Annotated in this window: 114 protein-coding genes and 2 tRNA genes (1 of these 116 cut by a window edge); 57 read left to right on the forward strand and 59 right to left on the reverse strand. The window is 63.4% G+C overall.

Going from position 1 to position 111,317, the window contains the following annotated elements; translation table 11 throughout:
- Positions 1-19: 19 nt before the first annotated feature.
- Positions 20-262: a S1 domain-containing protein gene (locus HQR01_RS11570; protein ID WP_173215010.1), complete on the reverse strand. Its 243-nt coding sequence runs from the start codon at positions 260-262 to the stop codon at positions 20-22.
- A 411-nt stretch (positions 263-673) separates the two neighbouring features.
- Between HQR01_RS11570 and HQR01_RS11575 the strand changes: the two genes are divergently transcribed.
- Both HQR01_RS11575 and HQR01_RS11580 read left to right on the forward strand, forming a co-directional pair.
- On the forward strand, positions 674-1,606 hold the full coding sequence (locus HQR01_RS11575; protein ID WP_173215011.1) for a patatin-like phospholipase family protein: 933 nt from the start codon (positions 674-676) through the stop codon (positions 1,604-1,606).
- Positions 1,607-1,608: 2 nt separating this feature from the next.
- Positions 1,609-2,499: a nucleotidyltransferase domain-containing protein gene (locus HQR01_RS11580; RefSeq protein WP_173215012.1), complete on the forward strand. Its 891-nt coding sequence runs from the start codon at positions 1,609-1,611 to the stop codon at positions 2,497-2,499.
- A gap of 316 nt (positions 2,500-2,815) precedes the next feature.
- On the opposite strand, the gene HQR01_RS11585 is transcribed toward HQR01_RS11580, so the two are convergent.
- The gene (locus tag HQR01_RS11585) at positions 2,816-3,460 is read right to left on the reverse strand and encodes an outer membrane protein (RefSeq protein ID WP_173215013.1); all 645 of its coding nucleotides are present in this window, start codon (positions 3,458-3,460) and stop codon (positions 2,816-2,818) included.
- A gap of 435 nt (positions 3,461-3,895) precedes the next feature.
- On the opposite strand from HQR01_RS11585, the gene HQR01_RS11590 reads away from it, so the two are divergent.
- A complete protein-coding gene (locus tag HQR01_RS11590) occupies positions 3,896-4,456 on the forward strand; it encodes a hypothetical protein (RefSeq protein ID WP_173215014.1) in 561 nt (186 codons plus the stop codon).
- Here the strand turns inward: HQR01_RS11590 and HQR01_RS11595 are convergent.
- The gene (locus HQR01_RS11595) at positions 4,453-5,238 is read right to left on the reverse strand and encodes a LysR family transcriptional regulator (RefSeq protein ID WP_173215015.1); all 786 of its coding nucleotides are present in this window, start codon (positions 5,236-5,238) and stop codon (positions 4,453-4,455) included. The two genes, HQR01_RS11590 and HQR01_RS11595, sit on opposite strands and share 4 nt — an antisense overlap.
- 95 nt (positions 5,239-5,333) lie before the next feature.
- Here HQR01_RS11595 and HQR01_RS11600 point away from each other — a divergent pair, with 95 nt between their 5' ends.
- The 3 genes from HQR01_RS11600 to HQR01_RS11610 all read left to right on the forward strand — a co-directional run bounded on the left by HQR01_RS11600 (position 5,334) and on the right by HQR01_RS11610 (position 10,405).
- Entirely contained in the window at positions 5,334-7,514 is a 2,181-nt protein-coding gene (locus tag HQR01_RS11600; protein ID WP_173215016.1) for an RNA degradosome polyphosphate kinase, read from the forward strand.
- Positions 7,511-8,995, forward strand: coding sequence for a Ppx/GppA family phosphatase (locus tag HQR01_RS11605; RefSeq protein ID WP_173215017.1), 1,485 nt, complete (start codon positions 7,511-7,513; stop codon positions 8,993-8,995). The genes HQR01_RS11600 and HQR01_RS11605 overlap by 4 nt, the downstream gene beginning before the upstream one ends.
- Positions 8,996-9,100: 105 nt before the next feature.
- A complete protein-coding gene (locus HQR01_RS11610) occupies positions 9,101-10,405 on the forward strand; it encodes a SulP family inorganic anion transporter (protein WP_173215018.1) in 1,305 nt (434 codons plus the stop codon).
- A 19-nt stretch (positions 10,406-10,424) separates the two neighbouring features.
- Here HQR01_RS11610 and apaG read toward each other — a convergent pair whose 3' ends face one another.
- Positions 10,425-10,823, reverse strand: coding sequence for a Co2+/Mg2+ efflux protein ApaG (gene apaG, locus HQR01_RS11615; RefSeq protein WP_173215019.1), 399 nt, complete (start codon positions 10,821-10,823; stop codon positions 10,425-10,427).
- Between the two features lie 240 nt (positions 10,824-11,063).
- On the opposite strand from apaG, the gene HQR01_RS11620 reads away from it, so the two are divergent.
- Genes HQR01_RS11620 through HQR01_RS11630 form a run of 3 tightly spaced genes read left to right on the forward strand, consistent with a single transcriptional unit; the run spans position 11,064 to position 13,230 of the window.
- Entirely contained in the window at positions 11,064-12,323 is a 1,260-nt protein-coding gene (locus tag HQR01_RS11620) for a pilus assembly protein TadG-related protein (RefSeq protein ID WP_173215020.1), read from the forward strand.
- A 5-nt stretch (positions 12,324-12,328) separates the two neighbouring features.
- Positions 12,329-12,808, forward strand: coding sequence for a TadE/TadG family type IV pilus assembly protein (locus tag HQR01_RS11625; protein ID WP_173215021.1), 480 nt, complete (start codon positions 12,329-12,331; stop codon positions 12,806-12,808).
- Positions 12,805-13,230 carry a TadE/TadG family type IV pilus assembly protein gene (locus HQR01_RS11630; protein WP_173215022.1) on the forward strand — a complete coding sequence of 142 codons (426 nt, stop codon included), beginning with the start codon at positions 12,805-12,807 and terminating at the stop codon, positions 13,228-13,230. The genes HQR01_RS11625 and HQR01_RS11630 overlap by 4 nt, the downstream gene beginning before the upstream one ends.
- Positions 13,231-13,232: 2 nt before the next feature.
- Here HQR01_RS11630 and HQR01_RS11635 read toward each other — a convergent pair whose 3' ends face one another.
- The 4 genes from HQR01_RS11635 to HQR01_RS11650 form a co-directional block, all read right to left on the reverse strand.
- A complete protein-coding gene (locus tag HQR01_RS11635; RefSeq protein WP_173215023.1) occupies positions 13,233-13,841 on the reverse strand; it encodes a 2-hydroxychromene-2-carboxylate isomerase in 609 nt (202 codons plus the stop codon).
- A gap of 73 nt (positions 13,842-13,914) precedes the next feature.
- Positions 13,915-15,606, reverse strand: a complete 1,692-nt coding sequence (locus HQR01_RS11640; RefSeq protein ID WP_173215024.1) for a methyl-accepting chemotaxis protein — start codon at positions 15,604-15,606, stop codon at positions 13,915-13,917.
- Positions 15,607-15,696: 90 nt separating this feature from the next.
- Positions 15,697-16,902, reverse strand: a complete 1,206-nt coding sequence (locus HQR01_RS11645; RefSeq protein WP_173215025.1) for a trans-sulfuration enzyme family protein — start codon at positions 16,900-16,902, stop codon at positions 15,697-15,699.
- A gap of 42 nt (positions 16,903-16,944) precedes the next feature.
- Positions 16,945-17,469 carry a TetR/AcrR family transcriptional regulator gene (locus HQR01_RS11650; protein WP_173215026.1) on the reverse strand — a complete coding sequence of 175 codons (525 nt, stop codon included), beginning with the start codon at positions 17,467-17,469 and terminating at the stop codon, positions 16,945-16,947.
- Between the two features lie 83 nt (positions 17,470-17,552).
- On the opposite strand from HQR01_RS11650, the gene HQR01_RS11655 reads away from it, so the two are divergent.
- Positions 17,553-17,942, forward strand: coding sequence for a hypothetical protein (locus HQR01_RS11655; RefSeq protein WP_234030149.1), 390 nt, complete (start codon positions 17,553-17,555; stop codon positions 17,940-17,942).
- Between the two features lie 43 nt (positions 17,943-17,985).
- Complete coding sequence (locus tag HQR01_RS11660; RefSeq protein ID WP_173215027.1) at positions 17,986-19,257, forward strand: phospholipid carrier-dependent glycosyltransferase; 1,272 nt, start codon at positions 17,986-17,988, stop codon at positions 19,255-19,257.
- A 3-nt stretch (positions 19,258-19,260) separates the two neighbouring features.
- Here HQR01_RS11660 and HQR01_RS11665 read toward each other — a convergent pair whose 3' ends face one another.
- The 7 genes from HQR01_RS11665 to HQR01_RS11695 form a co-directional block, all read right to left on the reverse strand.
- Positions 19,261-20,391 (reverse strand): glycosyltransferase, encoded by a 1,131-nt coding sequence (locus tag HQR01_RS11665; RefSeq protein ID WP_173215028.1) that lies wholly within the window; start codon positions 20,389-20,391, stop codon positions 19,261-19,263.
- A 32-nt stretch (positions 20,392-20,423) separates the two neighbouring features.
- Positions 20,424-21,491, reverse strand: coding sequence for a 3-isopropylmalate dehydrogenase (leuB, locus tag HQR01_RS11670; RefSeq protein WP_173215029.1), 1,068 nt, complete (start codon positions 21,489-21,491; stop codon positions 20,424-20,426).
- Positions 21,488-22,087, reverse strand: a complete 600-nt coding sequence (recO, locus tag HQR01_RS11675; RefSeq protein WP_173215030.1) for a DNA repair protein RecO — start codon at positions 22,085-22,087, stop codon at positions 21,488-21,490. The genes leuB and recO overlap by 4 nt, the downstream gene beginning before the upstream one ends.
- Before the next feature lie 32 nt (positions 22,088-22,119).
- Positions 22,120-22,365 (reverse strand): accessory factor UbiK family protein, encoded by a 246-nt coding sequence (locus tag HQR01_RS11680; RefSeq protein ID WP_173215031.1) that lies wholly within the window; start codon positions 22,363-22,365, stop codon positions 22,120-22,122.
- A gap of 31 nt (positions 22,366-22,396) precedes the next feature.
- Entirely contained in the window at positions 22,397-22,951 is a 555-nt protein-coding gene (locus tag HQR01_RS11685) for a TspO/MBR family protein (RefSeq protein WP_173215032.1), read from the reverse strand.
- A 96-nt stretch (positions 22,952-23,047) separates the two neighbouring features.
- Positions 23,048-23,770, reverse strand: a complete 723-nt coding sequence (locus HQR01_RS11690) for an SDR family oxidoreductase (protein WP_173215033.1) — start codon at positions 23,768-23,770, stop codon at positions 23,048-23,050.
- On the reverse strand, positions 23,770-24,795 hold the full coding sequence (locus tag HQR01_RS11695) for an SDR family oxidoreductase (RefSeq protein WP_173215034.1): 1,026 nt from the start codon (positions 24,793-24,795) through the stop codon (positions 23,770-23,772). The genes HQR01_RS11690 and HQR01_RS11695 overlap by 1 nt, the downstream gene beginning before the upstream one ends.
- A gap of 59 nt (positions 24,796-24,854) precedes the next feature.
- On the opposite strand from HQR01_RS11695, the gene HQR01_RS11700 reads away from it, so the two are divergent.
- The gene (locus HQR01_RS11700) at positions 24,855-25,964 is read left to right on the forward strand and encodes an NAD(P)/FAD-dependent oxidoreductase (RefSeq protein ID WP_173215035.1); all 1,110 of its coding nucleotides are present in this window, start codon (positions 24,855-24,857) and stop codon (positions 25,962-25,964) included.
- Positions 25,965-25,966: 2 nt separating this feature from the next.
- Here HQR01_RS11700 and gorA read toward each other — a convergent pair whose 3' ends face one another.
- Positions 25,967-27,313, reverse strand: a complete 1,347-nt coding sequence (gene gorA / locus HQR01_RS11705) for a glutathione-disulfide reductase (RefSeq protein WP_173215036.1) — start codon at positions 27,311-27,313, stop codon at positions 25,967-25,969.
- Between the two features lie 188 nt (positions 27,314-27,501).
- Here gorA and HQR01_RS11710 point away from each other — a divergent pair, with 188 nt between their 5' ends.
- Entirely contained in the window at positions 27,502-28,098 is a 597-nt protein-coding gene (locus tag HQR01_RS11710; protein WP_173215037.1) for a cytochrome P460 family protein, read from the forward strand.
- A gap of 33 nt (positions 28,099-28,131) precedes the next feature.
- Here HQR01_RS11710 and HQR01_RS11715 read toward each other — a convergent pair whose 3' ends face one another.
- A complete protein-coding gene (locus HQR01_RS11715) occupies positions 28,132-29,535 on the reverse strand; it encodes a DEAD/DEAH box helicase (protein ID WP_173215038.1) in 1,404 nt (467 codons plus the stop codon).
- 319 nt (positions 29,536-29,854) lie between these two features.
- On the opposite strand from HQR01_RS11715, the gene HQR01_RS11720 reads away from it, so the two are divergent.
- Complete coding sequence (locus HQR01_RS11720) at positions 29,855-30,403, forward strand: VOC family protein (RefSeq protein WP_173215039.1); 549 nt, start codon at positions 29,855-29,857, stop codon at positions 30,401-30,403.
- A 9-nt stretch (positions 30,404-30,412) separates the two neighbouring features.
- Here the strand turns inward: HQR01_RS11720 and HQR01_RS11725 are convergent, their stop codons facing one another.
- Positions 30,413-31,237 carry a retropepsin-like aspartic protease gene (locus HQR01_RS11725; protein WP_173215040.1) on the reverse strand — a complete coding sequence of 275 codons (825 nt, stop codon included), beginning with the start codon at positions 31,235-31,237 and terminating at the stop codon, positions 30,413-30,415.
- A gap of 159 nt (positions 31,238-31,396) precedes the next feature.
- A complete protein-coding gene (locus HQR01_RS11730) occupies positions 31,397-31,621 on the reverse strand; it encodes a tautomerase family protein (RefSeq protein WP_173215041.1) in 225 nt (74 codons plus the stop codon).
- 130 nt (positions 31,622-31,751) lie between these two features.
- Between HQR01_RS11730 and HQR01_RS11735 the strand changes: the two genes are divergently transcribed.
- Positions 31,752-33,317 (forward strand): winged helix-turn-helix domain-containing tetratricopeptide repeat protein, encoded by a 1,566-nt coding sequence (locus HQR01_RS11735; protein WP_173215042.1) that lies wholly within the window; start codon positions 31,752-31,754, stop codon positions 33,315-33,317.
- Here HQR01_RS11735 and pgi read toward each other — a convergent pair.
- Positions 33,314-34,849, reverse strand: a complete 1,536-nt coding sequence (gene pgi, locus HQR01_RS11740) for a glucose-6-phosphate isomerase (RefSeq protein ID WP_173215043.1) — start codon at positions 34,847-34,849, stop codon at positions 33,314-33,316. The two genes, HQR01_RS11735 and pgi, sit on opposite strands and share 4 nt — an antisense overlap.
- A gap of 82 nt (positions 34,850-34,931) precedes the next feature.
- On the opposite strand from pgi, the gene lepB reads away from it, so the two are divergent.
- From lepB to HQR01_RS11760, 4 genes are read left to right on the forward strand one after another with little or no spacing between them, the layout of a single operon-like run.
- Complete coding sequence (gene lepB / locus HQR01_RS11745; protein WP_173215044.1) at positions 34,932-35,756, forward strand: signal peptidase I; 825 nt, start codon at positions 34,932-34,934, stop codon at positions 35,754-35,756.
- Complete coding sequence (gene rnc, locus HQR01_RS11750) at positions 35,753-36,427, forward strand: ribonuclease III (RefSeq protein WP_173215045.1); 675 nt, start codon at positions 35,753-35,755, stop codon at positions 36,425-36,427. The genes lepB and rnc overlap by 4 nt, the downstream gene beginning before the upstream one ends.
- Positions 36,424-37,329 (forward strand): GTPase Era, encoded by a 906-nt coding sequence (gene era, locus HQR01_RS11755; protein WP_173215046.1) that lies wholly within the window; start codon positions 36,424-36,426, stop codon positions 37,327-37,329. The genes rnc and era overlap by 4 nt, the downstream gene beginning before the upstream one ends.
- A 13-nt stretch (positions 37,330-37,342) precedes the next feature.
- The gene (locus tag HQR01_RS11760) at positions 37,343-38,599 is read left to right on the forward strand and encodes an MgtC/SapB family protein (RefSeq protein ID WP_173215047.1); all 1,257 of its coding nucleotides are present in this window, start codon (positions 37,343-37,345) and stop codon (positions 38,597-38,599) included.
- Positions 38,600-38,608: 9 nt separating this feature from the next.
- Here the strand turns inward: HQR01_RS11760 and HQR01_RS11765 are convergent, their stop codons facing one another.
- The 5 genes from HQR01_RS11765 to plsY all read right to left on the reverse strand — a co-directional run bounded on the left by HQR01_RS11765 (position 38,609) and on the right by plsY (position 43,757).
- The gene (locus HQR01_RS11765) at positions 38,609-38,791 is read right to left on the reverse strand and encodes a hypothetical protein (RefSeq protein WP_173215048.1); all 183 of its coding nucleotides are present in this window, start codon (positions 38,789-38,791) and stop codon (positions 38,609-38,611) included.
- Positions 38,791-41,340 carry a type I DNA topoisomerase gene (gene topA / locus HQR01_RS11770; RefSeq protein ID WP_173215049.1) on the reverse strand — a complete coding sequence of 850 codons (2,550 nt, stop codon included), beginning with the start codon at positions 41,338-41,340 and terminating at the stop codon, positions 38,791-38,793. The genes HQR01_RS11765 and topA overlap by 1 nt, the downstream gene beginning before the upstream one ends.
- Positions 41,341-41,412: 72 nt before the next feature.
- Positions 41,413-41,775: a hypothetical protein gene (locus HQR01_RS11775; protein WP_173215050.1), complete on the reverse strand. Its 363-nt coding sequence runs from the start codon at positions 41,773-41,775 to the stop codon at positions 41,413-41,415.
- 273 nt (positions 41,776-42,048) lie between these two features.
- Positions 42,049-43,155, reverse strand: a complete 1,107-nt coding sequence (gene dprA, locus HQR01_RS11780; RefSeq protein ID WP_173215051.1) for a DNA-processing protein DprA — start codon at positions 43,153-43,155, stop codon at positions 42,049-42,051.
- On the reverse strand, positions 43,152-43,757 hold the full coding sequence (gene plsY / locus HQR01_RS11785; RefSeq protein WP_173215052.1) for a glycerol-3-phosphate 1-O-acyltransferase PlsY: 606 nt from the start codon (positions 43,755-43,757) through the stop codon (positions 43,152-43,154). Before plsY ends, dprA begins: the two co-directional genes overlap by 4 nt.
- A 113-nt stretch (positions 43,758-43,870) precedes the next feature.
- Here plsY and murI point away from each other — a divergent pair, with 113 nt between their 5' ends.
- The 7 genes from murI to HQR01_RS11820 all read left to right on the forward strand — a co-directional run bounded on the left by murI (position 43,871) and on the right by HQR01_RS11820 (position 50,541).
- Entirely contained in the window at positions 43,871-44,671 is an 801-nt protein-coding gene (gene murI / locus HQR01_RS11790; protein ID WP_234030150.1) for a glutamate racemase, read from the forward strand.
- A gap of 4 nt (positions 44,672-44,675) precedes the next feature.
- The gene (locus HQR01_RS11795) at positions 44,676-45,155 is read left to right on the forward strand and encodes a hypothetical protein (RefSeq protein ID WP_173215054.1); all 480 of its coding nucleotides are present in this window, start codon (positions 44,676-44,678) and stop codon (positions 45,153-45,155) included.
- 101 nt (positions 45,156-45,256) lie between these two features.
- Positions 45,257-46,477: a 5-aminolevulinate synthase gene (gene hemA, locus HQR01_RS11800; RefSeq protein ID WP_173215055.1), complete on the forward strand. Its 1,221-nt coding sequence runs from the start codon at positions 45,257-45,259 to the stop codon at positions 46,475-46,477.
- Positions 46,478-46,524: 47 nt separating this feature from the next.
- Positions 46,525-47,712, forward strand: coding sequence for a cell wall hydrolase (locus tag HQR01_RS11805; protein ID WP_173215056.1), 1,188 nt, complete (start codon positions 46,525-46,527; stop codon positions 47,710-47,712).
- Positions 47,713-47,765: 53 nt separating this feature from the next.
- Positions 47,766-48,623 carry a TauD/TfdA dioxygenase family protein gene (locus HQR01_RS11810; protein ID WP_173215057.1) on the forward strand — a complete coding sequence of 286 codons (858 nt, stop codon included), beginning with the start codon at positions 47,766-47,768 and terminating at the stop codon, positions 48,621-48,623.
- Between the two features lie 153 nt (positions 48,624-48,776).
- Complete coding sequence (locus HQR01_RS11815; RefSeq protein ID WP_173215058.1) at positions 48,777-49,760, forward strand: hypothetical protein; 984 nt, start codon at positions 48,777-48,779, stop codon at positions 49,758-49,760.
- 85 nt (positions 49,761-49,845) lie between these two features.
- Positions 49,846-50,541 carry a nitroreductase gene (locus HQR01_RS11820; RefSeq protein ID WP_199800332.1) on the forward strand — a complete coding sequence of 232 codons (696 nt, stop codon included), beginning with the start codon at positions 49,846-49,848 and terminating at the stop codon, positions 50,539-50,541.
- 3 nt (positions 50,542-50,544) lie between these two features.
- On the opposite strand, the gene HQR01_RS11825 is transcribed toward HQR01_RS11820, so the two are convergent.
- The gene (locus HQR01_RS11825; RefSeq protein WP_173215059.1) at positions 50,545-51,165 is read right to left on the reverse strand and encodes a 2-hydroxychromene-2-carboxylate isomerase; all 621 of its coding nucleotides are present in this window, start codon (positions 51,163-51,165) and stop codon (positions 50,545-50,547) included.
- On the reverse strand, positions 51,162-51,860 hold the full coding sequence (locus tag HQR01_RS11830; protein WP_173215060.1) for a glutathione S-transferase N-terminal domain-containing protein: 699 nt from the start codon (positions 51,858-51,860) through the stop codon (positions 51,162-51,164). The genes HQR01_RS11825 and HQR01_RS11830 overlap by 4 nt, the downstream gene beginning before the upstream one ends.
- 229 nt (positions 51,861-52,089) lie before the next feature.
- Here HQR01_RS11830 and HQR01_RS11835 point away from each other — a divergent pair, with 229 nt between their 5' ends.
- Together HQR01_RS11835 and HQR01_RS11840 are read left to right on the forward strand one after the other, a co-directional pair.
- Positions 52,090-52,539, forward strand: a complete 450-nt coding sequence (locus HQR01_RS11835; RefSeq protein WP_173215061.1) for a hypothetical protein — start codon at positions 52,090-52,092, stop codon at positions 52,537-52,539.
- Between the two features lie 75 nt (positions 52,540-52,614).
- Positions 52,615-53,379: a hypothetical protein gene (locus HQR01_RS11840; RefSeq protein ID WP_173215062.1), complete on the forward strand. Its 765-nt coding sequence runs from the start codon at positions 52,615-52,617 to the stop codon at positions 53,377-53,379.
- A gap of 60 nt (positions 53,380-53,439) precedes the next feature.
- On the opposite strand, the gene HQR01_RS11845 is transcribed toward HQR01_RS11840, so the two are convergent.
- Complete coding sequence (locus tag HQR01_RS11845) at positions 53,440-54,642, reverse strand: type III PLP-dependent enzyme (protein WP_173215063.1); 1,203 nt, start codon at positions 54,640-54,642, stop codon at positions 53,440-53,442.
- A 188-nt stretch (positions 54,643-54,830) separates the two neighbouring features.
- The gene (locus tag HQR01_RS11850; RefSeq protein WP_173215064.1) at positions 54,831-55,721 is read right to left on the reverse strand and encodes a helix-turn-helix domain-containing protein; all 891 of its coding nucleotides are present in this window, start codon (positions 55,719-55,721) and stop codon (positions 54,831-54,833) included.
- A gap of 140 nt (positions 55,722-55,861) precedes the next feature.
- Between HQR01_RS11850 and HQR01_RS11855 the strand changes: the two genes are divergently transcribed.
- Together HQR01_RS11855 and HQR01_RS11860 are read left to right on the forward strand one after the other, a co-directional pair.
- Positions 55,862-56,449 (forward strand): hypothetical protein, encoded by a 588-nt coding sequence (locus HQR01_RS11855; RefSeq protein WP_173215065.1) that lies wholly within the window; start codon positions 55,862-55,864, stop codon positions 56,447-56,449.
- Positions 56,450-56,474: 25 nt separating this feature from the next.
- Positions 56,475-57,272, forward strand: a complete 798-nt coding sequence (locus tag HQR01_RS11860) for an aspartyl/asparaginyl beta-hydroxylase domain-containing protein (RefSeq protein WP_173215066.1) — start codon at positions 56,475-56,477, stop codon at positions 57,270-57,272.
- Here the strand turns inward: HQR01_RS11860 and HQR01_RS11865 are convergent.
- The 8 genes from HQR01_RS11865 to HQR01_RS11900 form a co-directional block, all read right to left on the reverse strand.
- Positions 57,269-58,447, reverse strand: coding sequence for a carboxynorspermidine decarboxylase (locus HQR01_RS11865; protein WP_173215067.1), 1,179 nt, complete (start codon positions 58,445-58,447; stop codon positions 57,269-57,271). The two genes, HQR01_RS11860 and HQR01_RS11865, sit on opposite strands and share 4 nt — an antisense overlap.
- Before the next feature lie 7 nt (positions 58,448-58,454).
- Positions 58,455-59,144, reverse strand: a complete 690-nt coding sequence (locus HQR01_RS11870) for a CerR family C-terminal domain-containing protein (protein WP_173215068.1) — start codon at positions 59,142-59,144, stop codon at positions 58,455-58,457.
- 53 nt (positions 59,145-59,197) lie between these two features.
- Positions 59,198-60,556, reverse strand: coding sequence for an oxygenase MpaB family protein (locus tag HQR01_RS11875; protein WP_173215069.1), 1,359 nt, complete (start codon positions 60,554-60,556; stop codon positions 59,198-59,200).
- 63 nt (positions 60,557-60,619) lie between these two features.
- Positions 60,620-61,570: a cupin domain-containing protein gene (locus tag HQR01_RS11880; protein WP_173215070.1), complete on the reverse strand. Its 951-nt coding sequence runs from the start codon at positions 61,568-61,570 to the stop codon at positions 60,620-60,622.
- Between the two features lie 62 nt (positions 61,571-61,632).
- Entirely contained in the window at positions 61,633-62,265 is a 633-nt protein-coding gene (locus tag HQR01_RS11885; RefSeq protein ID WP_173215071.1) for a TetR/AcrR family transcriptional regulator, read from the reverse strand.
- A gap of 41 nt (positions 62,266-62,306) precedes the next feature.
- On the reverse strand, positions 62,307-63,266 hold the full coding sequence (locus HQR01_RS11890) for a peptidyl-alpha-hydroxyglycine alpha-amidating lyase family protein (RefSeq protein WP_234030151.1): 960 nt from the start codon (positions 63,264-63,266) through the stop codon (positions 62,307-62,309).
- The gene (locus tag HQR01_RS11895) at positions 63,257-64,021 is read right to left on the reverse strand and encodes an alpha/beta fold hydrolase (protein ID WP_173215072.1); all 765 of its coding nucleotides are present in this window, start codon (positions 64,019-64,021) and stop codon (positions 63,257-63,259) included. The genes HQR01_RS11890 and HQR01_RS11895 overlap by 10 nt, the downstream gene beginning before the upstream one ends.
- A 4-nt stretch (positions 64,022-64,025) precedes the next feature.
- Positions 64,026-65,237 (reverse strand): saccharopine dehydrogenase family protein, encoded by a 1,212-nt coding sequence (locus tag HQR01_RS11900; RefSeq protein WP_173215073.1) that lies wholly within the window; start codon positions 65,235-65,237, stop codon positions 64,026-64,028.
- A 256-nt stretch (positions 65,238-65,493) separates the two neighbouring features.
- Between HQR01_RS11900 and HQR01_RS11905 the strand changes: the two genes are divergently transcribed.
- The 3 genes from HQR01_RS11905 (at position 65,494) to HQR01_RS11915 (ending at position 67,379) form a co-directional block, all read left to right on the forward strand.
- Positions 65,494-66,432 carry a threonine ammonia-lyase gene (locus HQR01_RS11905; protein ID WP_407644592.1) on the forward strand — a complete coding sequence of 313 codons (939 nt, stop codon included), beginning with the start codon at positions 65,494-65,496 and terminating at the stop codon, positions 66,430-66,432.
- Positions 66,433-66,498: 66 nt separating this feature from the next.
- Complete coding sequence (locus tag HQR01_RS11910; protein WP_173215075.1) at positions 66,499-66,945, forward strand: MAPEG family protein; 447 nt, start codon at positions 66,499-66,501, stop codon at positions 66,943-66,945.
- The gene (locus HQR01_RS11915) at positions 66,942-67,379 is read left to right on the forward strand and encodes an MAPEG family protein (protein ID WP_173215076.1); all 438 of its coding nucleotides are present in this window, start codon (positions 66,942-66,944) and stop codon (positions 67,377-67,379) included. Before HQR01_RS11910 ends, HQR01_RS11915 begins: the two co-directional genes overlap by 4 nt.
- 37 nt (positions 67,380-67,416) lie before the next feature.
- Here HQR01_RS11915 and trxB read toward each other — a convergent pair whose 3' ends face one another.
- From trxB to HQR01_RS11930, 3 genes are all read right to left on the reverse strand, one after another.
- Entirely contained in the window at positions 67,417-68,382 is a 966-nt protein-coding gene (gene trxB, locus HQR01_RS11920; RefSeq protein ID WP_173215077.1) for a thioredoxin-disulfide reductase, read from the reverse strand.
- Positions 68,383-68,560: 178 nt separating this feature from the next.
- Positions 68,561-70,090: a trigger factor gene (gene tig, locus HQR01_RS11925; RefSeq protein ID WP_173215078.1), complete on the reverse strand. Its 1,530-nt coding sequence runs from the start codon at positions 70,088-70,090 to the stop codon at positions 68,561-68,563.
- Positions 70,091-70,153: 63 nt separating this feature from the next.
- Positions 70,154-70,238, reverse strand: a tRNA-Leu gene (locus tag HQR01_RS11930).
- Between the two features lie 150 nt (positions 70,239-70,388).
- Here HQR01_RS11930 and HQR01_RS11935 point away from each other — a divergent pair.
- A complete protein-coding gene (locus HQR01_RS11935) occupies positions 70,389-70,673 on the forward strand; it encodes a DUF3297 family protein (RefSeq protein WP_173215079.1) in 285 nt (94 codons plus the stop codon).
- On the opposite strand, the gene HQR01_RS11940 is transcribed toward HQR01_RS11935, so the two are convergent.
- Positions 70,674-71,294, reverse strand: coding sequence for a CHAP domain-containing protein (locus HQR01_RS11940; RefSeq protein ID WP_407644593.1), 621 nt, complete (start codon positions 71,292-71,294; stop codon positions 70,674-70,676).
- 119 nt (positions 71,295-71,413) lie between these two features.
- Between HQR01_RS11940 and der the strand changes: the two genes are divergently transcribed.
- Both der and HQR01_RS11950 read left to right on the forward strand, forming a co-directional pair.
- Positions 71,414-72,814, forward strand: coding sequence for a ribosome biogenesis GTPase Der (der, locus tag HQR01_RS11945; protein WP_173215080.1), 1,401 nt, complete (start codon positions 71,414-71,416; stop codon positions 72,812-72,814).
- A gap of 5 nt (positions 72,815-72,819) precedes the next feature.
- Entirely contained in the window at positions 72,820-73,308 is a 489-nt protein-coding gene (locus HQR01_RS11950; RefSeq protein ID WP_234030152.1) for a DUF2721 domain-containing protein, read from the forward strand.
- A gap of 102 nt (positions 73,309-73,410) precedes the next feature.
- Here HQR01_RS11950 and HQR01_RS11955 read toward each other — a convergent pair whose 3' ends face one another.
- Complete coding sequence (locus HQR01_RS11955; RefSeq protein ID WP_173215081.1) at positions 73,411-73,878, reverse strand: hypothetical protein; 468 nt, start codon at positions 73,876-73,878, stop codon at positions 73,411-73,413.
- A gap of 355 nt (positions 73,879-74,233) precedes the next feature.
- Between HQR01_RS11955 and HQR01_RS11960 the strand changes: the two genes are divergently transcribed.
- A complete protein-coding gene (locus HQR01_RS11960; protein ID WP_173215082.1) occupies positions 74,234-74,443 on the forward strand; it encodes a hypothetical protein in 210 nt (69 codons plus the stop codon).
- Here HQR01_RS11960 and bfr read toward each other — a convergent pair.
- The 4 genes from bfr to HQR01_RS11980 all read right to left on the reverse strand — a co-directional run bounded on the left by bfr (position 74,440) and on the right by HQR01_RS11980 (position 77,752).
- A complete protein-coding gene (bfr, locus tag HQR01_RS11965) occupies positions 74,440-74,925 on the reverse strand; it encodes a bacterioferritin (RefSeq protein ID WP_173215083.1) in 486 nt (161 codons plus the stop codon). The genes HQR01_RS11960 and bfr overlap by 4 nt on opposite strands.
- Positions 74,926-75,049: 124 nt before the next feature.
- Entirely contained in the window at positions 75,050-75,241 is a 192-nt protein-coding gene (locus HQR01_RS11970; RefSeq protein ID WP_173215084.1) for a (2Fe-2S)-binding protein, read from the reverse strand.
- 77 nt (positions 75,242-75,318) lie between these two features.
- Positions 75,319-76,617 carry a DUF418 domain-containing protein gene (locus HQR01_RS11975; protein WP_173215085.1) on the reverse strand — a complete coding sequence of 433 codons (1,299 nt, stop codon included), beginning with the start codon at positions 76,615-76,617 and terminating at the stop codon, positions 75,319-75,321.
- A 97-nt stretch (positions 76,618-76,714) separates the two neighbouring features.
- Positions 76,715-77,752, reverse strand: a complete 1,038-nt coding sequence (locus HQR01_RS11980; RefSeq protein WP_234030153.1) for an SPOR domain-containing protein — start codon at positions 77,750-77,752, stop codon at positions 76,715-76,717.
- A gap of 277 nt (positions 77,753-78,029) precedes the next feature.
- On the opposite strand from HQR01_RS11980, the gene HQR01_RS11985 reads away from it, so the two are divergent.
- Genes HQR01_RS11985 through HQR01_RS11995 form a run of 3 tightly spaced genes read left to right on the forward strand, consistent with a single transcriptional unit; the run spans position 78,030 to position 80,624 of the window.
- Positions 78,030-78,746: a ParA family protein gene (locus HQR01_RS11985; RefSeq protein ID WP_173215087.1), complete on the forward strand. Its 717-nt coding sequence runs from the start codon at positions 78,030-78,032 to the stop codon at positions 78,744-78,746.
- A gap of 24 nt (positions 78,747-78,770) precedes the next feature.
- On the forward strand, positions 78,771-79,298 hold the full coding sequence (locus HQR01_RS11990) for a hypothetical protein (protein ID WP_173215088.1): 528 nt from the start codon (positions 78,771-78,773) through the stop codon (positions 79,296-79,298).
- Between the two features lie 39 nt (positions 79,299-79,337).
- Entirely contained in the window at positions 79,338-80,624 is a 1,287-nt protein-coding gene (locus HQR01_RS11995) for an SPOR domain-containing protein (protein WP_173215089.1), read from the forward strand.
- Positions 80,625-80,692: 68 nt separating this feature from the next.
- On the opposite strand, the gene HQR01_RS12000 is transcribed toward HQR01_RS11995, so the two are convergent.
- On the reverse strand, positions 80,693-81,925 hold the full coding sequence (locus tag HQR01_RS12000) for a dihydroorotase (RefSeq protein WP_173215090.1): 1,233 nt from the start codon (positions 81,923-81,925) through the stop codon (positions 80,693-80,695).
- Positions 81,922-82,947, reverse strand: a complete 1,026-nt coding sequence (locus HQR01_RS12005) for an aspartate carbamoyltransferase catalytic subunit (protein ID WP_173215091.1) — start codon at positions 82,945-82,947, stop codon at positions 81,922-81,924. Before HQR01_RS12005 ends, HQR01_RS12000 begins: the two co-directional genes overlap by 4 nt.
- 102 nt (positions 82,948-83,049) lie before the next feature.
- Between HQR01_RS12005 and sppA the strand changes: the two genes are divergently transcribed.
- Together sppA and HQR01_RS12015 are read left to right on the forward strand one after the other, a co-directional pair.
- Entirely contained in the window at positions 83,050-84,927 is a 1,878-nt protein-coding gene (gene sppA, locus HQR01_RS12010) for a signal peptide peptidase SppA (protein ID WP_173215092.1), read from the forward strand.
- An 80-nt stretch (positions 84,928-85,007) separates the two neighbouring features.
- A tRNA-Val gene (locus tag HQR01_RS12015) sits at positions 85,008-85,082 on the forward strand.
- A gap of 41 nt (positions 85,083-85,123) precedes the next feature.
- Here the strand turns inward: HQR01_RS12015 and HQR01_RS12020 are convergent.
- The 3 genes from HQR01_RS12020 to HQR01_RS12030 form a co-directional block, all read right to left on the reverse strand.
- Positions 85,124-85,876 (reverse strand): NRDE family protein, encoded by a 753-nt coding sequence (locus HQR01_RS12020; protein ID WP_173215093.1) that lies wholly within the window; start codon positions 85,874-85,876, stop codon positions 85,124-85,126.
- A 150-nt stretch (positions 85,877-86,026) separates the two neighbouring features.
- A complete protein-coding gene (locus HQR01_RS12025; RefSeq protein WP_188115102.1) occupies positions 86,027-86,278 on the reverse strand; it encodes a hypothetical protein in 252 nt (83 codons plus the stop codon).
- Positions 86,279-86,331: 53 nt separating this feature from the next.
- The gene (locus HQR01_RS12030) at positions 86,332-86,970 is read right to left on the reverse strand and encodes a TetR/AcrR family transcriptional regulator (protein WP_234030154.1); all 639 of its coding nucleotides are present in this window, start codon (positions 86,968-86,970) and stop codon (positions 86,332-86,334) included.
- Positions 86,971-87,079: 109 nt separating this feature from the next.
- On the opposite strand from HQR01_RS12030, the gene HQR01_RS12035 reads away from it, so the two are divergent.
- The 5 genes from HQR01_RS12035 to HQR01_RS12055 all read left to right on the forward strand — a co-directional run bounded on the left by HQR01_RS12035 (position 87,080) and on the right by HQR01_RS12055 (position 93,532).
- Entirely contained in the window at positions 87,080-89,407 is a 2,328-nt protein-coding gene (locus tag HQR01_RS12035) for a TonB-dependent receptor (RefSeq protein WP_173215094.1), read from the forward strand.
- A gap of 113 nt (positions 89,408-89,520) precedes the next feature.
- Entirely contained in the window at positions 89,521-90,801 is a 1,281-nt protein-coding gene (gene serS, locus HQR01_RS12040; protein ID WP_173215095.1) for a serine--tRNA ligase, read from the forward strand.
- A gap of 20 nt (positions 90,802-90,821) precedes the next feature.
- Entirely contained in the window at positions 90,822-91,655 is an 834-nt protein-coding gene (locus HQR01_RS12045; RefSeq protein ID WP_173215096.1) for a TIGR00266 family protein, read from the forward strand.
- 7 nt (positions 91,656-91,662) lie between these two features.
- The gene (surE, locus tag HQR01_RS12050) at positions 91,663-92,424 is read left to right on the forward strand and encodes a 5'/3'-nucleotidase SurE (RefSeq protein ID WP_173215097.1); all 762 of its coding nucleotides are present in this window, start codon (positions 91,663-91,665) and stop codon (positions 92,422-92,424) included.
- 40 nt (positions 92,425-92,464) lie between these two features.
- Positions 92,465-93,532, forward strand: a complete 1,068-nt coding sequence (locus HQR01_RS12055) for a potassium channel family protein (protein WP_173215098.1) — start codon at positions 92,465-92,467, stop codon at positions 93,530-93,532.
- Between the two features lie 12 nt (positions 93,533-93,544).
- On the opposite strand, the gene HQR01_RS12060 is transcribed toward HQR01_RS12055, so the two are convergent.
- Positions 93,545-93,940, reverse strand: coding sequence for a DUF1761 domain-containing protein (locus tag HQR01_RS12060; RefSeq protein WP_173215099.1), 396 nt, complete (start codon positions 93,938-93,940; stop codon positions 93,545-93,547).
- A 15-nt stretch (positions 93,941-93,955) separates the two neighbouring features.
- Complete coding sequence (locus tag HQR01_RS12065) at positions 93,956-94,138, reverse strand: hypothetical protein (RefSeq protein WP_173215100.1); 183 nt, start codon at positions 94,136-94,138, stop codon at positions 93,956-93,958.
- A gap of 66 nt (positions 94,139-94,204) precedes the next feature.
- Between HQR01_RS12065 and rimO the strand changes: the two genes are divergently transcribed.
- The 8 genes from rimO to HQR01_RS15270 all read left to right on the forward strand — a co-directional run bounded on the left by rimO (position 94,205) and on the right by HQR01_RS15270 (position 104,741).
- On the forward strand, positions 94,205-95,578 hold the full coding sequence (gene rimO, locus HQR01_RS12070) for a 30S ribosomal protein S12 methylthiotransferase RimO (protein ID WP_173215101.1): 1,374 nt from the start codon (positions 94,205-94,207) through the stop codon (positions 95,576-95,578).
- Between the two features lie 333 nt (positions 95,579-95,911).
- Positions 95,912-98,191, forward strand: coding sequence for an EAL domain-containing protein (locus HQR01_RS12075; RefSeq protein WP_173215102.1), 2,280 nt, complete (start codon positions 95,912-95,914; stop codon positions 98,189-98,191).
- Between the two features lie 236 nt (positions 98,192-98,427).
- On the forward strand, positions 98,428-99,225 hold the full coding sequence (locus HQR01_RS12080; RefSeq protein WP_173215103.1) for a transglutaminase-like domain-containing protein: 798 nt from the start codon (positions 98,428-98,430) through the stop codon (positions 99,223-99,225).
- Positions 99,226-99,309: 84 nt separating this feature from the next.
- Entirely contained in the window at positions 99,310-100,752 is a 1,443-nt protein-coding gene (gene zwf, locus HQR01_RS12085; protein WP_173215104.1) for a glucose-6-phosphate dehydrogenase, read from the forward strand.
- Complete coding sequence (gene edd / locus HQR01_RS12090) at positions 100,745-102,556, forward strand: phosphogluconate dehydratase (protein WP_173215105.1); 1,812 nt, start codon at positions 100,745-100,747, stop codon at positions 102,554-102,556. The genes zwf and edd overlap by 8 nt, the downstream gene beginning before the upstream one ends.
- A gap of 2 nt (positions 102,557-102,558) precedes the next feature.
- Positions 102,559-103,533, forward strand: coding sequence for a glucokinase (gene glk / locus HQR01_RS12095; protein WP_173215106.1), 975 nt, complete (start codon positions 102,559-102,561; stop codon positions 103,531-103,533).
- A gap of 2 nt (positions 103,534-103,535) precedes the next feature.
- On the forward strand, positions 103,536-104,147 hold the full coding sequence (gene eda / locus HQR01_RS12100; protein WP_173215107.1) for a bifunctional 4-hydroxy-2-oxoglutarate aldolase/2-dehydro-3-deoxy-phosphogluconate aldolase: 612 nt from the start codon (positions 103,536-103,538) through the stop codon (positions 104,145-104,147).
- Between the two features lie 303 nt (positions 104,148-104,450).
- A complete protein-coding gene (locus HQR01_RS15270) occupies positions 104,451-104,741 on the forward strand; it encodes a L,D-transpeptidase family protein (RefSeq protein ID WP_234030155.1) in 291 nt (96 codons plus the stop codon).
- Here the strand turns inward: HQR01_RS15270 and tilS are convergent.
- From tilS to HQR01_RS12130, 5 genes are all read right to left on the reverse strand, one after another.
- Positions 104,734-105,729: a tRNA lysidine(34) synthetase TilS gene (tilS, locus tag HQR01_RS12110; RefSeq protein ID WP_234030156.1), complete on the reverse strand. Its 996-nt coding sequence runs from the start codon at positions 105,727-105,729 to the stop codon at positions 104,734-104,736. The two genes, HQR01_RS15270 and tilS, sit on opposite strands and share 8 nt — an antisense overlap.
- A 1-nt stretch (position 105,730) precedes the next feature.
- Positions 105,731-106,660 carry a tetratricopeptide repeat protein gene (locus tag HQR01_RS12115; RefSeq protein ID WP_173215108.1) on the reverse strand — a complete coding sequence of 310 codons (930 nt, stop codon included), beginning with the start codon at positions 106,658-106,660 and terminating at the stop codon, positions 105,731-105,733.
- A gap of 120 nt (positions 106,661-106,780) precedes the next feature.
- On the reverse strand, positions 106,781-107,632 hold the full coding sequence (locus HQR01_RS12120) for a helix-turn-helix domain-containing protein (RefSeq protein WP_173215109.1): 852 nt from the start codon (positions 107,630-107,632) through the stop codon (positions 106,781-106,783).
- 141 nt (positions 107,633-107,773) lie between these two features.
- Positions 107,774-110,044: a phosphoenolpyruvate--protein phosphotransferase gene (ptsP, locus tag HQR01_RS12125; RefSeq protein ID WP_173215110.1), complete on the reverse strand. Its 2,271-nt coding sequence runs from the start codon at positions 110,042-110,044 to the stop codon at positions 107,774-107,776.
- 71 nt (positions 110,045-110,115) lie between these two features.
- Positions 110,116-110,271 carry a YdcH family protein gene (locus HQR01_RS12130; RefSeq protein ID WP_173215111.1) on the reverse strand — a complete coding sequence of 52 codons (156 nt, stop codon included), beginning with the start codon at positions 110,269-110,271 and terminating at the stop codon, positions 110,116-110,118.
- A gap of 155 nt (positions 110,272-110,426) precedes the next feature.
- Here HQR01_RS12130 and HQR01_RS12135 point away from each other — a divergent pair, with 155 nt between their 5' ends.
- Complete coding sequence (locus HQR01_RS12135; protein WP_173215112.1) at positions 110,427-110,636, forward strand: YdcH family protein; 210 nt, start codon at positions 110,427-110,429, stop codon at positions 110,634-110,636.
- 78 nt (positions 110,637-110,714) lie between these two features.
- On the forward strand, positions 110,715-111,173 hold the full coding sequence (locus tag HQR01_RS12140) for a DUF1465 family protein (RefSeq protein WP_173215113.1): 459 nt from the start codon (positions 110,715-110,717) through the stop codon (positions 111,171-111,173).
- Positions 111,174-111,177: 4 nt separating this feature from the next.
- Here HQR01_RS12140 and HQR01_RS12145 read toward each other — a convergent pair whose 3' ends face one another.
- Positions 111,178-111,317: the end of a glycerol kinase gene (locus HQR01_RS12145; RefSeq protein WP_173215114.1), read on the reverse strand. It continues 1,324 nt past the right edge of the window; only the last 140 of its 1,464 coding nucleotides appear in the window; the start codon falls outside the window, past its right edge; its stop codon occupies positions 111,178-111,180.

A 111,317-nucleotide genomic window follows, 5' to 3' on the forward strand; every position in this document is an offset into this window, starting at 1 on the left:
CGCCCGGGCCACCTGGTGTTTAGCCCTGCTGCTGGCTGGCCTGCTCGCGCTGGCCCTGCTGCGGCTGCAGGTTGAAGGCCTCCGGCTTGGCGCCGTCGACCTGCCTGGTTTCATAACCGAAACGCTGGCCCTGCTTGGGTTCGGCCGCTTCCTGCTGGAGGTCGGCCTTGACGAACGCAATCGGTTCGCCGCCCTTTTCGGGTGAGATCATGCCGCGACCCTTGTTGGCGTCGTAGCTCTTGATATTGCCATAATGTGACATGGTGGAATTCCTTCCGTTTCGCGCGGGCAATCATAAGCGACCGCTTGTGCGCGGGGCTAAGAGGCGAAAAGGAAAGAAGGAGGGGCAATGCGCCCCAAGGACCGTCGATCGCGACTGGTAGCTAAGTGTTAGATGGGGTGGAAACCCCGCGATACAAGGGCGACGGGGGGGGGTGGATGGGCGGAATGTTGGGGTTGCGGTGGGCCGAACGAGACCGATCTCGCTGCAATAGAAAAGAGCCTCGGTGCATCAGCATCAGGCCCCCGGGACATAACCGGCAATGTTCAGCTCTATCTGACCGGTGTTGGACGAATCCTACGCCGGATGGGTGCGCGCGGATTGGGATGGGGTGCGGGGATCAAGGGTGATGGTTGGCTTGCAACACGCTCAAACTTTCGTCACCGAGGTGACATGACTGATACGAGCATATTCAAAGTATTGAGCTTGGATGGCGGAGGGGCCAAAGGCTTTTATACGCTAGGAATACTCACGGAACTGGAGGCAGCAGCCGGAAAGCCGCTCAGTCAGCTTTTTGATCTTATCTACGGAACCAGTACTGGATCGATCATCGCAGCATTGATTGCTGAAGGCCGGAGCGTTGATCAGATTCATGAGCTATATAAAGCGTATGTCACGCCTGTGATGAAGGCCCGCTTACCTTCTGGAAAAAGCGCAGAATTGGAGAGCCTTGCTAGGGTCGTGTTCGGGAACTCCTCGTTCGAAAATTTGCAGACCCGCCTCGGAATTGTGGCAACGAATTGGGAGCTTGAAAAACCGCTCATCTTCAAATCAGATGCTAGTTTGGCATTTGGCCGGGGAGCGACATTCACACCCGGATTTGGAGTTTCAATTGGTGATGCAGTGATTGCTTCCTGCTCTGCCTACCCCTTCTTCAAGCGCAAAATGTTGGTGACAAAGGACCAAAAGCAAGTCGAAGCGATCGATGGCGGGTTCTGCGCAAACAATCCAGTGATCTATGCAATCGCGGATGCTTTGTATGCTTTGAATGTGTCTAGAGCCAATCTACGAGTTCTAAGTCTTGGTTGCGGAAATTATCCTGAACCGAAGAAGGGCCTTTTCGATCTCTCCAAAATGGTCAGCAAACTTATTTCTGTCCAACTGCTCCAGAAAACTCTCGAAGCAAATATAAACTCGATGGAGCAGCTACGCCAGCTTACCTACTCCGATGTCGCCACGGTAAGGATTGACGAATCCTATTCCAAACCGGAAATGGCCACAGATATGTTTGAAAGCAATCTTGCTAAACTAAATCTAATTTTCCAGCGTGGTTCAGAGTCTTTCGGATCAAACGAAAAGGCTATAGCTGCACTTTTGGGAATTTAGTTGTGGGTCCATCAGAAATTACGCTGCAAGGCTGGGCCAGACAGGGCTCTGTCGCACAATCTCAACAGACATACGAGGCGGTGAAAAACTGCCTCAATCAACCTGAATCTGGATACTTCGGAAAATCTACCGAGAATTTTCTGCAAGGCTCATATGCGAACCACACGAACATAATCAGCGACAGCGATGTGGATATTGTCCAAGCTCTGACTGGGACTTATTATTCAGACACGGACGAACTGAGCCCCGAAGACCTTAGGGCTTACAATGAGGGCTTTATCGCTGCAACATACGGCTATGAGGATTTCAAAAGGGATGTCACGCTTCAATTGAAGCGTTGCTTTGGCGACGGCGTGAGCGCTGGTAACAAGGCCATATTCGTCCCAGGCAATACGTATCGCCGAGACGCCGACGTGTTAGCTTGTGCGCAATTTCGCCGATACTATCGGTATCACACACCGTCAGACCAAGGATACCACACGGGCATCGTCTTTTGGACGAATGACGGCACGCGTATCATCAATTTTCCAAAACAGCATCGTTCAAACTGTTCTGCAAAAAATCAAAACACGATGCAGAACTTCAAGCCAAATGTTCGAGTATTAAAAAACTACAGAAATGCGATGATCGACGAGGGATATATAGCCGATAATCTGGCTCCATCCTATTTTCTGGAGGGCGCCATGTTTAATGTTCCGAATCATATCTTTTCAAATAGTCACCGGGATACCATCGCCGGATCGTTAGACTGGTTCGCCACGTGCGATCGCGACGAACTGGTTTGCGCAAATGAACTCTACAAGCTTCTTCATCCAAGCTCTCCGGTCACTTGGCGACGAGAGAAGTTTGACGAATTCGTCACTCAGGCCATCCGCTACTGGCGCGAGCACTAGCAAATTTGCGTTCGCAATGCGGTATGAGACGTTGCACAAGAATAGGTCTTTTGTACCTCTCTCCCGAAGCCTAAATCCATTGGCCACAAAGCATCTTGGCGCCGCGGTTTCCTGTTTTCGTCCCTCAGACGCCGGGCGCCGCACGTCCGTGCGGCTTGGCTTCGCGGCATAAGCCGCGGCGGGCGGTCGCCCTCGCCTCGCCTCCGGCTCGGTTATTGCGCCAGTTTGAGAGGTTCCGTCTGTGTCCGAGCACCCTACCCAAAGCAAAAGGGCCGGAGCTTTCGCCCCGGCCCTTCGCAAGTAACACCACAGTCGCTCAGTAGCGGAGCGAAATCCCCGCACGGAAGCTGCCGTTGTCGAGGCTGACGCCATCGCCCAGCCCGGCACCGCTATAATCGCTGATCACATATTCGGCGCGCAGGGCGATATTGGCCCCCACCATCGTTTCCATGCCCGCACCGTACTGGAACCCGTCCTCGGTCTCGCTTTCGGAAAGGGTATCGACCCCATCGCTCAGCGTGACCTTGAACTTGGTGTTGATCCAGCCGCCGCGCACATAGACGGCGGTGCTGCGCGAAACCTTGGCGCCCAGCCGGGCCGCGATGCCATAGGATTCCTTCGCCTTGGCCGTCAGCGAGAAAGTATCGACACCGTCGCTGATCGAAGCACCCATGCTGGCATCGCTCAGCCCCGCAAAGCCTTCCACGGCAAGGAAACCGCCGGTGAAGCCCATGTGATAGCCGGCGAATACGCCACCGGCGACGCCATCGCCGCTGATACCATCGAACGAGGCATCGAAGCCGGTATCGGCAATGTCGGTGTCGGCACTCAGCTCGTAATTGTCTACGCCAGCCTCTGCGCCGAAATAGAATCCCGACCATGCACCTTCGGAACCGTCCTGGGCATGGGCGACACTTGGGCAAGCCACAGCAAGGGCTGCGCCTAAAAGCATCTTCTTCATGGTTCGCTCCTGATCAATTGAAGGGTTTTTTATTTTCTTGGCGAACCCGGTGCCAATTTAGCCGCGAACGGAATCGCTGTGAATCGGGTTTCTACTTGGGCGAATGCTTCGCACGCACTCTGTGCCTTTCGAGTCACAGGGAGCAGGCGGGAGAACCATTGCCCGATTCGCAGGTTTTTGTTTTCGTTCTGGAATTGTGGGTGCCGTGAGTCTGTGAGTTCTTTTGTTTCACCCTCAAATGCCGGGCGCCGCACATCCGTGCGGCTTGGCTTCGCGGCATAAGCCGCGGCGGGCGGTCGCCCTCGCCTCGCCTGCGGCTCGGTGACCTCGCCAGCTAGAACCGTTTTCCTACTTCGCAGTTTTTTGTTTTGGTCCCTCAAACGCCGGGCGGAGCGCGGTCGCGCTTGCCTCGGCTGGGCCTCGGAGATCAGAGCCATGACCGAACCCACCCGCGCCACTCCCCGCCAGGCGACCTCCGCCGCTGCCCATGTCGGCCCGCTACCCGACGAGGACGATCCGCTCCTCGCCTTCACCCCCTATCGCCACGCCGCACCCCGCCGCAATTCGATCACGCCCGAGCTGCAGCGCCGCTTCGTCGCCACGCTGGCGGCGACCGGCATCGTCAAGGCGGCGGCGCGGTCGATCGGGCGCTCGCTTGAAGCGCTCTACAAGCTGCGCCACCGGCCCGGGGCGGAAGGCTTTGCCGCCGCCTGGGACGAGGCGCTTGCCTGGGGCGTGCTGCGGCTGGAGGATTGCGCGATCGAGCGCGCGCTGGCCGACAACGGCTACAATTCGCGCGCCAATTCGCTGCTGGCCTTCGTCCTCTCCTATCGCTCGCGCTTCAAGGTGGACGTACGCGACCTCGAACCGGGCCACGTGGTCTATGAAAGGATTCGGGCGGAGGTCCTGGCGGAAGAGGCACGCAAGCGGCGCGCGGGCGCAGCGTGCTGCGCGTCTAGCGAGGACGCACCCGCGGAGGCGAGTGCGAAAGACTAAGCCGTGAGGAAGCCCACCAGCGCCTTGACCTTCTTGGTCCGCCATTGCGGCGTGGGGGCGACCAGCCAATAGGCGCGCGTGCCCGGATCGGGCCCTTCGAGGATCTCGAGCTTGCCCGCCTCGACCGCGTCCTTGGCCAGCAGTTCGGGCAGGATCGCCTTGCCCAGCCCGGCCATCGCGCTCGACAGCGCCTGGCCCGCGTTGGAGACGCAGATATGCGCGCTGATCCCGTCCTGCAGCGGCAGGCCCCAGTCGATCCAGCGGTCGGGCGCGCCCGGTGCGGCCACGGTCACGCGGCGCGCGGCGTCGAGCTCGACCCCCTGCAGATCGCCCGGGCCGTCGACCAGCCGGATCGCGCAATCGAGGTTAGCCTCGGTAAAGTCGGCGTGTTCGTCCGCCACGAAGGTGAACTTGATCTCGGGATTGGCCTTGCCGAATTCGGCGAGGCGCGGGGCGAGCCATTGCGCGTAGAATTCGCGCGGGCAGGCGATGGTATAGCTGTCGCTGGCCTGCCCCGCCTGCATCGCGGACACGCTTTCCTCGAACTTGAGGAAGCCTTCGCGCAGCGCGTCGAGCCCGGCGGCGCCTTCCTGCGTCAGCTCCAGCCCCTTGCTGGTGCGGCGGAACAGCACCGTGCCGAGGTGATCCTCGAGCGCGCGGATCTGCTGGCCCACGGCGGCGGGGGTCACGGCAAGCTCGTCCGCCGCGCGGGTGAACGAAAGGTGCCGCGCGGCGGCATCGTAAACGCGCAGGGCGTTGAGAGGCAGGTGCGTGCGCTTCATCGGAAGCGCGCGTTAGGCGATGCGGGGGCGCGAGACAAGATCGACTTGCGCCGAGAGCCTTGTCACGCACCCGCAACATGCGCCAGACAGGGCCCATGGCACGGATACCGCTGGCAATGAACGACGATACCACCCCCGCTGCCCCGGCACGCTTCGACTCGCCCGAGTCGCGCTACGTCAATCGCGAGCTGAGCTGGCTGTCGTTCAACCGCCGCGTCACCGCCGAGGCCGAGAACGAGGCCTATCCGCTGCTCGAACGGCTGCGCTTCCTGTCGATCTCCGCCAGCAACCTCGACGAATTCACGATGATCCGCGTCGCCGGGCTCGAAGGCCAGGCCAGCCGCGGGCTCGAAACGCTGAGCATCGACGGGCGCGACCCGCGCCAGCAGCTCGAGGCGATCCGCGAGGAACTGGGTGCGCTGGTCATTCGCCAGCAGGTGGTGCTCGACGATTTGCGACGCCTGCTTGCGCTCGAAGGCATGCTGATCGCCACGGTCGAGGACCTCGCCCCCGACCAGCAGGCCTGGCTGGAACGCTATTTCGAGAACGAGGTGCTGCCGATCATCACCCCGCAGGCGATCGATCCCAGCCATCCCTTCCCCTTCATCGCCAACATGGGGATGGGGGTGATCTTCCGCCTCAAGCGCGGCAAGCGCCAGGCCGACCTGATGGAGATGGTGCTGATCCCCAGCGGCGCGCCGCGCTTCGTGCGCGTGCCGGGTGCGCAGGCGATTTACGTGCCGATCGAGCAGCTGGTGGTCCGCTTCGCCCCGCTGCTGTTCCCCGGCTTCAAGATCCTCGGCGACGGGCTGTTCCGCGTGCTGCGCGACAGCGACATCGAGGTCGAGGACGAGGCCGAGGACCTGGTCCGCTACTTCCGCAGCGCGATCCAGCGCCGCCGCCGCGGCCACGTCGTGCTGCTCGAACTCGATGATGAGTGCGACGAGGTTGCCGAAGCGCTGCTGCGCGAACAGTTCGACGTCGATACCGCAATGACGGTCAAGACCAATGGCATGCTCGGCCTGTCGGACCTCGCGGCGATCTGCAGCGAACCGCGCCCCGATCTCAAGTTCGAACCCTTCAGCCCGCGCTACCCCGAACGCGTGCTGGCGCATGACGGCGACATCTTCTCCGCCGTCCGCGAAAAGGACATCGTCATCCATCACCCCTACGAAAGCTTCGAGGTGGTGGTCGATTACCTGCGCCAGGCGGCGCGCGATCCGGCGGTGGTCTCGATCAAGCAGACGCTCTATCGCGCAGGCGACCAGTCACCGGTAATCGCCGCGCTGATCGAGGCGGCCGAAGCGGGCAAGGCGGTGACCGCGGTGGTCGAATTGAAGGCCCGCTTCGACGAAGAGCGCAACATCCACTGGGCCAACGAGCTCGAGCGCGCCGGGGTGCAGGTCATCTACGGCTTCACCGAGTGGAAGACCCACGCCAAGGTCAGCCTGGTCGTGCGCCGCGAAGAGGACGGCTATCGCACTTACTGCCATTTCGGCACGGGCAACTATCATCCGGTCAATGCGCGCATCTACACCGATTTCAGCTTCTTCACCGCCGATCCGGCGCTGGGGCGCGACGCGGCCAAGCTGTTCAATTTCGTCACCGGCTATGTCGAACCGACCGAGCTCGAGAAGCTCTCGATCTCGCCGCTGGGGATGCAGGACAAGCTCTACGCCTTGATCGACCGCGAGATCGAACATGCGCGCGCGGGCCGCCCGTCGGGCATCTGGGCCAAGCTCAATTCGATCACCAACAAGGGCGTGATCGACAAGCTCTACGAAGCAAGCGCCGCCGGCGTAGGGGTCACGCTGGTGGTGCGCGGCATCTGCTCGCTGCGCGCCGGCATTCCGGGCCTGTCGGACAATATCCAGGTCAAGTCGATCATCGGCCGCTTCCTCGAACACAGCCGCATGTGGGTGTTCGCCAACGGCTACAAGCTGCCCAGCAAGCGCGCCGCGGTCTATATCACCAGCGCCGATGCGATGAGCCGCAACCTCGAACACCGGGTCGAGGTAATGGTCCCCGTGACCAACAAGACGGTGCACGACCAGCTGCTCGATCAGGTGATGCTGGCCAATATCCTCGATACCGAGCGAAGCTGGCGGCTCGACCCCGATGGCCAGTATCGCCGAATGCGGATCGGTGAAGGCGGCTTCAACTGCCACCATTACTTCATGGCCAACCCCTCGCTATCGGGCCGCGGTTCGGCTGGCGGGGCGCAGGATGTGCCGCGCCTGACGCTTGAAGGTCCGATCATGGGCCCCAAGGCGTGAACCGTCGCCGCGGCGCGCGCCGCTCGCTCCCAGCCCCGCGCGCAGTCATCGATATCGGGTCCAACACCGTCCGCCTGGTGATCTACGAAGGCACTGCGCGTGCGCCCGAAACCGTGTGGAACGAGAAAGTCGCCGCCCGGCTCGGTCGCGATCTCTCGGATACCGGACGCATCCCGCAAGAGGCCTGGGACGAGGCGATGGCGGCACTGGCGCGCTATGCCCTGATCATTGCCGACCACGCGATCGAAGATGTCCAGACGGTCGCCACCGCCGCGACCCGCGATGCGGAAAACGGCCCCGATTTCCTCGCCGCGGTTGCCGAACTCGGTCTCGCCCCGCGCCAGTTGAGCGGAGAGGAAGAGGCCCGCGCATCGGCCAAGGGCGCGCTCGGCGCCTTTCCCGGCGCGCATGGCGTGGTCGCCGACCTCGGCGGCGGCAGCCTCGAACTGGTCTCGATCCGCGACAACCGGTGCCACCACGCTTCCTCGCTTCCCTTCGGCACGCTGCGCCTGCCCAGGATGCGCGCGGCGGGAGAATTCGACGCGCATATCCATGATGCCCTGGGGAGTGTCGGCTGGGCGGCAGCGCATCCCGGCCCGCTCTACATGATCGGCGGCACCTGGCGCGCGCTGGCGGCCTATGCGATGCGTGCGCAGGATTATCCGCTGACCGATCCGCACGGCTTCGTGCTCTCACTGGCCGATGCCGACCGCATGGCGACGGAACTCATCGATGCGAACCCCGAAGCGCTGATGCAGATTGGCGGGATCGATGCGATGCGCGCAGGCTATCTGCCCGATGCCGCCGCGCTGCTGCGCCCGCTATTGGCCGAACTCGAGCCCGAAGCGCTGGTCTTCTCGAGCTGGGGCATTCGCGAAGGCCTGCTCTACGGTCGGCTCGAACCGGTGCAGCAGCAGCGCGACCCGTTGCTCGCAGGCGTTGCGGCCTTCGCCGCGCCGCAGGATGCCAGCGTGACCGACGCCACGCTGGTTTCGGCCTGGACCGCCGATCTGGTAGCCAACGCCAGGCCGGGCGACGAACGCAAACGGATCGCCGCCGCGCAATTGGCCGCTGCCCTGCGTAAGGTGGAGCCGAACCTGCGGCTCAACCAGGCGATCGAATGGTCGCTCGACAAGCGCTGGATCGACCTGTCGCCGCGCGGCAGGGCGATGATCTGCGCTGCGCTGGTCGGATCGCTCGGCCGCACCGACCTGCCCGACCGCCTGCGCACCCTCGCCAGCGACGATGACCTGCGCGAAGGGATGACCTGGGGCCTCGGCCTGCGGCTGGCGCAACGACTGGGTGCGGGGACGCGGCAATCGCTCTCGCACAGCACGCTCAAGCGCGGGAAGAAGAAGTTGACGCTGCGTCTCGACGAGAGCCGCGCCGCGCTGGCCGCTGGCCCGGTCGCACGCGAACTGGCGATACTGGCCGACTGGCTGGGGCTGGAACCGCGGATCAAGGTTGGCGATGTGGGATAGTGTGATCTGATCGACTTGCAGAAGTCGGCCGCAGGGAGTCATAGGTCTTGCACGCTCTGGTCAGGGTGCTGCGGGCCCAATCGGCCAAGTGTTTAGGAACAGGGTGTGAAACCAAAAATCCTGACGACCCTGCAAAGCTACAGCTGGCAGCAGTTTGGCGCGGACGGCCTCGCCGGTGCGACGGTGGCGCTGGTCGCCCTTCCGCTGAGCATTGCCATTGCGATCGCATCGGGTGCCCCGCCCGCAGCCGGGCTGGTGACTGCCGTGGTCGCGGGCTTTCTGATCTCCGCGCTCGGCGGAAGCCGGGTGCAGATCGGTGGGCCGACCGGCGCTTTCATCGTGGTCGTCTATGGCGTCATCCACGAACATGGCTACGGCGGCCTGCTCACCGCCACGCTGATGGCTGGCCTAATCCTGCTCGTCGCCGGTTTCGTTGGCGCCGGGCGCCTGATCCGCCATGTTCCGGAGCCGGTGATCGAGGGTTTCACCATCGGCATCGCGGTGGTGATCGCCGTGAGCCAGCTCAAGGACCTCGCCGGAATGACGGGGCCGAGCCTGCCCGCCGATTTCATTCCCAAGCTGCAGGGCCTGTGGGATATGCGGGGATCGACCGACACCAATGCCTTGGTGCTGGGCATCGCCAGCGTCGCGGCCATTCTTGGCCTGCGCCGCCTGGCCCCGCGGATCCCGTGGCTGGTGATCGTGGTGACCGGGGCGAGCCTGATCGCGGCACTTGCCATGCCTTCGGTCGATACCGTTGCCGCCCGCTATGGGGCGCTGCCGGACGGCCTCCCCTTCCCGTCGCTTCCCTCGATTAGCTTGGACCAGATCATCGCGCTGCTGCCGTCGGCGCTCACGATCGCCTTCCTCGCGGGCATCGAATCGCTGCTCTCGGCCATCGTTGCCGATCGCATGTTCGGCGGCGCGCATCGCTCGAATGCCGAGCTGATCGCGCAGGGCGCGGCCAATATCGCTTCGCCACTGTTTGGCGGCTTGCCCGCTACCGGTGCCATCGCGCGGACCGCGACCAATGTGAATGCGGGCGGGCGCACGCCGGTGGCGGGGATGGTCCACGCGCTGGCGATATTGCTTGCCATGGTCGTTGCCTCGGGGCTCGCGGGAAAACTGGCCCTGCCCGCGCTGGCCGGGCTCCTCGTCGTCACGGCCTGGACGATGAGCGAACCCCACCGCTGGGGCCAACGGTTGCACCTGCCCAAAGCGGACTTGATGTTGCTGATCGGGACCGCCCTGCTGACCGTGCTGGCCGACCTGACCATTGCCATTGGCGTGGGAACGATCGTGGGACTGCTGCTGCGCCTTTCGCGCGGCGAGCTCTCCGCCCCGCGATGGCATACGCCGCTTGGGAACGGCAATGCCAGTAGCGCCGATGATGCAGGCAATCCCGACTAGTTCCGCGCGAACGCGATCCTCAGTCGGCGGTTGCCGGTGCCGCGAGTGGGAAGAAGGGAATGCGCACCTCGAGCGGCGAGCCATCTTCGGCGTGGAAGGTATAGAACCCCTCCATCGAACCATGCTGCGTTTCGAGCGGGCATCCGCTAACGTAGTCGTGGCTCTGCCCGGGCATCAGCACCGGCTGTTCGCCCACAACGCCTTCGCCATCGACATGCGCGACCATGCCGCGTCCATCGGTGATGCGCCAGTGGCGGCTGATCAGCTGCACCCGTTCGTGCGAGTGGTTTTCCAGGCGGATGTGATAGACCCAGAACCACTTGCCCGCCTCGGGCTGTGATTGCTCGGGAAGGAAGTTGACCGCGACCCGCACGGTAATCCCGTGGGTCGTGGCGGCGTGCTGGAAGAGCTCCTTCATCACCTGATAAACTAAGAAACATGCCGGGGAGCGCAAGTCCTGCCCCACTGCATTTCCCGGTTTATCCTCCGTCGCGCGTTGGTCGGCAGGGCCAGATCGGGCGAAGAAAGCACTGCGCGGAGCGGCACGAAGCCGCTTGAAGGTTAATTCCGGTTTACCGCACCAGATTACGAACCGCTAACCGACAGGGTTCTACCGCTCGGTCACCATGGGAAGAAACGGGCTTGCGGAAGGCAGATCATGATCGGCAGGATAGCAAAATTGCTCAAGCGCTTGAGGGGCGACCAGCGCGGCAACGTGTTAATCTTGGCCGGTGCTTCACTCACCGCCGTCGTCGCGGCGGCGGGCATCGGGGTCGATACCGTCCAGTGGTACCTGTGGAAACGCCAGATGCAGCAAGCGGTCGATACCGGCGCCACGGCAGGCGCCATCGCCATGACCTTCGATCGCGACAAGGAACTGGCTGTGAACCAGGAAGTGACGCGCACCGCCAACACAGCGTTCACGATCGAAGCTATCAACACCCCACCTGCCACCGGCGCCTTTGCCGGTGACGCCGGTGCGATCGAAGTTATTGCAAAGACCAGCCAGAAACTGCCATTCTCGAGCGTTTTCCTTGAGACCGCTCCAGATATCCGGGTGCGCGCAGTTGCCACGGCCATTGCGGTCGGCGCACCTTGCGTGATCGCCACGGCAACCAGCGGCACGGGGATTGAGGTCTTTGGTGGCGCAAATGTTTCGCTCGATTGTCCAGTCGCCTCAAACTCGCCGGGTGGCGTGTCAGTCGACGTTGGCGGATCGAGCTATCTTGACAGCAACCTCGTGCTCAGCGTCGGCGGAATCGACTACGGTAGCGACAACCTTCCCAGCGACACCGCAGTGGTACCCTACGGCCTTCCGGTGGAGGATCCGCTTGCCGATCGCGATCTGGATTTCGACGCCAGTACTTGTAACTTCAACAATTTCCAGGTTTTGCCGAACCAGGACATTGAGCTCTTTGGCGGCACCTATTGCAATGGCTTGAAAATTCAGGGCAAAGCGCGCCTGCATAAGGGAACGTACATTATCCGGGGTGGTTCGTTCACGGTGAACTCAGGCGCCAATGTCCAGTTGTATGGCGATGGCGGGGTCACCTTCATTCTTACAGGATTAACGCCTACCACGGTTGCAACGATTTCGATTAACGCTGCCGCGACCTTCAAGGTTGCTGCGCCGACTTCAAGCGAGAACGCCCAGTGGGCAGGTATCCTGTTCTACCAGGATCCCATCGGGCCAGCCACGCACACGATCAACGGTGGCGCCGACATCGACATCGAAGGCATTATCTACATGCCCACCGGTGACCTGACCTACAACGGTTCAGCAACCCAGAATGCCCAATGCCTGCTGATCGTAACCGAGCGGATCCGTTTCGGCGGTACCAATAATATCGAAAACAACTGCAACGCTGATGTCGACGCATGGGTCGGAACCGCGCGCGTCATCAGGGTGGTGGAGTAGGACCGATGATCTTCGCTTTCATTCAGCGCCTGATCCGCGACAAGAGCGGGGTTGGCTTTGTCGAGCTCGCGCTCGTCGCGCCGCTGCTTGCACTCATGTTCCTCGGCATGGTCGACTTGAGCAGGATCGTGGCGACGCGCATCGACCTGGAACAGGCGGCGCAGCGAACCACCGACTTCGCCCTGGCCAAACGCCCCCCGAACGGCAACACCAGCGATCTGGTCAACGAAGCCGTAGCAGCTTCTGGTCAACCTTCGAGCGATGTGACGGTCAGGCTGATCCTCGAATGCGATGGCACGGCCCAGACCAGCTTCACTGCTAACTGCACCGTCGATCAGGAAACTCGGCGCTTTGCGACCGTGGCGATCCGCAAGACCGTAGATACCGGGTTCAACTGGCGTGGCATGGCTTCGATCTTTACCGGCCAAAGTGCCACCTATGTCCCCGTTACCGTAACCGGTGACAGTGTTGTGAGGCTGCAATGATCACTCGTCTGGTCCGCAATGAGCGGGGTTCCTTGGGGATCGAATTCGCGTTCGCAATTCCGGTCCTGGTCGCACTGATCATTGGGATAGTGCAGTACGGCCTGATACTTGGCGCCAATGGGTCGATGCGCAATGCCATGGGCGAGGGACTGCGTCTGGCCAAGGTCAATCCGGATGCCACTGAAACTGCGGTACTCGACCGCACGCTCGATTCCCTCACTGGCGTCGATCCCAATGGCGTCGAAACGCTGACCTTCAGCCGCGGGATCGTCGACAACGCCGAAACGGGAACGATGACGATGACGATCAAGCTGACGCCGATCATCCCCTTCGCACCGATTTCGCCCATCGAACTGACACAGACGAAGACGGTTTACCTGCCCATAGGTGGGGCGGCCCCCCCCGCTGCTGCGGGGTCGTAGTTTCAGGGCTTCCCTCCAGCGAGGTACTCCTCGATCTGGCCAAGGCGCTCCTTGCCAAACCACATTTCGTCACCGACGAAGAAGGTCGGAATCCCGAAGGCTCCGCGTTCCACCGCGCTGTCGGTATTCGCTACCAGGCGCTGCTTGATCGCGTCGTCCTGCGTCGCCGCCAGGATCGCGGCCGCATCCAGCCCCGCGGCCGTTGCAACGGTGGCCAGTGCATCGGGATCGCCGGCGGAAACGCCATCTTCCCACAGCGCCTTGAGCAGGCCTTCGGCCAGTGCCACCCGTTCCTCACCTTCGACAGCCAGCAGCATGCGTTGTGGCAGGATAGTATTGAACGGGAACTGGGCCGGCATGCGGAACCCGGTCAGCCCGTGCCGATCAATGAAACGTCGCATCTCGAGGCTGGCGTAGGCGTTCTTGCCACGGATTTCGGCGTCGCGTGCGAACGGCGGAGCATTACCAGTGAGCTTGTGCATGCCGCCCAGGAATACGGGCGTGATCTCCAGCTCTGCCCCCTGTCGCGACAGCATCTCCCGCAATGGCCACCACGAGAGGTAGGCGTTCGGGCTTACGAGATCGAAAATGAATTCAACGGCTTGAGGCATTGGCGTCTTCCTAGTGAAGAAGCCACGCTAGAGACCCCATGCGGATTTGGCCAGTTACCCCCCGGCAGTTCGATCAGGCCGCCTTGGCCTGCGCGATGAACGCCGCCATTTCACGGCTGAGTTCGCTAGCCTGCGCATCGAGCATACGGGTCGCTTCGCGCACTGCCTCGGCGTTGCTCGCCGTCTCGCTCACCTGGCCTTCGACGCGCTGCAGGTTGCCGCGCATCGCTTCGGTGCCGGTCGAAGACATCTCGATAGTGCGGCCGATCTCGGACGTGGCGAGTGATTGTTGCTCTGCCGCCGAGGCGATCGACGTGGTCGCTCCGCCCAGTTCATTGATCGCCTTGGCCATGGCCGCAAGCGAGCTGGTGGCGTTCCTGGTGATCGTCGCCATGCCGCGGATCTGCTCTTCGATCTCCTCGACCGCCTTCGACGTCTGGTTGGACAGCTGCTTGACCTCGCCAGCAACCACCGCGAAGCCGCTGCCGGCGTCGCCGGCATGAGCCGCCTCGATGGTAGCGTTGAGCGCCAGCAGGTTCGAACGCTGGGCGATTTCCCCGATTAGGTAGGTGAAGGAGGTAATCCGCTTCGTCATTTCATTGAGTTCGGCGATGGTGGACTCGGTCGAAGTCGCCAGCTGGCGCGCCTCCTCGCCCGACTGGGCCACGACATGGATGCGGCCCGAAACCTCCTCGATCGAAACCAGCAGTTCGTCGGTAGCTTGTGCAATGGCAAGCACCCCGCCCAGCGTCTGCTCTGCAGCAGCGGCGGCAGAGGTGGTCTCGACATGCGACTGTCCGGCAGAATCGGCGAGTGCATCGGCGACCAGCTTGAGTTCGGCGGTAGTGGCGATGACCTGCTCGACGATGCCGAGCGTGCGCTGTTCCAGCGCTTCGGCGGTATTGGCCAGCGCCTTGAGCCGCTCGGCCTCCTCACGGGCACGGTGCTCTGCCTCGATACGCGCCTCGTCGCTCATGCGTACGCGTTCGCTCGCCTCGCGGAACGCGCCGACGCTGCGCGCCAGTTCGCCAATCTCGTCGACCCGGGCCTGGTCTTCGGAAAGGTCGGTGGGGAGGTCGGACTGAAGATCATAGCTGATCCGGGCCAATGGCTCGACAATGCGGCGGCGCAGTTGCCACACGAGTACGGCGGTCAGCGTCAGCACCGCGACAACGCCCAGCGCAAGCTGCAACAGCAGGTTGGAGAGGGTGTCGGAAACGCGGATCGCGCTGGCATGCACCTCGGCTTCGAGGAGATCGGTTACCTTCGCATTCTCGCGCTCCATGGTCATGAAGACCTCCTGGAACTTCGGCATGCGCTGGTTAACGGCCTCCACCTTGCCGCCTGAAAGAGCGACGATTTCCCGGACGATCTCGATGTAAGGCACATAGCTCTGCTGCACCGAGCGCATCTCGGCCGCGATCTCTGGCTTCAATTTTAGTTCGGTGGTTGCTTCCTGTACCTTGCGCAGCTGGGCCAGATAGGCGTCCAGATCCTCGCGCGCGGCAATTGCTTCCTGCGGATCGCTGGTCAATGACGCTTGCAGGGCGCGGAAGGTCGTGGTTCGCAGGGCATCGTGAATCTTGTCCGATTCCAGATGGTTGCGCATCGCCATCGTCACCTGGCTCGACTCGTCGACAGCCTTTTGCAGGTTGCTGGTGGTCGACCAGGCGAGGCCCAGGATGGAGACCATACCCAGGCCGACAATTAGTCCGGCAATCGAGAGAACGCCGGATATCGACTTGGACGCGAATGAAAAACGCATGCTCAAACTTTCAAGAAGAGATGCGTTATGGTCTAGAAATGCCCAGCTAAAGTTTGGTTAAGAAAGGCTCCGGAACATGGCGGGTGGCCGCTAGAGACCGGCCGCTGCCAGGGCCCGGTCGAGATCTTCCTTGAGGTCCTCGACATCCTCCAGCCCGACATTGATCCGCAGGAGCCCCTCGGTCACGCCCATTTCGGCACGTGCCTCGGGCGACATGCTGGCATGGGTCGTACTGGCCGGGTGGCACATCAGGCTGCGCGCATCACCGATATTGTTCGAGATATCGACCAGTTGCAGCGCATCGAGCACGGCAAAGGCGGTGGAGCGCTTGCTGACGTCGAAGGCGAAGATCGGGCCAGTCGCGACCATCTGGCGAGTGGCGAGTGGGTGGCGCGGGTGGCTGGGCAGGCCGGGATGCAGCATCTTCGGCACCCGGCCCTCGATGAACTTGCCCAGCTCGACCGCGTTCTCGCTCTGGCGGCGCGCGCGCAGGTCGAGCGTTTCGAGCCCCTTGAGCACCACCCAGGCGTTGAATGGGGAGAGGTTCGGGCCCGTGTTGCGCTGGAACGGTAGCAATACCTCGTCGATCCATTGCTGCGAGCCGCAAACTGCACCGGCGAGCACTCGGCCTTGCCCATCCATCAGCTTGGTCGCGCTGTAGGCGACCACATCGGCACCATAGTCCATCGGACGTTGCAGCGCGCTGGTGGCAAAGGCGTTGTCGACCACCGAAGTGATGCCGTGCGCCTTGGCGACCCCGCAGACATGCGCGAGGTCGACCACGTCGAGCGTGGGATTGGCGGGCGTTTCGAAGAAGAAGACCTTGGTGTTGGGCCGGATCGCGGCCTCCCACGCATCGTCATCGGCACTGTCGACAACGGTGGTCTCGATACCGAATCGCGGCAGCAGGCTGTCGAGCAGCCAGCGGCACGATCCAAAGGCCGCGCGCGCGCCGACTACGTGGTCGCCAGCGGAAAGCTGGCACAGCAACGCGGCAGTCATCGCCGCCATCCCGCTTGCCTGCGCTCGACAGGCTTCCGCCCCTTCCATCAGTGCGATGCGCTCTTCGAGCATGGCCACGGTGGGGTTCTGCAGGCGCGAATAGGTCATGCCCTGCGCTTCGCCCGCGAAACGGTCGGCGACGGTCTGCGCGTCGTCGTAGGTGAAGCCCGATGAGAGAAACAGCGCTTCGCTGGTCTCACCATGCTCGCTGCGCCAGGTGCCGCCGCGCACAGCCTGCGTCGCGGGGCGCCATTGGGATGTGATCGAGCGGTCGGTTCCGGTGGTCTTCTTCATGATGGCGGGGGGATAGCACGGGGGCTCCGCGCGGCAAGCAGCTTAGGATTCCAGCGCGGCAAGCCCCGCTTCGCCGATGTCTCCGCGCCCGATCGCGCGCAGCATCATCGCCCCTTCGATCACCGCCAGCACCGCATGTGCACCCGCGACCGGATCGGGATCGTGAGCGGGCAGATGCGCTTCCACCCAGCCGAGCAGCACGTCGACCATGGCACCCGCGCTGGCAAGATAGTCTGCATGCCCATCGGCACAGCCAGCGACGATGTCCCACCACAGCCGCAGGAAGGGCGCAAAGGCGGGCTGGCCGGTCACCGCGAGAACCGTTTCGGCCAGGGCCCTGCGCGAAGTGGCGCGGCCATCGGGAAAGGCCGCGTCGAGCGCACCGGCATAAATACCCGCGAGATATTCGAGCAGCGCTGCGACCAGGGCGTCCTTGTTACCGAAATGGTAGATCAGCATGCGGTCGCTGGTGCCCGCCGCCTTGGCCAGCGGACGCAGCGAGATGTCGGCCAGCCCGTGTTCGAGCACATGTGCGGCAAGCGCAGGCAGCAGTGTTTCGCGTGACATTCGGGCGGGTGCCATTGGGCACTTGTAGCGAGTGCTACGAATCGCTACAAGTGTAGCGGTCGCTACATTTGAGTCGGAGATCCATGATGTCGTCATTCGAATTCCTCGCCGCAGGCGGCGTCGTTGCTGTCCTGTTGGTCCTCGCCCATATCCTCACGACGCGCGAAGCGACCGGGAATGCCCTGCTCGCCGCGACGCTTTCGGGCGCCTTTGCCGGCTTCACCGCGATCACCATTGCCAAGGAAGGCGTGCTGCTGGTGTGGGCCAACCACACCACCAATTTGTGGGGCGTGCAGGTATGGTGGGACCTACTGTTCGCGACCGGGACCGCGCTGTTCTTCGTAGTCCCCCGCGCCCGCGCTGCCGGCATGAATGTGCTGCCCTGGGTTGTCTTCGTCGGCCTCAGCGCCAGCATCGGCCTACTCGCCATGGTTGCCCGCCTGTTCTGGCTGGAGAAGCGCGCCACCGCCTGATCGCGCTTGCAGGGCGCGCGGCCTTTTCCTAGGCCCGCAGATGATGAGCCGCGCGCCCCAGCAACCCCGCGACCCCCTAGGCTGGTGTGTCGCACTTGCGCTGGGCTTCTGGCTGCTTTGCCTCCCTTACCTGACCGTTGTCACCAAACCCTATTTCGACGAAGTCCACTACCTGCCGGCGGCACGAGAGCTGCTGGTGCTGGGCGAATTCGTCAATCGCGAACACCCGTTGCTGGGCAAGGAGCTCATCGCCCTTGGCATGGCCTTGTTCGGCGACAACCCGTGGGGATGGCGCATCATGCCCACCCTGTTCGGCGCGCTGGCGCTGTTCGCGGCCATGCGCGCGATGTGGTTCGCCACGCTGAGCCGCTTTGCCACGCTGGCCTATGGCGCGCTGCTGGCGACGGGCTTCCACCTCTTCGTCCATGCGCGCATCGCGATGCTGGACATCTTCTACCTATCCTTCCTCTGTATCGCGGCCTGGCAGTTCGCGGCCGCCATCCGCCAACCCGAGCAGGGGCGCTGGCGACTGGCGCTCACCGGCATAGCGCTAGGCTGCGCCATGGCTTCTAAGTGGAACGCACTGCCGATCGCCCCGCTGTTCGGATTGGCCTTCCTCGTCGCGCGCATATTCGCAGGTCGCCGACGCCTGCTGCTGAGCCGTCGCGGCGCGCCGGTTCCGGGGACCACGCTTGTCGAGGCAGCCCTGTGGCTTGGCCTCGTGCCATTGGCGATCTATGCCGCAACCTTCGGTCCCGCTTGGTTTTTCGCCGTCCACCCGATCACCGAAGGGCTGGTCTTCCACCACCAGTTCATGCTCAGCCTGCAGGAACAGGTCCTGCAGCCCCACCCTTACCAGTCGACCTGGCACGATTGGGTGCTCAATCACCGGTCGATCTGGTACCTCTACGAACCGGTCGACGGAGTGCAGCGCGGGATCATGCTGATCGGCAATCCCCTCACGATGCTGCTGGGCCTGCCAGCGCTAGCATGGTGCCTTTGGCATGGACTCGCCCGTCGCAACTGGGCGGCCCTGGCCGTGGTGGTGATCTACGCGGTCAGTCTCGGCCTCTGGGTGATCGCGATGAAGCCGGTGCAGTTCTACTACCACTACGCCCTGCCCAGCATGGCCCTTCTGGCTGCGTTAGCACTGACCTGCGATGCACTGTGGCAGGGCGGCTCGCGCAGGATCGCGCTGGTGCCGATCATCGGCAGCGTGGCGCTGTTCGCCTGGTTCTACCCGATTCTTAGCGCGGCACCGCTCGAAGGACCGAACAGTTTCGCCGTGTGGACCTGGCTCGAAAGCTGGCGCTAGCGATCAGTAGCGGCCCCAGACGAAGCGACTCGAGAGCGCATAGTTCCATACCGAGCCGATGCCGATGCCTACCAGCGCCGCGGCCATGGTATGCAGGCCCCGATCGTGCAGCGTGGTCGCCACCGCGACATTGGCGAAAGCGCCGATCGAACAGGCGGCAACAAAGCTCACCCAACCCCAGAACAGCTTGCCCGGCTCCTTGAGACGACGGTCGCGATAGGTGAGGAAATTGTTCAGCCAGAAGTTGAAGGTCATCGCACCAAAGGTCGCGACGGTCTGACTCCATCCGAAATTCGTCCCCAGAACCAATATGCAGGCATAAAGGATCGCCAGGTGCACGCCGACACCCATCATTCCGACGGTACCGAACAGCGCGAAACGTGTCGGAATCACCCGGCCGAAGCTCTTGTCATAAAGGCCGGCGAGGAAATCGAGCGCAATGGCGCGATCGAGCTTGGATTCGCCGGAAAGGCGGGCGGCAAACTTCATCGGAAACTCCTGCACCCTGAGCGGCGTTGGCGAGGTGGCAAGCAGGTCGAGCAGGATCTTGAAACCGATCCCGGACAGCTTCGGGACCATGGCCCGTGCCAAGGCGCTTGGCAGCAGAAAGTATCCGCTCATCGGGTCAGTCAGATCGACGCCGGTAAGCTTGCGAGCAAGCGTGTTGGCCATGCTGGAAAGCTTCTCCCGATCGGGGCGCCCCCATTCAGCCATGCTCGCACCCTCAGCGAAACGGCTCCCAACGGCGACATCCGCTTCCCCGGACTTCACGCAGGCCAGCATGTCGACGAGCAGCTTGGGATCGTGCTGATGATCGGCATCCATCACCGCGACGAAGGGCGCGGCCGTGGCGCAGAAACCCTCGATCGCGGCGCTCGACAGTCCGCGACGACCGATACGCTGGATCACGCGTATTCGCGGATCAGACATGGCGAGGCGACGTGCTTCGTCGGCGGTCCCATCGGCGGAATTGTCGTCGACGATCAGTATTTCCCAGCCGGTGCCGCCAAGCGTGGCTGCGATCCGCTCCACCAACGGGGCAAGATTGTCGCGCTCGTCGAGGGTTGGCAGGATGATCGCCAACTCCAGGGTTTGCGCGGAATCTGCCGGGATTGGCGATAGCGGCGAAGTCATATGACCTGCCTGACCCGCATAAGGGGTCAATTTCAAGACATGGTTTGCAGCTTGCTCAAGATGGCATCGCCAATGTCACCCGTCGAAGCACTGCCGCCCAGGTCGCCGCCGAAAACACCATCGTCGAGAATTCCCTCGACCGCGCGCTCGATCCACCCCGCCTGCTGCTCAAGCCCGAGCGAGTGACGCAGCAGCATGGCGAGACTGAGCACCGCAGCGACGGGGTTGGCCTTGCCCTGCCCGGCGATGTCCGGCGCACTGCCATGGATCGGTTCATAGAGGCCGAAGGTTCCATGCTCCGTCTGTCGTTCGCCCAGCGACGCGCTGGCCAGCAGGCCGATCGAGCCGACGCAGGCGGAGGCCTGATCGGACAGGATATCGCCGAACAGGTTTCCGGTTACGATGGTGTCGAAGCGACCCGGTTCCTTGACCATCTGCATGGCGGCATTGTCGACATACATGTGCTCGAGCTCGACCTCGGGATAATCCTTGGCCACCTCGATAATCGTCTCGCGCCAGATGCGGCTGGTTTCCAGGACATTGGCCTTGTCCACGCTGCACAGCCGCTTGCCCCGCCCCATGGCAGCGCGGAAGGCAACTTCGGCGATGCGGCGCACTTCGGCCTCGTTGTAGGACATCGAGTCCCAGCCTTCGCGCCCGCCCGCACTCTCGCGTTCGCCCTTGTCGCCGAAATAGACGTCGCCGTTGAGTTCGCGAACGACCAGCAGGTCGATGCTGCGCGCCACTTCGGGCTTCAGCGACGAGAGGTGCTCCAACCCCGGGAATCCCGCGGCAGGGCGCAAGTTCGCAAACAGGCCGAGTTCGGCACGCAGGCCAAGGATCGCCTGTTCGGGCCGCAAGTGGCGCGGCAGGTCATCGCAACTGAAGTCGCCGACCGCACCAAACAGGATGGCGTCGGCAGCGCGCGCCATGGCGAGCGTTTCGGGCGGTAGGGGGTGGCCGTGGCGGCGGTACGCGGCGGCACCGACGTCGCCTTCGAACAGCACGAGGTCGGGCAGAGCCAGCGCTTCGAGCACGCGCAGCGCCTGCGCGGTTACCTCTGGCCCAATCCCATCACCCGCCAATACCGCAATCTTCATTCGATCATCCGTCCCAACCGCTGCCTCAGTAGCTGCCTTGCGGCTAGTACGTCGGCGCGCGTGTCGGCAAGGAGGTAGCGGGCAATAAGCGGTTCCTGGCGGTCGAGAATTTCCAGAGCCTGCCCAAGGCCCGCTATCTCGGGCCGCTCGCCGCCATAGCCGAGTTCGCGCAGCAGCAGCGTTTCGTAGACGGCCAGGGCCTCGACCCACTGCCGCGCGGCATCGGCCGAACAGATCGCGTCGAGCAGGCCGCCAAGCGCAGCATAGAGCGTCGGGTAGGGGTTTCGTTCTGGCAGCGCAGTGGCGGTCAACGCCGTCGCCCATGCGATCGCCGCAGCTGGAAGCGGTTCACCCAGCCATGGTCCGCGGCTCTTCACCAGCTCCAGCCGGGCAAAGGGCAATTGGCTGTCGGATTTGGCGCGAATCTCCGCCTGGACCAGATTGCCGGGGATCACCACCGGGCGCAGCACCCGGCCCCGCCCGCCAGCGACATAGGCGGCGACCAGCCCGTTCTCCTCTGTCAGCATCCGCGCGATCACCGCCGTCTCCCCATGCGGGCGCGCGGCGATGAGAATTGCGGGGGAAGTCAGGTGCATTGCGGTCCCCTACCCCAAGGCAGGGGTGCCGGTCACTTGATCTTGGCTTCGAGCGCCGCGATGCGCTCGGCCAGCTTTTCGGCTTCCTCGCGCGCCTTGCTGGCCATCATCTTGACCGCATCGAATTCCTCGCGGCTCACAAAATCCATGCCGCCGAAGGTTTCCTTGGCGCGTTCACGCGCGGCTTCGCGCGCCTCGCGCCCCATGCCGGCCAAAGTACCGGCCGCCGAATTGGCGAGTTTGACGAAATCGGCGATCAACGGGTTCTGGCTTTGCATGGCCGCTATCTAGGCGCGCAGGCGCGCTACATCAATTCCCGATCCGCACCCGTTCGACCTGGCCATCGTTGCGTGCCCCGTCGGCATCGGGATTGAGCCGCAGGAACTCGTAGTTGAGCACGGTCGCGAACAGGACCCAGGCGAGATAGGGCAGCAACAGCACTGCCGCCCCGCGGCGAACCTTCCAGAACAGCACGATGACCACCAACAGTGTCACATCGATCAGCGCCAGTATGGCCAGCGCGACAGTGATCTGGTGTGCGGCGAAAAAGGTCGGAGACCACGCAAGATTGAGCAGGAAGTGCACCACGAAAACCCACAGCGCAGCCGTGCGACCGCGTGCCCCCCATGCCGATGCGATCAAGGCCAATGAGAGACCGATCATGATGTAGAGGATCGTCCACACGATGCCGAACCACTTGGGTTCGGGATAGATATCGGGCTTGGTCAGTCCCAGGAACCACGCCGAATTGGCACCGCCGAAGGTGCCCGACAGGAAGCCCAGCAGCACGAGCAGGGGCACGCAGAACAGCGCCCAGCGAATGAAACTCGCGCGCAGCTGCCCGCGCGAAGCCAGCATGTTCATGCAATCCCCCGATAGCTCGCGAATCGTTAACCGTGTTCTGGCGGGCCGCGCGCGGGCTGGCAATGGACCAGCCGCCGATCGTCCCACCCCGGGGCGTCAGAAACGCAGCATGACCTTGCGTGCCAGCGCGGGAGAGGCGGAATGAACCGCCTGCAGGACCTTGACCAGTCCGACGTTGACCTCGGCCCGGCCCTTTTCGATCCCTTCAACGATCTGGCGTGCGCACTCGTCGGCCGCCATCTTCTTCCCCCCGCGCCCCGCGGTCAGCGCCGTTTCCACCACCGGCGGCAATGCCTCGATCACCGATACGCTAGTGCCGGCAAGCTGGGCCCGGATCGCCTGGGTGTAGCTGCGCAGGCCGGCCTTGGTCGCACAATAGACCGGCCCACCCGCGCGCGGCGCTATGGCCAGCCCGCTGGTTACGTTCACGATCGCCGCCTGAGGGCGTTGCTTGAGCCGCGGGACCAGCGCCGCAATCAGCCTGATCGGAGTATTCAGATTGGCGTAGATGCAGTGATCCGCCGCATCCCCATCGGGCTGCGCCTCGCGGAAATCATGGTCGACCCCCTGCCCGGCATTGTTGATGAGGATGTCGATACTGCGATCCCCCAGCGTGCGCAGGATATCTTCCGCTCCCGTCGGCATCGACAGATCGGCCTGGATCGCCTCGAACCCGCGCTCGCGCATCGCCTTCAGCCGCTCGGCATTGCGCCCTGTAACAATGACAGTCGCCCCCTTGGCCTTCAGCTGCAGCGCCGTCTGTTCGCCGATCCCCGCGGTTCCCCCGGTGAGCAGGACGGTCCTTCCCGAGATTTCCATCAGACTTTCACCACGCCATGTTCGATCAGGCTGCGCGCGCAATCGAGGATGCTCTCCTCCTCGTCGCGAGTCTGCCAGCCGAGCCGCTGCTTGGCGTGGCTGGCATCGACATGGCGGCTCTTGCCGAGTTCGCTCTTGATCGAGCGGACCCCGGCGTTGAACAGGCTGAGGATCGCGACCATCCAGTCGGGCATGATCTTCGTCGGCACCTTGCGCGTGTGGGCCGCGGGCAATCCGCGCCGCAGCACCTCACCGACCTCGATGATCTTGTAGAACCGCCCTGCGGCGAGGAACCGTTCATTCGCCAGACCGGGTTCCTCGAGGCAGCGAAGGTGAAGATCGGCGACGTCGCGCGTATCGACGATGGCAAATCCCAGGTCGGGCGCCATCGGCATCGAGCCATTGAGCAGCTGCCTCACAACCTCAACCGAGGGACTGAAATCGGCATCGTCGACCGGGCCCAGCACCATTGCCGGATTGACCGAGACGAACTCCATCCCCTCCCCATGCTGTGCCACCCATTCGCGCGCGGCGCGTTCGGAGATCGTCTTCGATTTGACATAGGGATAGACGTCGGGATGGGTAATGTCGGTCCAGTCGTTTTCGTCGACTGTATAGTCCTTCTCGCTGCGGCCATAGGCGACCGCCGCCATCGAGCTGGTCTGGACGAAACGCTTGACCCCCGCTTCCTTGGCGAAACGCAGCGCCCGCAACGTCCCTTCCCGCGCGGGCACGATCATGTCGTTCTCGTCCTTGGGGGTGGAAGCGGCAATCGGCGAGGCGACATGGGCGACATGGGTGCACCCGGCAGTGGCTTCGGCCCAGCCCGCATCGCTCATCAGTTCGGCTTCGAAGATCTTCAGCCGGTCTTCCCCCGGATTGCCCAGCCTTTCGCGCAGCCGGGCTTCGCTCTTCGCCTTGCTGCGCACGGTCGCATGGACCGTCCACCCCCTGCCCAGCAACTGGCGGATGAGCTCACCCGCGATATAGCCTGTGCCGCCCGTGACGAGTACCGTGCTTGCCATTGATCGTCCCCTTTGCTGCCACTCTAGGTCGGCGGAGGGCACGCCACAACGGAGTATCGATGGAAGAGATTGAATTCCTTGTCGTGGGTGCCGGCATCGCCGGCCTTTCGGCCGCGGCGCGCCTGGCCCGGCACGGCCGCACCGTCGTCTGCGAAGCGGAGGAAGCACCCGGGGTGCACGCGTCCGGGCGCAGCGCCGCCTTTGCCCATTTCGACATGGATGCGCCTCTGGTACGCGCGCTGACCGCGGCCAGCATGCCGCTGCTCGAAGAACCTGCCGCGCGGCGCCACCCGGCGCTGTTCATCGCGCTGGCCGGGCAGGACGAGGCGCTCGATCGGGTCGAGGCCGCCTATCGCCAATGGGCACCGTGGGTCGAGCGGCTCGATGCCGATGCAGCGCGGACGCTGGTGCCGGTGCTGAAGACGGGTGCGGAAGGCATCATCGGCGCGTTGCTCGATCGCGACGGCCGCAAGCTCGATGCGCACGCGCTGCTCGAACAGCACCGCCATGCGCTGGGCGCAGCAGGCGGGAGCATCGCGACCCGCTCGCCGGTCACCACGATGCGGCACGACGGCACGCATTGGATCGTCGACACGCCAGGACAGAGCTACGCGGCGCGGGTTGTGGTCAACGCCGCCGGGGCCTGGGTCGACGAAATCGCACAGCTGGCGGGAGTCGCACCGATCGGCATCCGCCCCTTGCGCCGCACGGTCATAACCTTCGACGTGCCCGAGGGGATCGACGTTTCCGTCTGGCCCTTCACCAAGACGGTCGGCCCAGGCTTCTATATCGAGCCCGAGGGGCGCGGCCGGCTGCTTGCCTGCCCTATGGACGAGCACCCGTCCAAACCCTGTGATGCGCAACCCGAAGAAGAGGATGTCGCGCTCGCCGCATGGCGGGTGGAAGAAGCGACCACGCTCGAGATCCGGCACCTTGCGAGCAAATGGGCGGGCCTGAGAAGCTTCGCCCCCGATCGCCTGCCGGTCGCCGGCTTTGATCCGGCGGCACCGGGCTTCTTCTGGCTCGCCGGGCAAGGTGGTTTCGGCCTGCAAACCTCCCCCGCCATGGCACTGGCGGCAGAGGCACTCGCCACAGGCGGCGCCTGGCCCGATGAACTACGCGCGGTCGAGGTCAAGGCCACGCAGCTGGCCCTCAGTCGGTTTGGCTGACGCTATTTCAGCAGCACCAGCTCTTCCGCCATGGTCGGGTGGATCGCCACCGTCGCGTCAAAATCGGCCTTCTTGAGCTTCGCCTTCACCGCCACGGCAGCCGCCTGGATGATCTCCGCCGAATCCGGCCCGATCATATGGATGCCGAGCACCCGATCGGTCTGGCCGTCGACCACCATCTTGTAGAAACCGCGTTCGACCCGGGGCGAGAAGATGTTGCCCATCGGGCGGAAGTTCGAGGTGTAGATCTTCACGTCTTCGAATTCGCGCCGGGCCTGCTCCTCGGTCAGCCCGACAGCGGCAATCGAGGGCTGCGAGAACACCGCCGAAGCGACGCAGCTGTGATCGACGTGGTGGCGGTTGTTGCCAAACAGCGTGTCGGCCACCGCGTGCCCTTCACGGATCGCGACCGGGGTCAGCTGGATGCGGTCGGTCACATCGCCCACCGCATAGATGCTGTCACAGCTGGTCTTGCTGTAGGAATCGACCGGGATCTCACCCTTGTGACCCAGCTTAACACCGGCGTTTTCCAGGCCCAGCCCGGCGGTATTGGGGGAACGGCCGGTGGCGACCAGCACCTGGTCGGCGGCGATCTTGGTGCCATTGCTGAGCGTGACCTCGAGCGATCCGTCGGCCAGCTTGGCCACCTCGGTGATATGCGCGTTCAACTGCAGGTCCATGCCGCGCGCCTCCATGATCGGAGGCAGGCGCTCGACCACTTCCTGCTCATACGTACGAAGGATCGTCTCGCTGCGGTTGACCAGCGTCACCTTGCTGCCCAGCGCGTTGAAGATCCCCGCGAATTCGACCGCGATATAGCCGCCGCCCATCACCACCAGCCGCTTCGGCTGTTCGTCGAGGTGGAAGACCTCGTTCGAGCTGATGCAGTGTTCCGAACCGGGGAATTCGGGGATCACCGGCCAGCCGCCGGTGGCCACCAGGATGTAGCGCGCGCTGATTTCGCGGCCCGAAGCGAGCTTGACGGTGTTGGGTCCGGTGATGGTTGCGCGCTCGCTGAAGCGTTCGACCCCGGCATTGCCCAGCGTTTCGCCATAAAGCCCTTCGAGCCGGTCTACGTCACGATTGACGAAATCGCGCAACGCAGCCCAGTCGAACTTTGCATCGCCGATGGTCCAGCCCTTGGACTGGGTGTGGCCCAGCTGTTCGGCAAACATCGAAGCGTAGACGAGCATCTTCTTCGGCACGCAACCGCGGATGACGCAGGTGCCGCCATAGCGATACTCTTCGGCGATCGCGACGCGGGCGCCATGCGTGCCCGCAATGCGGCTTGCCCGCACCCCGCCGGAGCCCGCGCCAATGGTGAACAGGTCGTAGTCGTAGTCGGCCATGCGGGAACTCCTTGCTGCGCGCGGGGCCATATCGCCCCGCTATACGCATTTGCCAAGGGTCGGGTTACAAGCCGCCTTTTCTCCGGCCGCGCGAGCACGGCGGCGCAGAAAATGTGTAACCTCTACATCGGCCAGACCGAACGCACGCGCACCCGCGCAATCAACACGCGCGGCGCCGGAGAATTTACATGTACATCGTTAAAGGCGCGATGCTGGCAAGCATCTGCGCAGTCACGCTTGCCGGGTGCACCCAGCAGGCTGGCGAAGCCATGCCGCAACCGATCGAAGTGAGCGACGCCACTGGCGCGATCTCGCTTCCTGAAGGATTTGACCGTTGGCCGACCCTTGGCGCCTGGGCCACGGCCTCGGCCGGTCCGGACACGCCAGTCAACGAACTGCACACCGTTTATGTGTCGCCGGGCGGCATCGAAAGCTACCGCAAGGACGGCGTCTTCGCCGATGGCACCGTGCTGGTGAAGGCGGTTTCCGACGTCAAGGCGGCTCCGCTCACCACCGGCAATGCGCACTGGGCCGCCAAGGACAAGGTCTGGTTCGTGATGGTCAAGGATTCGAAGAACAGCCACAAGGACAACCCCTTGTGGCGCGAAGGCTGGGGCTGGGCCCTGTTCGACGCCGGCGATCCGAGCAAGCAGGTGGCAACCTCGTTCGAGGAAACCTGCCAGACCTGCCACGAGCCGGCCAAGGACAGCGACTGGATCTACAGCGCCGCATATCCGGTGCTGCATGATGGTGAGCCGAAGAAGGCATCCTGGGACCCGAACTAGGTCCCGGACACCGCCGATCGGGACTGCGCCGCGTTATGCGTGGCGCAGTCCACCCGGCGAACCGCGGCGATTCCGGCTCCGGTTGCGGCCGCCGCCGGGGCGCTTGCCCTGAGGCCGCGCGGCGGGCGAGGTTTCGCTGCCTTCGCGCCTGGGCTTCCCAGCCCGATCCGGATGCCGGTTCTTCGCTTTCGGCTTCCTGCCGGCGGCATCCCCGGTGGGGCGCACCTTCGGACGGGCCAGCTTCGGCTTCTGTTCGCGCTTGGTCGGGCCAACGCCCTCCACCACCGCCCGGAAATTGTCGGGCAACGGCAGGCGCTCGAACTCGGCGTCGGTCTTCTTGCGAATATCCTTGAGATACTCGCGCTCATCCTCGGCACAGAAGGCGATGGCGATGCCGTCGCGGCCCGCACGGGCGGTACGCCCGATACGGTGAACGTATTGCTCGGGCACGTTGGGCAGCTCGTAGTTGATCACGTGGCTGACGCCGGGGATGTCGATCCCGCGGGCCGCAACGTCGGTCGCAATCAGGATCGGGGTCTTGGCGCGCTTGAACTCGTCGAGCGCACGTTCGCGCTGCGGCTGGCTCTTGTTGCCATGGATCGCATTAGCCGGAATGCCGACCTGGCCGAGCCGCTTCACCACCCGATCACAGCCATGCTTTGTGCGGGCGAAGATCAGCACGCGCTCGAACTTGCCCGGCACCGGATGGCGTTCGGACAGGATCATCTCAAGCAGCGTCTGCTTTTCATCCTGCTGGACCATGAACAGGTACTGGTCGATGCGTTCAGCCGTGGTGCTTTCGGGAGTCACCGAGACCTTGACCGGGTTGCGGCAATACTTGCCGACCAGTTCCTGGATCTGCTTCGGCATGGTGGCGCTGAAGAACAGCGTCTGGCGATCTTCGGGCACCAGCTGGCTGATCCGGCGCAGGGCGTGGATGAAGCCAAGGTCGAGCATCTGGTCGGCCTCGTCGAGGACGAGGATCTCGACGCCGTTCAACACGAAGGCCTTCTGGTCGATCAGGTCGAGCAGGCGGCCAGGAGTGGCGACGAGGATGTCGGTCCCGCGGTGCAGCTTGTTGCGGTCCTTGTTGACCGAGGTACCGCCGACGATCGACTGCACCTTGAGGCCCGCAAGCGCGCCGTAGTCCTTGGCTGACTGGGCGATCTGCCCGGCCAGCTCGCGCGTTGGTGCAAGCACCAGCATGCGGCAGGACTTGAACGGCGTCTGCTTTTCGGCATCGCGCAGGCGGTCGATGCTGGGCAGCATGAAGGCGGCGGTCTTGCCGGTGCCCGTCTGGGCGATGCCCATCAGGTCGCGCCCTTCGAGAACCGGCGGGATCGCCTGCACCTGGATTGGGGTAGGCGTGCTGTAACCCTTGAGGTCAAGCGCCTGAAGAACGGGCTGCGACAGCCCGAGGTCTGAAAACTGTGTCATGTAGTACTCGCATTCGAAATGCGGCGCGCAGACCCAATGGTCGCGCGGCGCGGGTGTCAAACGACCCGCGTGAAAAGGGTAGTCTTAGGGAAAAACCGATGCGCGGCCGGGGCGATGGATGTCTTGGTCATCGCCGCTTCACGCTGGCTAGCGCGCTTCGTTGAGCGGGCATGTGGAGACGAAAGGCCCGAAAGTCAAAGCATTTCGGGCCCGGGCATGAGTGAGCAAGGCATCCGTGGGCCACCGTGGGCGTTAGGTCGAATGAAACTTGTCGGGCTCCCGCAACGAAATAGGGCGTGGACATCCAGGGAGACACGCCATGCCTCGTACCGCCTATCGCTTGCCGCTTTCCCTTGCGGGAATTGCCTTTGCCTTCGCAGCCCCATTGGCCGCCCAGGATGCCTCCGCGACCGAGCAGGAAGCCGAGACGCTGGCGCTCAATCACATCGGGCTGGCGGTCAGCGATCTCGATGCCAGCGCCAGCTTCTTCATCGATACGCTGGGCTGGAAGCCGGCGGGTGGCGATCCCAGTTACCCGGCCAAGTTCGTTACCAATGGCGAAATGTTCGTCACCCTGTGGCGCGTCACCGATCCGGCGAGCGCGGTGCCCTTCGATCGCAAGACCAACGTCGGGCTGCACCACATGGCCATCACCGTGCGCGACCTGGCCACGCTCGACGCGCTTTACCAACGTTTCCAGGAGCATCCGCGGGTCGAGATCGAATTCGGCCCCGAGTTCCTGGGCAATGGCCCGACGACCCACATGATGATCCGCGAGCCCTCGGGCATCCGGCTCGAATTCATCGTCCCGCGTGGCCGGATGAGCGAGGAAGAACGCGCCCGCCCCAACCCGCGCACCCGCGACTAGCGGGAAGCCTCAGTTCTCCCGGCGCGCGAACCACACGGCCCGGCCGGGAAAGTCTGTCACGATCGCGAAGCTGCGCAGTTGCGCGACGCCGACATTGGCATCGACCTGCGCAACTTCGTCAACATGCGCACGGACATCCTGGAAGACCTGACCGGCGATGGTCAGTTCGGGCACGATAATCACGGGGCGGCCCTTGGCCCCACCAAGGCCTCCACCCGGTTCGACCCCCACAGGCGTAAGGCCAAGCCGGTCGACCAGGGCCTGCGAGACCAGCAGCCCGGTACCATTGCCCAGGTCGAAATCGGCCTGGACCTCGGTTGTGCCGAAGCTGACCGGGATGGTCTCGATGCCATGCGCGGCGCTAAGCGGCAGGCGCGTGCCATCCGGCATAGCCTCGTCCGCCAGCCAATCGATGGTGCCACCCTCGATGTCGATCTCGAGGCGTCCGGCGTCAAACACTTCGCGCCCGAGCACTGCCGGCAGCGGCCCGCCTATGAGGCGCGCACCGACGTCGCTCAAGTCCACAATGGCGGCAATCGAAGCGACGAGTTCGCGGCCAAGGGCGCGCACCGGGAGGTTCTCGATGAGGGTCGCCTCGACAGAGGCGGCGCCCGTACCACGGGCTGTTACCGTTTCCCCTGCGCCAAGATCGATCCGGGCGGCGAAGGCGCGGTCGAGCACGGTGACCTCCGCGCCGGAATCGAGCAGGGCCTCAACCCTCTCGCCTCCGATCTCGACCGGCACGAACAGGCGATCTCCGCGCACATGCAGTTCTTCGGCGTGTGCAGGCGTCGCCAGCGCCGCGAAGGCGGCGATTGGAAGGAGGGCTTTCATGACACCTTCCTGACAGGTGTCTTGCTTGTATGATACAGCATGTCGACGAGCCGTCGAATTTGTGCGGCGAAGGCCTGCCCCACGCGATGAGGCCGCCCCGGGGGGGAGGGGCGGCCTGCGGGACGGAACGGGATGTTCCGGGGGGTCTTGCGTGTCGCGTCAGGCGGCTTTCTTTCCTGCCAGCGCATGGACGTCCGCCGCGCCGAGGCGCTGGCCGCCGATGGCCCAATCGCCCTGCTCGACTTCCATGATGCGCACCCAGGTAACCGGGCGCATGGCTTCGCCTTCGACATCGACCATGGCTTCGGTGACCTTTTCGATCAGCTCGCGCTTCTGGTCGGGGGTGAAAACGTCCTTGATCACGTCGATGGTAACTAGCGGCATTTCGATTCTCCTTGAGGATGGTCGGAGTGGTTCCGATGAACAGGAGTTAGCCGCGCCCGACCGGCGATGCTTGACGATCGCGTGAAGATGTCTGACCTTTTCATGGAGATTTCTCGGGGAAGGGGCCGATTTGGCGGATTTCACGCCGCAGACCTATCGTTTCGACGGCTTCGAACTCGACGCCGCCCGCTTCGAACTGCGTCACAACGGGGTACGCGTCCCGGTAGAACCGCAGGTTCTCTCCCTGTTGCTCCTGCTGGTCGAGCACCGCGAGCGGATGCTTTCGAAGGACGAGATCATCGACGCGGTGTGGGATGGGAGGATCGTATCCGAATCCGCCGTGTCCGCGCGGATCAAGGCGGCGCGCAAGGCGATCGACGATGACGGAAGCGCCCAGCGGCTGATCCGCACGATCCACGGCAAGGGCTTTCGCTTCATCGGCGAAGTCCAGGCGGCCACGCCTGCTGCGGCAGCGCCTGCCCCCGCCCCGCCCGCTGCGGATCTGCGCATGGGACGCCCCTCGATCGCGGTGCTGCCCTTCGACCTGGTGGGCGAGCACGGCCCGCACGCCATCGTCGCCGATGCGCTGCCGGCCGACATCATCATGGACCTGGCACGGTTGCACTGGCTGTTCGTCATCGCCCGCGGATCGAGCTTTCGCTTCCGCGGCAACGAGGCCGATCCGGTCGCGGTCGGTCGCGCACTCAACGTCCGCTATTGCCTGACCGGCACGGTTGAGCGGCGCGGCAGCGAGGTCGCGATTGCCGTCGCGCTGGTCGAGACCGGTGGCGGCGAAACGCTATGGGCCGAACGCTATGACTGTGCGCTCGCCGAATTGCAGGGGTTGCGGCCGCAGATCGAAGCACGCGTGGTCGAAAGCCTGGCCACCCAAATCCCGCAGAATGAGGTCCGCTTGGCTCGTGGCCGCCCGGCGCGCGAGCTCGATGCCTGGGCCAGTTTCCATCTCGGGCTCGATCACATGTACCGCTTCACCCATGCCGACAACGACCGCGCGGCAGCACTGTTTGCGCAGTCGCTCGAGCGTGATCCCTATTTCGCGCGCGCGCTGGCAGGTCTCTCCTTCACCCATTTCCAGAACGCCTTCATGGCCTATGGCGGCGATGCGGAAGCCGAAAAGGAACACGCGCGCAGCCTTGCCCAGCGCGCGATCGAGGCCGACCGGCTCGATCCCTTCGCGCATTTCAGCGTCGGGCGCTGCTTCTGGCTGGAGGGACGGCTGGAAGAGAGCATCGGCTGGTTCGACCGCGCGACCAGCCTCAGCCCCAGTTTCGCGCAGGGCATTTACAATCGCGGACTGGTGTCGACCATCGCGGGCAAGGCCGAGCAGGCCGATCGCGACCTGGCGTTGGCGCTCGAGCTCAGCCCGATCGATCCGATGGCCTATGCGATGATCTCGAGCCGCGCGCTGACCCATGTGCAGTTCGGCGATTTCGAGAGAGCCGCCGAATATGGCGAACGTGCGGCCTGCACGCCTGGCGCGCACAAGCACATCATGCTGATCGCCGCCTTCACCAAGCAACTGATCGGCCGGCACGAAGAAGCACAGGCCTGGCTGGCCCGCGCCCGCGAGCTTGACGCGGGCATCGACGCGGCAAGCTTCTTCCGCTCCTTCCCCTACGCGCACAACGCCGCCCGCGAAACGATCGAGCGGAGCTTGCGGGAACTGGGGGTCTAGGAAAGCCCCGCCGCCTTGAGCAGCGCTTCGGTGCTCGCGTCGAACGCCGCCCCGCCCGCTTCGATATCCTTGGCCATCTTCTTGCCCAGCTCGACCCCGAACTGGTCGAAGGGGTTGATGCCCATCAGCACTGCGCTGGCAAAGGTGCGGTGTTCGTGGAAGGCGATCAGCGCGCCGAGGGTCGCGGCGTCGAGATCGTCGCACAGGATCGTCGCGCTGGGGCGGTCGCCGGGGAAGGCGCGTGCCGGGTCCTTGCCGTCCGCGCTCATGTTGCCGCCTGCCATCAGCGCAGCGCCCTGCGCGAAGCAATTGGTCAGCAGGATGCGGTGGTGGGCCGGGTCGAGCTCGTCTCCCGGAGCAACGCTGGCGATGAAATCGACCGGGATCAGATGCGTGCCCTGGTGGAGCAGCTGGAACACCGCGTGCTGGGCATCGGTGCCCACCCCGCCCCAGGTGATCGGCGCGGTCGGGCTATCAACCGGGGCGCCGGTGGCGGTGACGCGCTTGCCGTTCGATTCCATCTCGAGTTGCTGGAGATAGTCGGGGAACAAGCCGAGCCGTTCGTCATAGGCGAAGACAGCGCGCGTCTGGCAGCCGCGGACATGGGTGTAGTAGAGGTCGGCAAAGGCTGCGCGCAGCACGAGGTTCGCCACGCCATCGGTATCACGGAAATGCGCGTCGACCGCCTGGGCCCCGGCCAGCATCGCGCGAAAATCCTCCATCCCGACTGCCATGGCGATGGGAAAGCCGATGCTCGACCATATGGAGTATCGCCCACCGACGCTTTCCTGGAAGGGTAGGATGCGGGTCTCGTCGACCCCCCATTCGACCGCCCTTTCGGGCGCGGCGGTAAGCGCGATCACCCGTCCGCCCGGGTCGGACACGCCATTGTCGCGCAGCCATTTGAGCGCGCTTTCGGCATTGGTCATGGTTTCGATGGTGGTGAAGGTCTTGCTCGCCACCGCGACCAGCGTCTTGGCCGGATCGCAGGCGGCGAAGGCCTGCTCCAGCGCCACGCCGTCGATGTTCGAAACGACATGAACGTCGCAATAGCTGAGGTCGCGGCTGAGCGCGTCGACGCCCAGCGCCGGACCCAGTGCGCTGCCGCCGATGCCGATGTGGATGAGGTGCTCGACCTCGCCAAACACGCCCTGGTGGATCGCCTCGACCAGCATTCCCATGCGATCGATCAGCGCCATCGCTTCCTCGACCTTGACCGGGTCGCCGGTGCCGCGCAGCGTCGCATGGTCGGCGGCGCGTCCCTCGGTCGGGTTGACCACTTCGCCGCCGAACAGCTTGGCCCGCATGCCGGTGAAATCCATCGCCTCGGCGAGCTTTTCGAATGCCACGATCACCGCGTCGTCGAGATGCGTCTTCGACCAGTCGAACAGAATGCCGCCGCCGGCGCCGCCCAGCTCAAGCCGACCGGACAGCGCCCCTACCCGGGCGGCGCCGTGATCGGCGAATAGCTCGCCCAGCGTCGGTCGTGGCAGCCCAGAAAGCGTGCTCCAGAGGTCGGCAGGGGTACTCATCGCGCAAAAATCCTTTCGTGGGTCGATTGCCGCGACTAGGGAACTCGGCGATGATTGAGAAGCCCGCATGACAGAACAGGCCATGGATACGAATCCGGTCGCGGCCCAGGACACACCGGACAGCGTGGAAAAGGAAAGCTGGGGCAGCTTCCTGTGGTTCTGCACCAAGCTGGTATTGGCGGTGCTGCTGTTCCGCACGCTGCTGTTCAGCTTCTTCACCATTCCCAGCGAAAGCATGCTGCCCGGCCTGCAGACGGGCGATTACCTGATCGCGGCGAAGTGGCCCTATGGCTATAACGAGAATTCACTGCCGTTGGGCCTGCCCGGCCCGGCCGATCGCGTTTTCGGCAAGATACCCGAACGCGGCGATGTGGTGGTGTTCAAGCACCCGGAAGACGGCACCGATTACGTGAAGCGGGTGATCGGCCTCCCGGGCGACACGGTTGCGATGGCCGACGGCCAGCTGATCCTGAACGGCGAGCTGGTCGAAAAGAAGCGAGCGGGCCAGTTCGCTATCGCAGTCAGTCCCAATACGCGTTGCAACAGCCGGGCCGCGGAAATCCCCGTGGCGAATGGCACGACCCAATGCCGCTACCGCCTGTTCGAAGAGAGGTTGCCGGGCGGCAGAAGCTACCTGTCGCTCGATCTCGGTCCGTCAGTACAGGACGACTTCAGCCCCGTTGTGGTGCCCGAAGGCAAGCTGTTCGTGATGGGCGACAACCGCGATAATTCGATGGACAGCCGCTTCCCTTCGCTGCCCGGCGGCGGCGTGGGGCTGGTCGACGAGCGCCTGCTCGTGGCGCGCGCCAGCGTCGTGCTGTGGTCGACCGACGGCAGCGCTGAATGGATCAAGCCTTGGACTTGGTTCACCTCGGCACGGTGGGATAGAATCGGGCATTCGATATGAACAAGACACTCGATCCGGAGACTCGCGACTGGCTCATCGAAACGGGTTTTACCGTGCGTGACAATGCGATGTGGCTGGCCGCGCTGACGCATGGCAGCATGGACGAGATCCGCAATTACCAGCGCCTCGAATTCCTTGGCGACCGCGTGCTGGGCCTGAGCATTGCCGACTGGCTGTTCAGCCAGGGGGATGCGCCCGAAGGCAAGCTTGCGCAGCGGCTCAACGCTATCGTCAGCCGTGGCACCTGCGCCGACGTGGCCCGGTCGATCGGACTGGCAGAGCATATCCGCATTTCGAAGCAGGCGCGGGCCGACGGCGGGCGCGACAGCGACAATATCCTGGGCGATGTCGTCGAGAGCTTGCTTGGCGCCGAATTCCTCGACAATGGCTTCGACGCTGCGCGCGCGATGGTCCACAGGCTGTTCCGCCCCGTCCTGGAAAGCGGTGCAGGCCATGCCAAACATCCCAAGAGCGCATTGCAGGAATGGGCCGCGGGCAACCGGCGCAAGCCGCCCGAATACGAGATAATCGACCGGTCGGGCCCCGATCACGCGACGACATTCACCGTTCGGGTCAAGGTCTACAAGGTCGGCGAAGCGGAGGGCACCGCGAGCAGCAAGAGCGAGGCCGAGAAGGCCGCTGCCAAGGCATTTATGGAGCGATACGGGTGAGTACTGGCGAAAATAAGCGCTGCGGCGTCGTTGCGGTTATCGGGGCGCCCAATGCGGGCAAGTCGACGCTGGTAAACCAGCTGGTCGGCCAGAAGGTCGCGATCACCAGCGCCAAGGCGCAGACCACCCGCGCGCGGATGCTGGGCATCGCCCTGCTTGGCGATACGCAGATGATCCTGGTCGACACGCCGGGCATCTTCACGCCCAAGCGGCGGCTCGACCGGGCCATGGTCAGCGCGGCGTGGGAAGGCGCCGAAGCGGCCGACGCGGTGTTGCTGCTGGTCGACCCGATCAAGCAGCGCCGGCACGAACTTGAACCGCTGATTGAAAGCCTTGCCGGGCGACCCGAGCGCAAGATCCTGGTCCTCAACAAGGTCGACGTGGCGAAGAAAGAGCCGTTGCTGGCGCTGGCGCAGGAACTGACCGGTAAGGTCGACTTTGCCGAGGTCTTCTTCGTCTCTGCACTCACCGGCGACGGGGTGCCCGAAGTCAAGGCGGCGCTCGCGGAGATGATGCCCGAAGGCGTATGGCACTATCCCGAAGACCAGGTGAGCGACGCCAGCGAGCGCCTGCTCGCCACCGAGATCACCCGTGAACAGCTGTACAAGCAACTGCACGAGGAACTGCCCTATGACAGCGCGGTGCGGCCCGAACTTTACCAGCACCGCCCTGACGGCAGCCTGGAAATCCACCAGCAGATCGTGGTCACCCGCGACAACCAGCGCGCCATCGTGCTGGGCAAGGGCGGCAGCCGGATCAAGGCGATCGGCGAGGCGGCGCGCAAGGAACTGACCGAAATGCTCGGCGTGAAGGTCCACCTCTTCCTGCATGTGAAGGTCGAGGAGAACTGGGCCGAGAGCAAGGAACTGTTCGAAGAAATCGGCCTGGACTGGGTGCGGTGAGGCTGCGGGCAAGGTGATCGCGACCGGCCCAGACCTGCTCCATGTCGGCGCGGCGCTTGCCGTGGGCCTGCTCGTCGGCATCGAACGCGGCTGGAAGCTTCGTGGCGAGGCGGACGGGGCGCGCGTTGCCGGCATCCGCACCTTCACCCTGCTCGGCTTTGGCGCTGGCTTTGCCGGCCTGTTGCAGTCCTTCGGCTATCCATTCATCGCGGGATTACTGATCACCGCAAGCGCGGGGATCGTCGCCCTAGGCTACTGGCGCGACATGGGCGCCAAGGGCAGCCCGGACGCCACCAGCGCCGTCGCGGCAATGGTAACCCTGGCACTGGGCTTCCTCGCCGGGGCGGGAGAGCCCGCGCTGGCGGTGGCAGGCGCGGCAGTAGTCACGCTGGTGCTGGCATTGCGCAGCGAAACGCATCGCTTGCTCGGCCTGCTCGACGAGGCCGACGTCAAGGCGCTCGCGCGCTACGCCGTCATCGCCGGGGCGGTCTATCCCTTCCTGCCCAATGGCCGCTTCGGACCCTACGACGCATGGGATCCGCATTCGCTGTGGCTGGTGGTGATCGTGGTGACCGGCTTTTCCTTCGCCGGCTATGCTGCCAACCGCATCTTCGGGGCGAAGCGCGGCACCATCGCCACCGCGATCATCGGCGGGGCCTACAGCTCGACCGCAGTGACCTATTCCTTCTCGCAAAAGCTGGGCGCGGGTGCAGGCGGCGGGGCGGAGAATGCCGGGATCGCGCTCGCCACGGCGGTGATGTACCTGCGGGTGATCGTGCTCGTCGCGATCCTCGCAACCAGCCTGCTGCTGCCCTTCGTGACGATCGTCGCGCCTGCGCTGATCACGGGCTTTGCGGTAAGCTGGCTGCTCTATCGCCGGGCCCCGCACAGCACCGGCCCTGCCCCGCCGGGCAATCCGATCGCGCTACTCCCTGCCTTCACCTTCGTCGCCTTTGTCGCCGCCGCGGCAGTCGCCGCACGCTGGGCCGAGGGCACTTTTGGCGAGCAGGGCCTTGCCGTGCTGTTGCTGGTGATGGGTACCATGGACGTCGACGCAGCGATCGTCACCGCGGGCGGGCTCGAGCCGGGCACCATCGCCCCGCAACTCGCCGCGCTGGCGATCGGCGGGACGATCCTTGCCAACATGACCGTGAAGCTGGGCACGACCATCGCCTATGGCAAGCGCGAAGCCCGCCCCGCCGCGCTGGCGCTTGCGGCCAGCATGGTTGCCCTGGCGGTAAGCCTGGCAGTGGGCTACGCGCGACTGTAACGAGGTCGTCTAACGCTTCTTGGCAATCGCGATCTTGTTCTTCTTGGCGAAGTCCTTGGTCGATTCCTCGCTGCGGTTCAGCGCCTTGGCAATCTCTTTCAAGCCCTTGCCCTTGGCGGCTAGCGTGCGCAGCTGCCCGGCCTCATCGGCATTCCACGGCTGCTTGTGCCGCTCGAAATGCTCCTTGGCCATCAGCCCGCTGCCTTCTTCGCCGCGGCTTTCTTCTTCGGCGCGGCCTTCTTCCTGGCCGGTGCCTTACGGCCCTTCTTCTTCGCCGGACCCTTCGCCGCGCGCGCGTCGATCAACTCGATCGCCTGCGCTTCGGTGATCTCCTCGGGCTTCACGTCCTTGGGAATCGTCGCATTGGTGGTGCCGTCGGTAACATAGGGGCCATAACGTCCCGGCATGACCTTGATCTCGCCGCCGCTGGTGGGATGCGCACCAAGCAGCTTGATCGGCTCTGCCTTGGCGCGGGTGCCTCCATTGCCCCGATTGGCCGCCTGCGCGAGCACGTCGACCGCGCGGTTCATGCCGATTTCGAATACCTCGCGCGTGCTCGTTAGCTTCCCGTACTTGCCGTCGTGCCGCAGGTAGGGGCCGTAGCGTCCGATATTGGCCTCGATTTCAAGCCCCGTCTCGGGATGCGTGCCGATGATCCGGGGCAGGTTCAGCAGTTTCAACGCCCATTCGAGGTCGAAATCGTCGAGGTCCTTGGGGATGCTGGCGCGCTTGGCGTCCTTGCCTTCGCCAAGCTGGATGTAGGGGCCGAAACGCCCGGTCTTGCGCTCGACCGGCAGGCCGGTTTCGGGATCGTTGCCGAGCACCGAATCCTCGCCGCCCTGCTCGGAACCGCCGGGTGCCGCAAACTGGCGGGTGTACTTGCATTCGGGATAGTTGGCGCAGGCGACGAAGGCGCCGTATTTGCCACCGCGCAGCGCCAGCCGGCCGCCATCGCGTCCTTCGGCTTCGCACAGCGGACAATGGCGTGCATCCTTGCCGTCGGCGCGTTCGGGAAAGAGGTAGCCCGAGAGGAAATCGTCGAGCACCTCGGTCACTTCCGAAGGCTTCTTGTCCATCACCTCTTCGGTCTTCGGCTTGAAGTCCTTCCAGAACGCTTCGAGCAGCTCCTTCCAGTCCTCGCGCCCGTCCGAAACGGTATCGAGTTCGTCTTCCATCCCGGCGGTGAAATCGAAGGCGACGTAACGTTCGAAGAAGCGCTCGAGGAAGGCAGTCAGCAGCCGTCCGCTTTCCTCGGCAAAGAAGCGGTTCTTCTCCATCCGCACATAGGCGCGATCGCGCAGCGTCTGGATGGTCGAAGCATAGGTCGATGGGCGGCCGATGCCGAGCTCCTCGAGCCGCTTGACGAGGCTCGCTTCGGAGAAGCGCGGCGGCGGCTGGGTGAAGTGCTGGTTGGCGTCGACGCCCTTCTTCAGCGGGCTGTCGCCCTTGTGCATGACGGGCAGCAAGCCGTCTTCGTCCTCGTCCCCTTTGTCGTCGAAGCCTTCCTGGTAGACCGCGAGGAAGCCGGGGAACTTCACCACCTGGCCGGTGGCGCGCAGCTCGTGGCGACCGGTGGGGTCGCGCATGGTCACGGTGGTTCGTTCGAGCGAGGCAGCGGCCATCTGGCTCGCCATCGCGCGCTTGAAGATCAGGTCGTAGAGCTTGCCTTCGTCACCCGAACCGGCACGGTCGCGGCTGAAGTCGGTCGGGCGGATCGCCTCGTGCGCCTCCTGCGCGTTCTTGGCCTTGGTCTGGTAGATGCGCGGCTTTTCGGGGAGGTAATGGCCCGAATAGCGCTCGCTCACTGCCTTGCGGCAGGCGGCGATGGCGCTGCCGTCCATCTGCACGCCGTCGGTACGCATGTAAGTGATCGCTCCCGCCTCATAGAGCGACTGCGCCAGGCGCATGGTATGGCTGGCCGAAAAGCCCAGCTTGCGGGCTGCCTCCTGCTGGAGGGTCGAAGTGGTGAACGGCGGCGCGGGATTGCGCTTGAGCGGCTTGGTCTCGATCTCCTCGATCGTGAAGCGCCCGTCCTCGACCGCCTGGCGCGCGGCCATGGCAGTACCGCGGTCGCCCAGCGTCAGCTTGTCGAGCTTCTTGCCGTCATATTTGACCAGTCGCGCGGCGAACTCGGTCCCGTCCTGCTCCATCGTGGCAACGACCGACCAGTATTCCTCGGCGCGGAAGGCCTCGATCTCGCGCTCGCGATCGACGATCAGCCGCAGCGCGACCGACTGCACGCGGCCCGCGCTCTTGGCGCCGGGCAGGCGACGCCACAGCACCGGCGAAAGGGTGAAGCCGTAGAGGTAGTCGAGCGCGCGGCGCGCGAGGTAGGCATCGATCAGCGGTTGGTCGAGTTCGCGCGGCTTCGCCATCGCGTCGGTGACCGCCTGCTTGGTGATCGCGTTGAAGGTGACCCGGTCGACCTCCTTGGGCAGCGCCTTGCGCTTGGCCAGCAGCTCCCTGACGTGCCACGAAATTGCCTCTCCTTCGCGATCAGGGTCGGTGGCGAGGACCAGCCGGTCGGCCTTCTTCGCGGCGTCGGCGATTTCCTTGAAGCGGCCCTGCTTGTCGCGATAGAGCTCCCAATCCATCGCGAAACCCTCGTCCGGGCGCACGCTGCCGTCCTTGGCCGGTAGGTCGCGGACATGGCCGTAGGAGGCGAGAACCTTGAAGTCCTTGCCGAGGTATTTCTCGATGGTCTTAGCCTTGGCGGGGGATTCTACGATGACTAGCTGCATGGGCTGAAAAACGCGGTCCTTACGTGTGTACGTGTGTGTACACGCGAAAATGGGGCCGGGGATTCCCGGGCGTCAAGCGGCGGAACGCACCATCTTGCGCCAGGCGATGAAGAACAGGACCATCAACATCAGGTCGATGGCGCCGAACACCGCAGTGATCGCTTCGGCCTGTCCGCGGAGGGAAAAGGCGATGGCTGGGACGCCGAAACACAGTTTCTCGAACAGAGTGACCGGCATCAGCGGCTTAAATCGACGCGGGTCGCGGGCTATGACGAGGAACACGCCCTGGAACACCAGTGCCGTACCGACGAAGCTGAGATAGGGCAGGTGCCACGGGTCAGGCACCGGTTGGAAATAGGACAGTGCCAGAACCGGGATTCCGTAGATTGCAGCCCAGCGATAAACCCGGCTGGCAAACAGCTCCTCTCGCGACATGTATGGTCCCTCCCCTACGTGATGCCGTTGTGCCGCGCACCGCGCAGAGGTCAAGCGGCCAATCGGGAACGGGCCGCCCGTACAGGAGGTACGTGGGCGGCCCGTCGCGGGAACGCCGAGGCGTGCCCGCTATGCGCATTCCAGCGATGTTAACGACCAATCACGGCCCTGGGGGGGCGCATGACTCGCGGGGACCGTTGCCCATACGCCGGCGATTCGCATTGCACGGACGCGTCACCAATGGCGGATCGATACAATTTGTCCCACTGCGGGTCAGACTATTTCTTCACCACCCAGCGAAACGCGACCCCCTGCGTGCCGTTCCAGCCGTCCGGCAATCTCCAGTTCGAGCAAGGCGAGCTGGACCGCCGCCGCGTTGCCACCCGACTGGCGGATCAGTTCGTCGACCGGAACCGGTGCCGTGGTAAGCAGGTCAGCCAGTTCCGCCGGTTCGGCGGCAGCCAGTTCTCCCGGCGCGAAATCGAAGATTGGCACGCCGTCGCAGACCCGCGAGCGCGGTGTACCGTCGAAACCCGAAAGCAGCTCGACCACGTCTTCGGGCGCATTGACCAGCACCGCACCTTCACGGATCAACTGGTTGCAGCCATGGCTGCGGGCATCGAGCGGGCTGCCAGGGATGGCCATGACTTCCCGCCCCGCCTCGCCCGCGAGCCGCGCGGTTATCAGCGACCCGGATTTTGGCGCCGCCTCGACCACCAGCGTGCCGCTGGCGAGCCCGGCAATGATCCGGTTGCGGCTGGGAAAATGGCTGCCGCGCGGTTCGGTGCCCGGGGGCTGTTCGGCCAGCAACAGGCCTTCGCTGGCAATCCGCTCCTGCAGGGCCTCATGCTGAGGCGGATAGGCAATGTCGATCCCGCTGGCGATCACGCCGATGGTCGAAGGGAGCGCGCCTTCATGCGCCGCTCCGTCAATGCCGCGCGCCAGGCCGGACACCACGGTGAAACCTGCCTGTGCAAGCGCCGCAGCGAAATCTCGCGCCAGCTTGACCGCCGCTGCGCTGGCATTGCGCGCGCCGACCATGGCGACACAGGGCCGTTCGGCAAGCGCAAGGTCTCCGCGCCAGGTCAGGATCGGCGGCGCTCCGTCGATTTCCTTCAGCAGGGCGGGATAGGCAGGCTGGTCGTGAAAGAGGTATTTGGCCCCCGCCTTGCGGACCGCCTCGACCTCGCGCTCGATCGTTTCGAGCTTGGCGGGGCGATAGGACCGCCCGCCCCGCGCGGAGAGGTCTGGCAATGCCTCCAGCGCCGCCCCCGCGGTGCCAAAGCGCTGCAACAGCATGGCATAGCTGACCGGCCCGATATTGGGTGAGCGCAGCAGCCGGATGCGCGCAAAAGCCTCGTCCTGCGAGAGCGAGATCACCCCTTGGAACCGACTTTCGGTTCCTCGCCACGCACCAGCCGTCCAACATTGGCGCGATGCTGGACCAGGACGATGACCGCGATCGCGACCAGCGGCCAGCCGACCGCGGGATAGCCCAGCCCCCACGCGACGACGGGCGCGGCAATGACCGTTATCATCGACGAAACCGAAGAGATCCGGCTGAGGGCCAGCGTCGCGGCCCAGATCGCCGCGCAGGCGAGCATCGCCGGCCAGGCAAGCGCGAGCAACACGCCCGCTGCAGTGGCGAAGCCCTTGCCGCCACGAAAGCCGAGCCAGGGCGTGAAACAATGTCCGGCAACCGCCGCCACGGCGGCAATCCCTTCCACGCCAGGCCACAGCTGGGCGACTGCCAGCACTGGCAGTGCACCCTTGGCTGCGTCGAGCAGAACCGTAGCCGCTGCGAGACCCTTGTTGCCGGTTCGCAGCACGTTGGTGGCACCGATGCTCCCGCTGCCGATCTTGCGAACGTCGCCCAATCCCGCGGCGCGGGTCAGCAACAAGCCGAAAGGAATCGATCCGCAGAAAAATCCGAACAGCGCCGCGTAAAGCGTGGTGATCGTGAAACCGCTACCGAAATCCATGCTGCGCGTCCCTGTCCCGTTAGCCCTGATCTTGTCGAAGGGTCGTAGTTCTAATAGGCGCTGCGCAAAAGAAAAAGCAGTCCTTCGACTTGCTCGGGACAAACGGAGCGAATTTGGACGTATCAGCCGCCTCTCCCATACTGCTGTTCGATTCCGGCGTTGGCGGGCTCACCGTGCTTGCCGAGGTGCGCAAGGTGCTGCCCGATACCCCGGTGATCTACGCAGCCGACATGGCTGGCCTGCCCTATGGCGAGAAGAGCGAGGCCGAGATCGCGGCGCGGGTCGCGGGCCTCTTGGGCCGGATGGCCGAACGCTGGCAGCCGCGGCTGGTCTGCATCGCCTGCAATACGGCCTCGACCATCGCGCTGGGCATGGTTCGCGAAGTGCTCGAAGTGCCGATCGTCGGCACCGTCCCCGCGATCAAGCCTGCGGCGGCGCTGACGAAGACCGGCACATTCGCGATCCTCGGCACGGTCGCCACCGTGCGCCAGCCCTATGTCGATGCGCTGGAGGCGGAATTCGCCGTCGGCAAGCGCATGCTGCGCTTCGGTGCGCCGCAGCTCGTCATGCTCGCCGAACGCAAGCTGCGGGGCGGCACGGTTAGCGTGGCCGAAGCCCGCGAGGCGATTGCCGGCTTGCTGGAGCAGCCCGGCGCCGACGAGATCGACGTACTGGTCCACGCGTGCACCCATTTCCCGCTGCTCGATGACGAGTTGCGCGCGGCGCTCGGCCGCGAGGTGGCCTTCGTGCACGGAGCCGAGGGTATCGCACGCCGCATCGCCTACTTGACGCAGGGCCAGGAATTCACTCGGTCCGAACCCGACCGCGCGGTCACCACCGGCGATCTCGCCGACTTCGAGCAGCTTACAGGGGCCTTCGCCGGATACGGCATCGACCGGCTGGAAAAATTCTAGCGCGATGGCCGAAGACCGGACAAAGCTCGTGGAACGCAGCCTCACCCGGCTGGCCGAACGGCGCGGCGACGTGACCGATCCGGTGCTGCAGGCCTTCTATGCCAGACATCCCGATGCACGTGCCTCGTTCGAGCATCACGGTCTCGGCCATATGCGCGAGCTCGAAGGGCGGATGGTTGCCGAGAGCGTGTTCCTGCTGCTGCAATGGGTCGAAGATCCGGCGACCGCGCGGATCGACCAGGGCACCGCGATCGTCCACCACAACGATACGCTGCTGGTCCCATCGCGCTGGTACCTCGGAATGGTCGATGCGGCGCTCGAAGTGCTGTTCGAATCCCTCCCCGCCGAGGCTGCCGACGAACGCGACATGTGGCTGGCCGTGCGCGCCGACTATGCGGGTTTTGTCGAGAGCTTGCGGTCGGAATTCTTTCGCCAAGACGATGGATTGCCACTGCCCGACTTTCCGCCAACGGCCCATACTTAAGAACCGTTCGCAAAGATCGCAGTGGAATTGCTCGACTTTCCGCCCTATGTGCCAGCGGTTTCCAGCCGCGGACGGGCGGCGTTGTGACGGGCGGACCCCGCGTGAACTACGATCAGATTTTCGACGAAGCCATCGACCGCCTGCATGCCGAAGGTCGCTATCGCGTCTTCATCGACATCCTGCGCAATAAGGGCGCCTTCCCGAACGCGCGCTGTTTCGCGGGGCACAACGGGCCCAAGCCGGTCACCGTGTGGTGTTCGAACGACTACCTCGCCATGGGCCAGCACCCCAAGGTCATCGCCGCTATGGAAGAAGCGCTGCATGATGTCGGCGCCGGTTCGGGCGGCACGCGCAACATCGGCGGCAACACCCATTACCACATCCAGCTCGAGCGGGAGCTGGCCGATCTTCATGGCAAGGATGGCGCGCTGCTGTTCACCAGCGGCTATGTCTCGAACGACGCCACGCTCTCGACACTGGCCAAACTGCTCCCGGGCTGCATCATCTTTTCCGACGAGCTCAACCACGCCAGCATGATCGCGGGCATCCGCAATGCCGGTTGCGAGAAGCGCGTATTCCGCCACAACGACGTGGCGCACCTCGAAGAATTGCTCGCTGCGGAAGATCCCTCGATACCCAAGCTGATCGCCTTCGAGAGCGTCTATTCGATGGACGGCGACGTAGCCCCGATCCACGCAATCTGCGACCTGGCCGAGAAATACAACGCGCTCACCTACATCGACGAGGTTCACGCGGTCGGCATGTACGGCAAGCGCGGCGGCGGCATCACCGAGCGCGACGAAGCCGCCCACCGCATCGACATCATCGAGGGCACGCTGGGCAAGGCCTTCGGCGTCATGGGCGGCTACATCGCTGCCGACACCCGGATCATCGACTGTATCCGCAGCTATGCCCCCGGCTTCATCTTCACCACCTCGCTCAGCCCCGTGCTGGTAGCGGGCGTGCTGGCGGCGGTTCGCCACCTCAAGGAATCGAGCGAAGAGCGCGACGGGCAGCAGGCCGCGGCCGCCCTGCTTAAGCAGAAGATGCGCGACGCCGGCCTGCCGGTGATGGACAGCACCACGCACATCGTCCCGCTGATGGTCGGCGATCCGGTCCGCGCGAAGAAAATCAGCGACATCCTGCTCGCCGAATACGGCGTCTATGTGCAGCCGATCAATTTCCCGACCGTGCCGCGCGGGACCGAGCGCCTGCGCTTCACCCCCGGCCCCGCGCATACCGAGGCGCTGATGGACGGCCTGGTCGACGCGCTGGTCGAAATCTGGGGCCGGCTCGAACTGGAGCTCAGGAAGGCGGCCTGATCGGCCGCCCCCTGTTCCTCAGGGCAGGGTCTTCCTAAATAGCGGCGATGCAGGCCCTTGCCTCCAGCCGGTTCCGCGAGAACTCACCCCTGTTCGGGGTCTTGGCCCTGCTCGTGCTCGCTTTCGCGGCCTTGGCCGCTGTCGGACACCAGGTTCCTCGATCCCTTGCAGCCGCGGAGCAAGCCGCGCAGGCCCCGCTTGAAGCCCTTCCGGCCAGCGGCGAAGATGCGGGTATCCTCTTCTCGACCCTCGATCCCGAAGCAGCCCGCGCGCGCAATGCAGCGGTGGGCTTTGCCTATGCCACGTCCGATCCTGCACCCTCGTTCCACTTCCGCGGCAACGGCGTAGACCGCAACCGCGCGCGCGACTGCCTGGCGCTGGCGGCACTGGCCGAAGCGGGCGCGGGCGACGCCGATCAGCGCGCGGTGATGCAGGTGGTGCTCAATCGCGTGCGTCACCCCGCCTTCGCCGGGACCGTATGCGGCGTGGTATTCGAAGGCTCGCAGCGCCCCACCGGGTGCCAGTTCACCTTCACCTGCGACGGCTCGCTGGCGCGGACCTACCCCGAAAGCCTGTGGCGCTCGGCGCGCGCGCGGGCGGAAGAGGCGCTGGGCGGCTATGTCGACGGCAAAGTGGGCAGCGCGACACACTACCATGCAGACTACGTCTATCCCGCCTGGAGCGGAGAGCTGGACAAGATTGCGGCGGTGGGACCGCACCTGTTCTTCCGCTGGAAGGGTGCCTGGGGCAGCAGCCATGCGCTCTCGGCCCGCTATTCCGGCGGCGAACCCGATCCGCTGGCCTTGCGCACGTTGGCGCAAGAGGTCGAGCGGCCCGAAGACCTGCTTCCGCGGCTCGCCGATGCGGGCACGGCGGTGCGCAGCATCACGGCTTCAGACACGCCGCGCGACGCGGGCTTGCTTGCACCGCGACCGACCGCACCCGGATCGCCCGCGCCGGGGGTGCACTTCGTCCTCGTCGGCTCGGGCGATTCCCCCGATGCGCTGGTCGAGCGGGCCCGCGCCCTGTGCCCGGGGGATCGCTATTGCCAGGTCTATGGCTGGGACGATCCGGCGGCGATCCCCGCCAAGCTGCCGCTGCCCTCATCGGCGCGCGCCAGCCTGCGCTTCAGCTTCCTTCCTTCCCGTTCGGGCAATGGTGAAGTTGCCTATTTCGATTGCCGTCTCTTCCCGGCGCCCAGTGCCGGGACCTGCCTTCCCCGCACCCTCAACTGAGGGTCTGGCCGCCCTTCCCCTTGCGTGTTAGCCTTGCCGCGAGGGAGAGAGGCATGGCCACACAGCTCGACAAGAGCCGGCTCGACACGGGCACGCTCGATATTCATCCGATGACCCCCGCGATCGGCGCGGAAATCCTCAACATCGATCTTGGCGTACCTGACATTGCCGACCGTGTGCCCGAAATCCGCGCCGCCCTGCTGAAGTACGGGGTGATCTTCTTTCGCGACCAGAACCTGACGCAGGAACAGCACATTGCCTTTGCGCGGCACTTCGGCGAACTCGAGATCCATCCGGCGACGCCCAGGGACCAGCCAAATCCCGAAGTGCTGCGGATCGCGCATGGGCCCGATAGCCGAGGGCAGGAGAACAACTGGCATTCGGACGTCACCTGGCGCGAATGCCCATCGCTCGGCTCGATCCTCTATGCGCGCGAAGTCCCGCCTGTCGGCGGCGACACGCTGTTCGCCAATATGCACCTGGCCTACGAGCGCCTGTCGGAGCAGATGCAGCGCTTCTGCGAAGGCCTGACCGCGGTGCACGACATCGCCCGCGTCTTCGCCCGCCGCCTCGGCAAGGCGCCCGAGGAACTGCATGCGAAATACCCGCCGATGCATCATCCGGTGATCCGCACGCACCCGGAGACGGGCGAACGCGCGATCTATGTCAATGTCGGCTTCACCAGCCATATCGAGGGCTTGAGCGACAAGGAGAGCCGCTGGCTGCTCGACCATCTCTATGCCACGGCGATGGACGTCGAGATCCAGTGTCGCTTCCGCTGGCGGGAGAATTCGATCGCCTTCTGGGACAATCGCGTGTGCCAGCACCTCGCCGTTTCGGACTATTTCCCCGCACGACGGGTAATGGAGCGAGTCACCATCGCGGGAGATCGGCCTTACTTGGAAGGCTAAAGCACTGCATTCAGCCGCAAGATCGGCAAGATCCGCCATCGTCTCATAGCGTGTTTTGCGCGGCATTCTTCTTGTCATATACCGGTAAGATTCCGCTAGTGCTTCTGCGAAAAAAGTCGTAATTCACTGCCAAATTGGTGGGGGGTGACTGCGATGAAACAAGGCGCGGGAACTGTTCTTCTGGTCGCCGGATTGGTCATCACTTCATGCGGAGGAGGCGACTCTTCCTCGCCCCCATCCGGTGGTAGTCCGCCACCGCCGGTTTCATCGCCATCGCCACCACCTTCTCCGCCGCCTCCTTCTATATCCTACCTGAAGTTCGACGAACTGACCGGCGACCAACAGTTCCTGGCCGGTTGCGGCAATCTGTTCGGTACGGGCGGCAATACGTCCTCGGAAGGTTTGGGCACCTATCCGGGCAATCCGGAGGCCACGGCCCACAATTATAGCGCCTCGCTCAGCTCATGGGAGATCAAGGGATTCGCCCGTGATGATTCGAACGGACCGGAATACACTTATACCTTCGGCCCGGCTGAGGAAGATGCCACGTCGACCGACATCTTTCGCATCTATCGCAAAACCCTGAACGGCTTCGTCAACGAGTTCACGATAACGAAGCGCGCACTTGGGGCAATGGCCGGCCAATATGTGCGCCAGACACGACTGGTCGCAAAGCCGGGCACCAATGTAATCGATATCCATTGCGTTATCGGGGTGCCGACCGTGAGGGACGACTCGCTTCCAGGCGTAATTTCCTATCCGGATCAGGCGATCTCAGGAACCGCCATCAGTTCCAGTGGGACTCGCTACGATCTCGGTACCAGTACAGCGACATTCAATTACCAACTGGGGATGGAACAATTCTCCTACACCATCCATCTGATTGGTCGCGAAGTGACCTCGTCAGGCATCAGCTCCACCTCGATTGATCTCGGGAATTATGGCGCCAATGGTTTTATCATTCCGCCAGACAAGACGTTCAGTGCGCCGCTGAATTCGAGTAGCGGACCTGCTGGAACCATGGGCGGCGGCTTCTTCGGACCGCAAGGCGTGGAAATGGGGTACGGCTTCTCAGGCAGCGGGTCCGCCTCGGGAATCTCATTCCAGTTCGGCGGAACGGTCGTGGGCCGAAGATAGCGTGCGAATTCGGACGATTCCCTAGCGTACTTTGCGCTCGCCTTGCGGCGCGCTAATCCTCTTCGCAAACGCGTGGAGAGAATGAATGAGCGGTAATCCGGAAATGAGCTTTGCAGATGTGGTGCGCGGGCGTCGTTCGATCCGCGGCTATCTCGACAAACCGGTGCCGCGCGCGTTGATCGAGGAAATCCTGGAGATCGCAATGCGCGCGCCCTCCTCGATGAACACCCAGCCGTGGAACTTCCACGTCATCACCGGCGAACCGCTCGACCGGATCCGCAAGGGCAATACCGAGAACATCCTCGCGGGCGTCCCCGACAGCCGCGAATTCCGCCGTGGCAGCGCCTTCGAAGGCGTCCATCGCGAGCGGCAGATCCATGTCGCCAAACAGCTGTTCGGTGCGATGGGCATCGAACGCGACGACAAGGAGCGGCGGCAGGATTGGGTGCTGCGCGGCTTCCGCCAGTTCGACGCTCCGGTCTGCGTGATCATCACCTACGACCGCGTCCTCGACGACGGGGACGACAGCAAGTTCGACTGCGGGGCGGTGACGACCGCGCTGGTCAACGCGGCATGGAGCCGCGGGCTCGGCTGCGTTATCAATTCACAGGGCATCATGCAAAGTCCTGTGGTGCGCGAACATGCCGGAATCCCGGACGACCAGGTGATCATGAAGGCGGTCGCCCTGGGTTGGCCCGACGAGACATTCCCCGCCAACGCCGTGGTCAGCACGCGCAAGAGCGTGGAGGAAGCGGCGCGCTTCGTCGGTTTCTCCGACTGACCCTTATCCCCCGGCCAGCATGGCGACTTGCTGACGCACCAGCGGCAGCTGGTCATTGCCGAAATACATGTGTTCGCCGCCGACGAAGATCGTCGGCGAACCGAACGCACCGCGCGCGATCGCTTCCTCGGTATTGGCGCGCAGCCGGTCCTTGATCGGCTGGCTCGATGCGCGATCACCAAGAGTGGTGCCGTCAAAGCCCGCCTCATCCGCCACTGCCACCAGCACGGCGGGATCGTCGAGATTGCGGGCGTCGGTGAAATAGGCGTCGAACGCCGCATGGGCGAAGCGTTCCAGGGCTTCCTGGTCGTCTTCCAGCGCGCAGCAGAAGCGCATGGCGTGGACCGATTTCAGCGGATGATATTCGGAAGGGAAGTTCATCCCTACCCCCGCCAGCTGCGCCCATTGCTTGAGCCAGCCGAAGCTGCGCGCAAGCCGCGCCGCATTCTCAGGCTTGCGGCTTTCGTAAACTGCCGGGTTCACGGCGTTGAATACCCCGCCGACCAGGAACGGCCGCCAGGTGATCGCATGGTCGAGGCCAGCGAGCGTCGAGCGGATATTGGCGAAGGCTAGCCGCGTCCATGGGCTCGACAGGTCGAAGAAGAACTCGATGGGAACCGTCATAACAGTTTTGCCTTCCCCGTTCCGAACAGGTTCTTGCGCTCTTCCTCGGACATTTCACCCTGCCGGCGCATGTCGCTGCCCAGCGCCACCCCGCGCCGCAACCCCTCGCGCAGTTTCAGCACATCGTACCAGCGGCGCACATGCGGGAATTCCTCCAAGGGGATGCCCTGCGCCTTCCACGTGCGCACCCAGGGGAAACAGGCCATGTCGGCCACGGTGTAGTCGGGCCCGGCGATATATTCCTGTTGCGCCAATTGCCGGTCCATCACGCCATAGACACGCAGCGCCTCGCGGTGGAAACGCTCGATCGCGTAAGGCAGTTTCTCCTCGGCATAGAGGTGGAAATGGCCATGCTGGCCCAGCGTCGGGCCGAGGTGGCCCACCTGCCAGAACAACCACTCCCGCACGCGTGAAATGCCGCGCAGGTCGGTCGGCAGGAACTGGCCCGACTTCTCCGCCAGGTAGAGCAAGACGGCACCCGATTCGAACACTGTCACCGGCTCGCCGCCATCAGCAGGCGCATGATCGATGATCGCCGGAATGCGCCCATTGGGGTTGATCGCGAGATATTCCTCGCTGTGCTGATCGCCCGCCGCAAGGTTCACCCAATGCGGCTCGTAAGGCAGCCCGCACTCCTCGAGCATGATCGCGACCTTCCACCCATTGGGTGCGGGGGCGGTGTAGAAGTGGATCATGTTTGCGGCGTCTCCCTATTCCTGCTGCGAGCATCGGCAGCCGCACTGTGCGATGCAAGCGTTAACTCTCCCCTGCGAGCGCACGGCAGCACTTGAGGCTCATCGCGTCCAATAGTCGCCTCACCCCATTAGGGTTGCTTGTTGAACCGGAATTAAGGCCAATGCCGCAGATGACCTCATCAAGCCGCATGTGCGGTTTGGGGTCATCTTTTTGGGAAGGAAGGTCGCAATGAACAAGACAACTATGGCTGCATTGGCAGCAAGTCTGGCACTGATCGGTCATACGGTCAGCGCACAGGACGCCGACACGACACCGGATCCAGCCGTCGAACCAACGGAAGAGGCAGGCAACGGCGCGATCGTGACGCGTAGTGCGATCACCGAAGACCGCGAAGTGCTCGACGAGAATGGTGAACCCGTTCTGGATGAGAATGGCAGTCCCGTTGTCGAGACGGTGACCACTGGCTTCACTCAGACCGTCGAGACACCATCGGGCAACGTTCATACGCTGACCAAGCTGGACGGCCAGCGAGCCGTAGTGACCCATGAGCGCGCTGAACGCCCGGAAAAGGCAGAGAAAGCGGAACGGCCGGAACGACCCGAGAAACCCGAGAAGCCCGAGCGGCCGGAAAAGCCAGAAAAGCCGGAACGTCCTGAGAAGCCCGAACGCGGCAACTAGGATAGAACGCAATTGGGGCCCCGCCCTGCTCCATCGCGGAGTGGCGGGGCCTGTCGTTTTCAAGGGAGTTCTTCGATGACCAGGCTTGCGATTATCGCCTTGCCGCTTTTCCTGCTCGGGACGCCGGGAATTGCTGCTGCCCAGGACTATGTCCAGGTGGCCGCAGGCGTTGACTATTCTTCGGGCGACTATGGCGAGACCGAGGATACCGATTTCCTCGCTCTCCCACTGACGCTCAAGGTGAAGCGAGGCGACTTCGACATTCGCGTCACCCTGCCGTACCTGGATGTCACCGGACCGGCGAATGTCATCCCCGGCGATGGTGGCGTGCCCGGCGGAAACGGCGGAGAGATCGCCTCACGTTCCGGCATTGGCGATGTCGTTCTTGCCGCGACCTATTCGCTCGCAATCGGCGACGCGACATGGTTCGACACCACGGGAAAGGTCAAGTTCCCGACCGCTTCGACCAGCAAGGCGCTGGGAACCGGCACGACCGATTTCACCGTCGAAGGCGAGCTGCTGCATTCATTCGGCGCCTTGAGTGCGGCCGTTCGCGGCGGTCGCCGCTTCAATGGTAGCAGCGACACCTATCCGCTCCAGGATGTGTGGCTGGCCGGTGGTGGCCTGTACCTGGCACTGGGAGACACGACTCTGGGGCTCGACTACGATTGGCGAGATGGCTCTCTGCCAACTTCGCCCAATCGCAGCGAGATCACCGGCTCGGTGACGCACAAGCTGAACGATCGGCTGCGGCTACAGGGGTATGCTTATTCCGGGCTGGCGGATGGCAGCCCCGATATCGGCGGTGGGGCTCAGATCCTCTACCGCTTCGGCATGTAACAAAGAAAAGGCCCGGATCACACGATCCGGGCCTTTCAATCTGTCAATAGAGGAGCGCGTTTAACGCAGGCTCACCACATTGTCCGCTTCCGGACGCGTGCGGCTGCCGTCGTATAGGCTCGCCATCGGCTCGTCGGTCACGATGATGCGTTCCGCGGCGCCGAAGCCGTTGAAGTCGGTCTTCATCGCCGCGCCATAGGCGCCAAGCATGCCGATCTCGAAATAGTCGCCGGCCTGGATATCCTCGGGCAGCGGGAACGGGCCCTGCATATAGTCCGCATCGTCACAGGTCGGGCCGTAGAAGGAGAAATCCATCTCCGGCTTGATCAGGTCGTCCTCAAGCGCGCGGACCGGGAACTTCCAGTCCACGTGTGCGGCATCGAACAGCGCGCCATAGGCGCCATCGTTGATATAGAGTTCCTCGCCCCGGCGCTTCTCGACCTTGACGATCAGCGACGAGTATTCGGCGCACAGTGCACGGCCCGGTTCGCACCACAACTCGGCGTTGTAGGCGATCGGCAGGGCTTCGAACTGGCGGTGGATGATGGTGAAGAAATCCTCCAGCGGCGGAGGCTCCATCCCCGGATAGACGCTGGGGAAGCCGCCGCCGACGTCGATCATGTCGATCACCACCGATGCTTCAGCGATCGCCGCGCGCACGCGCTCCAGCGCCTGGACATAGGCGAAGGGGGTCATCGCCTGGCTACCCACGTGGAAGCACACTCCCAGCCAGTCGGCATGCTGGCGGGTCTGCTGCAGCAGCTGCGGCGCCTCGGTCAGGTCGCAACCGAACTTGCTGGCGAGCGAGAGCTCGGAATATTCGCTGCTGACGCGCAGGCGCACGCACAGCCGCAGGTCCTGCGCGGCTTCGCCATCTTCACCACGGGTCGCCTCGACGATCTTCTCCAGCTCTTCGACCGAATCGAGGCTGAAGGTACGCACGCCATGCTGGTGGTAGGCTTCACGAATCGCGCTGGGCGCCTTTACCGGGTGCATGAAGCACAGCACCGCGCCGGGCAGCACCGATCGCACCATGCGCACTTCGGCGATCGAGGCGACATCGTAGTGGGTGATCCCGTTGTCCCACAGGATCTGCACCAGATCCGGCGACGGATTCGCCTTCACCGCATAGAGCGACTTGCCCGGAAACTTCTCAACGAAGAATCGAGCGGCGCGCGCGGCGGCGTGCGGGCGATTGAGAATGATCGGTTCGTCCGGCCGGAGGGCGCGAACTACAGACCGTGCGTCAGGAAAATGCTGCAACTCAAGGGACCCCCTAAACAGTCCTTGCGGACCATGAAACGACAAGCTGCCTTGCGGTTAGGAAGTCCCCTTGGGGCAGCGGGAGCGCGGCGTATAAAACCTGCATCATGAAACGCAAGTGAATATGCGCGACAAATGCGCAAGGTCGGCACGGGGTGCGGCGGGTCCTGGCTGCGGTGGATTGCGCCCTAGCCGCGCAGTCCCCGGCCGGTGGTACCGCGCGAGAGCGACGCCTGCGCACCGACATTGAGGAAGGGATCGCCACCCCGCGCCGCGCTGGTCGGGCCAGAGTCGCGATAGATGCGCGCCTTGATCGCATCGTCACCGATGGGATCGAGCGGTTGCGGCTGCAGGTCGGGCAGCTCGGCATAGGTGGCATCGTCCCGCGCGGCATCGCCGCTGAGATCGCCAACTCGTTCAACCAGCAAGGGAAATGCAGCCGGCGTCCGTGCCGGATCGAGCGCGGCGAGCATGATAATACCATCGAGCACCATCGCCCGTGGCAACGTTACGCCCTTGCACAGCACGGTCACTGGCGAGCGGCCGATGCGGTCGAACAGGTAGACCACGATATTGCCCGCGAAGGGAAACAGGTGCCCGGCGAAGTCGAGGCCAGAGCCCGACATGCGCACCTCGATCAGGCCCGAGGGGATACGCCGGATCATCCCGTAATCGTGAAACAGTTCGCCCGGCATCAGCAGCGATGGCCGCGCGGTGCGCCAGAAGCCTTCATAGGCGGCACCGCGCGAATCGATTTCCTGCGCAGCGGCCTCGCGGAATTCGCCGAGAATCGGCTCTGCCGGCGAAACGTCCGGCTGGGTCGGCGCCTCCAGCGCGAACTTGCGCGCCAGCTCTTCCGCGGGGACATACCAGTCGGCCAGACGAAAGCCTGGTAGCCGTTCTTCCATTAAGTGACTGAGACGCGACAGGTTGTGCTCGCTCGGGTGAACCGTGCCTGCCAGCCAGCGGCCGACCAGCGACTTGTCCACCCCCAGCGCCTGCGCCAGCGCGACGCGGCTCAGCGATGCTGCCTTGAGCACCATGTCGAGCTTGATCGGCAGGTCGCGTGCCGTGTCCATTGCCGTGGATTACTCCTGTGCACCGGATTTGCAACTCGGTGCATCGCGCTGCGCAGCCCGATGCATCTCACCGAATGTGCGGCGATCGCGGACATCACCCTCACCCGCCAACCATGGCGGCTTCAACAGGGAGAAGTTCGATGCAAAATCGCCCATATATCGCCTGCCTTGTGGCCCTCTCGGTCATGGCTGCAGGCTGTTCCACCCGCCCGCGCAATTTCTCGGCCAATATCAGCGCGCCGGTCGCCGACCGGATGGCATTCGAGAACGACTATCGAACCTGCGAGAAACTCGTCCGCGCAGGCCATTCGTCAAACTTCAAGGGCGCTGCGGCCACTCTTGCGACCACCGGCGTCGCGACCGTCGGGGCGGGTGCGGCCATGATGTCGACCGGGCTTGGTGGTGTGAATATCGCCACCGGCGCGGCATCGACCAGCCTCGCCGCCGTACCGGTGATCGGCATCCTAGCCGGCTTCGGGGTATCCCGCGCCATCCGCGGCGGCAAGGAACGCAAGTACAAGCGCGCAATGGGCAACTGCTTGGCCGAATACGGCTATCCGGTCGGAACCTGGACCAAGCTCAAGAAGCGTGACGATGCTGCAGCATTCGCCAGCGCCAATGCCAACGTTGTCCCGCAACCCGCGTCAGCATCGGCGGCCGAAGAGCTCACAGCCTCCACCGACGAGGCGGCGACGCAGGTCGCTGTCATCGATCCGGCAGCCTTCTGAGACTCTCGACAGGAAGGAATTCCCCATGAGCAAGCAAGCGACCCTGCCCTCTGCCGATCTGGGATCCACAGGACCCGGCGGCGTGAAACGAGGGAAATCGGCCTTCATCCAGATTGCCAAGAAGGCCCGTCCCTTCTTCAACCGGCTGATGGAGCCCCATTCGCTGGTCGGGAACCAGCCGATCACCGACCCCAATGCCTTTCCATGGTTCAAGGTACTCGAAGAGGCATTCCCCGCAATCCAGGCCGAAGCCGACCGGATTCTGCTCCTTCGCAAGACGATTCCGCCTTTCCGCGATTTTGCACCGGGCCATGAGAAGATCGCTCCCAATGAGGACGACTGGCGGTCGTTCTTCTTCTGGGGCTATGGCTACCCGATTGAGGGCAACATTGCGCGCTGTCCTGATACAGCCGCAGCGGTCGCCAAGATACCCGGTCTGGTCAGCGCGCTCTACTCCGTGGTCTCGCCGGGTGCGCATATCCGGCGCCACAGGGGCGTGACCAAGGCGATCATGACGCTCCACCTGTGCCTCAGGGCCCCGACCGAAGCGGAGAAGTGCCGAATGGACGCGGATGGCCTCGTAGAGGTGTTCCGCGAGGGTCGTGCCTTCGTGCTCGACGACACATTTCCGCACGAAGTGTGGAATGATTCCGACGAAACGCGCGTCAACCTGCTGGTCCAGTTCCGCAGGCCGATGCGGCAACCCGGAATGGCGATTGCGTCACTGGTCGTGTGGTTCGTGCGGCACTCTTCCTTTGTGCAGCGTGCTCGCAAGAACCTCGACTATTGGGAGGAGGCATTTGCTGCAGCGGAGCGAGCCTAGCTCAGCCGGTCGCGGAAGGTTTCGTAACCGAACTCACGGACCAGCTCGAGCTGGTCCGTGTCGCTGTCCCACAGGTAGATCGAGGGTAGCTGGACCCCATTGAAAGTGTTGGTCTTGACCATAGAGTAGTGCGCCTGGTCGAGGAAGGCGAAGCGCGTGCCGACCTCGACATCACCGGGGAAGCGATAGTCGCCGATCACATCGCCCGCGAGGCACGAAGGCCCACCGATCCGTACTGGCTCGATGCTCTCGTCCTGCGCCTCGCCGAGCATGGCGGGACGATAGGGTGCCTCGATCACGTCGGGCATGTGGCAGGTGGCCGAGATATCCGACACCGCCAGCGGCATGCCGTTCCACCCGGTGTCGAGCACGGTGCCGACGAGGATACCCGCATCGAGCGCCACCGCTTCGCCGGGCTCGAGATAGATCTCGGCGCCCGTGTCTTCCTTGGCATCCTTGAGGAACTCGATCAGTTCCTCACGCTGGTAATCGGCACGGGTAATGTGGTGACCGCCGCCCATGTTGATCCACTTGAGCTGGCCGAAATAGGGTTCGAGCGCATCGAACACGACATCCCAGGTCGCATGGAGCGGATCGAAATCCTGCTCGCACAGGTTGTGGAAGTGGATGCCGTCGACCTGCTCCATGATCTCGGGCGTCAACTGGTCGATCGGGAAGCCTAGACGGCTGCCGGGGCTCGACGGGTCATAGCGCGGCACTTCTCCTTGCGGGCTCAGCGGGTTGATGCGCAGGCCCACGTCGAAATTCTGCCCTGCGGCGCGCGCCGCCTCGAGGATCAGCGATGCACGCTCAAGCTGGCCCGGCGAATTGAAGATCACATGATCCGACAGGCGGCAGACCTCTTCCAGCTCCTCGGGCTTGTAGGCGGCCGAATAGGTCGCGATCTCGCCATCGTAGAACTCGCTCGCCAGCCGCGCTTCCCACAGGCCGGAAGTGCACACGCCATCGAGATATTCGCCGATGATCGGCGCGGTCGACCACATGGAGAAAGCCTTGAGCGCGGCGAGTACCTTGATCCCTGCCGCATCGCGGATGTCCGCCAGCACCTGGCAATTGGCGCGCAGCTTGGCCGCATCCACCACGAAAGCGGGTGAGGTGACGCGCGAAAGGTCGAATTGGGCGAAGGCACCCGGATCGCCGGCTCTGGTTTCCATCTCTGTTCTATTCTCCGGTCTTGGCGGCGACGAGCGCATCGATCTGGCGGGCTATCGAACGGCGCACAGCGGCCACCTGTTCGGAACCGATATCGGACCAGCCCATGATCGCCTTCGACACGCGCCGGCCGTTGGTGAAGGCGATTAGATTGGAGATCAGCATCAAGGCTTCAAGGCGCGAGTCCTCTCCGGGCCGGTGCTCGCCGCGTGCGGCACTGATCAGCCGCGCTGCAAGCTCAGTCCCCGGTTGCCACAGGTTCTCGTATAGGATCGCGAAGGCCGCACCCGGCGCGTTCATCTCCCGCGCGACAAATCCGGCCCAGATCGCAGCCTCTTCGTTGAGGACGAGCGTCTCGACGAGCGCGTCCATGAGCTGGTGCAGCCGGGCAAGAGCCTCGACCGGTTCGATCGGCGCACCGTCGGCCAGCAAGGCGATCGCTGCTGCCGATGCCGGGGCAGTCCCGGCAGCGAACCGCTCGACGATGGCGCGGGCGCATTCGACATAGAGCCCGTCTTTCGACCCGAAATGATAGTTCAGCGCCGGTTGGTTGACGCCTGCCGCGGCAGCGATCGCCCGGGTGCTGGCCCCCTCAAGCCCATGCTCGCCAAAGGCCACGATCGCCGCATCGAGGATCGTGCGGCGCGTCTCGGCGCTCTTGGCATAGGCGCCGCGGCTGGCGGGTTCGGTCTGGGCCATGCGCGGCCCATAGGACAAGCCGCGACCAAGCTCCATAGGCTCCCCCGCGCCGGTCAGACCGACGGTTTGTACTTGCTCGCGTCGGTGATGAAGTCGGCATGGCCGTAGGTCTCGAGCAACTCGGCAAGCTTGCGAACCAGCCGATGATCGGCCCATTCGCGGGTGGGCGGCAGCGCGGCGAGCAACTTGAACCAGCGAATGCGCCCGTGGACGAAAGCGAGCGCGGCAAGCGCGGCGATCTTGTCCACCGCGCTCATGGTCACGCCCACGCTGGCGGCCAGCTTGCGGTCGCCGCCCATGAAATGCTCGATGAAGAAGAGCTTGGAAAAGCCGCCTTCCATCCACCGCTTGACGCCCGCCAGCGCTCCGCCGCCTTGCGTCATTTCGGCCGCCATCGTCGCGCGCAGCAGGGAACCGCAGGTCTCGGGATCGAACTCGGCACGCAGGGTGGCCTGGCGCGTCAGCCATAGCTTCTCGATCCCGCGCGGAGTGTCGCTCAGCAGATCCTCGGGCAGGCCGAGGAGGAAACAGCGATAGCGGGCGAGCTCGACCTTGGCGCGCTCTTCGGGCGTAAAGGTCTCGCGTCCGCTGTCGAGCACCTCGCGCGCCATCAGGTAGGTGCCGATCAGCCCCGCGGGCATCTGGTCGACCTGCGGGATCGGAACGCCATAGGTGCCGACGTCCCATTTACCGCTGCGCATGATGTTGGCGCGCACCATCGAGTGCATCAGCCGCACCTTGGCAGCCGCCTTGAAGCCCGCACCGTCGCGCCGCAGAGCGCCGGGCATCAGGGAGGAGGTGAAGAAGCTGCCCGTCTCGTAGGCGCGGCGCGCGGCGGTGTTGTTCGAGAGCGTGCCGGTCAGCGCCATCGGCAGCGCGCTGTACTTGTTCATGAAGGTCGCGATGAAGGCCCCGCGCAGCACGAAGGGCGTCAGGTGGACGTGGGCATTGCGCTCCTGCCGTGCACCCTGCTCCACCAATTCCATGTCGAGCCAATCGGGCTTGGCTTCCATCGCGGCGATGAAGGCGCGCAGTTCGGCGGGTGCATCCGCGACCGCTTCGATCCCCTGCTCGCAGGCCAGGTCGAGCATGTCGACGAGGCGGCGAAAGCCATACTCGGGCATCAGCGCGGCATAGGCATCGGCGGTGCGGTCACCGGTCATCGTATAGGCGCGGATAAGCTCCAGGCATTCGGCATCGGCAAGCAGTTCGGCCCGCCGCGACGCGAAGCGCGCAGGCATCTCGACCTTGTCGCCAAGGTCGGTCGAAAATCTCTCGGGCATGCGCGAGAAATCGATCGAGCCGTAGATCGCCGGGATCGCCTCGCGCTGTGCAAGCACCGAACCAGGAAGCGCGGTTTCCCGGGGATCAACAAGCCTATCATCGTCCGTTTCGAGCGCGTGGGTTGCCATCACAGGCTCCTTTCGCGCTCGAAATTATATCGAGTGATATATTTGTCAAGCTCAGCCGAGCACCTACTCCGCCTTGGGTTTTGGCTTGGCGAAAGGGTAGGTCCGGTGGAACGCGTTCAGGTCTTGCAGGTAGCTGGGATATGACGTTCCGAAGGCAAAATCGGAATTGTCGCCGTAGAGTACCAGCACGCCTTCGAGAGGCTCGGTCCCGGTATTGACGATCTTGTGCTTCACGAACTGGGCAACGAAGACGCTCGTGCCCTGCTCCAACTGCACCGGCCCGTCATCCGAATAGAGCGTTCCCTGACCGGAAGTCACCACGAAGAGGTTCGGCATCTGCCCGAACTCGAGCCGCGGGTCGTCGTTGACCACTTCCTCCGGGCCGATGCTGAAATAGAGGATGCGAAAGCCCTTCATCATATGCAGCGCGGTCGCCTGCGCACCATGCGTTTCGAGCGAGGTGTCGCGCCCGAAGCGAGTCACCTCGGGCTTGCCCTTGGTGAAGAAGTGCGAGAGCGCGAGATAGAGGTCCGCCTCATCACCCGAGTTGGAAGTAAAGCCAGGCATGTCGCGGGTCTCGACCCCAACCTTGTCGCTGCCGAAGCTCTGCATGGCGGCCGTGCCCGCATTGACCTTGCCTGCGGCGATGAGCTCGAGCACGTCGAGATCGGCGATCTCGAAATACCAGGTTGGCGTGATCGGCATCCCACGGGTCAGGGCCACCGAATGCGGACCGAAAGCATGGTCGACCAGGCGGCCTCGCGGCGTCGCGGTTTCCTTGCGCTCGACCGCAACGGTCCACCATGCATCGCCCAGCTTGATCCCGAAATTGGCGTCGATCGCCATCGGATCGTTGCGATAGTCGGCCGCAAAAGCCTGAAGGATTTCATCGACCCTGGCCTCTTCGGAGGCAGAGATCGTGGTCACAGCATCCCTCTGGTTGTTTTGCGCGAAGGCAGTGCTGGAAAAGGCAAGGGCGGCGAGGCCTGCGAGGAGCGGCATTCTGGGACGCATGTCAGTAACTCCTATCGGTGTGATAGGTATGTAATACACATCGACATATTTTAAGCAAGCGCTTAATTTTTTTGCAGGGCGTGCTCCATAATCGTAGAGAGGCCGTCGGCGAATTCGTCGAGGGTCGGGGTACTAACGCCCACATCGACCTCGTGCATCACGCGCTCGCGCACCGGGGTAGCGACGAGGAACAGGATCAGCGGACCGACAATGGCGAGATGCACGACCTGCGGGTCCCAATCGCGCGCAGGCGAGCCTTCGGGCAGCGCCGCCAGCACCCCACGGGTCAAAGCCATCATTCCCAGCAGGGTCCGCGAGGTTTGCGGGTTGAGCATCCGCTCGGGATCCATGTACTCGCGCAACAGCATCGGTACGAAATGCGGGGTTGAACCGATCGCGCGGGCGAAGGTGCGGACCAGCGCACGGATAGGCCGATCATCGTCGATTCCCTGCGCTGCAATCACCCTCGCGCGCTCCACCGCATCTTCGAGCAAGGCATCGTAGAGCCCGCCCTTGCTGCCGAAGTGGTAGGCCACCAACGCCTGGTTGCAATCGGCGGCCTCCGCGATGTCGCGAACCCCGGTCTGGGCATAGCCGCGCGTGGCGAACAGCTGCGCGCCCGCCCCCATGATCGCAGCACGCGTGTCGAGTGTGCGTTGCTGGGTTTTCTTGGACTGGGTCCTGCGCGTAGCCATGCGCGCGAGCGTAGCAGCGCCGCGCAGGACGCAACAGCCCGCTAGCGTGTTGGGGGAATGCTGAAACGCACGACACGCCTGCCCGGCACATCGGTGAGGTAGACCTTGCCGTCGGGGCCGATCGCGAGGTCATGGCCGAGGCTGACACCATTGCCCGGAAGCCCGACGTCGAAGGATCGCTCGATGCTCCCGTCGACAGCATAGATGCGCACGATCGCGCCGTTGAGGTCAGCCCCATCGCGGCCTTCGACCGCCAGCAGGCGCCCGTTGCCAAGCGGCTTGAGACTATAGGTGTGATTGCCCGCTGGCGAGACGCGGCTCTCGACCAGCTCGCGGTCGAGCGAATAGATTTGGATCCGCCCATTCTCTCGGTCGGCGACGTAGATGCGGTTCTCATCCACCGCAATGGCGTGGGCGACGTTGAAGTCGCCCCAATCCCTGATGAAGTGCCCTTCGCGATCGAACTCGGCAACGCGCGTGTTCACATAGCCATCGGCCACCAACACCCTATCGCCAAGGAAGGCAACGTCTGCAGGTCGACCGAAATGACTCGCGTCCTGCCTGGTCACCCCGCGCTCGCCAATGGCGAGTTCCTGCTGGCCATCATGGCTGAAGCGGAACACCTGCTCATGCGCGACATCGGTGATCCAGACCTTGTCCTCGGCATCGATCGAAATGCCATGCGGCATGATGAATTGACCCGCACCCCAGCGGTCAATCAGTTCGCCTTCGGGCGAAAACACGAAAACGGTGGGGTCCGCGATGGGATCGGTCGGGAACGGCTCTTCCCACACACGCCCGGCGCGGTGGAGCACGAAGATGTTGCCAGCACTGTCGACATCGACCGCGCTGACTTCGCCGAATTTCGCATCCGCGGGGATCGTCGGCCAGCCGGCATCGACCGTGCCCTTGGGAACCTCTTCCCGCGGAGGCACAGCTTGGCAGGCAGCGAGACCCAACAACAAGGCAGGGGCCAGGCGCAAACGGACCATCAAGCGCATTCCAGCCACTCCTCCAACAATTCCGCGAAACGCGACGGATCGACTTCGGGCAACATGTGATCCGATTGGTCCACAATCTGCAAGCGCGCAGTTGGAACGGCCTTCGCCAAACCGCGTGAAGGCACGGCAAACACCGGGCGCGTCTCCGATCCCATCGCCACGGTCAGCGGCAGCACCAGACTTGCCACATCTTCAGCACTGATAGGCGTTGGCGGCTGACCTCCCCCCATCAACAATGGCATCATGCCACAGCTGGCAAGATAGATCTCCTGGCGGTCCGAAGCCAGACTGACCCAGCAACCTTCGCCGCCCGAGCTGTCGAACAGCGCAGCCACGGCGGCTTCATTGCCGTCCGCCTGTAATGCGGCCGCAATCGGTCCAAATGCCGCACCTGCATCCTCCTCGAATGCCCGCAATTCACCCTGATCGGTGACGTAGGTCGGCAATCCGGGCTCGTAGAGATAGAGGCGTGCGAACAGGTCAGGCCGCCGCAGCGCCGCTAGCAAGAGCGGATGGCTGGAATAGGACCATGCAACGGCATCCACCGGCGGCGTCATTGCATTATCAACATACGCGACAATGTCGTCCGCATGACGTTCGGTTCCGAAAGCCTCGCCACCCTCAGGCACCTCTTGCGTCCCGAAGAAGGACAGCGTGATTGCGTGGACACGCTCAGCACAGGGCAGCCGGTCGAGAACCGGCGCCCACTGGCCAGCGTGCCCCGGGGCACCATGAAGGAGCAAAACCTCCCGCACTGGTTCAGAAGTTTACCGGCCCGTCCAGTTCCTCGACCGTCCACGGCAGGCCGTGCTTGTTGAGCATGTCCATGAACGGATCGGGATCCATTTCTTCGACGTTGAACACGCCGTCGCCCTTCCACAGGCCCTGCACCACCATGGCGCTGCCGATCATCGCGGGGACGCCGGTGGTATAGGAAACCGCCTGGTTGCCGGTCTCTTCATAGGCCGCTTCATGCGAACAGATATTCTTGATGTAGAAGGTCTTTTCGCCCGACCCATCGAGCGCTTCGCCGGTCGCAATGCAGCCGATATTGGTGTTACCCTTGGTCGTCTCGCCCAGCGTTTCGGGCTTGGGTAGTACGGCGGCGAGGAACTGCAGCGGGATGATTTCCTTGCCCTTGTACTTGATCGGCTCGATCGAGGTCATGCCGACGTTCTGCAGCACGGTGAGGTGCTTGATGTACTCGTCACCGAAGGTCATCCAGAAGCGTGCACGCTCCATCTCGGGGTTGAACTTCGCGAGGCTCTCGAGCTCCTCGTGGTACATCATGTACATGTTCTTGGGACCGACGCCCTCGAAGTCGAATTCGACCTTCCTGGCCATCGCCGGGGTCTCGACGAACTCGCCGTTCTCCCAATGCCGCGCGGGCGCGGTCACTTCGCGAATATTGATCTCGGGGTTGAAGTTGGTGGCGAAAGCCTGGCCGTGGTCGCCGCCATTGCAATCGAGGATGTCGAGCGTGCGGATGGTCTTCAGCTTGTGCTTCTTGAGCCACATGGTGAAGACGCTGGTGACACCCGGGTCGAAGCCCGACCCCAGCAGCGCCATGATGCCCGCTTGCTTGAAACGGTCGTGATAGGCCCACTGCCAGCTATATTCGAACTTGGCCTCGTCCTTTGGTTCGTAATTGGCAGTGTCGAGGTAATCGACGCCCGCCGCGAGGCAGGCATCCATGATTGGCAGGTCCTGGTATGGCAGCGCAAGGTTCACCACCAGGCTGGGCTGGACCTTCTTGATCAGATTGACCATCGCCGGGACTTCCTCGGCGTCGATCTCATAGGTCGCAACGTCGACGCCGGTGCGCTGCTTCACGCTGGCGGCGATCGTATCGCATTTGGACTTGGTACGGCTGGCAAGGTGGATATCGCTGAAGATATCGGCGTTCATCGCCATCTTGTGCACGCATACCGAACTGACGCCGCCGGCACCGATCACGAGGACTGTCGACATAGGGGTTTCTCCGAAATTCGAATCTTGGCAGGTCCCCTAGCGAAATGCGCGAAGGTCGCCAATCGATCCGAGAATGCCGTTTCCTAACCAAGCTGCTTGGGGCAAGGACGCGGCATGTGCCCATTGCCGACCACACCCGTAGCAATCGTTCGGCAGCCCGGACGCAGCGACCCGATTTCTTTCGGCAGAACCCTGTTCCACCTGTTCCATCCCGCAGGACCCCCCAGAGAGTAATCCAACTATGATCCAACAACGCATGCCTACCCGTGAAGGTGTACTCGAAGCGACAGCCAAGATCGCGGAGGTTGTTCCACCTACTCCACTGCTCCCCATCGAAATCCGTGACGTTAAGTGCTGGGTAAAGGCCGAGATGTTGCAGCCGGTCGGAGCGTTCAAGGTCCGCGGTGCCTGGCATAGGTTGTCCGCGCTTACCGAAGAGGAGCGCAAGCGTGGCGTGGTCGCCGCATCCTCGGGCAACCACGCCCAGGGGGTGGCATGGGCAGCCAAGAAGCTAGGCACTCCTGCTGTCATCGTCATGCCGCACAACGCACCGCAGGTTAAGCTTGACGCGACCCGATCTCACGGCGCCGAAGTGGTGCTTTATCAACGCCCTGGCGAAGATCGCGATGAACTAGCATCAAGGCTCGTCGCAGAGCGCGATGCGGTGCTGGTCCATGCCTTCAGCGATCCTTGGGTGATCGAAGGTCAAGGCAGCGCGGGCATCGAGGCCGAAGCACAGCTAGGCCGCACCCCCACGCGCTTCATCGTCTGCTGCGGCGGCGGAGGGCTCACTGCAGGTCTCTCGCTTGCCTGCCCGGAAAGTGCGATCCACCTTGTCGAGCCGGTTGGCTGGGACATGGTCGGCCAAGCGTTGGCGACGGGCGAAATCGTACGGGCGGCCGCTGATGCGCCCAAGACCATCTGCGACGCCCTGCAACCTGACGCCACGAAGCCACTCAACCTTGCCATCTTGAAGGATCGCGCCGAACCCGGCGTGGCCGTGACCGATGACGAGGTTCTTGCCGCACAACGCTTCGCCTTTTCCAAGCTACGGCTGGTGGTCGAACCGGGTGGCGCAGCGGCGCTGGCGGCGGCGCTGGCGGGCAAGGTACCGTTGGACGAGGGCACCGTGATCATGATGACCGGGGGCAATGTCGACCCGCGGGCCTATGCCGCGACGATTGCCGACGCCTAGCAAGCATTTGACAATCCCCGGAACCAGCCGCAGTTTCGGCGCAAAGGGTCAACAGGGAGAGACCTCATGCAAGCCCAGATGCTCGCGCCGGCGGCGGTCCTCGTCGCTTGGTCGCTCGTAATGCTGTTCTGGATGGCCGGGACCCGCCTTCCGGCGATGAAGAAGGCCGGGATTACCATGGACGGCGAGCCCGGCGGACGTGGACAGGATTTGGAGGGCCGGATCGATTCCAGGGTCAACTGGAAGGCGCATAATTACGCTCACCTGATGGAGCAGCCGACGATCTTCTATCCGGCCGTGGTGATCCTCGCACTCATGGGGCCGGCACAGTGGGATGTGCTGCTGGCCTGGACCTATGTCGGACTGCGCATCGTGCACTCGATTTATCAGGCCACCACCAACAAGGTGAACACGCGCTTCCTGATCTTCCTGTTGGCGACCCTGGTGCTCACCGCGCTCGCCATACGGGCGGTGATGGTAACCCTCTTTGCTTATCCAGGAGTTCTCGCATGATCGAATCGTCAATCCTCCAGCCGGTCGTCACCCTTGCAGGTTGGACCATGGTCATGTGGTGGTGGATGTACATCACCCGCATTCCGGCCATGTCGAAGGCGGGCATCGATGGCGCCAAGATGGTCGGGTCGACCGGCGCGAGTCTGCGGGGACAACTGCCCGATTCAGTCAGCTGGAAGGCCGACAATTACAACCACCTGCACGAAGCGCCGACAGTGTTCTACGCAGTCGCGCTGGTGCTCGCGGTGACCGGCCAGGGCGATGGTCTCAACGCGCTGCTGGCGTGGATCTACGTCGGGTTGCGTATCGTGCATTCACTGGTGCAAGCGACCGCCAACCGCGTGCTCGTGCGTTTCGTGCTGTTCGCGCTGTCGAGCCTGGTGCTGATGGCCTTGGTGCTGCACGCCGCCATCTTCGTCTTCAACTGGAGCTAAGGCGTTTGGCCCCCGCTACGGCGGGGGCCACACCAGACTACTCCGCGGCTTCGTGCTCGCGCGTTTCGAGCGTGGCGAGGAAGCGTTCTGCATCGAGCGCGGCCATGCAGCCCGTTCCCGCAGCGGTGACTGCCTGACGATAGGTGTGATCCATCACGTCGCCTGCGGCAAAGACCCCGGGGATCGCGGTCTTGGGCGTACCGGGCTCGACCACCAGGTAGCCGCTCGCATCGAGTTCGAGCTTGCCCTTGAACAGTTCGGTCGCGGGTGCGTGACCGATCGCGACAAAGGCGCCGTCGGTCTCGATCGTGCTATCCTCGCCCGTCACGGTGTCGCGTAGCTTGAGGTGACCGAGCGCGCCGGTCGGACCGGCTTCGAAGCTCTCGACCGCCTTGTTCCACAGGACCCTGATTTTGGGGTTCTTGAACAGCCGTTCCTGCAGGATGCGTTCCGCACGCAGTTCGTCGCGGCGGTGGATCAGCGTCACGTCGTCCGAATGGTTGGTGAGATAGAGCGCTTCCTCGACCGCGGTATTGCCGCCGCCGATCACCACGACCTTCTTGCCGCGGTAGAAGAAGCCATCGCAGGTTGCGCAGGCCGAGACGCCCTTGCCGCCCAGTTCCTGTTCGCCGGGCACACCCAACCACTTCGCCTGCGCCCCGGTGGCGATGACAATGACATCGGCGATATATTCGTCACCGCCGTCACCAACCGCACGGAACGGCGAGCGATTGGCAAGATCGACATCGACGATCGTGTCCCACATCATCCGCGTGCCGACATGTTCGGCCTGCTTCTGCATCTGCTCCATCAGCCAGGGGCCCTGGATGACATCGGCGAATCCGGGGTAGTTCTCGACATCGGTCGTGATGGTCAGCTGGCCACCGGGCTGCAGCCCCTGCACCACGATGGGCTCCATCATCGCGCGCGCGCCGTAGATTGCGGCGGAAAAGCCCGCCGGGCCCGAGCCGATAATAAGCATTTTGGTACGATGGGTTGCCATGCGTCGAGTCTCCTTGCGCCGGGGAAATAGGGTCGGGGGGCGGCGATTGCCAGCCGCATAAAAATCGATTTCAACAATCGACCGGCTCACAACCAGTCCCACAGGTTGCGACCATCTGCGAAAAGGGGCGACGAACCGAAGTCCGCCGCCCCTTGCGTGTTCCAGTACGGCTTGAAGTTTACTTCTTTGCCGCAGCTTTCTTGGCCGGTGCCTTCTTGGCGGCCGGCTTCTTCTCACCCTCGTCCTTTGCGGCGGCTTTCTTGGCAGGAGCCTTCTTTGCCGCAGGCTTTTCAGCGGCTTCCTTCTTCGCCGAGGCCTTCTTGGCTGCAGGCTTCTTGGTCGCAGGCTTCTTGGCCGGCTTGGCGTCGACAACCGCATCTTCTTCGGCTTCGATCGCGGCTTCGAGTTCCTCGCGCGTCACTTCACGGTCGGTGATCTCGGCCTTGTCGAACAGGAAATCGACGACCTTGTCTTCATACAGCGGCGCGCGCAGCTGCGCGGCAGCCATCGGCTCGCTGCGGACGTAGTCGACGAAACGCTGGCGGTCTTCCGCGCGATATTGCTGGGCAGCCTGCTGGATCAGCATCTGCATTTCATTGGCGGTAACTTCGACGCCATTCTTCTGGCCGATTTCCGACAGCAGCAAGCCAAGGCGGACGCGGCGCTCGGCGATGCGACGATAGTCTTCCTTCTCGTCTTCCATTTCCTTGAGCATCGCAGCCGAATCCTCCGCACGGGCGGCTTCCTGCTGGAGCTGGGCCCAGATCTGGTCGAACTCGGCATCGACCATGCCCTGCGGCACGGCAAAGTCATGACCGGCAGCGAGCTTGTCGAGCAGCTGGCGCTTCATCTGCGTACGAGTCAGGCCGGCAGTTTCCTGCTCCAGCTGGCCACGCAGCAGTTCCTTGAGCTTGTCGAGGCTTTCGAGGCCGAGATTCTTGGCGAACTCGTCATCGGCCTTGGTTTCGGTCTCGATCTTCACCTGCTGGACCTTGATCGCGAACTGCGCATCCTTGCCGGCCAGGTGTTCGGCCGGATAATCGGCCGGGAAAGTCACGGTGATGGTCTTCTCATCGCCGGTCTTCACGCCGGTGAGCTGCTCTTCGAACCCGGGGATGAACTGGCCCGAACCGATCACCAGCGGGGTGTTTTCGGCCTTGCCGCCTTCGAACTCAACGCCGTCGATGCTTCCGACGAAGTCGATGATCAGCTGGTCGCCATCCGCGGCCTTCTTCGTCTTCGGCGCGTCCTTATAGCTCTTGTTGCCTTCCGCGATGCGGCTGACCGCTTCCATGACCTGCTCGTCGGTGACGGGCACCATCAGGCGTTCAAGCTTGAGGCCTTCGATTTCCGGCGCGTCGACTTCGGGGAGCACTTCGAGCTCGACCGTCAGGCTGGCGTCCTTGCCTTCTTCATAGCCCTCGCCGAATTCGACCTTGGGCTGCATCGCCGGACGCAGCTTGTTTTCGGCCATCACCTTGTCGACCGATTCGCGGATCATGTCGTTGACCGTCTGCGCGTGCAGCTGTTCGCCGTGCATCTTGCGCACCAGGTTCGCGGGCACCTTGCCGGGGCGGAAGCCGGGCATCTTTACCTGCGGGGCGATCTTCTTCACTTCGCTGTCGATGCGCGCGTCGATATCCTTGGCCGCGATGGTGACGGCATAGGCGCGCTTCAGGCCCTCGTTGGCGGTCTCTTTGATCTGCATTGGTTGAAACTCGTGACTTTCCAAAAGCGATAATGGCGAGGGTTCCGCTTGCAGCGGCGGCACTGGTGCGGGCGAAGGGACTCGAACCCCCACATCTTTCGATACTGGTACCTAAAACCAGCGCGTCTACCAGTTCCGCCACGCCCGCAAACCCGAGTGAAGCTGCGCGAGAGGAGCCAGTCCTTCGCGTGTAGGCGCGTGCCTCTAGTAGGATGCGACGGATAGCGCAAGCGCGGCGGCGGTCCGCACGCCCAATTGATCTTGCCGCGCGGCGCGGCGCGGATTAGGGGCGCGGTCCATGACCGATCAGACCAAGACCGACACTCCGCCCGACCGCCTGTCCGTGCACCCGAAGAGCGCGCATTTCGACGTAGAGGTGCTGAAGCGAGGTGTGGGCATCCGCTTCAAGGGCAAGCAGCGCACCGATATCGAGGAATACTCGATCTCCGAAGGCTGGGTGCGGGTGCAGGCCGGCAAGACCATGGACCGCCACGGCAACCCGCTGACACTCAAGCTCAACGGCCCGGTCGAGGCGTGGTTCGAGGACCTCGGCGAAGACGCGCCCGTCGCAAAGGCTGGCTGATTACTGGAATTTCGCGAACGCGCTGAGGAAGCGTGTCGATGGTTCTTCGCGCGCCGGTACGGTTTGGACAGGGGTGCGAGGTCCCTGAGCAAGCGGGGCCTGCTTCTGCACTGCACGATCGGTGTAGATGAACCCGTCGACGGGCCAGGCAGTGCTACCAACCTTGCCGAGCGGAGCATACCAAACCTGCACCTGGCTCCAGTCATTGGTAGGTGAGACGTCCACCGCCAGCACGTCCTTCTCCACCTGTCCGCGCCGTCCGTTGACCGGCGACCAGTTGGCATGGTCGAGCAGGACCCGGCGCGAATCGATCACTTTGCTGACCGCGGCGACATGGCCGGATTGCATGTTGCGATAGGGGCGGAACGTCATCACCGCCCCTACGCGCGGCTTGTGGCCGGTCGCATAGCGGCCTTGGGCCTGTTCCCACCAAGTGCTGGCTTCGCCGAATAGTTCGATGCCGGTGACCTGCCGGGCATAGGGTGCGCATTGCAGGTAAGGCTCGAGTTCCTGCCCTTCCCCACCGCGTGCCATGCCGGCAGAGGCAAGCTCCACGGCTTCGTCGGCCAAGGCAGGTGACGCTGTGGCAAGCAGGGCAACGAGGGCAATCAGCTTCCTCATGCCAAAGGTAAGTAGGGCGTTAACCTTACTAAATGGTTGCGACGAGCGATGCACCCCGAAGCCGCGATTCGCGGTGCCGCTTGCATTGCGCGCGGCGAAGCGCCACTTGGCGCGCCATAATGCGCGCATCCTCCACCAAACCGACCGTGATCATCATCGGTCGCCCCAACGTCGGCAAGTCGACGCTTTTCAACCGATTGGTCGGAAAGCGGCTGGCGCTGGTCGACGACCAGCCCGGCGTGACGCGCGACCGGCGCTTCGGCGATGCCGAAATTGCCGGGATGGAGTTCCAGGTGGTCGATACCGCCGGCTGGGAAGACGACGATCCCGAGAGCCTGCCCGGCCGCATGCGCAAGCAGACCGAGGTAAGCCTCGAGGGTGCCGATGCGGCCATGTTCGTGTTCGATTCGCGAGTAGGCTTGACCCCGCTCGACGAGGAAATCGCCCGCTGGCTGCGGCAGCAGAAAGTCCCCGTGGTGCTGGTGGCGAACAAAGCCGAGGGCAAGCAGGGCGATGCCGGGATCTACGAAAGTTTCTCGCTCGGCTTCGGTGAACCGGTTGCCCTTTCGGCCGAGCATGGCGAAGGCGTGGCCGATTTGTTCGACCATTTGTGGCCGATCATCGGCGCCAAAGCCGAGGCGACCGAAGACGACGACGATACCTTGATAGGCGAAGACGAGGATGCCCCCGCCGGTCCGCTGAAGCTTGCCATTGTCGGCCGTCCGAATGCCGGCAAGTCTACCCTCATCAATCGCCTGCTGGGCGAAGATCGCCTGCTGACTGGTCCCGAAGCCGGCATCACCCGCGATTCGATCGCGATCGACTGGGAATGGACCGACCCCAGAACCGGCGAGGAGCGCGAGGTCCGGCTGATCGACACCGCCGGCATGCGCAAGCGCGCACAGGTGGTGGAGAAGCTGGAAAAGCTCTCTGTCGCCGACGCGCGTCGCGCAATCGACTTTGCCGAAGTCGTCGTCCTGATGCTCGATGCCACCCGTGGCCTGGAACACCAGGACCTCAAGATCGCCAGCATGGTGCTCGAGGAAGGGCGTGCGTTGATGATCGCCATCAACAAATGGGACATTGCCGAAGACGCCAGCGCGCTGTTCAACGGCATCCGCGCCGCACTCGACGAAGGCCTGGCGCAGGTGCGCGGCCTCCCGCTGATCGCGGTCAGCGCGAAAACCGGCAAGGGCCTCGACCAGCTGCTCTGCGCCGCATTCGACCTGCGCGAAGCATGGAGCCGCCGCGTTCCCACAGCCGCGCTCAACCGTTGGTTCGACGATGCGCTGGAAGCCAACCCGCCGCCCGCGCCCAAGGGCAAGCGGATCAAGCTGCGGTATATCACCCAGGCAAGCACCCGTCCCCCGCGCTTCGTGGTCTTCGGGACGCGGCTCGACATGCTGCCGAAGAGCTATGAGCGCTATCTGGTGAACGGCATTCGCTCCAAGCTTGGTTTCGAGGCGGTGCCGGTGCGCGTCGTGCTCAAGAGCCCGAAGAACCCATTCCAGAAGGACTGAGCACTGTGCTGCTCGAATTCCTTGCCGCGACGCCGGCGATAGACCTGCTCGAGCGAACCAGCTCGACCGCACAGGTGCAGCATGTCGTCCAGCTCAGCCTGGCCCCTGCCTTCCTGCTCGCCGCAATCGGCGCGGTGATGAATGTCATGACCAATCGGTTGATCTGGGTCGCCAACAAGATCGAAAAGATCGTTGCCGCCGACGAAGAGGGCCGCGCGGGCATTCTGCTCGAAGAACTTCCCGCTTTGGAGAAGCGCCGGGTCTATGCCCAGCGCGCAGTCATGCTCAGCACAGCTGCCGCGCTAACGATCAGCATCGTCATCGTGCTGCTATTCGTCAGCGCTTTCGTGCGCACCCCATTGGGCACGCTGGTCGCCTTGGCATGGATCGTGACGATGAGTTTCCTCGTCGCCGGACTTGCCTCCTTCCTCATGGAAACCCGCACCGCCGCGAAGCGCAATCTCGAACGGATGAGGCGGAGAAAAGCGCGATAGCGAGACGATACCCTTCGTGGTTCGCGAGCGCGGATTTCTGAGCCGAAGATGCAAGCGGCGGGGTATCAACCCCGCCGTTACACGTTTCAGCAAGCTTTCTGACTATTTGCCGGTCAGGATGACCTCACGCAGCAAGTAAGTGCCCTGGATCTTGCGGATCTTGTTGTAGAGATCGATCACCGTCGTGTTGGATTGATCGAGATTGGCTTTCCCGTACGCGTCGAGGAAGGCCATGTATCTTGCCTTGTTCGGCGCAATCATCTCGTCGCTCGGAAAGACCACAACCAGCACCAGGTTGACCGAATTGTCGCCGTAGGGGACGCTGTAGATCCCGTAGTCCTTGATATGGCCCAGCTTTTTCTGCGCCTCATTGGCTGCCACCCAGGTGCTCTTCAGCCCTTCAAGGTAGGTCTCGAACTGCCCCTCGTCGACTTTGACGAAGGTCATCTCGACCACCTCTTTCGATGGTTCGTAGTCCTTGTAGAGTTCCATTTCGGCTGCGGCAGGTACTGCCATGGCAAGAGCCGCAGCAACGACGGATCCCCCGATCGCTTTCTTGATGACGTTCATCGTTCTTCCTCCAAACTTCGTGGGTGGTGCGACCCTGCGAATTGGAAGTCGTGCGAACCGTATTCTTGGAAGGCGCGTTTGATTGCCTTTGTTCTGAGAACGCTCCCTTTTCAGACAGTGGACCTTCGGTGGGATAGTGTCAAATGACCTGCCTGGCGTGGCTGCCAGGGTAGCGGCTCAGCTGGACCCCCAGTGCGCCGCCGGCGAGATCATTGTGACGAACGAGATCGCACCTCCGATCCCAATAATCGAGCAGATCAGCCGAAAATGGATCGCGAGGCGAAGCTGCGCCCCTTAGAGTTATCTGACGTTCATCCCGCCAAGCGCAGAAATTGCGAGCTAGATGGAGAAGAACATGTCTCGCATTCGTCTTTCGATCATGCCTCGAATGGAGCATGACCAACCGCCGCTCGACCTCGATGCGTTGGATATTGCCACTGCTCTGACCGTTGCGGATATCAACACGATCTCCGGTCAGGCCGAGCTGTGGGATGGGGAACGGCGCATTGCCCGCCTGATCCGTCACGGAGAAGCAGGTGCACCCTTCTGGCAGGTTGGCGGTTAGTCGCCCTCGCCCGCCGGCTTGCTGTTGAGCTGGACGTAGTTTTCCAAGCCCATGCGCGCGATCATGTCGAACTGCGTCTCGAGGAAATCGACATGCTCTTCCTCGCTTTCGAGGATCCGCTCGAAGATCTCGCGGCTGGTATAGTCCCGCACGCTCTCACAATGCGCGATCGCGTCCTTGAGCAGGGGGATCGCCTCCATCTCCACGGCCAGGTCGGCCTTGAGGATTTCCTCGACGGTTTCACCCACCTTGAGCTTGTGGATTGCCTGGAAATTGGGGAGCGCCTCAAGGAACAGGATTCGTTCGGCGAGCACGTCAGCATGCTTCATCTCATCGATCGATTCGTGCCGCTCGTACTCGGCAAGACGAGTGATGCCCCAATCGGCAAGCACTCGATAGTGCAGCCAATATTGATTGATCGCGGTCAGCTCATTGGTGAGCGCCTTGTTGAGGAACTCGATGACCGTGGGATCGCCCTTCATGGCTGCTCTCCTGTGCTTATTGCGGATGCGTAACTATGCGCCCGCACGGCAGGCCAAGGCAAGGGTCAGACGCGCAAAAGCGGCAGAATTCCGCTAGTTGAAAGCGATTGTCAGTAGCGGATGATCAGGCGGCCACGGCGGGCTCGAACGCCATTTCGCGTTCTTCCCGAATGATGTCGTCGGCCTCGTCCAGGCACTGTCCGCAGTTGGGCTGCTTGCCAAGGGCGGCATAACACGCGACCGCATCGCCTGGAACGCGGCGCCCTACATTGCGCAACTCGCCCTCCCTGATGGCATTGCAGATGCAGACATACATGACTTGGCAGCTCCTGCGATTGATTCGCAAAAACACATCTAGTGCGAGTCATTCGCAATAGCAAGGGTTTGCAAAAATCACCGCTTCAGGGGGAAGAGGCGCCAGTAGGTGAGGCAGCGCCAAAGCCATTCGAGCGGCCCATAGCGGTAGCGCTCGAGCCAGGGTTTCGACCAAAGCAGCATCAGTGCCCAAACGCCCAGCACCATGACGAATAGGGCGAAGCGGTGCATGGTGCCGTACAAATCCAGACCCCATGCCGGAAAGACGGCCAGCATGATCAGCGACGTACCGAGGTAATTGCTGAAGGCCATCCGGCCCGCTGCGACGAATCGCTGGCCCAACCATCCCCGGGTTGCACGCGGTGCCCATTCCACCAGCAAGGCAGCAAGGCCGAGCACGAAGGCCAGGCGCGGCAGCATGAACAGGCCTTCGAACACGAAGAAGGTGAGGAAGAAAGGGAAGCCCGCGGCATAGGCCCACAGGCCCAGCGCCAGCGAGGATACTGTCCCACTGCCCAGGCCGACCCAGCCCCACAAGCGCATCTTCGCCGGATCGAGCGAGCCACTGAAGAACCCGAAACGATAGAGCGCCATTCCCAGCAGGATCAGCGCGATCGTTTCGGTCAAGCCGAAGGCAATTCCCACGAGGTTCTCGTCGGTCTCCTCGAGCACCTGGTGGCGGACCGTCTCAGGATAGCTGCTGCTGCGGACGCGTTCGATATCCTCGTCGACTTCTTCGATGATATCGGGGACGGCCTTCGCCAGACTTTCCTGCTGCTTCTCCGAGAGCCGCTGCTCCGCCGCTGCAGGGTGGGTCGCGAGGTAATATTGCGAGCCGAACATCCCGGCCATCGCGAGAGTACCCAGCCCGTAAAGTGCCAGGCCAAGCAGGAACTGCGACTTGGCCCGCCACTTCATGAACGCCAGCGCCACGATCCCCCACACGGCATAGGACTGGAGGATGTCCCCGAACCAGATCAGGTAATAATGGACCATGCCGAACAGCAGCAGCCACAGCAGTCGCCGGAACTGCAGCCAGCGACCGGAGCCCCGGGCCCACGCTTTTTCCACGAACAGCATCATTCCCGCGCCGAACAGGATAGTGAACAGGCCGCGCATCTTGTGGTCGATGACGACATACTGGATCAACCAGGCGAGCTTGTCGCCTTCGGTCGGCCCACCCGGCATGGCACCCGGCCAAACATAGACCATGAAGGGATGCGCAAAGGCAGTGATGTTGGCAAAGAGGATGCCGAGCACCGCAATGCCGCGGATGAAATCGAGGCTGACCAGGCGTTCGGCGCCGCTGGTCACGCTCGGCTCTACCGGCGCGATCGCCATGTCGTCTGGCATATCGGGTGTGGCAGCAGTTGCCATTGGCGCTCCTCCCTGTGTCCCACGCGACTAACACAGTTGGAGCCCTCGCCAAGCCCCCGTCGACCGGCGATGATCACTTTCCGTTGGATAACCGATGCTATCGTAGCGTCACGAGGCATTCATGGCCCGCTCGCTTGAGCGAGGCACAGGCGCTTGCAGCGTCCGCCCGACTCGCGAACCCGCCCGCCAGGAGCCTGGTCAGTGACCCAGCCACGATCTTGAGCTTCTCCCGGTCCGCCAGCTCGCTGCGGCCCGCCAGCTGCCGCCACAAGCGATCCGCATTACTGGGCACTCCGAAAGCGCCAAGCTGGAGCTTCCATGGCCCGCTCGAAGGGGGCGTGCGCGAAACGGGACTCGCTGCAGGTACGACGGTGTCAGGAGGCGCGGAGATGGCTGGCTGCGGTGTCGCTGCCTGGGCCCTTGCCGGTTCGGCCCGGGCGACGATCACCGGCTGCGAGCGCGCCGGAAGCGTATAGTCGGCCCCGGCGCCCAACGGCGACACGACCTGGCGCGGGGGATAGCTGACCGGTGCCGCCGAAGGAGCCGGTGCCGCTCCACCCGTGACACCTTCAGTGCCCAAGGCAAGGTCGACAGCCGCCAGCTCGCGAGCCCGTGCCGCTTCGGCCTGCGCCTTGATCGACGTTGCCAGCAGCTGCGCTGCCTGGCGATCCTCCAGCGAAATATACTGATCCATCTGCTGGATCGCGGATTTTGCCTGCGGCAGGCCGGTACTGTTGGCCAGCGTCAGCAAGGCATAGGCCCGCTGCCAGTCCTTCTCCGCCAGATCCCCATTAAAATGCGCGATACCAAGAATATACTGGGACCGCGGATCGCCGCGCGAGGCGCCTGCTTCGATGTAGGGCATCGCCAGCTCGTGCTGCCCCTCTTGAAACAACATGAGCCCGAGATTGTCCGCCGCCCGCAAATGGCCTTGCGCAGCCGCCCGCTCATACAACGCCTTGGCTTGATTCGGGTCGGGATCGACCCCGCGTCCCAGGCGATAGGCCTGCGCTAGGTTGAACTGGGCATCCGGATCACCCTGCTGTGCAGGTTCGACCCATTCGCGCACCGCAGTGGCATATTCGCCACGCGTCCAGGCATCGACCCCCGCCTTCACATCGGCTTGCGCAGGCACGGCAAACGCGAGAGATCCCACAACACCCAAGGAGGCTAGCATCCGCTTCGTTTGTTGCTCCATCGACCCGACCTCCTACGGGTGCGGCGATGTGCGCGTTCCCGGTTGCTCCATCCTATAGTAAATCCCCCGTTAGCAAAGCCTTGTGCGATTTTGATTGGCCAAACTCGTGCGAAGTTAACCCTAAATTAGGGGTAGTCTGCGATCTCCCTCTCAAGACCGCTGTAATTGGCGCGTCAGATAATCGAACTCAGGCGCAAACCAAGGGGGACAAACCTTGCGTGTACTGGCACTGGCATCGCAGAAGGGCGGATCGGGTAAGACCACGCTCTCCGGACATCTCGCCGTTCAGGCCCAGCGCGCGGGCGCCGGGCCGGTCGTACTGATTGACATCGACCCACAGGGCTCGCTGGCCGACTGGTGGAACGAACGCGAGGCGGAATATCCCGCCTTCGCGCAGACCACCGTCGCCCGCCTTGCCAACGATCTCGCGATCTTGCGATCGCAGGGGTTCAAGCTGGCCGTGATCGACACGCCGCCAGCGATCACCATGGCGATCCAGTCGGTTATCTCGGTCGCCGAGCTGATCGTCGTCCCAACCCGTCCCTCGCCGCACGACTTGCGCGCCGTGGGCGCCACGGTCGACCTCTGTGAACGCGCCGGCAAACCGCTGGTGTTCGTCGTGAACGCCGCGACGCCCAAGGCCAAGATCACCTCGGAAGCGGCAGTCGCCCTGAGCCAGCATGGCACCGTTGCCCCGATCACCCTGCACCACCGCACTGACTTTGCCGCTTCGATGATCGACGGCCGCACGGTCATGGAAGTCGATCCGGAAAGCCGCTCGGCTGCCGAGGTCACTGCGCTGTGGAAGTACATCGCCGACCGTCTGGAAAAGAATTTCCGTCGCACGGTCTTCGCCGCACCGAATTCGCAGTCTGCACTGCCCGGTGCTCATCGCCCCGCTGGTGGCTTCGGCCGCCGGGTGGCCCAGTAATAGCGGAAAGGCGGAGACGGCCGGATGTCAGACGCCAATTTTGCTTCACTCACCCCGACGCTCCTGGCGCGCAAGGGCGGTGCAAAGCCCGCCATGCGCCCGCAGTCAGGGATACCAGGCCCGGTCGACGGCAAGGAAGCCGCCGCCAACCTGGAAGACCTCGGCTGGAACGACATGGGTGACGACGAAGCCGCAACCACTCGTTCAGAGACTGCTACTCGTTCCGAGAAGGTCGTGGCCATCGCGCCGCAGGCGGCAAACGAAAGCGGAGCGCCCAACCAGGTGCGCGAATCGCTTTCGCGGATCGCAGCTCATCTCGAAAAGCCCGTACCTGAAAGCCGCCCTGCACCGCGCAAGCCGGCAAAACTGAACGGTCGCCGCGCCGCCTTCACGCTGCGCCTCGATCATGAACGCCATCTGATGCTGCGCCTTGCCTGTACCGTTCGCGGTCGCAGCGCACAGCAAATCGTTACCGACGCACTGGATTCGTTGCTCGCGGAAATGCCGGAAATCGCGAGCCTCGCAGCACAGGTCCAGAAGTCGGAACACTAAACCGAAGACGACGTGGGATCACCTCCAAGGGGGAATGAAATGAGCACCGATACCAACGCCAAGACCCGCCGGCTCGTCCAGCTCGCCGTAACCACGGCGCTTGCGACGACCGCGCTTGCGGGTTGCACGGGCAAGGTAGCGCCGTCGCATGCCTACTCTGCCTCGCAGGCCGAAGCCGCACTGGCCAAGGGCCAGCACGACAAGGCGATCGCCAATGCGGAGGCAGCCGTCCTAGCCGCACCGCGCGATGCCTACACCCGCACTCTGCTCGGCAATGCCTATCTTGAGGCCGGACGCTTCCAGTCCGCTGCAACTGCATTCGGCGAAGCGATGGAACTGGGTGACAGTGGGCCGCGCACCGTGATCAGCTATGCGCTCGCGCTGACCGCGCAAGGCAATCAGGCTGCCGCGCTCGACCTGTTGCACGAACATCGGGTCGGAATTGATCCCGGCGACTACGGCCTTGCCGTGGCACTGGCTGGACGTCCGCAGGAAGGCGTGCATGTGCTCAGCAATGCTCTCCGCGGCGGTCAGAACACCACCAAGGTGCGCCAGAATCTCGCTTACGCCTTCGCGCTTTCCGGCGACTGGGCGAATGCCCGCCTGCTTGCTGCGCAAGACATTCCGGGCGACGAACTTGGCGAAAGACTAGCCCAGTGGGCGCTCCTCGCGCAGGCTGAAGTTCCAACGCAGCGGGTCGCCGGCCTGCTTGGCGTCAGTATCTCCGCCGACCCGGGCCAGCCCGCAATGCTGGCGCTAGCCAACCATCCCGCGGTCGAACAGCTTGCGGCAGAGACGGTTGAGGCGAGCGAAGGCATGCCCGAAACAAGTTTCGCACTCGCGAGCGAGCTCGCGGCCTCGGAAAGCGCTCCGCAATTCGACGACAGCAGCGACGCTGCGTTGGCCGACGCCGGTCTCTCAAATGCCGGTGGCATTCGCTTCGTCTCGCGTGAAGTGGTGCAACCGATTCCCAGCACGCGCACATCCGCTGCACCGCGAGCCGCCGCCGCTCCCCGCTTCACCAGCGGCGACTACAACGTCCAGCTGGGATCCTTCTCCTCCATGTCCGACGCGCAAGAGGCGTGGAAGCGGTTCCAGCGCCGCTATCCTGAACTGGGCGAGGCTGAACGCGTCATCACCAAGGCCCGCGTGAACGGCAAGATCTACTACCGTGTCGCCGCAGCCGGCTTTGCCAAGGCATCGGCCGCCTCGATGTGCCGTACGGTCAAGGGCAAGGGTGGTGGTTGCATTGCCTACGCCGCATCCAATCCGCTTCCCGGCGCGCTCGACGTAACGCACGACGAGGTACGGGTCGCAGCGCGGTAAAAATCGCGCAATCCAATCAGACTTTCCAACCCCGTCCGGAGCGATCCGGGCGGGGTTTTCCTTGTTGCTTAGGCTGAGACTGCCACGCCGCCCTTCCATAGCGCGCTGACGCGCCCCTGGGTTGGCTGGCCGTCGAATGGCGTATTGCCTGCGGTCGCTTCCATCTTCGCGCTCTGGATGACCCAAGGTCGTTCCGGATCGACCAAGGCGACGTCGGCTTCGCGTCCCACAGCCAGGGTCCCCGCCTCGACTTCGAGCAATCGAGCGGGCGCCGCAGCGACGAGATCGAAGGCACGGGCCAGATCGATCACCTCGTCCCGCACCAGCGATAGCACCATCGCCAACAGGGTTTCGGCCCCGGCCATGCCGGGTTCGGCATCGGCGAATGGGAGGCGCTTGTCTTCGGGGCCCCGTGGGTCATGACCGCTCGCCACCACGTCGATCGTACCGTCGGCGAGTGCTTCGCGAACCGCCTGCCGCTCGTCCTCGCAGCGCAACGGCGGCGACAGGCGCGCAAAGGTACGGAAATCGACCGTGGCGAGGTCAGACAACATGAAATGGGCCGGGGTGACGCCGCAGGTAACCAAAACGCCACGCGCCTTGGCGGCACGGATGAGATCGAGCCCCGCCCGCGTCGTGACCTGACGGAAGTGCAGCCGTGCGCCTGCCAATTCGGCCAGCGCGACATCGCGCGAAATTGCGATCACTTCTGCGGCAGCGGGTGCACTCGGCAAGCCGCGACGCGTCGCAATCTCACCCGAAGTGGCGACTGCGCCACCCACCAGCGCGGCCTCTTCGGCATGGGTGACAACCGTCATGTCGAGCATGGCGGCATACTGCAGCAAACGCAGCATGACCCCTGCGTCGGCAATCCACTGACGTCCGGTTGCGATGCCGCGGGCGCCAGCTTCACGCATCAGCGCGATCTCGGCGATCTCGCGCCCTTCGAGCCCACGAGTCGCGGCCGCAAGCGGGTGAACCCAGAAATCGGGCTTGCCGCTCTTGGCGATGTAGGAAACGCGGCTCGGCAGGTCGAGCGACGGCGACTGGTCGGGCATCAGCGCAGCCCGGGTAATGCCGCCGAAGTGGAACGCCGGTTTGTCGACCTTGAACACGCCGAAATCGACAAGACCTGGCGTGACGAGCTGGCCCTTAGCGTCGACGATCTCGTCGCCGTCATGCGGCTGGACGCCGCCCAACGCATCGATCCGTCCATCGACGAGGCGGATCGCGCCGTCACGCAACCCATCTGGCGTTACCAGCCTGCCGTTGGTGATGGTCAGGGGACGAAGCTGCTTCATGCTGTCCCTCCCCAGCCTTCGACCCCGCGCGCGCGGCGGGTCAAAACGTCGAGTGCAGCCATTCGGATTGCAACGCCCATCTCAACCTGGCGAGTGATGATCGAACGATCGATCAGATCGGCCACCTCGCTGTCGATCTCGACCCCGCGGTTCATCGGCCCAGGATGCATCACCAGCGTATCGGGTTTGGCATGGGCCAGACGCTTCTTCGTCAAGCCATAGAGATGGTGATACTCGCGGGCGGAGGGAATGAACTGACCGCTCATCCGTTCGGTCTGCAGCCGCAGCATCATTGCGACGTCGGCACCGCGTAGCGCAGCATCGAAATCATGGAACACCTCTGCCCCCATCGCCTCGATCCCTGTCGGCATCAGCGCAGGCGGCGCGCACAGCCGAACGGTCGCACCTAGCGCCTGCAGGCAGAGGAGGTTCGAGCGTGCGACGCGGCTGTGCAGGATGTCCCCGCAGATCACCACGACGAGACCGGTGAAGTCCTCCGCCTGTTCGCCGCGATCGCGGAAGGCGTGACGCAGGGCCAGCGCGTCGAGCAGAGCCTGTGTGGGGTGCTCGTGCTGCCCGTCGCCCGCATTGAGTACCGGGCAATCGACCTTGTCCGCGATCAGCTGGGTCGCCCCACTCGACGCGTGGCGAATGACGATCGCATCCGCGTGCATGGCGTTGAGGGTGATCGCGGTATCGATCAGCGTCTCGCCCTTCTTCACGCTCGATTGCGCGGCGTGCATGTTGACCACGTCCGCACCCAGCCGTTTGCCGGCGATCTCGAAGCTCAGCAGCGTGCGGGTCGAATTTTCGAAGAAGGCGTTGATGATGGTCAGACCAGAAAGCAGATCGATGTGCTTGGTCGGCTCGCGGTTGAGTGCCACCCACTGTTCCGCCTCGTCGAGCAGGAAAAGGATCTCATGCCGCTCCATCTGGCCGATGCCGATGAGGTCGCGGTGCGGGAATGCCAGCGAACCCGCAGGATAGCGAGCCGCGTGGGCCGAAGTTTCCGTCGATGCCATTGAAGCCACGCCCTTAGTCGAGTGACCTTGTGCGCTCAAGCGCTTTCGGCTGGCGAAGCGACACCACCTCACCTAGCTAGGGTGCAACAGGAGGTTTTTCGGATGCATTTTGCGGGCAAGGTCTGGCGTTTACTGGTCGGGATCAAGGATGCGCTGGTCCTGGCGTTCATGCTGCTGTTCTTCGCCGGGTTGTTCATGGTGCTGACGGCGCGTCCCACGCCCGCGGCAGTGCGCGACGGAGCGTTGGAAATCGACCTCAACGGCGTGATCGTCGAAGAACGCACCGAAATCGATCCGCTCAGGGCACTCCTCGCCCGCGAAGCGCCCATTGCCGAATACCAGGCACGCGATCTCGTCCGCGCGCTCGATGCGGCGGCCAAGGACGAACGGATCGCTGCGGTCGTGCTCGATCTCGATCGCTTCCTCGGCGCGGGCCAAGTGCATTTGCAGGAGGTCGGCGAAGCGCTCGACCGTGTGCGTGCGGCGGAAAAGCCGGTGCTTACCTACGCCACGGCCTATGGCGACGACGCAATGCTGCTGGCGGCGCATGCCAGCGAAGTCTGGGTCGATCCCCTGGGCGGCGCGGTAATCGCCGGGCCAGGTGGCGAGCGTCCCTATTTCGCGGGATTGCTCGATCGACTGAAGGTCAAGGCACGGATCTACAAGGTCGGCGAATACAAGAGCGCGGTGGAGCCCTACTCGCGCTCTGACATGTCCGAGCCGGCGCGCGAGAACTACCGGGCGCTCTACGGCGCTCTGTGGGAAGAATATCAGGCCAACCTCAAGAAGGCGCGGCCCTCTGCCGACATCGCCCGGATAACCGGCGACCCGGTCGCTTGGGTACGAGCCGCAAGAGGGGACCTGGCCACGGCCGCCAAGCAGGCGGGCCTGGTCGACCGCATCGGAACGCGAGCGCAATTCGACGAACGAATGGTCGAGCTGGTCGGTGCGGACGCCTGGAGCGACGACGCCAGGGCCTATCCCACCACCTCGCTCGCAACGTGGCTGGTCGACAATCCCCTGCCAACGCGCGGCAAGCCGATTGGGGTTATCACCATCGCGGGCGAAATCGTCGATGGCGATGCTGGTCCCGGGATTGCCGGCGGATCGCGGATCGCGGAGTTGCTGGACGATGTCCTGACCGCCGACCTCGCCGGCCTCGTCGTTCGCGTCGACTCGCCTGGAGGGTCGGTGTTGGCGTCGGAGGAGATTCGCAACGCCATCCTGCGCCACAAGGCAAAGGGCATCCCGATCGCGGTTTCCATGGCAAATCTCGCCGCGAGCGGCGGCTATTGGGTTTCGACGCCCGCAGACCGGATCTTCGCCGAGCCTGAGACGATCACCGGTTCGATCGGCATTTTTGCGGTGGTACCAACATTCGAGGACACAGCCGCCAGCATTGGCGTGACCAGCGACGGCGTACGGACCACTCCCCTATCCGGTCAGCCCGACCTGATCGGCGGCTTCACCCCGGAGGTCGACGCTATCCTGCAGGCAACCATCGAAGACGGCTACGAGGATTTCCTCCAGCGCGTCGGTACATCGCGCAAGCTGACGCGCGATCAGGTCGATCGCATCGGTCAGGGCCGGGTGTGGGATGGCGGTACCGCACGTCAGATCGGGCTGGTCGACCAATATGGCGGGATCGACGAGGCGCTGACCTGGGTCGCGAAACAGGCCAAGCTGGGCGATGACTGGCATGCCGAGTATCTAGGCTCGCGCCCCAGCGGCTATGACAATCTACTCCGCTCGCTGCTGCTCGATGACCCGGAGAATGCCGAGCGCGCCGACGTCACAGCCCTGTTCGCGCGGCAGCAGCACGGACTGTTCAGCCGTATCGAGAATGACCTCGATCGGTTGTTACGCGTCAACGGAATGCAGGCCTATTGCCTCGAGTGCGAGCCGCTGCCGCGAGCCGAAAATGCGGCCACGCGTTACGATGGATGGCTGGCGGCGCTGTTCCGCGCTTTGGCTTCCTAGCTGGCGCTTGCCATGGCGCGATTCGCCGCGTAAAGGCGCGCGCCTGCCCCGATGGCACGTCCCATCGCAATGCACAGGGCGGGCGCGTAGCTCAGCGGTAGAGCACACCCTTCACACGGGTGGGGTCACAGGTTCAATCCCTGTCGCGCCCACCATTTCCACTCCAGGAAGTTCGGAAATGGGCGGCTGGCATTAGCTAGCCGATCTCCACTTGATTATCCGACCCGTGACGCTCGCCATGGTCGAATTGTCGCTCGATCAGCACGCCACGAAAGGCCCGATCGAGCAGCAATATACTGCTGGTCCGGGTGCCATACTCGGGTGTGCGAATGAACGGCGAGCCAAGCGCGCGCTCACGTTCAATACCGATGCCCGTATCGGGCAACTCCGCATCTGGCGCGCAGCGGGTGCTGCCCAAGGCAGCGAAAAGCGGTTCAACATCGTCGAACCGGCCCGCCCCTAGCCATGCATCAAGTGCCTCACGCAGCATCAGCGACTTGGGCCAAGGTGCATTAAGTGTCCCGTTGGAAAGGTGGTGCAGGCCGGGCTCAAGCACCTTCGCTTCAGTCTCCTTCGCATTCGAAAGATAGGTCGCCTGCCCAGGCGCAAAGCCGATGAAGTTGAAGGGCCGGTAGTCGGAAAAGTCGGCGGATTGCTGGCTTAGGAAGGATTCCGGTTCATCGAGGAACCGCACCGGGAGCGATCCGCGCGAAAGGGGGCGTGGCTGCGGCATCCCTTCGCGCACGTTGGTGACTGCGGCGGCTCCGCGCCCCGGCGAAACAGCGAGCCAGCTCCCCCCCTCCTGCAAGTCGCGGCCGGCGACGATGTGGGGCCTGTCGCCCCACCGTGCGGCGGCACAAGCAGGCCGGGCATAGAATTCATCCCGGTTGCCGATCAGGGCGAGACCAAATTGCGGGGAATGATCCCAAGCGAAAGCAATGACGCACATGTCGGCTAGCTAGCAACCCCGGCAGGCGCTGCAAGGTGCACCTTGGCAGGTAGCTGAATTCCCTCGCAGACTACACAACGAAACAAGATACTTAGAATAGCTCGGGCGTCAGCGAATCCGTATCGCGTCTACCCGGAGGTTATAGGTTGGTCAGTTCGAGCGCCGCTTGACGCCTTCCGGCGCGGCATCCTTGTGGACGCCATTCCTTTCGATCCCGCGTCGGTCGACATACTTCTTTGCCAGATAGCCACCGGTACCCAGGGCGATCATGGCTGGGAGGCTCAGCCGACGCAGGGCACCGGCCGCGATCACGCCGATCGCCGCCCCAGATGCGCCGCCAATCTGATCTGTCTGCTTGGCGAGTTGACTACCCGCGATTGCTCCGATGATCTTGCCGAACATGCAAATGTCTCCTTTGCATACTCAACCGATGGCCGGCGATCGGGTTCCGTGTCTTACCCTTTTGCGCGCGCCGCGATGCCTTGCTCCAGCATCAAGTTGGCCGCCCGTGCAATCGCCGTTGGGTCGGGATCACCTTCGCGGGCCCAGATTGCGTAGCGCAGGCCCAGGAACACATTCATGCCCATCAATGCCCAGGCCTCTGGCGCGCCGAGTTCGGGGCGCAACCTGCCAGCGGCGGCGCCCACGCGCAGGCGCTCCTCTATGCGCCGACCGATCGTCTCATAATGGTCCCGGTAGCTTTCGGGGTCGACGAATTCCGCTTCGTCAATGATCCGGTAGAGCGCCTTGTTGTCCGCGGCAAAGCGCAAGAACGCTTCGAGCGCGGCGCGTTCGACCTCGACCGCGTCCATTCCCGGGGCCACGGCGTCGCGAGCGGCCGATCCGACCCGTTCGCTCATGTCGCGCACCAGGGCACGGAAGATGGCGTCCTTGCTGTCGTAGTAGGTGTAGAAGGTCCCCAGCGCCACGCCTGCACGGCGGGTGATCGCGCTGATCGAAGCGTCGTGAAATCCGCGTTCGGCAAATTCACGGGCTGCCGCATCGAGCAGTTTGCGCAAGGTTTTCCGTCCGCGATCGGTGCGTGGCACACGATCCGCATTGCTCGTCGCGGTGTCCATTCCCACCTCTTCCATCCGGACGTTCCTAAGCCCGAAAAGCGGTCGCGACAAGTTCGAACTTGAAAGGTGGTTCAGGTTTCAGTATTGGGAGTTCAAAGAGACCCAGGGAGAGAGAACCCAGCTTATGCGCAAGACCACACTGCTTGCCGCCGGCCTGTACGCCGGCGTCGCGACCGCCGCCCTTGTGGCAGCCCCGGCTCACGCCCAGGAAAGTGCCGATGAGGGCACCGCCGCGGACACGGCGAGCGCTGACGACAATGTGATCGTCGTGACTGCCCGGCGTCGCGAGGAGCGGATTACCGACGTGCCGCTCGCCGTCACGGCCATTTCCGGCGGGGAACTTGCCCTCAAGGGTACCCAGGACCTGACGCAGATTGCGCAGGAAGTGCCCAACCTGACGCTCGAGGTAAGCCGCGGCACCAACACCACCCTGACCGCCTTCATCCGCGGCGTCGGCCAGCAGGATCCCGTCGCCGGATTTGAGGCAGGCGTCGGCCTCTATGTCGATGACGTCTACCTGAACCGCCCGCAGGCGGCGGTCCTCGACGTATATGATGTCGAACGGATCGAAGTGCTGCGCGGGCCGCAGGGCACGCTCTACGGCCGCAACACCATCGGCGGTGCTATCAAGTACGTTACCGCTCGCCTGCCCGACGAAACGCAGGTCAAGGTGCGCGCGACTTACGGTTCCTATGACCAGGCCGACGTTATCCTCTCTGCTTCGACCCCGATCAGCGACACGCTGAAGATCGGGGCCAGCGGCGCCAGGCTGTCGCGTGGCGGCTTCGGCGACAACCTCACCCAGCCCGGCGTCGAGAACTACAACAAGGACGTCTGGGCGGCCCGCGGCACGATCGAATACGACGATGGCCCGCTCTTCATCCGCCTATCGGGCGACTACGTGAAGGACAATTCGGACCCGCGTCAGGGCCACCGCCTCCTGGTCGGCCAGTTCAGTGGCGCTCCGGTGCTCGACAGCGTCTATGACACGCGCGCGGGTCTCAACGTCGTTGAGCAGGAAGTCGAAGCCTACGGCGGCGGCCTGACCATCGCCTACGAGGCGAGCGATACCATCACCCTGAAGTCGATCACCGGTTATCGCAAGGATCACTCGACGACCCCGATCGACTTCGACAGCCTCCCCGCTGCCGACCTTGACGTGCCGGCGATCTATCGGAACAAGCAGTTCAGCCAGGAACTGCAGTTGCTCTACGAAGGCGACCGGATCTCGGGCGTACTTGGCGCCTATTACCTCGACGCCAATTCCTTTACCGCCTTCGACGTTGCGCTCTTCACCACTGGCGCCCTGCCAGCGGTTGGCCTGCCCGGTCTGAATGCGCAGACCCTGGGCGATGTCGACACCGAAACCTATTCGGTCTTCGGTGACTTCACCTTCGACATTACCGACCAGTTGAGCCTGTCGCTGGGCGGCCGCTACACTTGGGACAAGCGGTCCAGCCGCATCCTGCGCACCACCTTCGTCGGTGGCTTCTCGGACCTGTTCCCACCGTCGACCGCCACCGCCATTGCGGTTACCAGCGACTTCACTGGCAGCGACACGTTCAAGCAGTTCACCCCGCGCGCATCGCTGGCCTTCAAGCCCAGCAACGACCACACGCTCTATTTCACCTATTCGAAGGGCTTCAAGGGCGGTGGCTTCGATCCGCGCGGCCAGTCGTCCGCCGCACCCGATCTCGATGGCGACGGTGATCGCGACTACGACGATCAGTTCGAGTTCCTGCGGTTCTCCCCGGAGAAAGTCGACAGCTACGAATTCGGCTGGAAAGCCTCGCTGCTCGACAACCGCCTGTTCCTCGGCCTAGCGATCTTCAAGGGCGATTACACAGACGTCCAGATTCCCGGCTCGGTCGGCTTCGACAGCAATGGCGACGGCGTAAGCGACAGCTTCATCGGGATCACCTCGAACGCCGGCGACGCCGACGTCAACGGCATCGAATTCGAAGGCAAGGCGATCGTCGGGCGCGATTTCGCCGGGGCAGGAAGCCGCCTCTCGTTCAATTGGGCGATCGGTTACCTCGATGCGGAGTTCAACACTTTCATCGACTCTTTCGGTAACGACGTGGCGGACGAACGCGTGTTCCAGAACACGCCGGACTTCACCGCCAGTGCCAGCTTCGACCTCGGCCTGCCGGTGGCCACAGGTATCGTGGACTTCATCGGTTCGGTTTCGATGCGCGGCGATTCGAGCCAGTTCGAACTGCGCGGTCCGCTCGATCAGGACGCCTTCACCCTAGTCGATGCCAGCATCGTCTACACCGACGACAGCGATCGCTGGTCGATCGGCGTTCACGGCAAGAACCTGTTCGACAAGCGCTACATCGTTGCCGGCTATGACTTCGTGACCGCGACGCGCCTCGGCCTGGAAGGCAACCTCACCGGCTTCTACGGCGATCCGCGCCGGTTCTACGTCACGGCAGAATACAGGTTCTAACTCCTCCCAGGACCTGGACTGAAGGGTCGGGGCGTGCCCCGGCCCTTTTCGTTTGGTGCCAGCGTTCTCATACCTCTGGCCAAGCGCGAGGCGACAGGGCATAGCGCGCCGCCATGCACGACATCGCCTTTATCCGCGCCAATCCCGAAGCCTTCGATGCCGCCCTTGCCCGCCGCGGCGCCGAACCTGCTGCCGGCCGGATCATTGAACTCGACGCGAAGAGGCGCGAGGCTTCCACCAAGGTCCAGCAGGCCCAGAGCCGCCGCAATGAGGCATCGAAAGCCATCGGCCAAGCGATGGGCCAGGGCGACAAGGACAAGGCCGAAGCGCTCAAGGCCGAAGTCGCCGAGATCAAGGCCTCAATGCCCGAATGGGAAGAGGCTGAACGCGCCGCCGGGGCCGAACTCGAGGACCTGCTCGCCCGCCTGCCCAACATGCCCGCGGCGGACGTGCCCGACGGTGCGGACGAAGCCGACAACGTCGAGATCCACCAGTGGGGCAAGAAGCGAAACTTCAACTTCGAACCGAAGGAACACGCTGATCTTGGCCCTGCCCTCGGCATGGATTTCGAGACTGGCGCCAAGCTGTCGGGCGCGCGTTTCACCTTCCTGCGCGGCAACATGGCGCGCCTGCACCGCGCGCTGGCGCAGTTCATGCTCGACAAGCAGACCATGGAAAACGGCTACACCGAGTGCAATCCGCCAGTGCTGGTCAACGATGATGCCATGTACGGCACCGACAAGCTGCCCAAGTTCGCCGAAGACAGTTTCAGGACCACCGACGGGCGCTGGCTGATACCGACCTCTGAGGTCAGCCTGACGGCTTCGGTTGCCGACACGATCTTGGGGGATCTTGCCGACCCGATCCGCATGACCGCGCACACACTGTGTTTTCGCAGCGAGGCAGGCGCAGCAGGCCGCGATACGCGCGGCTTCATTCGCCAGCACCAGTTCGAAAAGGTCGAGCTGGTCACCATCTGCCGTCCCGAGGACAGCGAGGCCGAGCATGAGCGCATGACCAAATGCGCCGAGAGCATCCTCGAGGCGCTGGACCTGCCCTATCGCCGCGTGTTGCTGTGCACCGGCGACATGGGCTTTGGTGCGCGCAAGACCTACGATCTCGAAGTGTGGCTGCCCGGACAGGGTGCCTGGCGCGAGATTTCCTCGTGCTCGAACACCGGCGATTTCCAAGCACGGCGGATGAACGCGCGCTACCGCCCCGAAGGCGAAAAGAAGACCGCCTTCGTCCACACGCTCAACGGCTCGGGCCTTGCCGTTGGCCGTACGCTGGTGGCCGTGCTGGAGAACTATCAGCAGCAGGATGGCAGCGTAACAATTCCTCCAGTTCTTCAAAACTATATGATTGGAATTGAAAGGCTTGAACCGCAAGCCTGAAGCCCTGAGGAAATGCCAGTATGAATAACAGTCCCTGGAGCCATAGCCGTAGCGCCCAAGTTTCGGACGATATCGATTTCGCCATCCGGGGCGAGGATCTCCAGTTCGTCGAGATCGAACTCGATCCGGGCGAAAGCGCGGTGGCAGAAGCCGGTGCCATGGTATGGAAAGATGCCAGCGTCAGCATGGAGACCGTCTTCGGCGATGGCAGTGGCGGCGAAGGCAGCGGCTTCATGGGTAAGCTCCTTGGAGCGGGAAAACGCCTGGTAACCGGCGAAAGCCTGTTCACCACCGTCTTCACCCATCAGGGCCAGGGAAAGGCGCGGGTCGCCTTCGCTTCTCCTACGCCAGGCACAATTTTGCCCATCAAACTCGACAGTGTCGGCGACACGCTGATCTGCCAGAAGGACAGCTTCCTGGCCGCTGCCCGCGGAGTGGAAATAGGGATCGCCTTCCAGCAGCGAATGATGACCGGCCTCTTCGGCGGCGAAGGTTTCATCATGCAAAAGCTTTCCGGCGATGGGTGGGTTTTCGTTCAGATGGGTGGCACTCTGATCGAGCGCGAATTGGGTCCAGGTGAAGAACTCCACGTCGATACAGGCTGCGTCGCGGCCTATACAGCCAGTGTTGACATGGACATCACCCGCGTTGGCAGTGTGAAGACCATGCTGGTAGGTGGTGAAGGTGTGTTCTTCGCGCGCTTGCGCGGTCCGGGCAAGGTTTGGATCCAGTCGCTTCCATTCAGCCGACTCGCCGGTCGCATGCTTGCGGCTGCCGGCCCGAGGGGTGGCCAGAACCGCGGTGAAGGAAGCGTGCTGGGCGAACTGGGTGATATCGTGATGGGAAACAACTGAGGATCCGATGCGAATACTGCTGACCAATGACGACGGCATTCGCGCACCGGGCTTGGTCGTGCTCGAACAGATCGCACGCCAGTTCAGCAACGATATCTGGATATGCGCACCGGACGAGGAACAATCTGGCATGGGCCACGCGCTCACGCTGACCAGACCGGTGCGGATGCGGCAGCATGACGAACGGCGATTCTCGGTAACCGGCACCCCGACCGATGCGGTGACATTGGGCCTGCGCAAGGTGATGGACGGGCCACCCGACCTGGTCCTCTCGGGCGTCAATCGCGGTGCCAACCTTGCCGACGACGTCACCTATTCGGGCACTGTGTCCGCCGCGATCGAAGGCGCTTTGGCTGGAGTTCGCTCCATCGCCTTGAGTCAGGTTTATGCGCGTGAGGGCATGGGTGACGACGTGCCCTTTGGCGCGGCGATCGAATGGGGGGCCAGGGTGCTCGGCCCGCTACTTGAAACCCCGCTGCCGAAACGCACGCTGGTCAACGTCAACTTCCCCGCCCTCCCCCCCTCAGAGGTCAAGGGCATTCGAATCGTGCGCCAGGGCTTCCACGATTATTCAAGGGGAACTGTCGTCGAAGGGCGTGACCCACGCGGCTACAAGTACTACTGGTTCGGCCTCGAGGCGATCGAGCATACGCTCGATCACGGAACCGATCTCGAAGCGATCGACGAGGGGTATATTTCGGTAACGCCACTGCATCTCGACCTTACGCACCACGCCTCACTCGGCGCCATGGCGGAACGCTACGGCTGATGGGGCGTATCGCCCCAAGGCTTGCGTGCGGGAACGGCGAATGAGTGCCAGCCGCAAGACTCGATCCGCGCGCTTCAAACCGCTGCGCCGCGCAGTGCGCATCCCGGTTTGGGGCGATCTCGGTATCCGCCTAGGCTCAGCACTCTTGCTGATCTTTGCGGTGATCATGATCCACTGGTGGGATCGCAACGGGCTGGTCGACAACCTCGATGGCGAGGTGAGCTTCCTCGACGTGGTCTATTTCACCATGATCTCGATCACCACCACCGGCTTTGGCGACATCGCTCCGATTTCGGACCGGGCGCGACTGGTCGAGGCCGTGATCGTGACGCCCGTTCGCTTCGCCGTGCTCTTCATCTTTGTCGGGACGGCCTATAATTTCCTCATCAAACGCACATGGGAGCAGTGGCGCATGGCCCGTATCCAGGAAAAGCTGAGCGACCACATCGTCGCACTAGGCTTCGGGGTCTCGGGCTCCGAAGCAGTTGCCGAGCTGATCGAGCGCGGCACCGATCCCAGCCGGATCGTCGTCATCGATCCTAGCGAGGACCGCCTCAACGATGCTGAGGCGCTTGGCTGCAACGTGATGGCGGGCGATGCTACCCGCGACGAGACGCTCAAGGCCGTACGTATCGACAAGGCGGCCAATGTGCTGATTTCCGCCGGACGCGATGACACGACGATCCTGATCACGCTCACCGCCCGCTCGCTGGCACCCCATGTGCCGATCAGTGCGGTGGTGCGGGCCGACGACAATGAATCGCTGGCTCGGCAGGCAGGCGCCAACAACGTCATCAATCCCGTGCGCTTCACCGGCCTGCTGCTGGCGGGCAGTGCCAAGGGCGAACATATCGCCGATTATCTCGCCGACCTCGCCTCAGTATCAGGCCGGGTACAACTGGTCGAACGACTGGTTACCCCAGAGGAGTGCGGCGGCGCGCTTTCCGAACTTAGGTCGGGGGGCCGCGGCCTGCGGGTTTATCGCGATGGCAAGGCATTGGGCTTCTGGGAAGAGGAGTGCCAGATGCTTCGACCCGGTGATGTGATCGTAGAAATCATCCCCACCGTAAACGGTACCCACAACGGCGACGGACAGGTGGGTTCGTAGCGGCGCGAGCGCCTACGCGAAGGCGACGAAGACACCCCCAACCACTGCCATGCCGACCACGAAGTGCCCGGCATCGATCAGGAACAGCGTCAGCGACTTCCTCTGGTGCAGGTAGTTGATGCCGATCGCCGGGGTCATGATCGTCAGGCCAAAGCCCACGGCCATCATCATGATCACATGCGGCGCGGGATTAGTGCGTGCGATGTTGTGGCCCAGCATCAGGCACACCAGCAGTTCAAAGGCGAAAGTCAGTCCCATGATCTTCGCCACCTGGGCGCCTTGCGGAGGTTCGGTGATCCCGGTCTCACGCTGCCATGGTTTGCCGAACAGCACACCATACCAAAGCGCCCCGACCGCGAAGAATGCGGTCGCGGCCAGAAACACTGCGAGCAGGTTTACGTTACCCAAGGTTCAATCCTCCCATTAGAGCCTGACCGCATCGCGCAGGGTCAGCGGCAGCCATGTCACGGAGAAACCGGACAAGCCCGTGTGAGTCAGTTTCTGCCGCAGCTTCGCGCCCGGTTGGGCGGAGACCGCGCGCGTGCCGTCCGCGCACTCGATCGCGACGTGGTCGGCCCGCTCGCCTTTGGTCAAAGTGATGCGCATGGCTTGCCAGTAGCGCAAAGCCGCAGTTGCGTGTAGGGGCGCGCGCAATTCACGGAACATGCGCGTATGACTACCACCACTTCCCTCCCCGACCAGAAGAAGGTCGGCATGGTATCGCTCGGCTGCCCCAAGGCGCTGGTCGATTCCGAACGCATCCTGACCAAGCTTCGCGCCGACGGCTATGCCATGAGCCCCGACTACGCGGGTGCAGACGTGGTGCTGGTCAACACCTGCGGTTTCCTCGATTCCGCCAAGGAGGAAAGCCTCGAAGCAATCGGCGAGGCGATCGCCGAGAATGGCCGCGTCATCGTCACCGGCTGCATGGGTGAAGAAGCCGACGTGATCCGCGCCCGCTTCCCGCAAGTGCTCGCGGTAACCGGCGCGCACCAGTACGAGCAAGTCGTCGAAGCCGTCCATGAGGCCGCGCCGCCCAGCCAAGGCCCCTATGTGGACCTGATCCCCCAGATCGACGTCAAGCTGACGCCGAGACACTACAGCTATCTCAAGATCTCAGAAGGCTGCAATCACTCCTGCGCCTTCTGCATCATCCCGCAATTGCGCGGCAAGCTGACCAGCCGACGGATCGACGCGGTGCTGCGCGAGGCCGAGAAGCTGGTTGCCGCCGGGACCAAGGAACTGCTCGTCATCAGCCAGGATACCAGCGCCTATGGCGTGGATATCCGGCACGATGAGCGGATGTGGAAGGACCGGCAGGTCCGCGCCCACATGACCGATCTTGCGCGCGAGCTGGGCCAGCTCAAGACACCGGAAGGCGAACAGCCCTGGGTGCGGCTGCACTACGTCTATCCCTATCCGCATGTCGACGCAGTCATGCCGCTGATGGCCGAGGGTCTGTTGACCCCCTATCTCGACATTCCCTTCCAGCATGCCAGCCCTTCGGTGCTGCGCGCGATGAAGCGACCAGCCAACGAAGCCAAGGTGCTCGAACGGCTCAAGAGCTGGCGCGAAATCTGTCCGGATATCGCGATCCGCTCGAGCTTCGTGGTCGGCTTTCCCGGTGAGACCGAAGACGATTTCCGGTATCTGCTCGACTGGCTCGAGGAAGCGCAACTCGATCGTGTGGGCGCATTCCGTTTCGAACCCGTCGAGGGCGCACAGGCTAATACCCTGCCCGACCCGGTGCCCGAAGCGGTCAAGGAAGAGCGCTACGCGCGGATCATGGAAGTGACCGAGCGCATAAGCGCAGCCAAGCTTGCGGACAAAGTCGGACGCATCATTCCTGTGATCATCGACGAAGTTGGCGAGCCGGACGAGGATGGGGACATCGGAGCGACGGGTCGATCGCAGGCCGACGCGCCGGAGATCGACGGCAACGTTTTCCTGCGCAATGTGCCCGCCTATCTCGCCCAGGGCGCCATCGTGAAGGTCGAGATCGAGGATAGCGATGCACACGATTTATTTGGTGTTGTTGGCGCCTGATTTTGTAACAAAATTGCCGGCAGGATGAAATTAACCAAACTCACCAAGGCTAAATTTACCACTTAGGGTTCGGTAATTCCTGTCGTTTCCGGCCATCAATGCCGGACATTCGTGCTTGTCGTGCTTCCAGACCAGTCCAGGTCCTAACGTCGAATTTACCATCGTACCCCGCAGTCCAGCGTGGCTTGCGGCTAATGCGGTAGTCCGCGTCAAAGCTTTCTTAAACTTAAGAAGCCCATAAGGGCTGCGATGGACACGAACCGCGCCTTGAATACAAAGCGCTGGCTGCCAATCCGCTGGCCGCGGCTCGGCGCCAGAGGCGCGCCCACGCGCGTGAAGCACGTATTCTGGTCGGCGCTGATCGCCTTCGCGATCCTCGTTCCGAGCCTGCTCAATCCAGTCGACCAGTTTGCCTGGATGGTCCAGTCGAAATTGGCAGGCCAGACCGCCCCCGCCAACGTCGTCTTCCTCAGTTCGGCCGACGATCTCGACGATCCCCGGCTTGGCCATCGCCGCGCAGAGCTGGCGGAGGCACTGGAAGAGCTTGAACGTCGCGGTGTCGGCAAGGTCTATCTCGATATCGCATTCGACGAGCCCTCATCGGCACGGTACGACGCCACGCTTGCCCGCGCGATCGCCGATCTTGGCCCCCGCATCGTCCTCGCCGATCAGGTCGAGCTCGACTCGAAAGGCCAGGAAGTCATTTATCGGACAGTTCCCGAGATTGCCGGGCACGCACATCGGGTGGTCTCGGACAAGCAGGACAACAATTATTTCGGTGTCAAATGGGTCAGCCGCTACACCTACCCCATCGAGGGCCGGCAGGTCCCGACGCTGGGAGCGGTGCTGGGTGGCTGGACTGGCAAGAAGCAAGGCACCTTCCAGATCGACTATGGCTTCAAGAGCCAGGCGCTGACCACGCTCTCGCTCGATGAACTGCTTGACAAGGACAACCGGAAATCCGGGGAGATCGATCTTGCCGGCAAGAACGTCGTCATCGGCTATGAGCGCCAGGTCTCGGGAACTCGCCTGAGCATTCCCCAGGGTGCCAACGCCCCCGCCAGCTACATCCCGATCCATGCCGGGGAAACTCTCCGCAATGGCCGGACCGGCTTTGTCGACGGCAGAATCATGCTGGCCGCCGTCTCCGCCTTGCTGGCACTGCTGGTCTTGATCGGCACCAGTCGCCGGCGCCGCTGGGTTGGATATGCCCTGATTTCAGCCGGGATCCCGCTTGCGCTCGCCGTCGCGGCGCGCCTCGGAATCCGCCTCGAGGCTTCCTATGCGATCGGGCTCTGCTTGATCTACGCGATGTTCCGGTCGCGCACACGCTGGAAACAGTGGGTGGCGCTCGTCAACCAGGATACCGGCATCCCGACCCTGCGCGCGCTCGAAGCCCGCCTTGGTCGCGAAAGGATCGGCAGCGGTCACGTCGTCATCGCCAAGCTGCACAACTACGAGCGCGTTCTGAAATCGCTGCGCAACGAGGACCGCAACGCTTATCTGATCAAGGTGATCGACCGGCTGCGCGCCGCCGATCCCGGGCTCGCGGTCTATTCCGACGGGCACCATATCGGATGGTACACCCATAGCGACAACACCAAGGCGCTGATCGAGCATCTTGAAGGCATGCGTGCGATCTTTGCCGCCCCAGTGGTGGTCAATTCCCACACCATCGATGTCGACATCACTTTTGGGCTAGCCGCTATCGAGGGCGACCCGCAGGGTCGCATCGTCGCTGCACTGGCTGCTGCCGAGGAAACTTCCGAAGCCCATGAACCGATCAAGGCCGCCGAAAGCGGCAACCAGAGCGACCTGCTGTGGGACATCTCGCTACGCGCACGCATCGACGAAGCCATGGAGATGGGCGAGATTTACTGCGTGTACCAACCCAAGATCGAGGCCACGACTGGCCGCATGGTCGGGGTCGAGGCACTCGTGCGCTGGCACGATCCTGCGCGCGGGTTCATCGACCCAATGCACTTCATCCAGCAGTGCGAACGAGCGGGCCGAATGGAACACCTCACCCGCTACGTGCTCCAGAGCGCTTGCTCGGCTGGCAAGCTCCTGCACTTTCGCGGCCGTCCGATCACCATGTCGGTGAATATCTCCGCGACCTTGCTGGGCGACATGCGCATCGTGGGGATCGTCCGCAATATCCTGCAGGCGACGCGGTTTGATCCACACTGTCTGATGCTGGAGATTACCGAAACGTCGCGCATTGCCGACCTTGGAACGGCGTCAACAATTCTCAAGGAACTGCGTACCCTCGGCCTCAGGATCTCGATCGACGACTTCGGGGTGGGTTCGGCAAACTTCGAGACATTTTATGAGCTTCCGTTCGACGAGCTCAAGATCGACAGGTTGTTTGTTGCCAACCTGGCCCGCGACGCCAAGGCGCGAGCGATTGTATCAAGCATCGTCTCGATGGGTCGGGAAGCGCGAATCACCATCGTTGCCGAGGGGGTCGAAACCGCGCAGGACGTGGAAATCCTTAACAAAATCGGGTGCGACGAGCTCCAAGGATACTACTTTTCACGACCGATTTCTCTATCTAACCTATTGGAATACAAGGATACCGATCAGGAGGCCCGCGCGGTAAACATGGTTTAGGCTTTACAAACAGATATGGTTAATAGATGGTTACCACTGTATCAACAGGAGGTACCATCATGCGTTGGAACATCTGGCAGTGGCTCTTCGACTGAGCATTTGCGTAAACCGAACAACAAACTGAACAACAAGGGCCCCGAAAGGGGCCCTTTCCTATTTCGGCGACGAGTTCCAGCATGGAGCGCACCCCAGCAGCACTTCGAAACCGTGATCCTCTTCGGGCGTTGCCACCTCAGATGACTCTCAATCTGGAAACCGAATTTACATTCGATGTCGAGCAGGCAACCGATGTGCTGCTGCAGTTCGAAGCCGCCGTCCTCGAATCCCAGGCGATAGAGTCATCGCAAACGCTGATCTCTCCTGCCCTCGCCCTGACTCGCGTCACAGCCGAAGCTGGCATTGGAGAACGCATCTGGCTGCCGGCGTCGGGGATGGTCAGCGTACGCTACAGCGCGTCCGTAAAGATTACACGCTCGCAGCCAGCGCTTGCCGATCTCGATGCGATTGCCCCACACGACCTCCCCGCCGAGGCTGTCGCCTATCTGCTCGACAGCCGATACTGTCCGGCCGAACAATTCCAAGCCTTCGTAGATGACGAATTTGGCACCCTCTCGGGCGGCGCCCGGATCGATGCGATCCGCGCCTGGATCGCATCGAACTTCACCTATGCCTCGGGCAGCTCAGGCCCGGAGACCGGTGCGGTCGACAGCTTTGTCGCGCGGCGCGGCGTTTGTCGCGACTATGCCCACGTCCTGATCAGCCTTGCCCGGGCCAGCGCGATCCCCGCGCGCTACGTTTCCTGTTATGCCCCGGGGGTCGATCCTCCTGACTTCCACGCAGTAGTTGAAGTCTTCCTTGCCGAGCCATCGGGCGCGGGCGTCGGCGCATGGCATCTGGTAGATGCTACCGGAATGGCCGACCCCTGTGAAACGGCCATCATCGGGGTCGGTCGCGATGCCGCTGATGTCAGCTTCCTGACCAGCTTCGGACCAAGCAATTTCGGGTCGCTGTTGGTTCGCGTGACGAAAGAATAGGAATGCAGCACTCTGGTCCCGGTCACGCTGGGCTGGTAACCCGCGCCGAAGAGAGGGAAAGACCATGACCGCAGGGCCAACCGCATGAGCTTCACTGCCGATCGCCTGCTGTTGTTCGGCGCTACCGGCGACCTCGCCCAGCGAATGCTGCTGCCTTCGCTTTGCGCGCTCGACGTCGACGGACTGCTGGCCGAGGATCTGAAAATTGTCGGTACCGCGCGTTCGGACCTGACGACCGACGCATATCGCGCTTTCGCTCGCGAAGCGCTCGAGAAGTATCTCCCTGAAAGCCGCCGCGATGGCATGGAACACTTCCTGGGGCGACTGCACTACGTCCCGGTCGATGCGACCACCATCGAAGGCTATGACGAGCTGGCGCGCGAGGTCGGCGAGTACAAACAGGGTCTCGCGATATTCCTGTCGACTGCGCCGAGCCTGTTCGAATCGACCATTTCCGGTCTGCAGCATGCCGGCCTGACCGAAGGCAACGTCCGTATCGGGCTCGAAAAGCCACTCGGCACTGACCTTGCGTCCTCTTGCGAGATCAACGATGCGGTGGCGCGGGCCTTCCCCGAAGACCGCATCTTCCGGATCGACCACTATCTCGGCAAGGAAACGGTTCAGAACCTGCTCGCCCTGCGGTTTGCCAACCTGTTGTTCGAGCCGGTGTGGAACGCGCGCTACATCGACCATGTGCAGATCACCGTAGCGGAGACGGTCGGGCTCGAAAGCCGCGTCGCCTATTACGACGACAGCGGCGCGCTGCGCGACATGGTGCAGAACCACATGCTCCAGCTTCTCGCGCTGGTGGCGATGGAGCCGCCGACCAGTTTCGATGCGACCGCCGTGCGCGACGAAAAGGTCAAGGTTCTCAGGGCGCTACGCGCGGTCGCAAGAGATGAAACGGTTACCGGGCAGTACCGCGCAGGCGCCGTCAATGGTGCAGCGGTTCCCGGCTATGACGAGGAACTGGGCAAGGACAGCGACACCGAGACGTTCGTCGCGATCAAAGCGCATGTCGACAACTGGCGCTGGAAGGGCGTGCCCTTCTACATGCGCACCGGCAAGCGTCTGCCCGAGCGTGTGACCGAGATCGTGGTTCAGTTCCGCCCGATTCCGCACTCGATTTTCGAAGGTCGCGGGGCGACCACCCAGCCCAACCGCTTGGTCATCGGTATCCAGCCCGAAGAAAATATTCAGCTGACCATGATGGCCAAGGTTCCCGGGCTCGACCGCGAAGGCTTGCGGCTCCGGCCGGTTCCACTCGACATTGCGATGGACGATGCCTTCTCGGGTGCAGTTCGCAGGATCGCCTACGAGCGATTGTTGCTCGATCTCGTCGAAGGCGACCAGACATTGTTCGTCCGCCGCGATGAGGTTGAGGCCCAATGGGAATGGATCGACGCGATCCGCCAGTTGTGGTCCGACAATGATATCAAACCCAAGACCTATGGAGCCGGTAGCTGGGGGCCCAGTGCGGCGATCGCCCTGGCCGAGCGCGACGGGGTAAGTTGGCACGATGAGTAAGAGTCTGAACGATACCATCCACCGCGTGACGCAACGCGTGATCGAGAATTCGCGCGCCAGCCGTGCGTCCTACCTCGAACTGACCGACCGCGAGAGCGAACGTCAGGTCAACCGTGACACGCTGTCGTGTTCGAACCTCGCCCACGCCTTTGCCGGGGCCGAAGAAGACCAGCAGGCGATCAAGGCCGCGCGTGGGCCGAACCTCGGCATCGTAACCAGCTACAACGACATGCTTTCGGCGCACCAGCCGTACCACCGCTACCCGGAACGGATGAAGATCTGGGCACGCGAAGTCGGCGCCACCGCGCAGGTCGCTGGCGCGACCCCGGCAATGTGCGACGGTGTGACGCAGGGACAGGACGGCATGGAACTGTCGCTGTTCAGCCGCGACGTCATCGCCTTGTCGACCGTCGTCGCGCTGAGCCATGCGATGTACGACGGTGTCGCGCTGCTCGGCATCTGCGACAAGATCGTCCCCGGCCTGCTGATGGGTGCGCTGCGCTATGGCCATCTTCCGGCGATCTTCGTCCCCTCGGGTCCGATGCCGTCGGGCATCCCGAACAAGGAAAAGCAGCGGGTTCGCCAGCTATATGCAGAGGGCAAGGTCGGCCGCGACGAACTGCTCGAGAGCGAAAGCGCCAGCTATCACTCGCCGGGCACCTGCACCTTTTACGGTACTGCCAACTCCAACCAGATGATGATGGAAATGATGGGGTTGCATGTGCCGGGCGCGGCCTTTGTCCAACCGGGCGCGAAGCTGCGGCAAGAGCTCACCCGCACGGCGACGCATCGCCTCGTCGAAATGGGCAAGGACCGGGATTATCGCCCCCTCGCCCACGTCATCGACGAAAAGGCAATCATCAACGCGGCAATCGGCCTGCTTGCCACGGGCGGATCGACCAACCATGCAATCCACATTCCCGCGATGGCGCGAGCCGCGGGGATCGCCTTCGACTGGAGCGATCTCACCGAACTGTCTTCGGCAGTACCGCTGGTTGCGCGAGTCTATCCCAATGGATCGGGCGACGTGAACCATTTCCACGAGGCGGGCGGCATGGGCTATGTCATCGGCACTTTGCTCGACGAGGGGCTGGCACACCGCGACATCCTGACCGTGTGGGACGGTGGCTTCGAAGCCTATTCCAAGGAACCGGGAATCGACGGTGATGCCCTTGTTTGGCGCGATCCCGGCCCGTCGGGCGATACCGAAATGCTCCGGCCTGCCAGCGATCCTTTCCAGCCCGACGGAGGCATGCGCCTTGTCGAAGGCAATCTTGGCCGCGCCTGTTTCAAGTCGTCCGCCGTGGAGCGCGAACGCTGGACAATCGAAGCCCCTTGCCGCGTGTTCGAGGATCAGCCGTCGGTCAATGAGGCCTTCAAGCGCGGCGAGCTCGACAAGGACGTAGTGGTCGTTGTCCGCTTCCAAGGCCCGCGCGCCAACGGCATGCCGGAACTGCACAAGCTGACGCCGGCACTCGGTGTTCTGCAGGATCGCGGCTACCGCGTGGCACTGGTCACCGACGGCCGCATGTCAGGCGCTTCGGGCAAAGTCCCGGCGGCTATTCACTGCACGCCTGAGGCGCTCGGTGGCGGACCGCTGGCGAAGTTGCGCGACGGTGACATCGTACGCGTCTGCGCCCAGAGTGGGACACTTTCGACCACCGCCGACCTATCGACCCGCGAACCGGCAGCCGAACCAACACCCGACATGGGCATGGGCCGCGAACTCTTCGCCATGTTCCGCAATTTCGCCGATGGTGCCGAACGCGGCGCATCGGCGATGCTGGCGAGCGGGAGCCTTTGAGCATGGACCTCGTCGCAGTCGATATCGGCGGGACCCACGCGCGTTTCGCTCTTGCCAGCGTGACGGCCGATGGCTCGATCACGCTTGGTGAACCGGAAACACTACACACGGTCGATCATGCCAGCTTCCAGACCGCCTGGGAGGATTTCCGCGAGCGCAAGGGTGGAGCTCTGCCCCCACGCGTATCGATGGCCATCGCCGGGCCCGTTGGCGGCGAAGTGATCCGCTTCACGAATAACCCATGGATCATTCGCCCGGCGCTGGTGAAGGAAAAGCTCGGGGTCGAACACTACACCATCGTCAACGATTTTGAGGCCGTGGCACATGCGGTGGCGCGGGCTGACGAAGACCAGTTCCTTCACCTGACTGGCCCTGAAGGTACACTACCGGCAACCGGGCGGTTGAGCGTCCTCGGCCCTGGCACAGGCCTTGGCGTCGCCCACCTCTACCGCGAAGCCGATGGGAGCTACCGCGTTTCGGCGACGGAGGGCGGGCACATCGATTTCGCCCCGCTCGACAGCATCGAGGACGCAATCCTCGTCCGCCTGCGCAAGCGCCATACAAGGGTGTCGACCGAACGGGTCGTGTCGGGCCCGGCGATCGTCGACATCTACCAGACGCTGGCGGCGATGGAGAACCGCGCGGTTCCCGAGATCGACGATATCGAGATCTGGACCAAGGGTATGAGCGGCGAAGACAGCCTCGCCGCCGCGGCGGTCGATCGGTTCTGCCTTTCGCTTGGTAGCGTCGCGGGGGACATGGCTCTTGCACATGGAGCCAAAGGCGTCGTGATCGCCGGTGGGCTCGGCTATCGCCTGCGCGATACACTGCTGCGGTCGGGCTTCGCCGAGCGTTTTCGCGCCAAGGGTCGCTTCGAAACCATGATGGCGAGCCTTCCGGTCAAATTGATCGTCCTTCCGCAACCGGGCCTGTTCGGCGCGGCAGCGGCCTATGCTTCCGAACACGGGATTTCCTGAGCATGTCCATCGCCAACATCATGCAAACCGCACCGGTCATCCCGGTCATCGTGGTCGACGAGGTCGAACATGCCGTGCCCCTCGCTCGCGCACTCGTTGCGGGCGGCCTGCGCGTACTTGAAGTCACGCTGCGCACCCCAGCCGCGCTCGACGCGATCCGCGCGATGAAGCAGGTCGATGGCGCCATTGTCGGGGCTGGGACCGTGACCAATGCGCGCGAACTCACCACTGCCATGGAAGCGGGAAGCGAGTTCATCGTCTCGCCGGGTTTGACCGAACCGCTGGGCAAAGCTGCGATCGAAGCGGGCGTCCCCTTCCTGCCCGGGATCGCCAATGCAGGCGACATCATGCGCGGGCTCGACTTGGGTCTTACCCACTTCAAGTTCTTTCCCGCGATGGCTGCGGGCGGCCTCCCCGCGCTCAAGGCGCTCGCGGCGCCCTTCAGCCAGTGTCGCTTCTGCCCCACTGGCGGGATTACGCTGGAGAATGCGCCGCAGTGGCTCGCCTTCGATCCGGTGTTGTGCGTGGGCGGTAGCTGGGTCGCGCCGCGCGGTCCGGTCGACGAGGCGGTGGTAGAGGTTGCCGCTCGCGAGGCTTTCCAGCTCGGTAAATAGCCAGCGCGGCGGTGTTCCGGCGCGGCACGTCGCAAGGCGTCCGCTAGAAAAGCCTTATGCCTTGCCTCATAGTCGGACCATGGAGGCGATTCTCAAGTGGATCGGGGGAGCGACCCTGGCCGTTGGCGCAGGTTTGGTCGCCATTGCGATCGGGGTGCCGAACATGGACGACGCAATGCCCGAAGTGTATGCCCCCGCGCCAAAGCTTGAGCCTATGGGTGCGATCGCTGCCAAGGCGGAAGCCGATTTCGAGCGGCTTTACACCGTGCGCCGCATCCTGCCGATCAAGTACGGCGACTGGTATTGGGACGACAAGGACGTCCCACCCCCATTGGCCACTTCCCGATCCTCGCCAAGGATCGGCACAACGTGTCAGAAAAATATGGCAATGCGCCAATGCCATGGAGCCTGTTTCTCACAAGTGACGGGGTTGCAATCCACGCCGGTCACCTGGTCGAGAACGGCTATGCCAGTCACGGCTGCGTCGGCGTACCAGACCAGCTTGCCAGTCGGCTGTTCGCCATCGCCAAGAAGGGCGACATGGTGGTGATCAGTGATGGCCGCCAGATCGGCCTGGGCGACAGCATCATCTAGATTTACGGGGCGGCTCCGGCTCGAAACGCATCGCGTCCCATTGGGTCGCGGCATCGGCCTGATACATCACGCGCCGAGCCAGTATTCCGCCAAGCGATGCGTTCTCCTTCGCGCGTAGCCGACCGACCATCCTCGCGATGTCCGAACGCCGCACGTCGCTCGCTCCCAGGCGCCTGAGAATGCGCTCGACCACCCCGATCTCGATAATGCGCGGGTGCCCCCACTGGAAAAGGCAGGCACCATCTTGCCAGACGAGGGTGTCCATCACGCTGTCGATCCGTTCCTCGATCACCTCTTCCGCTTCGGCGAGGTGCCGCGCCGAAGCGGCAATGGCGAGTGGGTCTAGCCAGGGCAACTCGGCGATGGCCTTGCGCATGCGGACTCGATCGAATCCTTCATCCTCATTCGAGGGGTCCTGGGCAGCGGCAAAGCCTGAAGCGGCAACGATGTCGGCCAGTTCACGCCTTCGCCAGTCGAGCAAGGGCCTGATAACTGCCAGCTCCGCGGAAGTACCGCGAGGCGCCAGGGCGGAGGTCGGCCGTACTCCGGCAAGGCCCGACAGACCGCTGCCCCGATTGAGCCGCATCAGAAGCGTTTCAGCCTGGTCGTCCGCATGATGCGCGGTGGCGAAAGCGAGCACGCCTTGCTGCGCGAAATGCGTGCCGAGTGCGTCGTATCGAGCAGTGCGCGCTTCAGCCTGCAGGTTTCCCGGAGCGACCTCCACAGTGAGGATCGCATGCGGCACACCAAGTGTGGCACAGATCCGGGCAGCCTCACGCGCTTCCTCAGCGCTTCCCCTTCTTAACCCATGATCGACCGTGGCTGCCTCGACCCGCCCCGGAAAGGCGGCCTGCGCGAGGAGAGTCAATGCCAGGCTGTCGGGCCCGCCGGACAAGGCGACGCCAAGGCAGGTATCGCCTCTCTCAGGCTCCCACAACCGCAGGCAATCTTGGCGAAACCGCTCGACCAGAAGCGGATCCGGCGTCACGTCAGCCGCACTTCACCTTGGCTCGATCGGCGTCGTACTGCGTCTGCAGGCGACCCGTGGCGAGCGCCGGATAGGTCTCCGAGAACTCGGCCAGCGCGATACACGCACGCTTGGTATCCTTGAGAGCGATCATCGCTTCGGCGAGATACAGCAGGCTGTCGCCAGCGCGTGCACCGTTCTTGTCGGCCTGGTAGTTCTTGAGGAACCAGGGCGCCGCCTCCTTGGGCTTGCCATCGTCGAGATAGGCGCGACCGAGCAGGTTGCGAGCATAGCTGATGCGTGCATGGGTCGGGTATTTCTCGACCATCATTGTCAGTTGCTGTTGCGCCTCGGGATAGAACTTGGCGTCCCACAGACGGAAGCCATAGCTGTACTCATCATCGCCGGCGTCATCGGTCTGCGGCTTGGCAATAGCCTGTACTGCGGCCAGGCGCTCGCTGCTCGGACCCACGGCGGCCGCGGGTTTGGCAGGTGACGTGGCTCCCATACGTTCAGCATTGCTCGACACGGCGCTGCTCGGCGGCGGAGGCGGCGGCGCAGATTCCGCAACCGCAGGCTTTGGGGAAGCCTCAAGCAAGGCCACTCGTTCAGTCAGGAGGCGCAGGGTATTCGTGTTCTCTTCAACCTGCGCAGTCTGTCGCTGGACCTGCGCTTCGAGCGCATCCAGGCGTGCCAAGATATCGGTCACTGCCGTGGTCGACGGGGTCGTCAGGGTCGATGTGGTACTCGGCTGAGCCGTGATCTCAGGCTCGAAGAACCGGCCATCCCCACCCGGGAAGACCTTGCGCTGCAACGCACGCACCTCGGCTTCGAGGCGGCGAATACGCGTGTCGGCACTTTCGTTCTGTGCCGCAGCAGGAATACTTGTGGCCAGCAGCGCGACCAGCGCGCCACCAAGGCCCACCGTGCGAAGGGTTCGTCCGAAGATCATCGGTGAGGCTCCTCGTGGGATATCCGTAGCTTGAGAAAGTGCCCTAGGCCCACGAATCTGTCGAGGGCATGAAGCGGGCTTTTCCCCTTGTGATGGGGTGCGAAAGAGAAGGCTTCAGCGTCAGGTTGGCGGAGAAGCAGGTGCCGAAGGTGAAGACACCTGAGACGATGCAGCCGTCGACGCCGGAGGTCTCGCCAATAGGGCCGTAGCCGTAACCGGTACATCGGAGACGGTTTCGTCCTTTTCGGAAAGGCGCGGCACGGACTTGCCCCCAACCGTGATGGCGAAGGCATATGGCCGCCCGGTGCGGATCTGAGGGTTCACCGCATCGGCGGGAATGGTGAAGGTATCCCCCCTGGCCATGATACCTTCAAACAGGCGCTCGCCCTCGCCATCATAAAAGCGGACCCAGGTACCGTCGACTTCATTGGTGAAAACGACCGGATCGCTGACAGTTGGCTGCACGGCTTCGAGGACAGGGCTTATCGTCGCAGGAGACGCGGCGGCTACAGGCACGCTCTCTTCGCGCAAGGGAGCAGGATCGATACCCGGCGCAAAGTAACTTTGGTAGAAGGCATAAACCCCGGCGAGCAGCAGCAGCGTCGCCAGCAAGGCGAACCACGCCAGCCCACGATCCGGCACGCGTGCGGGATCGCCAGGTTCGAAACGGGCAGCGACACCGCGATCATCGGAGGCGCCTGCGGCCAGTTCCTCACGGACCTGGGCCATGATTTCATGCTCGTCGAGGCCCACGGCCCGCGCGAAGGTCCGGCTGAAGCCGATCGCATAGGTGCGCGAAGGGAGTGTGGAGAACTTGCCTTCCTCGATCGATTGCAGATGCCTTTGAGGTATGCGTGTTTCCGCCGCAACCTGCGCGATCTCAAGCCCGGCTTTCTCCCGCGCCACGCGCAGCCGCGAACCAACGCTATCGGCTCCTGCTCCCGTTCCTTCGACGATGTCGTCTTCTTCCATGGAATTCCCGATTTGCGACCCGGCGGAGAAATCCGCCTCTGACCCGGTGCCCCTTGAAAGCGAAGCGGGGCAGCACCTGTCAAGCGCTGCACCTACCACGAAAAACACAAACCGGCGAACTGCTTCACAGCTGCGACGAAATTAGTCGGCTTCAATCCCGCGTTCGTCGGCCCAGGCCTTCAGCGCAGCGCGCATGTCCGCTGGCGGACTTGCCAACCAAGCACTCATTTGCTCGCCGATCTCGTTCAGGTCGACCTTGCGCACCAGTTCCTTGATCGGGCCGACTGCCGCAGGCGTGATCGACAGGCGACGGTATCCGATGCCCAACATTGCGAGGGCCTCCAATCGGCGGCCACCCATTTCACCGCATACGCTGAGGCGCACCGGATAGCCTTCAACCCCACGCACCACGCGTTGAAGGAAACGCAGGATCGCCGGGCTCAGCCAGTCATAGCGTTCCGCCAATTTGGGGTTGGCGCGATCCGCGGCGAAGAGGAACTGGGTCAGGTCATTGGTCCCGACCGAAATGAAGGACAGGCGCGGAACGATCTGCTCGAGCACTTCGGCCAGTGCCGGTACTTCGAGCATACAGCCATATTCGATGGCTTCGGGCAGCAGCCTGCGGCGACCACGCAGGAATTCGAGCTGCTCTTCGAAGACCTCCTTCGCCGCGTCGAATTCCCAGGGCTCGGAAACCATCGGGAACATTACGGAAAGCTGGCGCCCGGCCGCCGCTTCCAGCAGCGCGCGAGCCTGGGCCTTGAGCAAGCCTTCGCGTTCAAGCGAGAGCCGCAGCGCGCGCCAGCCCATCGCCGGGTTCTCGTCCCGCTCGGCCACCTGCGAATTGAGGTAGGGAACCGCCTTGTCGCCACCTATGTCGACCGTGCGGAATATCACCGGCTTGTCGCCTGCAGCATCGAGCACATCTCGATAGAGCCGCATCTGCCGATCACGTGCTGGCAATGTGGCCGATACGAGGAACTGGAACTCGGTGCGGAACAGTCCAACACCATCGGCCCCGGTCATCGCGAGCGAACTCATGTCGTCGCGCAGTCCCGCGTTCATCATCACGGTAATGCGCGTGCCATCACGGGTGAAAGGCTCGACATCGCGCAGCTCGGCATAGGCTGCCTGGCGTTCACGGTTCTTGGCGAAGCGAGTATCGAGGGCGTCGAGCAAGGCCTGCCCAGGGCGCAGCGTTACCAGACCGCGGTCGGCATCGAGCAAAACCTGATCGCCTTCGCTGACCTGCGACAACACACCTGTCGCACGACCCAGCACGGGAATACCCATAGCGCGTGCCACGATAACGACATGGGAGGTGAGCGAACCTTCTTCGAGCACCACGCCCTTCAAGCGACGGCGATCATACTCAAGCAGTTCGGCCGGACCGAGGTTGCGCGCGATGAGGATCGAGTCGCGACGCAGGCCCTGCGTCGCAGCCGTGCCCAACTGGCCCGAAACGATGCGCAACAAGCGGTTCGAGAGGTCTTCAAGATCGTGCATGCGATCCGCCAGCAACGGATCGTCGATTTCGCGCATCCGCATCCGGGTGCGTTGCTGCACGCGTTCGATCGCCGCCTCTGCCGTCAGTCCGCTATCGATCGCCTCGTTGATGCGGCGGCTCCAACCTTCGTCATAGGCGAACATCTTGTAGGTCTCGAGCACCTCGACATGCTCGCCGCCCTTGCCGAATTCGGGTTCTTTGCCGAGCTGGTCGATCTGCTCGCGCATCTTGTCGAAGGCGCGGTAGACGCGCTGGCGCTCCGCCTCGATGTCTTCGGCCACCACCTGATCGATCTCGATCCTTGGCTGGTGGAACACCGCCTGCCCGGTCGCCAGGCCCTTAACGAGGATGAGTCCTTCGAGCACCTCTGTCTCGGTATTCGCATTCCCGAGATCGATCGCCTCTACATCGTCAACCAGTTCCTTGTGCGCGATGAGTTCCGACAGCACCATGGCGGTGGTCTGGAGCGCCTCGATCTCAACCTCTTCGTACCGCCGGGGATCGGCATGCTGCACGCACAACACGCCAACGGCACGCTCGCGATAGACGATCGGTACCCCGGCAAAGGAATGGAACTTTTCTTCCCCCGTTTCAGGGCGATAGAGGAAGTCAGGATGCGCCTTGGCTTCTGCCAGGTTGAGCGTTTCGATATTGCGCGCGATCGCACCGACGAGGCCTTCAGATAGCCCCATACGGGTTATGTGGACGGCATCCGGATTGAGGCCCTGCGTAGCGTAGAGTTCGAGCGCACCCTGGCGCAGCAGGTAGATCGAGCAGACTTCCGAGTGCAGGCTTTCTGCGATCGTTTCGACCACGCGGTCCAGTTTGTATTGGGCGTGGGTTCGCCCAGCCATGATCTCGTGCAGGCGGGTGAGGATCTGGCGGGCGGAGGCTGCGGCGGACATAAGCCGAGCCTATAGCAAAAATAGGGGTTTGCGGAAGCGGGGCTGGGGGCCCCGCATCCGCTTGTACCCGATCAGCAGCTTGCCAGTTCTTCCTTGATACGGAGCTTCTGCTTCTTGAGCTGCTGGATCATCGCTACGTCGGGCGCGGGTCGCGATTGCTCGGCGTGGAGGCGTGCCTCGAGACCGGCATGCTTGGCTTTCAGCGCTTCGACATGGGATGATTGCATAGAGCTGTCTCCTTTGCGGGTTAGTTGCGACCCCAAGAAGCGACTCGTGCCAGCGCGGCACGGGCCGCAGACCAAGTATCAAACCATACAATTGCCGATTTACAAACACCCGATCTTGGGGCCATGCGACGAAGCGAGATTCGGGAAGGGCAAGCGTGAACGAGCAGGAGCTGCGCAAGAGACTGGAGATGCTCCGCACCGAGCATCGCGATCTCGACGTGGCCATCGCCGCGCTGAGCGAAGCGGGCGAACGCAACGGCTTCGTCGACCAGCTCCAGATCGCCCGGCTGAAGAAGCGCAAGCTCCAGCTCAAGGACCGTATCGCCCTGATCGAAGATACGCTGGTTCCCGACATCATCGCCTGAAAGGCTGGTGCGTTCCAGCCCGGGACAGGCGAATCAGCAAAGCTAGCCAGCCTTGTAACAAGAGCGTAACCAAGCTGCATGTCGTCACGCGATATCAGCGAAGAGATCATCGAGGACCTCTACGCAGAGGCTCTTCTGCTTGCCGATGACGCGCGCGCCGTGTTCGACCTGCGCATGAACGTCGATATGGAAGGATCGAGCGACCTGCTGAGGATCGCCCTCTCGATTGAGGGTCTGCGCACGACCACGCGCGTTATGCACGTGCTCGCCTGGTTGCTTAACCAGCGCGCTTACCTTTCGGGCGAACTGACCGAGAGCCAGCTACGGCGACACAATACCTTGCCAGACGAGCGCCTCGCCGATCCTGCCAATCTCGCGCTGCTGGAACCCGAGACCCGCGAACTGATCCACGAGAGCGAACGACTGCATGCGCGAGTCGCCCGGCTCGACCATGATTGGCGACAACAGCGCGATGCCACCGACACGCCCATACAGGCAATGCAGGGCCGGATCGCACAGGCTTTCGGCCAGCGGTAATCTCTCAGGCGGCCGCACGGGCGCGGGCATAGCGCTCCAAGCGACTGTTTCGGGTCTTCTCATCCATCTGTGGCGTGAAACAGCGGGTCTTGCCGCGCATGGTCGCCGCCGCTTCGGCCAAGCTGGCGTGAACCCCCACCCCCA

This window comes from Erythrobacter mangrovi (assembly GCF_013260645.1).
GTDB lineage: Bacteria > Pseudomonadota > Alphaproteobacteria > Sphingomonadales > Sphingomonadaceae > Qipengyuania > Qipengyuania mangrovi.

Excerpts from the sequence above, each read along its gene's own strand:
- HQR01_RS11830 (WP_173215060.1), bottom strand. The coding sequence starts at position 51,860 with ATGATCCACTTCTACACCGCCCCCGCACCCAATGGGTGGAAGGTCGCG.
- glk (WP_173215106.1), top strand. The coding sequence starts at position 102,559 with ATGGACCTCGTCGCAGTCGATATCGGCGGGACCCACGCGCGTTTCGCT.
- eda (WP_173215107.1), top strand. The coding sequence starts at position 103,536 with ATGTCCATCGCCAACATCATGCAAACCGCACCGGTCATCCCGGTCATC.
- der (WP_173215080.1), top strand. The coding sequence starts at position 71,414 with ATGCGCGCATCCTCCACCAAACCGACCGTGATCATCATCGGTCGCCCC.
- HQR01_RS11840 (WP_173215062.1), top strand. The coding sequence starts at position 52,615 with ATGACCAGGCTTGCGATTATCGCCTTGCCGCTTTTCCTGCTCGGGACG.
- pgi (WP_173215043.1), bottom strand. The coding sequence starts at position 34,849 with ATGAGTACCCCTGCCGACCTCTGGAGCACGCTTTCTGGGCTGCCACGA.
- HQR01_RS11795 (WP_173215054.1), top strand. The coding sequence starts at position 44,676 with ATGGCCGAAGACCGGACAAAGCTCGTGGAACGCAGCCTCACCCGGCTG.
- HQR01_RS11595 (WP_173215015.1), bottom strand. The coding sequence starts at position 5,238 with ATGAAGCGCACGCACCTGCCTCTCAACGCCCTGCGCGTTTACGATGCC.
- HQR01_RS11975 (WP_173215085.1), bottom strand. The coding sequence starts at position 76,617 with ATGGCAACTGCTGCCACACCCGATATGCCAGACGACATGGCGATCGCG.
- HQR01_RS11650 (WP_173215026.1), bottom strand. The coding sequence starts at position 17,469 with ATGTCACGCGAAACACTGCTGCCTGCGCTTGCCGCACATGTGCTCGAA.
- trxB (WP_173215077.1), bottom strand. The coding sequence starts at position 68,382 with ATGGCAACCCATCGTACCAAAATGCTTATTATCGGCTCGGGCCCGGCG.
- lepB (WP_173215044.1), top strand. The coding sequence starts at position 34,932 with ATGGATACGAATCCGGTCGCGGCCCAGGACACACCGGACAGCGTGGAA.
- HQR01_RS11715 (WP_173215038.1), bottom strand. The coding sequence starts at position 29,535 with ATGACACAGTTTTCAGACCTCGGGCTGTCGCAGCCCGTTCTTCAGGCG.
- HQR01_RS11990 (WP_173215088.1), top strand. The coding sequence starts at position 78,771 with ATGTCAGACGCCAATTTTGCTTCACTCACCCCGACGCTCCTGGCGCGC.
- HQR01_RS11855 (WP_173215065.1), top strand. The coding sequence starts at position 55,862 with ATGCAAAATCGCCCATATATCGCCTGCCTTGTGGCCCTCTCGGTCATG.
- HQR01_RS11620 (WP_173215020.1), top strand. The coding sequence starts at position 11,064 with ATGATCGGCAGGATAGCAAAATTGCTCAAGCGCTTGAGGGGCGACCAG.
- HQR01_RS11820 (WP_199800332.1), top strand. The coding sequence starts at position 49,846 with ATGAGCGGTAATCCGGAAATGAGCTTTGCAGATGTGGTGCGCGGGCGT.
- HQR01_RS11570 (WP_173215010.1), bottom strand. The coding sequence starts at position 262 with ATGTCACATTATGGCAATATCAAGAGCTACGACGCCAACAAGGGTCGC.
- gorA (WP_173215036.1), bottom strand. The coding sequence starts at position 27,313 with ATGGCCGACTACGACTACGACCTGTTCACCATTGGCGCGGGCTCCGGC.
- HQR01_RS12055 (WP_173215098.1), top strand. The coding sequence starts at position 92,465 with ATGAGTGCCAGCCGCAAGACTCGATCCGCGCGCTTCAAACCGCTGCGC.
- HQR01_RS11865 (WP_173215067.1), bottom strand. The coding sequence starts at position 58,447 with ATGGAAACCAGAGCCGGCGATCCGGGTGCCTTCGCCCAATTCGACCTT.
- leuB (WP_173215029.1), bottom strand. The coding sequence starts at position 21,491 with ATGAAGATTGCGGTATTGGCGGGTGATGGGATTGGGCCAGAGGTAACC.
- HQR01_RS11720 (WP_173215039.1), top strand. The coding sequence starts at position 29,855 with ATGCCTCGTACCGCCTATCGCTTGCCGCTTTCCCTTGCGGGAATTGCC.
- HQR01_RS11690 (WP_173215033.1), bottom strand. The coding sequence starts at position 23,770 with ATGGAAATCTCGGGAAGGACCGTCCTGCTCACCGGGGGAACCGCGGGG.
- HQR01_RS12115 (WP_173215108.1), bottom strand. The coding sequence starts at position 106,660 with ATGATCTTCGGACGAACCCTTCGCACGGTGGGCCTTGGTGGCGCGCTG.
- plsY (WP_173215052.1), bottom strand. The coding sequence starts at position 43,757 with ATGGATTTCGGTAGCGGTTTCACGATCACCACGCTTTACGCGGCGCTG.
- HQR01_RS11960 (WP_173215082.1), top strand. The coding sequence starts at position 74,234 with ATGTCTCGCATTCGTCTTTCGATCATGCCTCGAATGGAGCATGACCAA.
- surE (WP_173215097.1), top strand. The coding sequence starts at position 91,663 with ATGCGAATACTGCTGACCAATGACGACGGCATTCGCGCACCGGGCTTG.
- HQR01_RS11695 (WP_173215034.1), bottom strand. The coding sequence starts at position 24,795 with ATGGCAAGCACGGTACTCGTCACGGGCGGCACAGGCTATATCGCGGGT.
- sppA (WP_173215092.1), top strand. The coding sequence starts at position 83,050 with ATGCATTTTGCGGGCAAGGTCTGGCGTTTACTGGTCGGGATCAAGGAT.
- HQR01_RS11885 (WP_173215071.1), bottom strand. The coding sequence starts at position 62,265 with ATGGCTACGCGCAGGACCCAGTCCAAGAAAACCCAGCAACGCACACTC.
- HQR01_RS12005 (WP_173215091.1), bottom strand. The coding sequence starts at position 82,947 with ATGGCATCGACGGAAACTTCGGCCCACGCGGCTCGCTATCCTGCGGGT.
- HQR01_RS11810 (WP_173215057.1), top strand. The coding sequence starts at position 47,766 with ATGGCCACACAGCTCGACAAGAGCCGGCTCGACACGGGCACGCTCGAT.
- apaG (WP_173215019.1), bottom strand. The coding sequence starts at position 10,823 with ATGAAGGAGCTCTTCCAGCACGCCGCCACGACCCACGGGATTACCGTG.
- HQR01_RS11880 (WP_173215070.1), bottom strand. The coding sequence starts at position 61,570 with ATGCGTCCCAGAATGCCGCTCCTCGCAGGCCTCGCCGCCCTTGCCTTT.
- HQR01_RS11590 (WP_173215014.1), top strand. The coding sequence starts at position 3,896 with ATGACCGAACCCACCCGCGCCACTCCCCGCCAGGCGACCTCCGCCGCT.
- HQR01_RS12030 (WP_234030154.1), bottom strand. The coding sequence starts at position 86,970 with ATGGAAGAGGTGGGAATGGACACCGCGACGAGCAATGCGGATCGTGTG.
- HQR01_RS11655 (WP_234030149.1), top strand. The coding sequence starts at position 17,553 with ATGATGTCGTCATTCGAATTCCTCGCCGCAGGCGGCGTCGTTGCTGTC.
- HQR01_RS11585 (WP_173215013.1), bottom strand. The coding sequence starts at position 3,460 with ATGAAGAAGATGCTTTTAGGCGCAGCCCTTGCTGTGGCTTGCCCAAGT.
- HQR01_RS12020 (WP_173215093.1), bottom strand. The coding sequence starts at position 85,876 with ATGTGCGTCATTGCTTTCGCTTGGGATCATTCCCCGCAATTTGGTCTC.
- HQR01_RS12140 (WP_173215113.1), top strand. The coding sequence starts at position 110,715 with ATGTCGTCACGCGATATCAGCGAAGAGATCATCGAGGACCTCTACGCA.
- HQR01_RS12035 (WP_173215094.1), top strand. The coding sequence starts at position 87,080 with ATGCGCAAGACCACACTGCTTGCCGCCGGCCTGTACGCCGGCGTCGCG.
- recO (WP_173215030.1), bottom strand. The coding sequence starts at position 22,087 with ATGCACCTGACTTCCCCCGCAATTCTCATCGCCGCGCGCCCGCATGGG.
- HQR01_RS11645 (WP_173215025.1), bottom strand. The coding sequence starts at position 16,902 with ATGAAGAAGACCACCGGAACCGACCGCTCGATCACATCCCAATGGCGC.
- HQR01_RS11660 (WP_173215027.1), top strand. The coding sequence starts at position 17,986 with ATGAGCCGCGCGCCCCAGCAACCCCGCGACCCCCTAGGCTGGTGTGTC.
- HQR01_RS12000 (WP_173215090.1), bottom strand. The coding sequence starts at position 81,925 with ATGAAGCAGCTTCGTCCCCTGACCATCACCAACGGCAGGCTGGTAACG.
- HQR01_RS11625 (WP_173215021.1), top strand. The coding sequence starts at position 12,329 with ATGATCTTCGCTTTCATTCAGCGCCTGATCCGCGACAAGAGCGGGGTT.
- HQR01_RS11805 (WP_173215056.1), top strand. The coding sequence starts at position 46,525 with ATGCAGGCCCTTGCCTCCAGCCGGTTCCGCGAGAACTCACCCCTGTTC.
- HQR01_RS11630 (WP_173215022.1), top strand. The coding sequence starts at position 12,805 with ATGATCACTCGTCTGGTCCGCAATGAGCGGGGTTCCTTGGGGATCGAA.
- HQR01_RS11995 (WP_173215089.1), top strand. The coding sequence starts at position 79,338 with ATGAGCACCGATACCAACGCCAAGACCCGCCGGCTCGTCCAGCTCGCC.
- HQR01_RS11575 (WP_173215011.1), top strand. The coding sequence starts at position 674 with ATGACTGATACGAGCATATTCAAAGTATTGAGCTTGGATGGCGGAGGG.
- HQR01_RS12025 (WP_188115102.1), bottom strand. The coding sequence starts at position 86,278 with ATGTTCGGCAAGATCATCGGAGCAATCGCGGGTAGTCAACTCGCCAAG.
- HQR01_RS11875 (WP_173215069.1), bottom strand. The coding sequence starts at position 60,556 with ATGGCAACCCACGCGCTCGAAACGGACGATGATAGGCTTGTTGATCCC.
- HQR01_RS11850 (WP_173215064.1), bottom strand. The coding sequence starts at position 55,721 with ATGGACACGGCACGCGACCTGCCGATCAAGCTCGACATGGTGCTCAAG.
- HQR01_RS11815 (WP_173215058.1), top strand. The coding sequence starts at position 48,777 with ATGAAACAAGGCGCGGGAACTGTTCTTCTGGTCGCCGGATTGGTCATC.
- rimO (WP_173215101.1), top strand. The coding sequence starts at position 94,205 with ATGACTACCACCACTTCCCTCCCCGACCAGAAGAAGGTCGGCATGGTA.
- rnc (WP_173215045.1), top strand. The coding sequence starts at position 35,753 with ATGAACAAGACACTCGATCCGGAGACTCGCGACTGGCTCATCGAAACG.
- HQR01_RS11890 (WP_234030151.1), bottom strand. The coding sequence starts at position 63,266 with ATGCGCTTGATGGTCCGTTTGCGCCTGGCCCCTGCCTTGTTGTTGGGT.
- HQR01_RS11700 (WP_173215035.1), top strand. The coding sequence starts at position 24,855 with ATGGAAGAGATTGAATTCCTTGTCGTGGGTGCCGGCATCGCCGGCCTT.
- edd (WP_173215105.1), top strand. The coding sequence starts at position 100,745 with ATGAGTAAGAGTCTGAACGATACCATCCACCGCGTGACGCAACGCGTG.
- HQR01_RS11640 (WP_173215024.1), bottom strand. The coding sequence starts at position 15,606 with ATGCGTTTTTCATTCGCGTCCAAGTCGATATCCGGCGTTCTCTCGATT.
- tig (WP_173215078.1), bottom strand. The coding sequence starts at position 70,090 with ATGCAGATCAAAGAGACCGCCAACGAGGGCCTGAAGCGCGCCTATGCC.
- HQR01_RS12120 (WP_173215109.1), bottom strand. The coding sequence starts at position 107,632 with ATGGAAGAAGACGACATCGTCGAAGGAACGGGAGCAGGAGCCGATAGC.
- HQR01_RS11725 (WP_173215040.1), bottom strand. The coding sequence starts at position 31,237 with ATGAAAGCCCTCCTTCCAATCGCCGCCTTCGCGGCGCTGGCGACGCCT.
- HQR01_RS11970 (WP_173215084.1), bottom strand. The coding sequence starts at position 75,241 with ATGTATGTCTGCATCTGCAATGCCATCAGGGAGGGCGAGTTGCGCAAT.
- HQR01_RS11635 (WP_173215023.1), bottom strand. The coding sequence starts at position 13,841 with ATGCCTCAAGCCGTTGAATTCATTTTCGATCTCGTAAGCCCGAACGCC.
- HQR01_RS11900 (WP_173215073.1), bottom strand. The coding sequence starts at position 65,237 with ATGTCGACAGTCCTCGTGATCGGTGCCGGCGGCGTCAGTTCGGTATGC.
- HQR01_RS11775 (WP_173215050.1), bottom strand. The coding sequence starts at position 41,775 with ATGTCGCGAGAGGAGCTGTTTGCCAGCCGGGTTTATCGCTGGGCTGCA.
- HQR01_RS11835 (WP_173215061.1), top strand. The coding sequence starts at position 52,090 with ATGAACAAGACAACTATGGCTGCATTGGCAGCAAGTCTGGCACTGATC.
- HQR01_RS12065 (WP_173215100.1), bottom strand. The coding sequence starts at position 94,138 with ATGCGCATCACTTTGACCAAAGGCGAGCGGGCCGACCACGTCGCGATC.
- HQR01_RS11825 (WP_173215059.1), bottom strand. The coding sequence starts at position 51,165 with ATGACGGTTCCCATCGAGTTCTTCTTCGACCTGTCGAGCCCATGGACG.
- HQR01_RS11860 (WP_173215066.1), top strand. The coding sequence starts at position 56,475 with ATGAGCAAGCAAGCGACCCTGCCCTCTGCCGATCTGGGATCCACAGGA.
- zwf (WP_173215104.1), top strand. The coding sequence starts at position 99,310 with ATGAGCTTCACTGCCGATCGCCTGCTGTTGTTCGGCGCTACCGGCGAC.
- HQR01_RS11910 (WP_173215075.1), top strand. The coding sequence starts at position 66,499 with ATGCAAGCCCAGATGCTCGCGCCGGCGGCGGTCCTCGTCGCTTGGTCG.
- topA (WP_173215049.1), bottom strand. The coding sequence starts at position 41,340 with ATGCAGCTAGTCATCGTAGAATCCCCCGCCAAGGCTAAGACCATCGAG.
- HQR01_RS11935 (WP_173215079.1), top strand. The coding sequence starts at position 70,389 with ATGACCGATCAGACCAAGACCGACACTCCGCCCGACCGCCTGTCCGTG.
- HQR01_RS11905 (WP_407644592.1), top strand. The coding sequence starts at position 65,494 with ATGCCTACCCGTGAAGGTGTACTCGAAGCGACAGCCAAGATCGCGGAG.
- ptsP (WP_173215110.1), bottom strand. The coding sequence starts at position 110,044 with ATGTCCGCCGCAGCCTCCGCCCGCCAGATCCTCACCCGCCTGCACGAG.
- HQR01_RS12080 (WP_173215103.1), top strand. The coding sequence starts at position 98,428 with ATGACTCTCAATCTGGAAACCGAATTTACATTCGATGTCGAGCAGGCA.
- serS (WP_173215095.1), top strand. The coding sequence starts at position 89,521 with ATGCACGACATCGCCTTTATCCGCGCCAATCCCGAAGCCTTCGATGCC.
- HQR01_RS12045 (WP_173215096.1), top strand. The coding sequence starts at position 90,822 with ATGAATAACAGTCCCTGGAGCCATAGCCGTAGCGCCCAAGTTTCGGAC.
- HQR01_RS11940 (WP_407644593.1), bottom strand. The coding sequence starts at position 71,294 with ATGAGGAAGCTGATTGCCCTCGTTGCCCTGCTTGCCACAGCGTCACCT.
- HQR01_RS11730 (WP_173215041.1), bottom strand. The coding sequence starts at position 31,621 with ATGCCGCTAGTTACCATCGACGTGATCAAGGACGTTTTCACCCCCGAC.
- bfr (WP_173215083.1), bottom strand. The coding sequence starts at position 74,925 with ATGAAGGGCGATCCCACGGTCATCGAGTTCCTCAACAAGGCGCTCACC.
- HQR01_RS11600 (WP_173215016.1), top strand. The coding sequence starts at position 5,334 with ATGGCACGGATACCGCTGGCAATGAACGACGATACCACCCCCGCTGCC.
- HQR01_RS11680 (WP_173215031.1), bottom strand. The coding sequence starts at position 22,365 with ATGCAAAGCCAGAACCCGTTGATCGCCGATTTCGTCAAACTCGCCAAT.
- HQR01_RS11685 (WP_173215032.1), bottom strand. The coding sequence starts at position 22,951 with ATGAACATGCTGGCTTCGCGCGGGCAGCTGCGCGCGAGTTTCATTCGC.
- HQR01_RS11915 (WP_173215076.1), top strand. The coding sequence starts at position 66,942 with ATGATCGAATCGTCAATCCTCCAGCCGGTCGTCACCCTTGCAGGTTGG.
- HQR01_RS11710 (WP_173215037.1), top strand. The coding sequence starts at position 27,502 with ATGTACATCGTTAAAGGCGCGATGCTGGCAAGCATCTGCGCAGTCACG.
- HQR01_RS11870 (WP_173215068.1), bottom strand. The coding sequence starts at position 59,144 with ATGGCCCAGACCGAACCCGCCAGCCGCGGCGCCTATGCCAAGAGCGCC.
- HQR01_RS11765 (WP_173215048.1), bottom strand. The coding sequence starts at position 38,791 with ATGGCCAAGGAGCATTTCGAGCGGCACAAGCAGCCGTGGAATGCCGAT.
- HQR01_RS11665 (WP_173215028.1), bottom strand. The coding sequence starts at position 20,391 with ATGACTTCGCCGCTATCGCCAATCCCGGCAGATTCCGCGCAAACCCTG.
- HQR01_RS12130 (WP_173215111.1), bottom strand. The coding sequence starts at position 110,271 with ATGCAATCATCCCATGTCGAAGCGCTGAAAGCCAAGCATGCCGGTCTC.
- HQR01_RS11955 (WP_173215081.1), bottom strand. The coding sequence starts at position 73,878 with ATGAACGTCATCAAGAAAGCGATCGGGGGATCCGTCGTTGCTGCGGCT.